Origin of the sequence: Pseudomonas sp. PAGU 2196, from assembly GCF_022179005.1 — a bacterium.
GTDB lineage: Bacteria > Pseudomonadota > Gammaproteobacteria > Pseudomonadales > Pseudomonadaceae > Aquipseudomonas > Aquipseudomonas kermanshahensis.
In genome coordinates this window covers 57,672-172,274 of sequence record NZ_BNTL01000007.1, presented here as the reverse complement: position 1 = coordinate 172,274, position 114,603 = coordinate 57,672, and the positions used below count along the sequence as shown (strand labels likewise).

The 114,603-nt window shown below is 62.2% G+C and carries 98 protein-coding genes and 1 pseudogene (1 of these 99 cut by a window edge); 44 read left to right on the top strand and 55 right to left on the bottom strand.

Features of this window, described 5'->3' with window-relative positions:
* The 3 genes in view from cobN to MFF34_RS07435 are tightly spaced (at most 53 nt apart) and all read left to right on the top strand, a layout consistent with a single transcriptional unit that may run on beyond the window.
* A protein-coding gene (gene cobN / locus MFF34_RS07445) for a cobaltochelatase subunit CobN (RefSeq protein WP_238211900.1) crosses the window boundary here: on the top strand, positions 1-3,036 show its 3' portion. The gene continues 726 nt to the left of window position 1, outside the view; 3,036 of the gene's 3,762 nt are visible here — the last part of the coding sequence; the start codon falls outside the window, past its left edge; its stop codon occupies positions 3,034-3,036.
* A 1-nt stretch (position 3,037) separates the two neighbouring features.
* Positions 3,038-4,048 carry an ATP-binding protein gene (locus MFF34_RS07440; RefSeq protein WP_238211898.1) on the top strand — a complete coding sequence of 337 codons (1,011 nt, stop codon included), beginning with the start codon at positions 3,038-3,040 and terminating at the stop codon, positions 4,046-4,048.
* 53 nt (positions 4,049-4,101) lie between these two features.
* Entirely contained in the window at positions 4,102-4,716 is a 615-nt protein-coding gene (locus MFF34_RS07435) for a VWA domain-containing protein (RefSeq protein WP_238211896.1), read from the top strand.
* Positions 4,717-4,845: 129 nt separating this feature from the next.
* Here the strand turns inward: MFF34_RS07435 and MFF34_RS07430 are convergent, their stop codons facing one another.
* Positions 4,846-5,112: a hypothetical protein gene (locus MFF34_RS07430; RefSeq protein ID WP_013972506.1), complete on the bottom strand. Its 267-nt coding sequence runs from the start codon at positions 5,110-5,112 to the stop codon at positions 4,846-4,848.
* Positions 5,113-5,454: 342 nt separating this feature from the next.
* Between MFF34_RS07430 and MFF34_RS07425 the strand changes: the two genes are divergently transcribed.
* A complete protein-coding gene (locus MFF34_RS07425) occupies positions 5,455-6,777 on the top strand; it encodes a sigma-54 dependent transcriptional regulator (protein ID WP_027594830.1) in 1,323 nt (440 codons plus the stop codon).
* Positions 6,778-6,892: 115 nt separating this feature from the next.
* Here the strand turns inward: MFF34_RS07425 and MFF34_RS07420 are convergent, their stop codons facing one another.
* From MFF34_RS07420 to MFF34_RS07405, 4 genes are all read right to left on the bottom strand, one after another.
* Entirely contained in the window at positions 6,893-8,893 is a 2,001-nt protein-coding gene (locus tag MFF34_RS07420) for a U32 family peptidase (protein WP_027594831.1), read from the bottom strand.
* A gap of 137 nt (positions 8,894-9,030) precedes the next feature.
* Positions 9,031-9,411, bottom strand: a complete 381-nt coding sequence (locus tag MFF34_RS07415; RefSeq protein WP_099429500.1) for a RidA family protein — start codon at positions 9,409-9,411, stop codon at positions 9,031-9,033.
* A gap of 143 nt (positions 9,412-9,554) precedes the next feature.
* A complete protein-coding gene (locus MFF34_RS07410; RefSeq protein ID WP_027594833.1) occupies positions 9,555-10,799 on the bottom strand; it encodes a saccharopine dehydrogenase family protein in 1,245 nt (414 codons plus the stop codon).
* Between the two features lie 31 nt (positions 10,800-10,830).
* Positions 10,831-11,928 (bottom strand): carboxynorspermidine decarboxylase, encoded by a 1,098-nt coding sequence (locus tag MFF34_RS07405; RefSeq protein WP_027594834.1) that lies wholly within the window; start codon positions 11,926-11,928, stop codon positions 10,831-10,833.
* Between the two features lie 201 nt (positions 11,929-12,129).
* Between MFF34_RS07405 and MFF34_RS07400 the strand changes: the two genes are divergently transcribed.
* Entirely contained in the window at positions 12,130-12,588 is a 459-nt protein-coding gene (locus MFF34_RS07400; protein ID WP_099429499.1) for a metallophosphoesterase family protein, read from the top strand.
* Positions 12,589-12,683: 95 nt separating this feature from the next.
* On the opposite strand, the gene MFF34_RS07395 is transcribed toward MFF34_RS07400, so the two are convergent.
* The 4 genes from MFF34_RS07395 to yghU form a co-directional block, all read right to left on the bottom strand.
* Positions 12,684-13,601, bottom strand: coding sequence for a pyridoxal-phosphate dependent enzyme (locus MFF34_RS07395; RefSeq protein WP_238211894.1), 918 nt, complete (start codon positions 13,599-13,601; stop codon positions 12,684-12,686).
* A gap of 15 nt (positions 13,602-13,616) precedes the next feature.
* Complete coding sequence (locus MFF34_RS07390; protein ID WP_238211893.1) at positions 13,617-14,309, bottom strand: transcriptional regulator; 693 nt, start codon at positions 14,307-14,309, stop codon at positions 13,617-13,619.
* Positions 14,310-14,382: 73 nt separating this feature from the next.
* Complete coding sequence (locus tag MFF34_RS07385; protein ID WP_238211891.1) at positions 14,383-16,089, bottom strand: amidase; 1,707 nt, start codon at positions 16,087-16,089, stop codon at positions 14,383-14,385.
* A 137-nt stretch (positions 16,090-16,226) separates the two neighbouring features.
* Positions 16,227-17,066, bottom strand: coding sequence for a glutathione-dependent disulfide-bond oxidoreductase (gene yghU / locus MFF34_RS07380; protein ID WP_238211889.1), 840 nt, complete (start codon positions 17,064-17,066; stop codon positions 16,227-16,229).
* 197 nt (positions 17,067-17,263) lie between these two features.
* Here yghU and MFF34_RS07375 point away from each other — a divergent pair, with 197 nt between their 5' ends.
* Positions 17,264-18,310, top strand: coding sequence for a dienelactone hydrolase (locus MFF34_RS07375; protein ID WP_238211887.1), 1,047 nt, complete (start codon positions 17,264-17,266; stop codon positions 18,308-18,310).
* Here MFF34_RS07375 and MFF34_RS07370 read toward each other — a convergent pair.
* The 5 genes and pseudogenes from MFF34_RS07370 to MFF34_RS07355 all read right to left on the bottom strand — a co-directional run bounded on the left by MFF34_RS07370 (position 18,272) and on the right by MFF34_RS07355 (position 22,904).
* Positions 18,272-19,465, bottom strand: coding sequence for an MFS transporter (locus MFF34_RS07370; protein WP_238211885.1), 1,194 nt, complete (start codon positions 19,463-19,465; stop codon positions 18,272-18,274). The genes MFF34_RS07375 and MFF34_RS07370 overlap by 39 nt on opposite strands.
* Before the next feature lie 150 nt (positions 19,466-19,615).
* A complete protein-coding gene (locus MFF34_RS07365) occupies positions 19,616-21,202 on the bottom strand; it encodes an ABC-F family ATPase (RefSeq protein ID WP_027594842.1) in 1,587 nt (528 codons plus the stop codon).
* A 32-nt stretch (positions 21,203-21,234) separates the two neighbouring features.
* A pseudogene (locus tag MFF34_RS28155) lies at positions 21,235-21,599 on the bottom strand (integrase).
* A gap of 107 nt (positions 21,600-21,706) precedes the next feature.
* Positions 21,707-21,961, bottom strand: a complete 255-nt coding sequence (locus MFF34_RS07360; protein WP_027594844.1) for a hypothetical protein — start codon at positions 21,959-21,961, stop codon at positions 21,707-21,709.
* A gap of 151 nt (positions 21,962-22,112) precedes the next feature.
* A complete protein-coding gene (locus MFF34_RS07355; RefSeq protein ID WP_238211882.1) occupies positions 22,113-22,904 on the bottom strand; it encodes a hypothetical protein in 792 nt (263 codons plus the stop codon).
* 196 nt (positions 22,905-23,100) lie between these two features.
* Here MFF34_RS07355 and MFF34_RS07350 point away from each other — a divergent pair, with 196 nt between their 5' ends.
* Positions 23,101-23,400 (top strand): hypothetical protein, encoded by a 300-nt coding sequence (locus MFF34_RS07350; protein ID WP_027594846.1) that lies wholly within the window; start codon positions 23,101-23,103, stop codon positions 23,398-23,400.
* A 34-nt stretch (positions 23,401-23,434) separates the two neighbouring features.
* On the opposite strand, the gene MFF34_RS07345 is transcribed toward MFF34_RS07350, so the two are convergent.
* The 3 genes from MFF34_RS07345 to MFF34_RS07335 form a co-directional block, all read right to left on the bottom strand.
* Entirely contained in the window at positions 23,435-23,644 is a 210-nt protein-coding gene (locus tag MFF34_RS07345) for a hypothetical protein (RefSeq protein WP_027594847.1), read from the bottom strand.
* 50 nt (positions 23,645-23,694) lie between these two features.
* Positions 23,695-24,156, bottom strand: a complete 462-nt coding sequence (locus MFF34_RS07340) for a GNAT family N-acetyltransferase (protein ID WP_238211879.1) — start codon at positions 24,154-24,156, stop codon at positions 23,695-23,697.
* 78 nt (positions 24,157-24,234) lie between these two features.
* A complete protein-coding gene (locus tag MFF34_RS07335) occupies positions 24,235-24,456 on the bottom strand; it encodes a hypothetical protein (protein ID WP_085273402.1) in 222 nt (73 codons plus the stop codon).
* Positions 24,457-24,645: 189 nt separating this feature from the next.
* On the opposite strand from MFF34_RS07335, the gene MFF34_RS07330 reads away from it, so the two are divergent.
* A complete protein-coding gene (locus tag MFF34_RS07330) occupies positions 24,646-25,005 on the top strand; it encodes a hypothetical protein (protein WP_238211877.1) in 360 nt (119 codons plus the stop codon).
* A 197-nt stretch (positions 25,006-25,202) separates the two neighbouring features.
* Here the strand turns inward: MFF34_RS07330 and MFF34_RS07325 are convergent, their stop codons facing one another.
* Positions 25,203-25,409 (bottom strand): hypothetical protein, encoded by a 207-nt coding sequence (locus MFF34_RS07325; RefSeq protein WP_027594850.1) that lies wholly within the window; start codon positions 25,407-25,409, stop codon positions 25,203-25,205.
* Positions 25,410-25,762: 353 nt separating this feature from the next.
* On the opposite strand from MFF34_RS07325, the gene MFF34_RS07320 reads away from it, so the two are divergent.
* Both MFF34_RS07320 and MFF34_RS07315 read left to right on the top strand, forming a co-directional pair.
* Positions 25,763-26,563, top strand: coding sequence for a lipopolysaccharide biosynthesis protein (locus MFF34_RS07320; RefSeq protein WP_238211875.1), 801 nt, complete (start codon positions 25,763-25,765; stop codon positions 26,561-26,563).
* A gap of 75 nt (positions 26,564-26,638) precedes the next feature.
* Positions 26,639-27,139, top strand: coding sequence for a methylated-DNA--[protein]-cysteine S-methyltransferase (locus MFF34_RS07315; protein ID WP_238211872.1), 501 nt, complete (start codon positions 26,639-26,641; stop codon positions 27,137-27,139).
* Between the two features lie 11 nt (positions 27,140-27,150).
* On the opposite strand, the gene MFF34_RS07310 is transcribed toward MFF34_RS07315, so the two are convergent.
* The 3 genes from MFF34_RS07310 to MFF34_RS07300 form a co-directional block, all read right to left on the bottom strand.
* On the bottom strand, positions 27,151-27,393 hold the full coding sequence (locus MFF34_RS07310) for a hypothetical protein (protein WP_238211869.1): 243 nt from the start codon (positions 27,391-27,393) through the stop codon (positions 27,151-27,153).
* Positions 27,390-28,133: a carbon-nitrogen hydrolase family protein gene (locus tag MFF34_RS07305; RefSeq protein ID WP_238211867.1), complete on the bottom strand. Its 744-nt coding sequence runs from the start codon at positions 28,131-28,133 to the stop codon at positions 27,390-27,392. The genes MFF34_RS07310 and MFF34_RS07305 overlap by 4 nt, the downstream gene beginning before the upstream one ends.
* Before the next feature lie 76 nt (positions 28,134-28,209).
* Positions 28,210-28,725, bottom strand: a complete 516-nt coding sequence (locus MFF34_RS07300; protein WP_238211865.1) for a DUF3016 domain-containing protein — start codon at positions 28,723-28,725, stop codon at positions 28,210-28,212.
* 75 nt (positions 28,726-28,800) lie between these two features.
* On the opposite strand from MFF34_RS07300, the gene MFF34_RS07295 reads away from it, so the two are divergent.
* Positions 28,801-29,526, top strand: a complete 726-nt coding sequence (locus tag MFF34_RS07295; protein WP_238211863.1) for a metallophosphoesterase — start codon at positions 28,801-28,803, stop codon at positions 29,524-29,526.
* On the opposite strand, the gene MFF34_RS07290 is transcribed toward MFF34_RS07295, so the two are convergent.
* Entirely contained in the window at positions 29,474-30,088 is a 615-nt protein-coding gene (locus tag MFF34_RS07290) for a LysE family translocator (RefSeq protein WP_238211861.1), read from the bottom strand. The two genes, MFF34_RS07295 and MFF34_RS07290, sit on opposite strands and share 53 nt — an antisense overlap.
* An 80-nt stretch (positions 30,089-30,168) precedes the next feature.
* A complete protein-coding gene (locus tag MFF34_RS07285) occupies positions 30,169-30,978 on the bottom strand; it encodes an AraC family transcriptional regulator (protein ID WP_238211858.1) in 810 nt (269 codons plus the stop codon).
* 131 nt (positions 30,979-31,109) lie between these two features.
* Here MFF34_RS07285 and MFF34_RS07280 point away from each other — a divergent pair, with 131 nt between their 5' ends.
* Positions 31,110-31,733: a LysE family translocator gene (locus MFF34_RS07280; RefSeq protein ID WP_027594859.1), complete on the top strand. Its 624-nt coding sequence runs from the start codon at positions 31,110-31,112 to the stop codon at positions 31,731-31,733.
* Here the strand turns inward: MFF34_RS07280 and MFF34_RS07275 are convergent.
* The 13 genes from MFF34_RS07275 to MFF34_RS07215 form a co-directional block, all read right to left on the bottom strand.
* Entirely contained in the window at positions 31,730-34,063 is a 2,334-nt protein-coding gene (locus tag MFF34_RS07275) for an autotransporter outer membrane beta-barrel domain-containing protein (protein WP_238211850.1), read from the bottom strand. The two genes, MFF34_RS07280 and MFF34_RS07275, sit on opposite strands and share 4 nt — an antisense overlap.
* A gap of 146 nt (positions 34,064-34,209) precedes the next feature.
* A complete protein-coding gene (locus tag MFF34_RS07270; protein ID WP_009686637.1) occupies positions 34,210-34,485 on the bottom strand; it encodes a peptidylprolyl isomerase in 276 nt (91 codons plus the stop codon).
* A 36-nt stretch (positions 34,486-34,521) separates the two neighbouring features.
* Positions 34,522-36,480 carry an acetoacetate--CoA ligase gene (locus MFF34_RS07265; protein ID WP_238211848.1) on the bottom strand — a complete coding sequence of 653 codons (1,959 nt, stop codon included), beginning with the start codon at positions 36,478-36,480 and terminating at the stop codon, positions 34,522-34,524.
* 146 nt (positions 36,481-36,626) lie between these two features.
* Positions 36,627-37,106 carry a serine protease inhibitor ecotin gene (gene eco / locus MFF34_RS07260; RefSeq protein ID WP_238211839.1) on the bottom strand — a complete coding sequence of 160 codons (480 nt, stop codon included), beginning with the start codon at positions 37,104-37,106 and terminating at the stop codon, positions 36,627-36,629.
* A 57-nt stretch (positions 37,107-37,163) separates the two neighbouring features.
* Positions 37,164-37,934 carry a 3-hydroxybutyrate dehydrogenase gene (gene hbdH, locus MFF34_RS07255; protein WP_238211822.1) on the bottom strand — a complete coding sequence of 257 codons (771 nt, stop codon included), beginning with the start codon at positions 37,932-37,934 and terminating at the stop codon, positions 37,164-37,166.
* Positions 37,935-38,073: 139 nt separating this feature from the next.
* Positions 38,074-39,090: an ABC transporter permease gene (locus MFF34_RS07250; RefSeq protein ID WP_238211819.1), complete on the bottom strand. Its 1,017-nt coding sequence runs from the start codon at positions 39,088-39,090 to the stop codon at positions 38,074-38,076.
* Positions 39,090-40,148: a microcin C ABC transporter permease YejB gene (locus MFF34_RS07245; RefSeq protein ID WP_027594865.1), complete on the bottom strand. Its 1,059-nt coding sequence runs from the start codon at positions 40,146-40,148 to the stop codon at positions 39,090-39,092. The genes MFF34_RS07250 and MFF34_RS07245 overlap by 1 nt, the downstream gene beginning before the upstream one ends.
* The gene (locus MFF34_RS07240; RefSeq protein WP_238211915.1) at positions 40,145-41,980 is read right to left on the bottom strand and encodes an extracellular solute-binding protein; all 1,836 of its coding nucleotides are present in this window, start codon (positions 41,978-41,980) and stop codon (positions 40,145-40,147) included. The genes MFF34_RS07245 and MFF34_RS07240 overlap by 4 nt, the downstream gene beginning before the upstream one ends.
* A 127-nt stretch (positions 41,981-42,107) precedes the next feature.
* Complete coding sequence (locus tag MFF34_RS07235; protein WP_027594867.1) at positions 42,108-42,389, bottom strand: peptidylprolyl isomerase; 282 nt, start codon at positions 42,387-42,389, stop codon at positions 42,108-42,110.
* Positions 42,390-42,468: 79 nt separating this feature from the next.
* Positions 42,469-43,530, bottom strand: coding sequence for a 3-deoxy-7-phosphoheptulonate synthase (locus MFF34_RS07230; protein ID WP_238211816.1), 1,062 nt, complete (start codon positions 43,528-43,530; stop codon positions 42,469-42,471).
* Positions 43,531-44,094: 564 nt separating this feature from the next.
* Complete coding sequence (locus MFF34_RS07225; protein ID WP_027594869.1) at positions 44,095-44,646, bottom strand: YbhB/YbcL family Raf kinase inhibitor-like protein; 552 nt, start codon at positions 44,644-44,646, stop codon at positions 44,095-44,097.
* 48 nt (positions 44,647-44,694) lie between these two features.
* Positions 44,695-45,000, bottom strand: a complete 306-nt coding sequence (locus tag MFF34_RS07220) for a hypothetical protein (RefSeq protein ID WP_238211814.1) — start codon at positions 44,998-45,000, stop codon at positions 44,695-44,697.
* Between the two features lie 116 nt (positions 45,001-45,116).
* Positions 45,117-46,412, bottom strand: a complete 1,296-nt coding sequence (locus MFF34_RS07215; protein WP_027596740.1) for an MFS transporter — start codon at positions 46,410-46,412, stop codon at positions 45,117-45,119.
* A 754-nt stretch (positions 46,413-47,166) separates the two neighbouring features.
* On the opposite strand from MFF34_RS07215, the gene fdnG reads away from it, so the two are divergent.
* Genes fdnG through MFF34_RS07190 form a run of 5 tightly spaced genes read left to right on the top strand, consistent with a single transcriptional unit; the run spans position 47,167 to position 53,578 of the window.
* Positions 47,167-50,217 (top strand): formate dehydrogenase-N subunit alpha, encoded by a 3,051-nt coding sequence (fdnG, locus tag MFF34_RS07210; RefSeq protein WP_238211805.1) that lies wholly within the window; start codon positions 47,167-47,169, stop codon positions 50,215-50,217.
* A gap of 13 nt (positions 50,218-50,230) precedes the next feature.
* The gene (gene fdxH, locus MFF34_RS07205; protein ID WP_238211803.1) at positions 50,231-51,115 is read left to right on the top strand and encodes a formate dehydrogenase subunit beta; all 885 of its coding nucleotides are present in this window, start codon (positions 50,231-50,233) and stop codon (positions 51,113-51,115) included.
* Positions 51,112-51,747: a formate dehydrogenase subunit gamma gene (locus tag MFF34_RS07200; RefSeq protein ID WP_238211801.1), complete on the top strand. Its 636-nt coding sequence runs from the start codon at positions 51,112-51,114 to the stop codon at positions 51,745-51,747. Before fdxH ends, MFF34_RS07200 begins: the two co-directional genes overlap by 4 nt.
* Entirely contained in the window at positions 51,744-52,646 is a 903-nt protein-coding gene (fdhE, locus tag MFF34_RS07195) for a formate dehydrogenase accessory protein FdhE (RefSeq protein ID WP_238211799.1), read from the top strand. Before MFF34_RS07200 ends, fdhE begins: the two co-directional genes overlap by 4 nt.
* A gap of 56 nt (positions 52,647-52,702) precedes the next feature.
* The gene (locus MFF34_RS07190) at positions 52,703-53,578 is read left to right on the top strand and encodes an AEC family transporter (RefSeq protein ID WP_238211788.1); all 876 of its coding nucleotides are present in this window, start codon (positions 52,703-52,705) and stop codon (positions 53,576-53,578) included.
* Positions 53,579-53,707: 129 nt separating this feature from the next.
* Here the strand turns inward: MFF34_RS07190 and MFF34_RS07185 are convergent, their stop codons facing one another.
* From MFF34_RS07185 to MFF34_RS07165, 5 genes are all read right to left on the bottom strand, one after another.
* Complete coding sequence (locus MFF34_RS07185) at positions 53,708-54,841, bottom strand: HlyD family secretion protein (RefSeq protein WP_238211778.1); 1,134 nt, start codon at positions 54,839-54,841, stop codon at positions 53,708-53,710.
* On the bottom strand, positions 54,841-56,487 hold the full coding sequence (locus tag MFF34_RS07180; RefSeq protein ID WP_099429464.1) for an MFS transporter: 1,647 nt from the start codon (positions 56,485-56,487) through the stop codon (positions 54,841-54,843). Before MFF34_RS07180 ends, MFF34_RS07185 begins: the two co-directional genes overlap by 1 nt.
* Positions 56,488-56,555: 68 nt before the next feature.
* Complete coding sequence (mobA, locus tag MFF34_RS07175) at positions 56,556-57,131, bottom strand: molybdenum cofactor guanylyltransferase MobA (protein ID WP_238211776.1); 576 nt, start codon at positions 57,129-57,131, stop codon at positions 56,556-56,558.
* A 61-nt stretch (positions 57,132-57,192) separates the two neighbouring features.
* Complete coding sequence (locus MFF34_RS07170) at positions 57,193-60,321, bottom strand: efflux RND transporter permease subunit (RefSeq protein ID WP_238211774.1); 3,129 nt, start codon at positions 60,319-60,321, stop codon at positions 57,193-57,195.
* An 11-nt stretch (positions 60,322-60,332) separates the two neighbouring features.
* Positions 60,333-61,520: an efflux RND transporter periplasmic adaptor subunit gene (locus tag MFF34_RS07165; protein WP_099429461.1), complete on the bottom strand. Its 1,188-nt coding sequence runs from the start codon at positions 61,518-61,520 to the stop codon at positions 60,333-60,335.
* Between the two features lie 157 nt (positions 61,521-61,677).
* Between MFF34_RS07165 and MFF34_RS07160 the strand changes: the two genes are divergently transcribed.
* Together MFF34_RS07160 and MFF34_RS07155 are read left to right on the top strand one after the other, a co-directional pair.
* Entirely contained in the window at positions 61,678-62,379 is a 702-nt protein-coding gene (locus MFF34_RS07160; protein WP_027596751.1) for a response regulator transcription factor, read from the top strand.
* 6 nt (positions 62,380-62,385) lie between these two features.
* Positions 62,386-63,687 (top strand): ATP-binding protein, encoded by a 1,302-nt coding sequence (locus MFF34_RS07155; RefSeq protein ID WP_238211772.1) that lies wholly within the window; start codon positions 62,386-62,388, stop codon positions 63,685-63,687.
* Positions 63,688-63,783: 96 nt separating this feature from the next.
* Here MFF34_RS07155 and MFF34_RS07150 read toward each other — a convergent pair whose 3' ends face one another.
* Positions 63,784-64,878, bottom strand: coding sequence for a GGDEF domain-containing protein (locus MFF34_RS07150; RefSeq protein WP_238211770.1), 1,095 nt, complete (start codon positions 64,876-64,878; stop codon positions 63,784-63,786).
* Between the two features lie 228 nt (positions 64,879-65,106).
* Here MFF34_RS07150 and MFF34_RS07145 point away from each other — a divergent pair, with 228 nt between their 5' ends.
* On the top strand, positions 65,107-65,538 hold the full coding sequence (locus MFF34_RS07145; protein ID WP_027596753.1) for a PACE efflux transporter: 432 nt from the start codon (positions 65,107-65,109) through the stop codon (positions 65,536-65,538).
* Between the two features lie 181 nt (positions 65,539-65,719).
* Positions 65,720-67,282: a threonine ammonia-lyase, biosynthetic gene (ilvA, locus tag MFF34_RS07140; protein ID WP_238211768.1), complete on the top strand. Its 1,563-nt coding sequence runs from the start codon at positions 65,720-65,722 to the stop codon at positions 67,280-67,282.
* A gap of 121 nt (positions 67,283-67,403) precedes the next feature.
* Here ilvA and MFF34_RS07135 read toward each other — a convergent pair whose 3' ends face one another.
* Positions 67,404-68,585, bottom strand: coding sequence for a hypothetical protein (locus tag MFF34_RS07135; protein ID WP_238211759.1), 1,182 nt, complete (start codon positions 68,583-68,585; stop codon positions 67,404-67,406).
* Positions 68,586-68,883: 298 nt separating this feature from the next.
* On the opposite strand from MFF34_RS07135, the gene MFF34_RS28235 reads away from it, so the two are divergent.
* Positions 68,884-69,546 (top strand): RHS repeat-associated core domain-containing protein, encoded by a 663-nt coding sequence (locus MFF34_RS28235; RefSeq protein WP_374707384.1) that lies wholly within the window; start codon positions 68,884-68,886, stop codon positions 69,544-69,546.
* A 156-nt stretch (positions 69,547-69,702) separates the two neighbouring features.
* Here the strand turns inward: MFF34_RS28235 and MFF34_RS07125 are convergent, their stop codons facing one another.
* The gene (locus MFF34_RS07125) at positions 69,703-70,170 is read right to left on the bottom strand and encodes a VOC family protein (RefSeq protein WP_099429457.1); all 468 of its coding nucleotides are present in this window, start codon (positions 70,168-70,170) and stop codon (positions 69,703-69,705) included.
* A gap of 109 nt (positions 70,171-70,279) precedes the next feature.
* Complete coding sequence (locus MFF34_RS07120) at positions 70,280-71,899, bottom strand: NADP-dependent glyceraldehyde-3-phosphate dehydrogenase (protein ID WP_027596757.1); 1,620 nt, start codon at positions 71,897-71,899, stop codon at positions 70,280-70,282.
* Positions 71,900-72,049: 150 nt separating this feature from the next.
* Here MFF34_RS07120 and MFF34_RS07115 point away from each other — a divergent pair, with 150 nt between their 5' ends.
* Positions 72,050-73,528 (top strand): bifunctional diguanylate cyclase/phosphodiesterase, encoded by a 1,479-nt coding sequence (locus MFF34_RS07115; protein ID WP_238211757.1) that lies wholly within the window; start codon positions 72,050-72,052, stop codon positions 73,526-73,528.
* Between the two features lie 20 nt (positions 73,529-73,548).
* On the opposite strand, the gene MFF34_RS07110 is transcribed toward MFF34_RS07115, so the two are convergent.
* Positions 73,549-77,376, bottom strand: coding sequence for a dermonecrotic toxin domain-containing protein (locus tag MFF34_RS07110; RefSeq protein ID WP_238211756.1), 3,828 nt, complete (start codon positions 77,374-77,376; stop codon positions 73,549-73,551).
* Positions 77,377-77,708: 332 nt separating this feature from the next.
* On the opposite strand from MFF34_RS07110, the gene MFF34_RS07105 reads away from it, so the two are divergent.
* From MFF34_RS07105 to MFF34_RS07075, 7 genes are all read left to right on the top strand, one after another.
* Positions 77,709-78,863: a GNAT family N-acetyltransferase gene (locus MFF34_RS07105; protein ID WP_238211754.1), complete on the top strand. Its 1,155-nt coding sequence runs from the start codon at positions 77,709-77,711 to the stop codon at positions 78,861-78,863.
* A gap of 43 nt (positions 78,864-78,906) precedes the next feature.
* On the top strand, positions 78,907-80,025 hold the full coding sequence (locus tag MFF34_RS07100; protein ID WP_238211752.1) for a glycosyltransferase 61 family protein: 1,119 nt from the start codon (positions 78,907-78,909) through the stop codon (positions 80,023-80,025).
* 409 nt (positions 80,026-80,434) lie between these two features.
* On the top strand, positions 80,435-80,611 hold the full coding sequence (gene eppA, locus MFF34_RS07095) for an EPS-associated small membrane protein EppA (protein ID WP_077068395.1): 177 nt from the start codon (positions 80,435-80,437) through the stop codon (positions 80,609-80,611).
* 347 nt (positions 80,612-80,958) lie between these two features.
* A complete protein-coding gene (locus MFF34_RS07090; protein WP_238211750.1) occupies positions 80,959-81,516 on the top strand; it encodes a polysaccharide biosynthesis/export family protein in 558 nt (185 codons plus the stop codon).
* Between the two features lie 23 nt (positions 81,517-81,539).
* On the top strand, positions 81,540-82,655 hold the full coding sequence (locus MFF34_RS07085; RefSeq protein ID WP_238211748.1) for a hypothetical protein: 1,116 nt from the start codon (positions 81,540-81,542) through the stop codon (positions 82,653-82,655).
* Between the two features lie 20 nt (positions 82,656-82,675).
* Positions 82,676-84,235 carry a Wzz/FepE/Etk N-terminal domain-containing protein gene (locus tag MFF34_RS07080; RefSeq protein WP_085273382.1) on the top strand — a complete coding sequence of 520 codons (1,560 nt, stop codon included), beginning with the start codon at positions 82,676-82,678 and terminating at the stop codon, positions 84,233-84,235.
* An 11-nt stretch (positions 84,236-84,246) separates the two neighbouring features.
* The gene (locus MFF34_RS07075; protein ID WP_027596764.1) at positions 84,247-85,053 is read left to right on the top strand and encodes a CpsD/CapB family tyrosine-protein kinase; all 807 of its coding nucleotides are present in this window, start codon (positions 84,247-84,249) and stop codon (positions 85,051-85,053) included.
* Positions 85,054-85,185: 132 nt separating this feature from the next.
* Here the strand turns inward: MFF34_RS07075 and galE are convergent, their stop codons facing one another.
* The 3 genes from galE to MFF34_RS07060 all read right to left on the bottom strand — a co-directional run bounded on the left by galE (position 85,186) and on the right by MFF34_RS07060 (position 90,395).
* The gene (galE, locus tag MFF34_RS07070) at positions 85,186-86,154 is read right to left on the bottom strand and encodes a UDP-glucose 4-epimerase GalE (RefSeq protein WP_238211746.1); all 969 of its coding nucleotides are present in this window, start codon (positions 86,152-86,154) and stop codon (positions 85,186-85,188) included.
* A 108-nt stretch (positions 86,155-86,262) separates the two neighbouring features.
* Positions 86,263-88,863 (bottom strand): cellulase family glycosylhydrolase, encoded by a 2,601-nt coding sequence (locus tag MFF34_RS07065; RefSeq protein WP_238211737.1) that lies wholly within the window; start codon positions 88,861-88,863, stop codon positions 86,263-86,265.
* A 5-nt stretch (positions 88,864-88,868) separates the two neighbouring features.
* Positions 88,869-90,395, bottom strand: a complete 1,527-nt coding sequence (locus MFF34_RS07060; protein ID WP_238211735.1) for an O-antigen ligase — start codon at positions 90,393-90,395, stop codon at positions 88,869-88,871.
* A 94-nt stretch (positions 90,396-90,489) separates the two neighbouring features.
* Between MFF34_RS07060 and MFF34_RS07055 the strand changes: the two genes are divergently transcribed.
* The 11 genes from MFF34_RS07055 to MFF34_RS07005 all read left to right on the top strand — a co-directional run bounded on the left by MFF34_RS07055 (position 90,490) and on the right by MFF34_RS07005 (position 102,639).
* On the top strand, positions 90,490-91,866 hold the full coding sequence (locus MFF34_RS07055; RefSeq protein WP_238211729.1) for an oligosaccharide flippase family protein: 1,377 nt from the start codon (positions 90,490-90,492) through the stop codon (positions 91,864-91,866).
* Positions 91,867-92,141: 275 nt separating this feature from the next.
* On the top strand, positions 92,142-93,608 hold the full coding sequence (locus MFF34_RS07050; protein WP_238211727.1) for an FAD-dependent oxidoreductase: 1,467 nt from the start codon (positions 92,142-92,144) through the stop codon (positions 93,606-93,608).
* Between the two features lie 106 nt (positions 93,609-93,714).
* Positions 93,715-94,332 carry a DapH/DapD/GlmU-related protein gene (locus MFF34_RS07045; RefSeq protein WP_238211725.1) on the top strand — a complete coding sequence of 206 codons (618 nt, stop codon included), beginning with the start codon at positions 93,715-93,717 and terminating at the stop codon, positions 94,330-94,332.
* Positions 94,325-95,281, top strand: coding sequence for a glycosyltransferase family 2 protein (locus MFF34_RS07040; RefSeq protein WP_238211723.1), 957 nt, complete (start codon positions 94,325-94,327; stop codon positions 95,279-95,281). Before MFF34_RS07045 ends, MFF34_RS07040 begins: the two co-directional genes overlap by 8 nt.
* Positions 95,282-95,289: 8 nt before the next feature.
* Positions 95,290-95,820 carry a serine O-acetyltransferase gene (locus MFF34_RS07035; protein ID WP_238211721.1) on the top strand — a complete coding sequence of 177 codons (531 nt, stop codon included), beginning with the start codon at positions 95,290-95,292 and terminating at the stop codon, positions 95,818-95,820.
* A 5-nt stretch (positions 95,821-95,825) separates the two neighbouring features.
* A complete protein-coding gene (locus MFF34_RS07030; protein ID WP_085273373.1) occupies positions 95,826-96,803 on the top strand; it encodes a glycosyltransferase family 2 protein in 978 nt (325 codons plus the stop codon).
* Positions 96,804-96,810: 7 nt separating this feature from the next.
* The gene (locus tag MFF34_RS07025; RefSeq protein ID WP_085273372.1) at positions 96,811-97,812 is read left to right on the top strand and encodes a VirK/YbjX family protein; all 1,002 of its coding nucleotides are present in this window, start codon (positions 96,811-96,813) and stop codon (positions 97,810-97,812) included.
* A 49-nt stretch (positions 97,813-97,861) separates the two neighbouring features.
* Positions 97,862-99,064, top strand: a complete 1,203-nt coding sequence (locus tag MFF34_RS07020; RefSeq protein ID WP_238211719.1) for a glycosyltransferase family 4 protein — start codon at positions 97,862-97,864, stop codon at positions 99,062-99,064.
* Positions 99,061-100,248, top strand: coding sequence for a glycosyltransferase family 2 protein (locus MFF34_RS07015; RefSeq protein ID WP_238211717.1), 1,188 nt, complete (start codon positions 99,061-99,063; stop codon positions 100,246-100,248). The genes MFF34_RS07020 and MFF34_RS07015 overlap by 4 nt, the downstream gene beginning before the upstream one ends.
* The gene (locus MFF34_RS07010) at positions 100,248-101,012 is read left to right on the top strand and encodes a WecB/TagA/CpsF family glycosyltransferase (RefSeq protein WP_238211715.1); all 765 of its coding nucleotides are present in this window, start codon (positions 100,248-100,250) and stop codon (positions 101,010-101,012) included. Before MFF34_RS07015 ends, MFF34_RS07010 begins: the two co-directional genes overlap by 1 nt.
* Before the next feature lie 211 nt (positions 101,013-101,223).
* A complete protein-coding gene (locus MFF34_RS07005; RefSeq protein ID WP_238211713.1) occupies positions 101,224-102,639 on the top strand; it encodes an undecaprenyl-phosphate glucose phosphotransferase in 1,416 nt (471 codons plus the stop codon).
* A 32-nt stretch (positions 102,640-102,671) separates the two neighbouring features.
* Here the strand turns inward: MFF34_RS07005 and MFF34_RS07000 are convergent, their stop codons facing one another.
* Positions 102,672-103,607: a LysR substrate-binding domain-containing protein gene (locus MFF34_RS07000; RefSeq protein WP_238211711.1), complete on the bottom strand. Its 936-nt coding sequence runs from the start codon at positions 103,605-103,607 to the stop codon at positions 102,672-102,674.
* Positions 103,608-103,753: 146 nt separating this feature from the next.
* Here MFF34_RS07000 and MFF34_RS06995 point away from each other — a divergent pair, with 146 nt between their 5' ends.
* Entirely contained in the window at positions 103,754-105,130 is a 1,377-nt protein-coding gene (locus tag MFF34_RS06995) for an L-serine ammonia-lyase (RefSeq protein WP_238211702.1), read from the top strand.
* A gap of 174 nt (positions 105,131-105,304) precedes the next feature.
* Here MFF34_RS06995 and MFF34_RS06990 read toward each other — a convergent pair whose 3' ends face one another.
* From MFF34_RS06990 to MFF34_RS06975, 4 genes are all read right to left on the bottom strand, one after another.
* Entirely contained in the window at positions 105,305-105,973 is a 669-nt protein-coding gene (locus tag MFF34_RS06990; RefSeq protein WP_238211699.1) for a DUF3313 domain-containing protein, read from the bottom strand.
* Positions 105,974-106,170: 197 nt separating this feature from the next.
* Positions 106,171-107,466 (bottom strand): FAD-binding oxidoreductase, encoded by a 1,296-nt coding sequence (locus tag MFF34_RS06985; RefSeq protein ID WP_238211697.1) that lies wholly within the window; start codon positions 107,464-107,466, stop codon positions 106,171-106,173.
* A 14-nt stretch (positions 107,467-107,480) separates the two neighbouring features.
* Positions 107,481-108,569: a polyamine ABC transporter substrate-binding protein gene (locus MFF34_RS06980; RefSeq protein ID WP_238211687.1), complete on the bottom strand. Its 1,089-nt coding sequence runs from the start codon at positions 108,567-108,569 to the stop codon at positions 107,481-107,483.
* A 129-nt stretch (positions 108,570-108,698) separates the two neighbouring features.
* Positions 108,699-110,057, bottom strand: coding sequence for a glutamine synthetase family protein (locus tag MFF34_RS06975; protein ID WP_027596784.1), 1,359 nt, complete (start codon positions 110,055-110,057; stop codon positions 108,699-108,701).
* A gap of 152 nt (positions 110,058-110,209) precedes the next feature.
* Between MFF34_RS06975 and MFF34_RS06970 the strand changes: the two genes are divergently transcribed.
* Complete coding sequence (locus tag MFF34_RS06970) at positions 110,210-111,109, top strand: helix-turn-helix domain-containing protein (RefSeq protein WP_027596785.1); 900 nt, start codon at positions 110,210-110,212, stop codon at positions 111,107-111,109.
* A gap of 81 nt (positions 111,110-111,190) precedes the next feature.
* A complete protein-coding gene (locus MFF34_RS06965; protein WP_238211685.1) occupies positions 111,191-113,104 on the top strand; it encodes an AAA family ATPase in 1,914 nt (637 codons plus the stop codon).
* Between the two features lie 36 nt (positions 113,105-113,140).
* Here the strand turns inward: MFF34_RS06965 and MFF34_RS06960 are convergent, their stop codons facing one another.
* Positions 113,141-114,526, bottom strand: coding sequence for an aldehyde dehydrogenase family protein (locus MFF34_RS06960; RefSeq protein WP_027596787.1), 1,386 nt, complete (start codon positions 114,524-114,526; stop codon positions 113,141-113,143).
* Positions 114,527-114,603: the final 77 nt, after the last annotated feature.

Here is a 114,603-nt window from a genome sequence, read left to right as displayed (position 1 = left end):
GAAAGCGCCTGCTTCGAACAGGTTGAAGCTTGGCTGGACGAAGTCGGCGCCGAGGTCTTGATCAACACCACGGGGTTTGCCTTGTCCAGCCCCGAACGCCCCAACCTGCGCCCGTTCCGCCGCGACATCCCGGTGTTGCAGGCCATTTGCGCGCAGGACAACCAACCCGCATGGGAAGCCAGCGAGCAGGGCCTGGGCGCGCGTGACCTGGCCATGCATATCGTTTTGCCGGAGCTGGACGGGCGGATCATCACCCGCCCGGTCAGTTTCAAGGACATGGCCTGGCGCAGTGAGCGCAGCCAGTCCGACGTAGTTTGTTACCGCGCCCACCCCGAGCGCATGGATTTTGTCGCCGAGCTCGCTCGGCGCTGGGTAGAGCTGGCCCGGTTAGCCAATGGCCAGAAGCGCGTAGCGCTGGTGCTGGCCAACTACCCGACCCGTGACGGCCGGATCGGCAACGGGGTAGGGCTGGATACGCCGGCAGCGGCCTTGAATATCCTCAAGGCACTGCAGGCCGAAGGGTATCCGTTGGCGGGCCTGCCAGGCACTGGCACGCAGTTGATCCAGCAGTTGCTGGGCGGCGTGACCAATGACCTCGATCACCTGGACCAACGCCCGTGCGCGCAGAGCCTGAGCCTGGATGACTACCAGGCTGCGTTTTCCCGCCTGCCTGAAGCCAACCGCCAGGCAGTGCTAGAGCGTTGGGGGCCGCCGGAGCAAGACCCGATGTACCGCAGTGGCCGCTTGATGGTTGCGGGCTTGCGCTATGGCCTGACCTTCGTCGGCATCCAGCCGGCGCGGGGCTATCAGGTCGATCAAAGCGCGGTGTATCACGACCCTGACCTGGTGCCGCCACACGCGCACCTGGCGTTTCACTTCTGGCTGCGCCATGCCTTTGCCGCCGACGCGGTAATCCACGTCGGCAAGCACGGCAACCTGGAGTGGCTGCCTGGCAAGGGGGTAGGGTTGTCTGCGCAATGCTGGCCAGACGCGCTGCTGGGCCCGCTGCCGAACATCTACCCGTTCATCGTCAACGACCCAGGTGAAGGCGCCCAGGCCAAGCGCCGAACCCAGGCGGTGATCATCGACCACCTGATGCCGCCGCTGACCCGCGCCGAAACCTATGGCCCGCTGCGTCACCTGGAACAACTGGCGGACGAATTCTACGAGGCGCAGCTGCTCGACCCGCGGCGTGCCCGCGAGCTGCAACGCGACATTCTTGAGCTGGTCAAGGCCAACCACATCGACCGGGAGCTGCAACTGGAAGGGCAGCTGGACGATGCCGCTGTGTGGCTGCCGCGTCTGGACACCTACCTGTGTGACCTCAAGGAATCGCAGATTCGCGATGGCTTGCACGTGTTTGGCCAGTCGCCCGAGGGCCGGCTGCGTTTGGACACCCTGTTGGCCTTGCTGCGTGTGGAGCGCGGTGACGGCCGGGGAGGCAATGCCAGCCTGTTGCGAGCACTGGCCAAGGCGCTGGTACCGGGCTTCGACCCGCTCGATTGCGACCTTGGGCAGCCGTGGCAGGGGCTGCAGCCTTGGCCTTTGCAGGCGATCAGCGAAGCGCCATGGCGCACCTGTGGCGATACCCGCGAGCGCCTAGAGCTGCTGGCCTTGCAGGTGATAGAGCAGGCGCTTGGCGGCACGCTGGTACTGCCGGCCCTGAGCGAATGGCAACTGGTACGTGATGTGGTGCAGGCATTGTGTGACGCGGTGGCGCCGAGCCTGGATGCTTGTGGTGCGGCTGAGATCAACGGCCTGCTGGCGGCCCTGGCCGGCCGTTTCGTGCCGGCCGGCCCGAGTGGCGCGCCAAGCCGCGGTCGCCTGGATGTACTGCCGACCGGGCGCAACTTCTATACCGTGGATGTACGCAACCTGCCTACCACCACGGCCTGGCGCCTGGGTTTTGCCTCGGCGAGCCTGATTCTCGAGCGCCATTTGCAGGACCACGGCGACCACCTGCGCCAGTTGGGCCTGTCGGTATGGGGCACCGCGACCATGCGCACCGGCGGCGACGATATCGCCCAGGCCATGGCCCTGATGGGGGTACGCCCGGTGTGGGCCACCGGTAGCCAGCGGGTCGACGATTTCGAAATCCTGCCGCTGAGCCTGCTCGACCGCCCGCGGGTGGACGTGACCTTGCGGGTGTCGGGGTTCTTCCGCGACGCGTTCGGCAACTTGATCCGCCTGTTCGATGCTGCAGTTCAGGCGGTGGCGGCGCTGGATGAGCCTGATGACCTCAACCCGCTGGCAGCGCGCGTGCGCAGCGAGCGTGAGGCTCTGCAGGCGCAGGGCGTGGAAGCCGAGCAAGCGGCGCGCCAGGCGGGCTGGCGGGTATTCGGGGCCAAGCCCGGTGCCTACGGTGCCGGTGTGCAGAATGCGATCGATGGCCGCTTGTGGCACAGCCGTGACGACTTGGCTGAGGTCTACCTCAACCATGGCGGCTACGCCTATGGCGGCAGTGATGAAGGCACCCCGGCCCGTGAGCAGTTCGCCCGCCGCCTGGGGCAGGTCCAGGCGGTCCTGCAGAACCAGGATAACCACGAGCATGACCTGCTCGATTCCAACGACTACTACCAGTTCCAGGGTGGCATGCTGGCCGCCTCGGAAACCTTGTCTGGCGCGTCGGTGGCCAGCTACCACGGCGACCACAGCCAGGTCGATCGGCCGCGCATCCGCACCCTCAAGGAGGAGCTGAACCGGGTCATTCGTGCCCGTGCGCTCAACCCCAAGTGGATCGACGGGGTAAAGCGCCATGGCTACAAGGGTGCCTTCGAGATGGCGGCAACGGTCGACAACCTGTTCGCCTTCGATGCCACCACGCACCTGATCGACGACCATCATTATCAGTCGCTGGCCGATGCCTACGTGCTCGACCCAGCGACCCGCGATTTCATGCGCGAGCACAACCCCGAGGCGCTGCGCGACCTCACCGAACGCCTGCTGGAGGCCCAGCAACGCGGCCTGTGGGAGGCGCCCGGCGATTACCGCGAAGCCCTTGAGGCGCAACTGCTCGACGGCGAGGAACAGGCTTGAAATGAGTGAACCCGTACAATTTCCGCTGGCCGCCGTGGTCGGTGCCGACGCGCTGAAACTGGCCCTGTGCCTGACCGCCATCGACCCGAAGATCGGTGGCGTGCTGATTGAAGGCCCGCGCGGCATGGCCAAGAGTACCTTGGCCCGTGGCCTCGCCGACCTGCTCGGCGAGGGGCCGTTCGTCACGCTGCCGTTGGGCGCCAGTGAAGAGCGCCTGGTCGGCACCCTCGACCTGGACGCTGCGTTGGGGCAGGGCAAGGCCCAGTTTTCACCCGGTGTGCTGGCCCAGGCCGATGGCGGCGTGCTGTACGTGGACGAGGTCAACCTGTTGCCCGATACCCTCGTCGACCTGTTGCTCGACGTGGCCGCCAGCGGCACCAACCGCATCGAACGTGATGGCATCTCGCACCGGCACAGCGCGCGTTTTGTGCTGATTGGCACCATGAACCCGGAAGAGGGCGAGTTGCGACCGCAACTGCTTGACCGTTTTGGCTTGAATGTGGCCCTCGAAGGCTTGCCGGAGCCCCAGGCGCGCCAGCAGATCATCCGCCGCCGCCTGGCGTTCGACAGCGACCCCCAGGCCTTCTGCGCGCAATGGGCAACTGCCCAGGCGCAACTGCGCGAGCGCTGTCAGCAGGCGCGCCACGACCTCGCCCAGATTGCCCTGGACGACCAGGCCCTGGCCTGGATCACCCAGCGCTGCTACGCCGCCGGGGTCGATGGCCTGCGGGCGGACCTGGTCTGGCTGCGCGCAGCACGCGCGCACTGTGCCTGGCGCGGCGGCGAGGCCATTGATGAAGCCGATGTCGAGGCGGTGGCCGAGTTCGCTTTGCGCCATCGTCGCCGTGTAACGCCCCAGCAGCAGCCGCCTTCGACACCGCCTGAGACGGGCCAGCAGAGCGCAAGCAGCCAGGGCGGCCAAGGCGGGCAGGGTGACTGGGGCGCGCTGCCACCACAGCCAGTGACCAGTGGTGCGCGCCGTGAGGTGCCGAACTGGGCAAAAAAGCCCTGAGCATCCGCCAGCGAAAAGCCCAAGGGACGGATGCCAGGCCACGTGCAGGGCAGTTGAAAGGTGCCAGCCGTGGCCGTGTACACAGCACCACTTCGGGCCGAGTAGCCTGGCTGCCGACTTTGCTCAAGGGGCGGCCACAGCTGCGTGAAGACCTCTGCTGGCAGCAACGCAAGGCTCAGCCTGGCGAACTGTGGCTGGTGATCGTCGACGCCTCGGCCTCAACCCGCCGCCACCAGGCGCTGGCGCAGACCAAAGGTTTGCTGGCGGCGTTGTTCGACCAGGCATACCGTCAGCGGGCGCGGTTGGCCCTGCTGACAGCGAGCGGGCAGACGCCGCAGTGGCAGCGACACGGCCTGAAGGCCTCGGCGGCCTTGCAGCCCTGGTTGCAAGCACTGGGAGCAGGGGGCGGTACACCGTTGATCGCTGCGTTGGAGCAAGCGCGGCAGTGGCTGCAGGCTCGGCAGCAGGCCCACCCTCATGAAGCTGTGCGCTGCCTGGTATTTACCGACGGTCGGCTGCAGCACTCGGATAACGTGCAACCGATGGGCTGTGCCACGCTACTGGTCGACATGGAGCTGGCGCCCGTTCGTCTGGGCCGTGCGCAACAATTGGCTGCGCAACTGCAGGCCGATTATCAGCACCTGGAACACTTCAAGGTCGTGGATTGAATAACAGTGCGGCGTGATACTGCGACACAATGTCGCAATAAGGTGTCGCAATAAGAAAAGTTGCAGCGGCAGCAACTGGGAAGTTGCACAAGTGCGTGGCAGGGCACGCACTTGGAGGGGCAATCGCAATTACTTCGGCATCGACCACGGTTGCAGGTCATAACCTTTTTCACACAGCTCGGCGCGCACTTCCTCGATCAGGCTGGCCCATTGCGCAGGGTCGGAATAAATGCGCGAGGACACTTGTTTGCTGCCGATGCGGGTGCTGGTCCGGTCGATCACTGCGAGGCTCAATTCGCCAGTACCATTGGGCGCATCCCAGGCTACGCACTGGAAAGGTTCGAAGGCGTGGTCGGCAATCAGCAGTGCTTCGTTGACACGGAGCGGGGCATTCATGGTTCGGTCTCTCTATGGTCCCAAACATCGAAGTGAAGTCCGCGTTGCTTTAAATTCGCCTCAATCATCGCGATATGCAGCGCGGGGTTATGTGTACTGATGCTCGTTGTCCGGGGGCAAGTCACACATTGGGTGTAAAAATTTGTTTCAGGGTTGAATCCGTTCTTGCCTGCGCCGCCATGGGATGTCGATAAAGTGCGAAAATTCCCGTCAGGGTTTGTAAAAAAATGATTCGGCAGACAGACGGTACTGGGCACCGTCAAGTTCGTTGCTACTGTTAATTGGGCGCCACAACTTGCTGTTTTACTTCACAAAACCAAACTCTGGCGCCAAGGAACGGTCATGCAGCAACCCGCTTCCCAACGCCGTTTGCTCATCGTCGACCCCTGCGACGACTGCCACCGTTTATTGCCAGGCCTGCGCAGTGCCGGCTGGGATGTGGACAGTTGTATGCTCGGCGCTGCCCTGGACCACGCCTGCGATGTTGGCCTGCTGCGGCTGCAGGCATCGCACCTGCGCCATCCCGACGCGGTCAAGGACATGATAAAGCGCAGCAATACCGAGTGGATCGCCGTGCTCAGCGCCGAGCAATTGCGCATGCAGAACGTCGGTGATTTCGTCTGCGAGTGGTTTTTTGACTTCCATACCTTGCCGTTCGACGTTTCCCGCGTTCAGGTTACCCTCGGGCGTGCCTTCGGCATGGCGCGGCTACGTGGCAAGGGTGCGGTCCGTGTGGACGACTCGGTTCACGAGTTGCTGGGTGAGAGCCGGCCGATCCGCGAGTTGCGCAAGCTGTTGGGGAAACTGGCGCCCACCGAGTCGCCGGTTTTGATCCGTGGCGAGAGTGGCACAGGCAAGGAGCTGGTGGCGCGCACCCTGCATCGGCAGTCGCAGCGGCACGATCAGCCGTTCATCGCGATTAACTGCGGGGCGATACCCGAGCACCTGATTCAGTCCGAGCTGTTTGGGCACGAGAAGGGTGCCTTTACCGGTGCACATCAGCGCAAGGCCGGGCGAATAGAGGCGGCGCATGGCGGTACCTTGTTCCTGGACGAGGTGGGTGACTTGCCGTTGGAACTGCAAGCCAACCTGCTGCGCTTTCTGCAGGAAAAACACATTGAACGGGTCGGTGGCAGCCAGCCTATCCCCGTGGATGTGCGAGTGTTGGCGGCCACCCACGTGGACCTTGAAAAAGCCATCGAACAGGGCCGCTTTCGCGAGGACCTGTATTACCGGCTGAATGTGTTGCAGGTGGTGACGGCGCCACTGCGAGACAGGCATGGTGACCTGTCGATGCTGGCCAGCCATTTTGCCCATTTCTACAGCCTGGAGACCGGGCGCAGGCCGCGCTCGTTCAGTGATCATGCGTTGGCGGCCATGGGCCGGCATGACTGGCCGGGCAATGTGCGTGAGCTCGCCAACCGAGTGCGGCGCGGGCTGGTGTTGGCAGAAGGGCGGCAGATAGAAGCGCAGGACCTGGGCTTGCAGATCGAGCAAGAACAGCAGCCGCTGGGTACGCTGGAGGAGTACAAGCACCGGGCAGAGCGCCAGGCTTTGTGTGATGTGCTTAACCGGCACAGCGACAACTTGAGCATCGCTGCGAAAGTACTCGGGATCTCGCGGCCGACATTCTATCGGCTGCTGCACAAGCACCAGATTCGTTGACGCCTGCCTGTGTAGGAGCAGCCTTGTGCTGCGAAGAGGCCGGTGGCAGCACTTAAGATCTCGGATGCTGCCGCCGGCTTCTTCGCAGCACAAGGCTGCTCCTACAAGGGGGCGATCAATGCGGCGCGCGTGGGATGGTCTTGAGCAGGTCTTCCGGGCTGATATGGCCGACTACTTGGGCCACCGCGCTGCCGGGGGTCGGCAGGTCGATGATGTGGCTTTTCATCTTGCCGACCACATGCATTTCACACGGTTTGCAGTCGAATTTCAGGGTCAACACTTCGTCGCCCTGAATCAGCTGCATCGGCGCCACCTTGGTGCGCACGCCGGTCACGCCCTTGGCCTGCTTGGGGCACAGGTTGAACGAGAAGCGCAGACAGTGCTTGGTGATCATCACCGGCACTTCGCCGTGCTCTTCATGGGCCTCGTAGGCCGCGTCGATCAGCTGCACGCCGTGACGGTGGTAGAAATCGCGCGCCTTCTGGTTGTAAACGTTGGCCAGGAACGACAGGTGCGACTCCGGGTACACCGGAGGCGGCGTGGTTTCAGCTTTACGGCCGCCGCGTGGATGCGCTTTGACCCGAGCAGCGGTCAGCGCCTCGATGGCTTCACGGCGCAGGGCCTTGAGCTGCGAGTTAGGGATGAAATACGCCTGCGGGGCATCCAGTTCGATGGCATTGGCGTGGTACTGGGTAGTACCCAGTTGGCCCAACAGGTCGTGCAGTTGGTCCAGCGCTTGTTGCGGCTTGTTGGCCGCGCCGAACGGGCCGTCCAGGGCCACTTGCACGCTGACGCCTTCCTCGCTGCTGACGGTGAGCATCAGCCGCTGCTCGCGCAGCACCGCGTGCCATTCCACACCCACTCGGCGTTCGGCCGACGTGCGCTGCAAGGCCTGTTGCCAGTTGTGGTCGAGGTTGCGTGACAGCGGGTGATTTGGCCGCAGTTTGTACAGGCCGTCAGGCATTTCGTTGGGTTCGACGCGGTAGCGATAACGCTTCTGGCCGTCTTCCTCGAACTCGCCACGGGGTTCGGCAATGTTGGCGCGGAACCCCACCACCTCGCGCTTGACCAGCACGTTCAGGCCGTCGCCGTTGGTCAGCGGCACGTCAGTGGTGACCAGCATGTCGCGTTTGTTGACCTTTTCCACTACGCCCACCGGCAAGCCGGTGAACGTTGGCGAGTCGAACGCGCCGATGTCGATCTTGCGGTCGCTGACGAAGTAGTCGGTGCTGCCGCGGTGGAAGGTCTTGTCCGGGTCGGGGACGAAGAAGTGCTCGGTGCGGCCACTTGACGCGCGGGCCAGGTCCGGGCGGTCCTCGAGGATGGCGTCGAGCTCTTTGCGGTAGTGGGCAGTGATGTTCTTCACATAGCCCATGTCCTTGTAGCGGCCCTCGATCTTGAACGAGCGCACGCCAGCGTCGACCAGGTCGCGCAGGTTGGCGGTCTGGTTGTTGTCCTTCATCGACAACAGGTGCTTCTCGAAGGCCACCACGCGGCCCTGGTCATCCTTCAGGGTGTAGGGCAGGCGGCAGGCTTGCGAGCAGTCGCCACGGTTGGCGCTGCGCCCGGTCTGGGCGTGGGAGATGTTGCACTGGCCGGAGAAGGCCACGCACAGCGCACCGTGGATGAAGAACTCGATGGCGGCGTCGGTTTCGGCAGCAATGGCGCGGATCTGCTGCAGGTTCAGCTCACGGGCCAGTACCAGCTGCGAGAAGCCCGCCTGATCGAGGAACTTGGCGCGCTCCAGGGTACGGATGTCGGTCTGGGTGCTGGCGTGCAGCTCGATCGGTGGGATGTCCAGTTCCATCACCCCCAGGTCCTGCACGATCAAGGCGTCGACGCCCGCGTCGTAGAGCTGATGGATCAGCTTGCGCGCCGGCTCCAGCTCGTTGTCGTGGAGGATGGTGTTGATGGTGGTGAATACGCGTGCATGGTAGCGACGGGCGAACTCGACCAGTTCGGCGATTTCGCTGACTTCGTTGCAGGCGTTATGGCGCGCGCCGAAGCTCGGGCCGCCGATATAGATGGCATCAGCGCCGTGCAGGATCGCTTCGCGAGCGATGGCCACGTCACGGGCAGGGCTGAGCAGTTCCAGGTGATTCTTTGGAAGGGACATGTCGTTATAGTTTCGGGCGGTCACGGTTTAGGCGGGCATTGTAGCGGTGAAACGGGCTGGTGGCATCCCTACGCTGCCCAGAGGCGGTGCGACCTGGAGTAGGAGCGGCAAGGCCGCTCCAGTGATCGAGCGGGGAATCAGCGTTTGGCAGCCATCGCGGTGACTTCCACGCGCATGCCTTCGACCGCCAGCGAGGCCACGCCAACGGCGGCGCGCACGGGCCATGGCTTGCTGAAGAAGCGCTGGTACACCTCGTTGAACGCTGCACGTTCAGCCATGTCGGTGAGGTAGATGGTCAGGTGCAGCACGCGGTCCATGCCGCTGCCGGCTTTTTCCAGGGCTACTTTCAGCGCCTGCAGGGTGCATTCGCTCTGCGCAACGATGTCGCCCAGCTCGAGGCTGCCATCGGCGCGGGTGGGGATCTGGGTGGAGACCAGCACACCGTTGTATTCGGCGACGTCGGACGAAATGGAATCGGCGTCCGGATCGGGGGTGTAGATGATGTCTGTGTTTGCCATGGGCGCGTTTGCCTTGCTACGGAAGGAAAGCGGCAAGCGTACGCGAGCAGGCGGCAGGGGTCGAGTCGTTAGGGCGCTGTCGCAGTTACCACTGGCACATCCCAAAAAACAGGGCGCCTGATAGGCGCCCTGTTTTGTGTTGCTTAGGCTTCAGCGTCCCAAGGACGATCGCCTTTCTCATCTTTGACGCGGGTCGGCAGGCCCATCACGTCCAGCGCCTTGAGGAACGGCTCGGCTGGCAGTTCTTCGACGTTGACCATGCGCTTGGCATCCCACTCGCCACGGGCGACCAGCAGGGCGGCAGCCACTGGCGGTACACCGGCGGTGTAGGAAATACCTTGGCTGTCAGTCTCGGCGAAGGCTTCTTCGTGATCCGCCACGTTGTAGATGAACACTTCGCGCGGCTGGCCATCCTTGGTGCCCTTGACCAGGTCACCGATGCAGGTCTTGCCGGTGTAGCCCGGGGCCAGGGAGGCTGGGTCTGGCAGCACGGCCTTGACCACTTTCAACGGCACCACTTCCAGGCCTTCGGCGGTCTTGACCGGTTGCTCGGAGAGCAGGCCGAGGTTTTTCAGCACGGTGAACACATTGATGTAGTGCTCGCCGAAGCTCATCCAGAAGCGCACGTTCGGCACGTTGAGGTTCTTCGAAATCGAGTGAACTTCATCGTGGCCGGTCAGGTACAGGTTTTGCGAACCTACTACGGGCAGGTCGTCGGTACGCTTGACCTCGAACATGGTGTTGCTGGTCCACTGGCTGTTCTGCCAGCTCCATACTTGCCCGGTGAACTCGCGGAAGTTGATTTCCGGGTCGAAGTTGGTGGCGAAGTACTTGCCATGCGAACCGGCATTGACGTCGAGGATGTCGATCGAATCAATGCTGTCGAAGTATTGCTGCTGCGCAAGTTTTGCGTAGCTGTTCACCACACCCGGGTCGAAACCGACGCCGAGAATGGCGGTAATGTTCTTTTCTTGGCACTCTTCGAGGTGTTTCCACTCGTAGTTGCCGTACCAGGGCGGCGTCTCGCAGATTTTGCCCGGTTCTTCGTGAATCGCGGTGTCCAGGTAGGCGACACCGGTATCGATGCAGGCACGCAGCACCGACATGTTGAGGAAGGCAGAGCCCACGTTGATCACGATCTGCGATTCGGTCTCGCGGATCAGTGCTTTGGTCGCCTCGACATCGAGGGCGTTGAGCGAGAAGGCCTGGATGTCGGCGGGTACCTTCAGGCTACCCTTGGCCTTGACGCTGTCGATGATGGCCTGGCATTTGGAGATGTTCCGCGACGCAATGGCAATACGACCGAGTTCGTCGTTATGCTGCGCGCACTTGTGGGCCACCACCTTGGCGACACCTCCTGCACCAATGATAAGAACGTTCTTCTTCAATTTATCCCTTGCTCCTTACTGAAAGCCGGTCTTACGACAGGCTGGAAACGTAGTCTTCGAAACCGAACTCGCGCACCACCTCGACACTGCCGTCGAGCTGCTTGACCACGATGGATGGCATTTTCAGACCGTTGAACCAGTTTTTCTTGACCATGGTGTAGCCGGCCGTGTCGATGAACGACAGGCGGTCGCCAATGGCCAACGGACGATCGAATTGGTACTCGCCGAAGATGTCACCGGCCAGGCACGATTTGCCGCAGACCATGTAGGTGTGCTCGCCATCGTTGGGGGCCATCTTGGCGTTGAGGCGGTAGATCAGCAGGTCGAGCAGGTGTGCTTCGATCGAGCTGTCGACCACGGCCAGGTGCTTGCCGTTGTACAGGGTGTCGAGCACGGTCACTTCCAGCGAGGCGCTGTTGGTGATGGCGGCTTCGCCCGGCTCCAGGTACACCTGCACGCCGTAGGTTTCCGAGAAGGCTTTAAGGCGCGCGCAAAACGCATCGACTGCATAGTCTTCACCGGTGAAGTGGATGCCACCACCGAGGCTGACCCACTCGACCTTGTGCAGCAGGTGGCCGAAGCGCTCTTCGATGTGCGTGAGCATCTTGTCGAACAGGCTGAAGTCACCGTTCTCACAGTTGTTGTGGAACATGAAGCCGGAGATCTGTTCGATGACCTTCTCGATCTTCTCCGGGTCCCACTCACCGAGGCGGCTGAACGGGCGTGCCGGGTCGGCGAGCAGGTAGTCGGAGCTGCTGACTTGCGGGTTGACGCGCAGGCCGCGAACCTTGCCTTCGGACTGTTCGGCGAAGCGTTGCAGCTGGCCGATCGAGTTGAAGATGATCTTGTCGCAGTTCTCGAGCATTTCCTCGACTTCGTCATCGGCCCAGGCAACGCTGTAGGCGTGGGTTTCGCCTGCGAATTTCTGGCGGCCGAGCTTGAGCTCGAACAGCGACGAAGAGGTGGTGCCGTCCATGTATTGCTGCATCAGGTCGAACACCGACCAGGTCGCGAAACATTTGAGGGCGAGCAGCGCTTTGGCACCGGACTTCTCGCGCACATACGCGATCTTCTCCATGTTGCCCAGCAGCTTGGTTTTATCGATGAGGTAGTACGGCGTCTTGATCATTTAAAGGCCCCCGGCAAGGCCGGCCAAAAAAAGGACACGCATTGTGCCTTCACTCGCTACAGATCGAAAGGGCGAGATGCGCTTTTCGTCAGGCTCGCTGGAATTTTCCCAGGTGCTTGAGGCTCATTAGAACAGGCCTGTGTGACTATCCTGATCTCACGGGCGTTTTTCTCGCCACCCCATTGGACCAGGAACGCAGGCATGAAAATTGGCGTGATCGCCGACACCCACGGTTTATTGCGCCCAGAGGCGGTGGATGCGCTGGTCGGTTGTGCGCTGATCGTGCATGCCGGCGATATCGGCAAACCGGACGTGCTGGAGGTGCTGGAGGCCCTGGCGCCGGTGCGGGTAGTGCGCGGCAACAATGACCTGAAATGGCCTTGGGCGGCGGACTTGCCCGATCAACTGCGCTTCGACATGGGGGGCTGGCAGGCACTCCTGGTGCATGACATCGCCGATGTGCCGGCCAAGCTCGATGAGGCTGTGCGGGTGGTGATCACCGGGCATTCGCACAAGCCGCTGATCGACTGGCGGAACGGGCTGCTGTACCTGAATCCCGGAAGCGCCGGGCCGCGACGGTTCAAATTGCCCGTGACGGTGGCGGTGATTGAAATAGAGGGAGAAGCGTTAGTCGCCAACATTATTCCCTTGCTCGATTAACTGCCCCGGCCCCTTCGCGGGCAAGCCCGCTCCTACAGGTCAAAGTTATTCCTGTGGGAGCGGGCTTGCCCGCGAAAGGGCCGGAACAGGCAACCTCAATCGACCTGCTTCAACCAATCCTGAATCTGCGCCAGTGTCGCCGTGGCACCTCCGCAAACCACTATCAGCACATTGTTGTACTCGGCCAATTTCTCGGCTTCGTAAGCTACTGCCAATGCAGCCCCACACGCGGGCTCCACCAATACCCGATGATCGAGCAAGAAGCGCTCGCAGGCTTCCAGCGCGGCACGGTCGCTGACCAGATGGTTGTGCAGCGGATGGTTACGCGCGCATTCCAATGCCTGATCAGCAACGCGCTTCGCACCCAGGGAGGTGGCCACCGAGGCGAGCCGCTCAAGTTCAACCGGGTGGCCTGCTTGCACCGCTGCGTGCAGTGAGGCGGCACCGGTGGTTTCCACCGCCAGCACGGGTACATCATCCCAGCCATTGCGTTTCAGCCCTTCGACTACGCCACTGAGCAATCCGCCTCCGCCGACCGACAGCACCACCGCATCAGGTTTAAGCCCGGTGGCGGCAACTTCGTCGATCAGGCTGGCATGTCCGGCCCACAGCAGTGGGTCGTCGAAGGGGTGAATGAACGCATCGCCGCTGCCGAGCAGGGTCTGGGCCAGCTCGTTGGCCTCCTGCCAGGAGCTGCCATGCACCAACACCTTGGCGCCTTCAAGGCGCAGCAGTTGCTTGGCGCGCTCGGTGGTAGTCTCGGGTACCACCACCGTTACCGGTACCCCGAGTTTGCGGCCGGCATACGCCACCGCCAGCCCGGCGTTACCCCCGGACGACGACACAAAATGGCGCGCGCCCCTGGCATGGTGGACTTCGCAGGCATGGCCCACGCCACGCAGCTTGAACGAGCCACAAGGCTGCACAGCCTCGAGCTTGAGCCAGACGGTACAGCCTGACGCCAGCGAAAGCGGGCGGGATTCGATCAGCGGCGTCTGTATATGCAAAGTCATCGTTAGCTCCAAGCGTCAGTCTTCACGGGCCGCTGCCGGCTGTTCGCCACGCAACTGCTCCAGGTAGTTGTAAACGGTGTAGCGGGTCACCCCAAGGGCGCTGGCAGCCTTTTCCACGCCGCCCTTGACGATGAACAAGCCGCGCTCCTGCATGACCCGCACTGCGTCGACCTTGGCCTGCTTGGTCATCCGGCCTTGGCCGCTGCGTTGCAGCGCGCCCTGGATGATTTCGCTCATCAACAGCGCCATGTCGGCGGGTTCGCTGACCGCTGGCGAGTCGCTCAGGGGCTGCAACTGCTGCAGAAAATTCATCGCAGCGTCCAGCCCCGTAACGTCGATATTGATGCACAGGCTGGCGAACGGGTGGCCGGTGCTGTCGCGGAAAATAGCCGTGGCGCTGCGCAGGGTGCGGCCCTTGAGCGTGGTCGGGTAATCCGGCAAGACCACAGGCGCACAGCCGCGCTGTTCCACGGTGGCCCGCATCAAGGCCTTGAAGCCTAGGTCCTGTTCGGGCGCGGCGAGGATTGGGCTGCCGACGACACGGCCGGAGAGGTGGCCGTTGACGATCGCCACCACGGAGTGTTCCGGGTGGTCAAGGTCGTGCAGGAGGATTTCCATGTTGCGCGCGGCAACGCTGCCCAAAGCCTGGATAGCGGCCTTGAGAACGGTGAGGGTGAGCTGACGTTCTTCAGGGGGAGAGAGCGGCATGAATGCATCGCCAAATTCAACGGTTTGTGCATTTTTACACAATACGTTGAAAATGGCGATGTGCCGGGCGAGTTTACTTGCCCAGTGCTGGCGTACGCGGTGGAATCATGCGGCGCGAGCCAGTGGCCTCGAAGGCCGATGCGAAGCTCAACAGGTGGTTATCGGTATAGGCCCGGCCGGCGAAGGTCAGCCCCACCGGCATGCCGATGTCAGCCATTACACCCATGGGCACGGTGACGGTCGGTACGCCCAAGTGGCGGATCGCAAGGTTGCCGTTGGCCACCCAAATGCCGTTGCTCCAAGCAATGTCGGCCGAAGCCGGGTTGACGTCAGCATCCGCTGGCCCTACATCGGCCACGGTCGGGAACAGCACCGCGTCCAGGCCCAGGGTGTCCATCCAGTCTTCCAGGTCCAGCTTGCGGGTTTTCTCCAGGCCGCGCAGCCCGTCGGGCAGCGTTTCGATCTGGTCCCAGGTCTTCAGGCCGCGTTTGGCCATGTTGACGTATTCGTCCATGCCTGCGGCCAGGTCGTCCTCACGGTTGGGCAGGGTGCCGGGGTCGTGCGGGAAGATCTTCGGCCCATCGACATCGGCCAGGCGGTTGAGCTTGGGGTCGTCGTTGGCCCGCAGGAAGTCGTCAAAGGCCCAGCCCGACAGCTCCCACAGTTCGTCATGGAGGAATGCCTTGCTGACGATGCCGCGGTTGTACACGGTCGGGGCGCCAGGGCGGTCGCCTTCGCAGTTGGAGACCAGCGGGAAGTCCACTTCGAGCACTTCGGCACCTGCAGCTTCCAACGCCTGGCGCGCTTGTTGCCACAGGTCGATGACGCTGTCGCGGGTGTTGATGCGCTGGCCGGTTGGGCCACCGATACCCGGTTTCTCGGAGGTGCCAGCTTCTGGGTCGGCATTGATGTACATGCGCGGCACGCCAAAGCGTTTGCCCTTGAGCGCGCTGGCATCCACAGCCAGGTCCAGGTACGACGCTGGGCGCACCGAAGAGGCGGCCGGGATAGTTACCCACGGCTGCAAGCGCCACAGGTCACCGCGTGTGTCGGCGTCGTCGGCAACCACCACGTCGAGGATTTCCAGCAGGTCGGCCATGGTGCGGGCATAAGGCACCACCACGTCCATGGTCGGGGTCAGCGGCCAGTTGCCACGCACCGAGATCACCCCACGCGAAGGGGTGTAGGCGCACAGGCCGTTGTTCGATGCAGGGCCACGGCCACTGGACCAGGTTTCCTCGGCCAGGCCAAAGGCACTGAAGCTGGCGGCCGTCGCGGTGCCTGCACCGTTCGACGAGCCAGAGGCGAAGGGCGCAGTCAGGTAGGCGGCGTTGTACGGGCTTTCGGCACGGCCATAGACGCCCCGCTGCATGCCACCGTTGGCCATGGGCGGCATGTTGGTCTTGCCCAGGCACACGGCACCGGCGGCGCGTAGGCGCTCGATGGTGAAGGCGTCGCGCTGGGCGACCAGGTCTTTGAAGGCCGGGCTGCCAGAAGCCGCAGTCAGGCCCTTGACCAGGTAGCTGTCCTTGGCTGTGTAGGGGATGCCGTCCAGCGGGCTCAGGGGCTGGCCCTTGGCGCGGCGGGCGTCGGAAGCTTCAGCTTCCTTCAGTGCGTCTGGGTTGCGTACCACCACGGCGTTCAGTGCGGTAGCGGTGTCGGCGCCATCGTAGGCGTCGATGCGCGCCTGGTAGGCCTTGACCAGCTCGACCGCCGTCGTGCGGCCCGACTCGAGTGCGTCGCGCAGCTCGGCAATGGAAACCTCGGTTACCTCGATCATGCGTTCACCAAAAAGTTTTGCAGGTGGGGGCTAGTGCGAGGAGTGTACAAGAAGGCATTGCCGGACGCAGGTTTGCGCAGGGGCAAATGGTTTTATGCAGGCGAGCATTGTCGGGGCCGCGAGGCGGCCCCGAACGGTCAATCCAGGTCGGTCGCCGAGTGCCGTTCTGGTACTTGGCTGGCTTCATCGCCCCAGGTGCAATTGACCCGTGACCCACGTTGCACGGCGGGCCGCTGGGCGATCTCTTCGGCCCAACGCTGCACGTGGGTATATTCGTGCACCGCCAGAAACGTTGCTGCGCCATAAAGATTGCCGCGCACCAGCTCGCCATACCAAGGCCACACGGCGATATCGGCGATGCTGTATTCATCGCCGCCCAAATAACGGCTTTCGGCCAGGCGGCGGTCGAGCACATCCAGTTGGCGCTTGGCTTCCATGGTGAAGCGGTTGATGGCGTATTCGAACTTTTCCGGGGCGTACACGTAGAAGTGGCCAAAGCCGCCGCCCAGGTAAGGCGCCGCGCCCATCTGCCAGAATAGCCAGTTCAGGCTTTCGGTACGTGCAGCGGCAGACGTGGGCAATAGCGCACCGAACTTTTCTGCCAGGTACAACAGGATCGAGCCCGACTCGAATACCCGTACCGGTGGCTCGACACTGCGGTCGAGCAGGGCAGGGATCTTCGAGTTGGGGTTCACCTGCACGAAGCCGCTGGAAAACTGGTCACCCTCGCCGATGCGGATCAACCAGGCGTCGTATTCAGCGCCGCTGTGGCCCAGGGCGAGCAGCTCTTCAAGGGCTATATTCACCTTCACGCCATTGGGCGTGGCCAGCGAATACAACTGCAAGGGGTGCTTGCCCACTGGCAGCGCCTTGTCATGGGTCGGGCCGGCTACCGGGCGGTTGATGCTGGCGAACTGGCCACCGGAGGCTGCGTCATTGCGCCAGACCTTGGGTGGGGCGTAAGGGTGCTTGCTCATGCAGGGTGCTCCTTCAAGGTCGCGAAAGGGTCAGGTAAAGCGGTTGACCTGCATCTATGCCATGGGTTCTCGGAAAAGCGCAATTGCATTGGGCGCGGTCGTTTCGTGCATGCAGGGTTTCATCCAGTTTTCATCTGCCCTTGGCGTCGGCGGCTCTATGCTGGCGCTATCTCTGACCCTGCACGGAACGGCTGGCGATGAACATCCCTCGCAGCGTGTTGGCGCTGGTCCTGCTCGGCGGCCTGTTGTCGCACGCCCACGCCGCGCCTTGGGTCGCCGGTCTGCACCACATGACCCTGGCCGACCCTGTCGATGATCGCCCGATGCAAGCGCTGGCGTTTTACCCGGCGACGGGTGTGCCCCATAACATGCGCATCGACGGCTACCCGCTCGACGTCGCCGAAGAGGCGCCGGTGGCCCTGGGGCAGTTCCCTTTGCTGGTGCTCTCCCACGGCAATACCGGCAGCCCGCTGGCCTTGCATTACCTGGCTACTGCGCTGGCACGGCAGGGTTTTGTGGTCGTGGCGGTGGTGCACCCGGGGGACAACGCCCGCGATCACAGTCGCCTGGGTACCTTGAGCAACCTGTATGGCCGGCCGCTGCAAGTCAGCGCCGCGATCACGGCTGCCCGTGACGACGCGCTGCTTGGGCCCTACCTGAATGATGGCAAGGTAGGTGTCATTGGCTATTCGGCCGGGGGCGAAACGGCGCTGATCGTCTCGGGTGCGCAACCCGACCTGGACCGCCTGCGCCAGTACTGCCTCGAGCGCCCCAGCGATGGCGACGCCTGCAAGACCCATGGCGTGCTGATTGCCGACCGCAGCGAGCTGGCACCGAAGGCCGATTCACGGGTGGGCGCGGCGATGTTGATGGCGCCGCTGAGCCTGCTGTTTGGCCGCCATGCGCTGGCCAGTGTGCACATCCCGGTGCTGATCTACAGCGGCGACAGCGACCAACTGGTAGCCGTGGACCGCAATGCCGAAGCGTTGGCGCGCAAACTGCCCGTCACGCCGGATTACCGTCCGCTGGCCGGCGCAGGGCATTTCGTGTTCATGGCGCGCTGCGACGAAGAACAACACGCCCGCATGCCGGCGCTGTGCAAGGATGCCGAAGGCGTTGACCGCCGCCATATTCATCACTCGTTGCAACGCGACACCGCAGCGTTCTTCAGCCAGGCCCTCAGCGCACCGCTGCCGGATGAGCGCTCAGCTGCGTCGGCTGCGCCGCGCCAGAAGCAGCGTTAAGCCAACGCCTGCCAAGGCGAGCAGGGCGGCAACGCAGAAGATAGAGGCATAGCCCAGGTGCACTGCCACCGCGCCCATCACTGGGCCGGCGATGGCCAAGGCCATGTCGAAAAACACTGCGTAAGCCCCCAACCCAGCGCCGCGGCTGCTGCTAGGCACCTGCTTGATGGCCTCTACACCCAGTGCCGGGTACACCAGCGACAAGCCGAACCCCGTGAGCCCGGCACCTGCCAACGCCCAAGGCGGCGAGGGTGCCAGCCACAGCAGCCCCAGGCCTATCACCTCGGTGGCCATGCACACCACTGCCACGTTGTAGCCGCCAAACCGGTTGACCGCATTGACGAACAACAGTCGCGAAATGATAAAGCACACGCCGAAGGCGCTCAGGCACCAGGCTGCACCAGCCCAGCCACGTTCCAGGTAATAGAGGGTGACGAACGTGGTCAGCGTGCCATAGCCGATCGACGCCAGTGTCAGCCCCAGGCCACAGGGCGCAACGCGGCCGAAGGCAGACCAGAAGGGCAGCCGTTCGCCCCGTACCACCACCACGTCCGGGCGTTTGCGCAGCACCAGCATGGCCAGCAGCGCCAGCACCAGCAAGGTTGGCCCCAGCACGCTGAAGTCCAGGCCATCCACCGCCAGCACGCCGACCGGTGCACCAATGGCGATGGCGCCGTAAGACGCGATACCGTTCCACGAGATCACCCGGGCGGTGTGCTCCGGCCCAACCTGGCTGATGCCCCAGCTCAAGGTGGCCACGCCGATCAGCCCTTGGGCGATGCCCAGCAGCAGGCGCCCGCCCAGCAATAGCGCCAGGCTCAGTAACGGCACGCTCAGGGTCCAGGCCGACAACAGCGTCAGCACCCCGCAACTGGCAATGCCGAGCAAGCCGAAACGAATCGCTTGCTTGCCGCCCAGCGTGTCCGCCACCCGCCCGGCAAAGGGGCGGCTCAGCAGGGTGGCCAGGTATTGCAGGCCAATCGTTATCCCGGCGACAACCGCACCGAAGCCCAACTGGTCATGCACATAGCTGGGCAACACCGCAATCGGCAGGCCGATGCAGAGGAAGGCAATGAACGTGTAGAAGACGATCGACAGGATCTGCAGGGTGATGTTGGAGGTATTGCTGGCGGGGGCGTGCTGTTGCGCGGTCATGGGCTCTTTCGCGGGCGGGCGGTTGGGCGTTGTTTCATCATGGCCATTGCGCGAAGGAAATGAAAGCAGGCTAACGAATTATTCCGGGTGAATTACCAATCCATGGGATCCGCCTGGTCAACTCAACGCGACCAGGCGGAGCGCACTACATCAGACTACGACGCCCTGGCTACGCAGGTAGTCGTCATAGGTGCCGCTGAAGTCCACGACACCGTCCGGCGACAGCTCAATGATGCGGGTGGCCAGCGAGGACACGAACTCGCGGTCATGGCTGACGAACAGCAGCGTGCCTGGGTAGTTTTCCAGCGCCAGGTTCAGTGCTTCGATCGATTCCATGTCCAGGTGGTTGGTCGGTTCGTCCATCACCAGCACGTTCGGTTTTTGCAGGATCAGCTTGCCGAACAGCATGCGGCCTTGCTCACCACCGGAAATCACCTTCACCGACTTGAGGATCTCGTCGTTGGAGAACAGCATGCGCCCGAGGGTGCCGCGAATCACCTGCTCACCGGAGGTCCACTGGCCCATCCAGTCGAACAGGCTCAGGTCGTCCTCGAAGTCGTGGGCGTGGTCCTGGGCGTAGTAGCCCACTTCCGCGCTGTCGGTCCACTTCACCGAGCCCGCATCTGGCGTCATTTCGCCAACCAGGGTGCGCAGCAGGGTGGTCTTGCCGATACCGTTGGGGCCGATGATCGCAACACGCTCGCCGGCTTCGACGGTGATGTCGAAGTTCTTGAACAGAACCTTGTCGTCGAAGGCCTTGGCCATTTTCTCGACCACGACGGCCTGACGGTGCAGCTTCTTGGTCTGCTCGAAGCGGATGAACGGGCTGACCCGGCTCGAGGGCTTGACCTCGGCCAGCTGGATCTTGTCGATCTGCTTGGCGCGCGAGGTGGCCTGCTTGGCCTTGGAGGCGTTGGCCGAGAAGCGGCTGACGAAGGTCTGTAGCTCGGCGATCTGGGCTTTCTTCTTGGCGTTGTCCGACAGCAACTGCTCGCGCGACTGGGTCGCGGCGGTCATGTACTCGTCGTAGTTGCCTGGGAACAGGCGCAGCTCACCGTAGTCCAGGTCGGCCATGTGAGTGCAGACGCTGTTGAGGAAGTGCCGGTCGTGGGAAATGATGATCATGGTGCTGTTGCGCGCCGTGAGGATCGTTTCCAGCCAGCGGATGGTGTTGATGTCCAGGTGGTTGGTCGGTTCGTCGAGCAGCAGCACGTCCGGGTCCGAGAACAACGCCTGGGCAAGCAGCACACGCAGCTTCCAGCCCGGCGCCACTTCGCTCATCGGGCCGAAGTGCTGGTCCAGCGGAATACCCAGGCCCAGCAGCAGTTCACCGGCGCGCGATTCGGCGGTGTAACCGTCCATCTCGGCGAATTCGGTTTCCAGCTCGGCGACGGCCATGCCGTCTTCCTCGGTCATTTCTGGCAGCGAGTAGATACGATCGCGCTCGGCTTTGACCTTCCACAGCTGGCCGTGGCCCATGATCACCGTATCGATCACGGTGAATTCCTCGTAGGCGAACTGATCCTGGCGCAGCTTGCCGAGGCGGGTGTTCGGCTCGAGCATGACCTGGCCACCGGACGGCTCAAGGTCGCCGCCGAGGATCTTCATGAAGGTCGACTTACCGCAACCGTTGGCGCCGATGAGGCCGTAGCGGTTGCCGTTGTTGAATTTGACGGAAACGTTTTCAAACAGCGGCTTGGAGCCGAACTGCATGGTGATGTTGGCGGTAGAAATCAAGTGCTTGTCCTGCGGGGGTTCCAGAGGTGTATTTAGGCCCTCGTGTCAGTTTTGGGCCAATTTTGGGCCAATTCGACGCGGGGCGGCAGCTTCTCCAGCTCCCTCCAGTCCGAGGAGGAGCTGATCCATTTCGCGTAGGTAGAGAGCAACATCTCAACGCTATGGCCGAGCTGATTCGCGATGAACGCAGGGTTCATCCCAGGCATCAGGCACAGGGTTGCGTAGGTGTGGCGGGTGTCGTACTGACGGCGATCACGGAAGTCCAGCGCTTGAGCGCTGATTTGAATGGGGGGATTGTAACACTTGCATCGCAGCTCCACAGCCCACCTTTGCTTGGTTGGACCACGAAGGGCCTCGGGCGGGCGATATCACCAAAGGACCGTGTGCGTTGTGCAATGCCTCTTGACGCACGCCGCAGCACAGCTTCACCTCTAGGGTAAGTGGAACGTGCGTTGCCCTTAGTGCCCGAGGTGAAGCTGTTTGTACCGGATCATAAAAGCGGGCTTACCCTCGGATCACCTTAAGGCGCGCCCGCCCAGCGTCCGTGATGGCGTTTTCGCCTTCATCGCTGATGCGGTAGCGACCGGACACTGACTGTGTAATGGTGAACCTCACCAGTCCGCTCTTGGACAAAGCCTCACCCACTTCAAAGCTCATTGCACGCTCTAGGTCGAAGATTTTTGTTTCTCCGATTTTATAGCGGGCAAACGCAATCAGCGCCGAATCTATCGCCGCTTGGTCTATCACCTCAACTCGCATTTGACCTCCTGGTCTGAATCGCCCAGGTCCGTGGGCTTGCGGTTAACGGACCTGGAACTTCGTAGAATGCGCAACGCTACTACGGAGCCGGGCGTGTTAGTTACTGGCTTTGCGTCCATGCTGGATGGGTGGCCAGGCATGATCGTTAGTTTTAGTCTGCGTGCGGCGCTGCGGTGTCCGTTAACGACATCTCTTTTGGAAATATGTTGATAAACGCACTAATAGCAGTCTTGTCGTCATCATCGATATTGATCTTCGGTGTTTGCGACGATCGACTGATGTCCGTTGCAAAATTAGCGGCCCTCAGCGCACGTTCGATTTGCTGGCTTCCCGGGCTGTCATACAGCACTGCCTGAACGCCTGTGGCCTCTTTGGTGAGCATCAACTGCTTTATTTGTACCCGCACGCCCGCTTTGGTCAGGGCAACGGCGATCTGCTTGGAGAACGCCAACGCTTCGTCGTCGTTTCTGACGATATTGAGCAGTACGGTTGGGGCTACTTTGTCTTTGGCGAGCGCTGTCGCCAATGCCTGGAACGCGGCCTGTGCCTGCGCTGTCAGCTTTCTGGGCCGCAGGCGATGCTCTATGGCCTGGCGCTCTTTTTTCGCGGCGTCCAGTTGTGCCGTCAACGCCGCATTCTGTTGTAGGAGTTCTTCGATTTTCAACTGCGACTGGGCGGCGGACTGGTTGGCTGTGGCGATCTGTTGGCTGGCCTCGGCCATGGACCTGTCTGACTCGCTGCTTTGCACCTCGGACGTCAGGTGCGCCAGGATGACCGCGCAGGCCGAGACTAAGGCGGCAATGATGGCGGTTGTTGTAGCAATGCTGTGAATAAGGCTGGCGTTATCTGCTGAAATTTCTGGCATTAGCGTGCTCTTGAAATTTAGTTTCCATGATTTTGCGTTTTTGATTTCGCGGCAGATTGCCATAAATTCACCGTGCAAGCGACCTCTGGCGTCGACTGTCGGTGCTTGATTTGGCAAGACGTGATGGCCTGCGTGAGCAAACGAATAACGCTTTGTTTACAGGTGATTGCCAGTTGTCCGATTCAGCTCACATTTCGACTGAGTACAGTTGCGCGCCGTTTGCCTTTGGCTATGGTGGCTTTAGGTATACAACTAAAGTCGTAGGAGGGGCGACATGCGGATTCGCGGCGACGTTTTCTGGGGCTGGGCTGACCCAACGCTTCACCATCGGACTCACGACGAAACGTTAAGTGACGGCAGCTACATCGATGTCCAGGTGCGACTGTCGCGAACAGGCAATACGCAGATGTTCATCGGGGTTTATGCCCCAAGTGGCATGGCCATTCATGAAGAAGCATTCGATTCGCGTCCAGGCGAATCGATGACCCGTGCCTTGGCGTGGGGCGTGGGCAGGGCGCGGCGGATAGCAAGCGATGCTATTCCCGTGACCGAACAGTTCGCCTGCGCTAAGTAGCGAGCTCTGAAGGTTGCCGTGGGTTGGGCGTGGCTCAGGTCTCATCCTTGATCTTTGCTGCGACAGACCTCAACTCACTGGCAACCCCATCGATGGACTTGATATGAGCGCGTACATCGATCTCGCTGTCTGAGGTCGCCCGCGCTTCCATGAACTTGGCGTGCCCGGTCATGGCTTTGCTGAGTTCGTTCAGGTGGTCGGCGGTTTTGACGAGATCGGCTTTGATGGTATGAAGCGGTTCCATGAGCGTGAGTGCGTTCCTTGAAGTGTGCGTCTACAACCCTGTCCGACTGTTCAGCGAAGCGTGCGTGACATCAGCCACTGCAGGTTGCCCCACGCCTCGAACTGCTCAATCACCGTCCAGCCACGCTTGGCATAGTAAGCTTGTTTATCATGGGTGTGCAGGTACAAGGTTTCGAGGCCGGCAGTGCGCGCATGGGCACATAGGCGCTCAATCAGGTCCTCGGCGATACCGGCTCCTCTGGCTGTCGGGTCAACGAACACGCAAGCAAGCCAAGGGCCGAGGTCCGGACGGGAAGGCAGGTCTTGAGCTGCTAGAGCGGCACCGCCCAGCAACTGCCCTTGCTCCAGGGCAATCAGGCATTGCCAGTCACCATTGCCCTGGCCTTCTGCGAACTCATGCTGCCATCGCGAAAGGTCGATGCCGTCGAACTCATACGTGAATTGCTGATGAATCCACTGAGCGAAGGCGTTGCAGTGGTTCATGTGGTTCGCGAGCCAATCAAACTGAGGCATGGGCATCCTGCACGGTAGTACCTGTTCAGCGCATCATGACACAACCAGCAAGTGGACACGCAAGTGAAGCTTTTCATGCTAAGGCTGGTCAGTGTCCGACTTGCCGCCTTCGTTACTTTGCACCTGCAAGACTGAGCCTTTATCGTCCGTTGCCAACAAGGCACTTTGTGCATTGTCAGTGTGCAGTTCTGCATGCGCGATGTTTGCTACACCCCGAAAGATACCGCGGCTTTCTTCACCTGTTTTCACTGTGCTCAGGTTATCACTCTGGTAGAAAAAAAGCGTGCGAGTGGGTGGCATGTGGAGCGCTCCTTGTGGTGCTTCAAGATAGTGTGTAACCGCACGGCCACTCTCTACCCGCTTCACGGCTTTGGCTACTAGCAGAATTAACAGGTGCCTGCTTTAGTGAAGCTTCAATAGAATGTTCACTCATAAGCAAAATGCACCACGACCTTGGTTTATTGGAACCAAGTTGCAACGCTGGGTAGAATGCCCCGTATCCCTAATGGTCAATTGCAAATGCCTACTTTTCGTATCTTTATTTGCACCTTGTTGACTGCCAGCCTTGCCGGTTGCGCAACACCGGGTAACCCCACAGCCAGTAAGCTGACTTCCAAAACCCCTGCACAATATGCCGCCTGTGTAATGCCCAAGTGGCAAGCACTGGCGCCCCTCGCCAACCAGAAGTCGATCGCCCACGGCTATCGATTGACCGCGCCAAGCGCAGTGGCCTCCGACGATGTTCTCGAGGTGGTTGAGTCGCGCGACGGCAGCCGCGCCACGTTCTACAAAGGCAGCTTCCTTTCGGGCGACAAACTGCGCCTGGCTGCAAGAGAGTGCTTGGAGTGAGCTCAGTAACCTGAGCCGCCCATACCGCCCATGTTGGTAGCTGGCTTGCGAGTCAGTTAAACGTCATCGGCAGTGAATGGGGCCGCGCAGCGGCCCCCTTGGCCGTAACTGACTGGCATTAATCGGGGCAGGGTCATGAGGTGAGGCCGCAAGTACTGCACACGTCATTTGAGCGCACCCGCTTCGGCGACTTCCCCTCAGCGTGCTTCGAGTTTTGTGTTCATCCGCTGGCATTGCACTTCTGCATCGGTCCTGTTTGGGTAACTGGGCTTGAGCCGCTCCTTCGCCAGGTTGTCGTAAATGTCGAACCCCCCGCATACGGTGGCTGCGTAGTACCGGCTACCGACGCGGAAAGACTCCTTTTCGATGGGTACCGCCGGAACGATAACGAATCTTGGTTGCATGTTTCGTGCCTCCCCAGGCAGAGACCTAAGTATTAGTCGGGCAGTTGGTAACCATCAAGCAGGCTCATGGGCAAGCGACGAATAGCCCGGTGCGTGACACCGTTTCCAGCACGCCCGTTCGTCGGTGAAATGGGGGCAATGCGCCTGCCAGACCTGCAGACGGGTGAACAACGACCGGGAGTACGGGTCTGTAGAAACACCGCGCTTGTGTGGAGAAGGGCGCTGTCATTACTTCCACTTTTGGACAGATTTAGACCCAGCAGTCGCTTTGTGTAAGGTTTTTGTAAAAGCGTCCGTTGTGCATACAAGGACCGGTATCGTGTTTTGTACTGTCCAGTCCAAAGTAGCAAACGATGAACACACTTCCGTCGCAGCCCAGTGCTGAACGCGGGGCGTTCTCCAGTTTCGAGGCGTGTCGCAATACCCAGCAAGGCCCCGTGGTGATTCTGGCGTCGGGTGCCTCAGCCAGGCATTTCCCTCTGGCTGATTTTGCCCACCTGCCCATCATCGCCATGAACGGTTCAGTCGCCATGACAGCAGAGCATGGCGTGAAACCGTTTTTCTACGTGTGCACCGACAAGAGCTTCGGCCTGCAGCAACCTGATCTGTTTGCCACCGCCCTGCGTGACAGCCAACGGCTTGCGCTGTGGCCAGAGCAATTCGAGGGTGCCGACATCCCAGCTGCCAGCGAATGCTATGCCTTGCACAAGGCGCACACACCCGGCCTTCTCGACGGTGTGCGCGGGCACGGTGACAGTTGCGTCTGCAGCCGCGCACTGTGGAGCAAACGGGCACGGTCGATCGCCTTCAGCAAAGACTTGTCGCAGGGTTTTTTCGATGCCCGCACAGTCGCCTACGTGGCGCTGCAACTGGCTTATCACCTGGGGTTCGAAGAGGTGTTGCTGGTGGGGGTCGACCTTGACCAGACGGTGGGGCGCTTCTACGAGACCGAAGAAGGGCAACATTCACCGTGCGGCCTGGACCAGCATTGGGACAGCCGCATCCTGCCGTCACTGACATTGATGGCGCGGCAAGTGGTCAATGAGCATTTTCACGTCTACAACCTGTCGGCGGCGTCGCGCATCCCGGCCGAACTGATCCCCAAGGTCAACCTGTCAGAAGCCAGGCGGATTGCCGGCTACGGGATTGGTTGAGCAAGAAAGCGGGTGCGTGTGGCCTTGCGCCTGCGTAGAGTGCGCTGACCATCTCGCACCCTGCAGGAGCCCCCAATGTCCAGCGCCTTCACCTTCATGCAATCCCCCGTTGGCACGCTGACGCTGGTCGCCCGCGGCGAACGGCTGGCAGCCGTGCTCTGGGAAGAGGAGCGGGAAAACCGCGTGCGGCTCGGTGAGCTCCACCGAGATGACCGGTGCTCGGTCCTGCTGGACACCGCCCGCCAGCTGGGCGAGTACTTTGCCGGCACGCGGCGACGCTTCGACCTGGCGTTGGATTTTGCCGGTACGCCGTTTCAGCGTGAGGTGTGGACTGCATTGCTGACCATTCCTTTCGGTGAAACCCGCAGTTACGGCGACATTGCCCGGCAGATCGGCAACCCTAGCGCGGTCCGAGCGGTAGGCGCGGCCAATGGCCGTAACCCGATCTCCATCATTGCGCCGTGCCACCGGGTAATTGGTGCTTCAGGCAACCTCACCGGCTTTGCCGGAGGGCTTCAGGCGAAGCAATACCTGCTGGCGCTGGAAGGCAGAGAAAGCCTGGCATTGGCGCTCTGAGTCAGGCAAGCCTAAAAGATCCAGCTGGCGACCAGGCAAGCCACCAGCGCCAGCGCTGATCCGGCCATCAAGGTGTACTGCCGGTGGGCCCGCCGTGCATGGGGCCGGACCTCTCGCAAATATTCGCCAGGGGTGGGCGCACCCGGTCGATGGCGCAGGCCTTCGGCGATTTCGGCCAATTGCCCCTGGATCAACAGCCCGACCAGGTAATGCGTGGATGCGTAGCTCGCCAGCGTCAACAACAGATACTTCACGCAGTCAGCACCCTCAGTGGCACAGCGGTCGCGCTGGAGCGGGTGGTATCCAGCAGAATCAGCCCTTCGCAGGTGTCATCCAGGCTGGCCAGCAGCTGACCCTGGCTATCCCAGGCCGCAGACCCACCTGCGCCGATGAACGTATCGGCAGGCCCCACGCAGTTGGCCAGCAAGACAGTAAGGCCCAGGGTGCGGGCGACCTTCGGGTAGTGTTGGTAACCCTCATCAATGCCCTTGGGCGTTTTCGCCACACTGGCCAGGTACACCTGCGCACCCTGTGCCCGCGCCTCTGCAGCATGTTCGATGAACATCGACTCGTAGCAGATGGCTGGCGCTACCCGGTGTTTGGCCACCTCGAGTACCAACGGTTGATCGCCTGCGGCGAAGTAGGGCAGTTCATCGCCGTGCAGGCGCCTTTTGGCATACGCCTGGCGGGGCATGCCTGGGCTCAGGATCGGCATGCCGATGAGAATCCCGTCAGGCGTTGGTAAGGGCAGGCCCACAGCGACTGTGAGTGCATGCTGGTCGCACAGCGCCTGAAGTGGCTCCAGACATGGGGAGGATAGAGGCAGGGCGAGCTGGCGGGCCAAGGTCGGCTCATAGCCGGTCAGTGACAGTTCAGGAAACACCACCAGCTCAGCACCCAGCGCCGCAGCCTGCTCGATGCAATCCAGGTGACGCGCAAGGTTGCCCTGAATATCGCCTTTGAGCGACGCCAGTTGCACGGCGCAGATCTTCATCAACAGCTCCTTCCCTGGTACGAGTCAAGGACCGAGCATACGCCTGGCCGCAACACCTGTACCAGTGAAGGGATTTTCAGGAAGCCGAGTGCGGTGCGAAGCGCTGGCGGAACCAGTCGTTCAGCATGGCCTTTTCGGCATACAGGCGGTCGCTGCTGCTGGTCACCCGCCCCGGGCGGCTGAGGTACATCTTGTCGCTGACCCGTTCCTGCGCTTGCTGGGCAGGTTTGCCGGGCTGGCTGAGGGTGTAGCTGAGGTCGATGGTCGGCCAGGTGATTTCGCGCATGAAGCGCACATCGTAGGCATTGCTGTGCCAAGGCTCGAAGCGCCCGGCCAGGTCGATGTCACGGATGTCGATAACCAGCTGCTGGTCTGCTTGCAAGTAACGCTGGCCGAGCTTGTGCAGGTACTCGGTCAGGGCCTTCATGACATAGGCATCGGCACCCCGTTCGTAGCCGGCACTGTCGAGGCTGGCATCGCGAAATTTTTCGGGATGGTCGAATCGCACCTCGACCTGCGCAGCCGGAGCACCTTGTGCCATGCTGTTCAATGACAGCGCCACGAGCACGGCACACACGAGGGCGGTACGCATGATGCACCTCCAAGGTGAAAGACGTGTCCTTCTATTCTACGCCTGCCATGACAGCACCCGCAGAGGAAGTTTGTAATGAGTCGGTTTCGGCGGGTAGCCGCCAACCCCCTGGGGCGAGACCTGGCGGTGGGTGATATCCACGGGCACTTCGGGCGCCTTGTTCGGTGCCTGCAAGCGGTTGGGTTCAACCCCGCAGTGGACCGCCTGTTCAGCGTCGGTGACCTGGTCGACCGCGGTCCGCTCAGCCACGCGGCACTGGCATGGCTGGACTTGCCCTGGTTTCATGCCGTGCAGGGGAACCATGAGGCGCTGGCGGTTAGCTACCTGCGCGGTGGCCGGTTCGACCTGGAGATGTACTACGCCGCCGGTGGTGGCTGGTTTCTTGAGCTGCCCAAGGCCGAGCAGCGGCGCTTTGTCGAACGCTTCGAGCAATTGCCGATCGGTATGGAAGTTGAAAGTGCAGCGGGCCTGATCGGCCTGTTGCATGCCGACAGCCCCTTCGCCGATTGGCCCGTGTTACGCAGCTGGCTGGAACTGGATGACGACCCCGAGGTACGCGAAGTCTGCCAATGGTCGCGGCGCCGGCTGAAGGAGGGCGACACCCGGCCTGTGCACGGCATCCGTGCCTTGTTGGTCGGGCATACACCCGTGTTGCAGGTCAAACAGCTGGGCAATGTCTGGCACCTGGACACCGGCGGCTGGGCCAGCGGCCATTTCAGCCTGCTCGACCTAGCCACTCTTGAGCTGGTCAGCCCCGCGCAAGGTGAACAAGCAACGCCCCGGCCAACACCATCAGCATGACCCCCGAAGCCCGCTCCAGCCAGGGCAAGGCGCGGGCGAAGCGCTGCAACACGCGCTGGTTGCCGATGGCCACGGCGACCAGCAGGTCCCAGAGCAGCACGATGCAGAACATCCAGCCCGCATACGCCACCTTCCAGCCGACACTGCTGCTGGCGACCATGCTGGCGAGGCTGGCGTAGAACAGCGCGTTCTTGGGGTTGAGAATGCCCGACAAAAAGCCCATCGCCAGGCTGCGCCACCCACCTGGTACAGCGCCATTGCCGGCCACTGCGGCCAGGTTGGAATGACCGGCGTAGCGCAAGAATTGTGTGCCGATGTACAAGAGATAGGCCGCACCGGCCAGCTGCAAAGCAATGAACAACGTGCTGCCTTCACGCAAAATCGACAGGCCAGTAAAGGCCATGGCGATGAAGGCGCCATTGGCCAACGCGATACCCAGGCACGCGCCGCTGGCGGTGCGCCAACCGCCACTGATGGAGGTGCGGGCAACCAGGAAAAAGTCCGGGCCGGGTGACAGCAGGGCTAGGAAGTGGGCGAGGGCGACGATCAGGAACTGCTCCATGGGCAGGACGACTCCGGCAGGGGAAAACCGCAGTCTGGCGTCGAGCCTGGAGCCCGTATTGAAGATTATTGCGCGGGGCCTCAATGGCCTCGGTATTGCCCAGGCGTTACGCCCACGTGCGCCTTGAACACTCGCTGAAAGTGGCTTTGGTCGGCAAACCCAAGCTGATAGGCGACCTCTGCCAGCGCCAGGCCCTGGTTCAACAGAAGCCGACCGCGATTGACCCTGGCGTTGAGCAGGTAGGCATGGGGCGTCAGGCCGGTCGCTGCGCGAAACGCCCGGATCAGTTGATAACGCCCCAATCCCGCTTCCTGGGCCAGCAACGTCAGGCTCAGTTGCGCAGGGTCCTCAGCCTCGATCCGTTCGACCAGGCCACTGAGCAGGGAGGCGCCCAGCGCCGGTGCCGCCTCCAGCGTCGGGTGCGCGCAGAAGTCCTGGTCCCCCATGAAGGCAATCAGCGCCGCCTCTTTCTCGCCGTTGCTCGCACCGGAGAACAGCAAGGCATTCAGCGCGCAGAACTGGCCGTACAAGGCGGGCACATGGCTGATACGTGCTGGCTCACCCGCCTGCGCACCGCGCAGCCCAGATTCCAGGCGCAGTTGCGACAGCCAGTCGGCATCCACGTGCAGCATCTGGTAGCTCCAGGCCTGGCCAGGCGCCGGATTGCACGCATGCACACGCTTTGCCGGGACCATCACCAAGGTGCCGGGTGTCAGGCGTTGCTGGCCACCGCTTGCGCCGGTAAACAGGCTGAAGCCGGCATCCACTGCGCCCATGGAAAAGGTCGGATGGCTATGCGCCTTGTAGCAGGCGCGGCTATGGCAGGCGCGGCGGCTTTCGACGAAGGGCAGGGCAGTATCGCGCCAGACGCGGGCTTGTGAGCGGGGCATGAAAAGGGTCCTCGACAGGAGCAAAAGCTTACCAGTAGCAGGGGACCCGTACAGTTTTTTTGGCTGGCTGTAACTTGACCCTGTGCGCGTCTGCGGTCGAAATAAGCGCTTGATGTCAGAGGACAATAAAAATGGATCTTGCCAGTTTGCTGCTGTTCATCCCCGCGTGCTTCGCCCTCAACATGGCGCCCGGGCCCAACAACCTGCTGTCGTTGCACAATGCCAGCCGCTACGGCCTGCGCACGGCCTGCGTGGCCGGTGGCGGGCGCATTGTCGCTTTCAGCGGCATGATTGCGCTGGCGGCCATGGGCCTGGCGGTGGTGCTGCATACCAGTGAATACCTGTTCCTCGCCATCAAGGTTATTGGTGCCGCCTACCTGTTCTACATTGCCTGGCAGTTGTGGCGGGCCCCTGTTGGTGAAGCCGTGGTGGCGGGCGATCACCCACGCGGCACCTGGCGCCTGGCGCGGCAAGAGTTCTGGGTGGCGGCGGGCAACCCGAAGGCGATCCTGATCTTCACGGCCTTCCTGCCCCAATTTGTCTCGGTCGGCGGTGCCACCCCGGTCAGTGAGCAGTTCCTGTGGCTGGGCGTGCTGTTCCTGCTGCTGGAGTGGGCCGCCATCGCCATCTATGCGGGCCTTGGCGCCTATATGCAGCGCTGGTTCAGCCAACCTGGGCCGCGTCGGATGTTCAACCGGGTCAGCGCCTCCTTGCTGGGCTGCGCTGGCCTCGGTCTGCTGGCAGCGCGCCGCTAGAACTGCCAGCGCACACCCAGGTTCACGCCGCTGGCTTCCTGCTGGCGGCTGTCCAGGTTGGCGCTGTACTGCACGCCGCCGTGCAGGCTAAGCGCTTCACTCACTTGCGCGACCACACCGCTTTCAAGTTGCACTGAGGTGTAGCGGTAGTCAGTCTTTATCGTGTCGAGTTCATCGAACGTCAGCGTGTCGCGGCCACCGTCGCCGTGCCACAGGTTGACCTGCGCATAGGGTTGCAGCAGGCGTCCACGGGTGCCCGTGAAGGTGCCTTCAAGGCGCGCACCCAAGCGCGCGGTCAGTTCAACCTGGGCGTCATGGCTGACGCGCGAGGCGCTGTCTCGGGCGGTGTCCAGCGAGACCTTCTGGGCGATCAACTGGGCTTGTGGCTCCACGGCCCAGCGTTGCGACAGTGCGATGGGGTAGCCGGACTCCAGTGACGCTGTCCAGGCATGGCCATTGATGTTCAGCTTGTCACCACGGTGCGAGCGCGCCCGGCCATCCAGGTCGGTGTACTGCAGTACGGCATCGAGGTACCCGCGCTGCGGCCCGACCAGTGTCCAGTAAGCGCCGACGCTGTCGCCATCGAGCTTCAGGTCACCGACGCTGCGGTCTTGTACGGCCAGGGCAAACCCTTTGACGTCGGCGTCCAGGCGACTGTGGCTGACATACACGCCGACCTGTTGGCGATAGCCGCTGTCATTGACCTTGGCATACATGTCCTGGCCGACCTTGAAGCCATACAGGTCACCGTCCAGGCTGGGGCTGACCGTGCCTGTCCATTGCTGGCGCAGCGTGCCGCCGTAGGCCTGGCCCCAACTGGCGGGGAGCCCGCCTTGGCCGGCCAACAACTGCTGGTCGCCCTGGCGCTGGTGAAAGGTACCCAACGCTTGGCGGGCGATGATTGCGGCGCCTCTGGGGGCTGCGGCGTACACCGGGACTTCGGGGCGGTACAGCGCCAAGGGCTTGCCCTGCACGGGCGCAGGCAGTTCAGCTTGCCCAGGCGCCGCCGCAACCACAGGCGGGGTCGCAGCCGGTTCGATTACGGGTGGCTCGCCGGGTTGCGGTGCCGGCGACGGAGCAGGTGGGGCTACCACGTTCGAGCGCAGGTACCAGCTGTTTTCGCTGCCGGCCGTCACGCCACCCTTGAACAAGCGATAGTCGTAGGCACCGACCGAAAGCGTCTGGGTCTGGACGAAAGCGTCGTTCCTGCTGGTCGCGCCGTCGCGGGCTTCGACCACTTGGATACCGTTCTGTGAGGTCAGCGCGCCTGCGCCACCCAGGTTATTGACCAGCAGGCCAGTGCGGCCAGCGATATCCCCGCGGCTGACTACCAGGCGGTCGGAGGCCGCGCCATCCCCGGCCAGCACGCTGTTCACGCGCAGGGTGCCGTTGTTGCCGGTGTAATCGCCATGAATGCTCAGGCGCCCCTGGGCATCGTTGCCCCGCGACAGGTCTATCGTGCCGGCGTTTTCGACCGACACCTTGTTGCCGTTCTGGATACTCACGATGCTGCCTTGGCGTGCGGTCAGTGCGCTGCTCGCATCGATTGTGAAGCTGCCTGTACGCGTGGCGGGGAGCGTGTCGGTGCCTAGGTCGCCCAAGGTGAGGGTGTCGTCGAGGGTGAATCGGCTGGCGTTGGTCAACGCCACGGATTCCCAGTTGGTGTACAACGCCCCGCGCGTCACCTGGCTGCGGTTGAACACCAGGGTGTCATTGCCAGCGCCGCCGTCGATGCTGATGTCCAAGGCCTTGGCATCGATGCTGTCGATTGTCGTGGAGTCATCGCCAACACCCATATCGACCCGGCCACCGATGCTGCCGCCGGACCACGTGAAGGTGTCGTTGCCGGCACTGGCGAGCACATTCCCCTTGAGCGAACCACCACTGATGGTAATGCGGTCCTGGCCGCCACTGGTGCTGATATTGCCGCCAATCGAGCCCCCGCGCAGCAGGATCGTGTCGTTGCCAAAGCCGCTCACCAGGTTGCCGTCAATCTTGGTTGCAACGGCGGTGTCCTGGGACATTTCGAAGTAGTTGTCAGCGAGCTTCAAGTCGACTCGGCCTATCTGACCGCCCGAAAAGATTGCATGATCGCCATCCTCGAACGCACCGATAATGCGCCCGCCCGACATTGTGAAATTATCGAACCCTTGGCCCTGATTCAGCGACTGGACCGTGCCCCCGCTCATGGTGAAGGTATCGACCTGTTGGGTTTGCGAAATCGCCCCCAGGCTGTCGCCCGGCATGACGGTCAGTGAATCAGGGTAGCCAAGCGTCGGCAGTACGAGCAGTGGCAACGCGGCAGGGGCAAGCAGGCGGTGATAACGCATCGGCAGGTCTCCGGGGCCTCAGAGGGGGACCACTACCTGACGCGGCGCTTAGGCGCACCACCTCGGTCCTGCCTGAGTTGTAGGGAAAGGCCTGACGTTGAACAACTGGCAATAATGCTAGGTGGCCTGTTGCCACCCTGACGCTGTCAGTCGCGGTAGAAGGTTTGCACCAGGTGGTAGCCGAACTTGCTCTTGATCGGCCCATGCACCACGCGCAGCGGCTTTTTGAAGATGACCTGGTCGATGGCGCCGACCATCTGTCCGGGCCTCACCTCACCCAGATCACCGCCGCGCTTGCCCGACGGGCAGGTGGAAAACTTCTTCGCCAGCACGTCGAAGGCCTCGCCATTGGCGATGCGCTGCTTGAGCTTTTCGGCTTCGTCAGCGGTCTTGACCAGGATGTGGCGGGCTTGAGCTTTCATGGGACACCTGTGCTTCGGGGTAAAAAAAGGGCGCCATTATGCCTCATTGTGCAGCGCGTTGTGGTCGCGAAACTGCTCCAGCGCCTCCGGGTTGGCCAGGGCGTCGGTGTTTTTCACCGGCAGGCCATGGACCACATCACGTACCGCCAGCTCCACCAGCTTGCCGCTGATGGTGCGCGGTATGTCGTTGACCTGGGCAATCACCGCAGGCACATGGCGCGGCGTGGTGTATTGGCGTATCACCTGGCGAATGCGTTGCCGCAAGGCGTCATCCAGCTGCAGGTCGTCGCGCAGGCGCACGAACAGCACCACCCGCACATCGCCTTGCCAGTGCTGGCCGATGGCGACGCTTTCCAGCACCTCTTCGACCTTCTCCACCTGGCGGTAGATCTCTGCCGTGCCAATGCGCACCCCGCCAGGGTTGAGCACGGCATCGGAGCGGCCGTGGATGATCAGGCCACCGCTGGCGCGCTGCTCGGCATAGTCGCCCTGGGCCCAGACCCCCGGGAACTGGCTGAAGTAGGCCGCGTGGTAGCGGCTGCCATCGGGGTCGTGCCAAAAGCCCAGCGGCATGGACGGAAACGGCTGCAGGCACACCAGTTCACCTTTTTCGTCATACACACTCTGGCGTTGCGCGTTCCAGACCTCCACCGCCATGCCCAGCCCCTTGCACTGGATTTCGCCGCGATGCACCGGCAGCGTCGGGTTGCCCAGCACGAAGCAGGCAACGATGTCGGTGCCACCGGACATGGAGGCCAGGCACACATCGGCCTTGATCTTGCGGTAAACGTAATCGTAACTGTGCGGCGACAGTGGCGAGCCGGTCGACAGCAGCAGGCGCAAGCTGGTCAGGCGGTGCGTGGCGGCAGGCTCAAGGCCTTCCTGTTCGAGTGCAGCCAAGTACTTGGCGCTGGTGCCGAAGGCATGGATGCCCTCGGCATCGATCAAGTCCAGCAGCCGCGCTGGCCCGGGGTGGAAGGGCGAGCCGTCATACAGCACCAGTGTGGCACCTACAGCCAGGCCGCTGGCCAGCCAGTTCCACATCATCCAGCCGCAGGTGGTGTAGTAGAACAGCACATCATCGGCCTTGAGGTCATTGTGCAGGCCGTGTTCCTTGAGGTGCTGCAGCAGCACGCCACCGGCGCGGTGGACGATGCACTTGGGTACGCCGGTGGTGCCGCTGGAGTAGAGGATGCACAGCGGATGATCGAACGGCAGCGGGGTGAATCGAGGCATGCCTCCGGGCTGGAAAAAGCCCTCCCACAGGTCGACCCGGGACGCGTGGAATTCGTCGGCGCGGGTCCCGTTGCGGGTATGGGGTACCACGATCAGTTGCTCAAGGCCTGGTAATTGGGCGCAGACCTGGTTGACCTTGTCGACTTGATCGATGACCTTACCGGCATAGTGGTAACCGGCGCAGACGATCAGCAATTTGGGGCTGATCTGGCCGAATCGGTCGATGATGCCGTGCACGCCGAACTCGGGTGAAGCGCTGGACCAGATTGCGCCGAGGCTGGTGCAGGCCAGCATGGCTACCAGGGTTTCCCAGGTGTTGGGCATGATGGCAGCGATGCGGTCGCCCGGTTTCACACCGCAGGCCTCGAACGCCCGTTGCAGCCCCGCGACCTCGGCGGCCAACTGCGCATGGCTCAACACTCGGCGCTGGCCGTCTTCGCGTACGGCGATCAATGCCGGGCGGTCGTCGCGCCGGCGCAGCAGGTGTTCGGCGTAGTTCAGGGTGGCGCCGCTGAACCACTGGGCATCGTGCATTTGCGGGCCTTCGCGCAGCACGTGGCTCGGTGGTTGGTGCCAGTTAACGTGAAAGTACTCGGCAAGGCTCTGCCAGAACGCTGAGCGCTGCTCGATGCTCCAGCGGTGCAGTGCCTGGTAGTCGTTTAATTCGAGGTTGTAGCGCAGGTTGACCCAGCGGCGAAACGCAACCATCCGGCTGGCCTCGATCTGCGCTGTGGAGGGGCTCCAGAGTACGTCGTTCATGGCGAACCTCCAGTTGTTGCGGGAGGGGAGGTAGGAGCAGCCTTGCGCTGCGAAGAGGCCAGTGAGAACACAGTAAATCTTCGCTGCTATTACTGGCCTCTTCGCAGCGCAAGGCTGCTCCTACCTGTCAGCGTGATGCGAGCTTCTTATTCCACTTTAGCCTTCTGCACGTCTTGCGAAGCCGACCACACGCGGTAGCGCACTTCGACGTCCTTGGGCACATACACCACCACTGGCAACTTGCTGTTGTAGCGCAGCATGAAGCCTTCGCCGACCACCGGGACGAACGCTTCGGTCTTCTTGCCATCCGGGCAGGCCATCAGGGTGCTCGCAGGGCCGCCGACCTTGTCCAGGCGGTAGTAGCTGTAGCCCCAGCCTTCGAGTGTGCGTTCTTCGAGGCTGCCTGCCAGGCGTTGGCGGTTGCAGTCGACCTTCAGCGTCTTGCCCGCGAGAATTTCCAGTTTATAGGCCGACTCGTCAGCCTGGGCCGGCAGGTGGATGACCTGGCGGGTGAAGCCTTTTTCCGCCTCAGGATAGGGCGCGACGTCCTTCAAGCTGGCAGCCATCGCCGGGGCGGCGGCTGCCAGGGTCAAGGTCAGGATCGCGGACAGTGGGAGTGGGCGCATGTAGGCCTCCTTGCAGTTGAAAAGGGTGCAAGACCATTGCCAGGTCGTGGCCGGCCCTCACTGGGCCAGCCAGCCACCGTCGACATTCCAGGCGGCACCACGGACCTGGCTTGCGGCCTCGCTGCACAGAAATAGTACCAGCTCGCCCAGGTGCTCGGGGGTGACGAAGGCCAACGAAGGCTGCTTCTCGGCCAACAGGTCGTGTTGTGCCTGCTGCGGGTCTACACCCTTGGCGGCGCGGTCGTCGATCTGCTTTTGCACCAGTGGGGTCAGCACCCAGCCCGGGCAGATGGCGTTGCACGTGACATTGCTGGCGGCCGTTTCCAGGCCCACGACCTTGGTCAGGCCCACCACGCCATGCTTGGCCGCCACGTAGGCGGCCTTGCCGGTCGAACCGACCAGCCCGTGCACCGAAGCGATGTTGATGATCCGCCCCCAGTTGCGTGCGCGCATGCCGGGCAGGGCCAGGCGGCTGCCATGGAACACCGCCGACAGGTTGAGGGCGATGATCTTGTCCCAGCTCTCCACGGGAAATTGTTCGACCGGCGCCACGTGCTGGATACCGGCGTTGTTGACCAGAATGTCGACACCGCCGAATTCATGCTCGGCCACAGCGAACAGGGCCTCTATTTGTGCTGCATCCGACAGGTCGGCGGGGTGGTGGATAGCCTTCACTCCGTGGCTGGTAATGCTGGCGATGGCCGGCGCCGGGTCGCCAAAACCGTTGAGCAGGATGTTGGCCCCGGCACGGGCCAGCACCTGGGCGATGCCAAGGCCGATACCGCTGGTGGAACCGGTGACGAGTGCAGTCTTGCCTTTGAGGGTCATGCGAATGCTCCCAGTGCAGGTTGTGGGTCTTTTTGTGGAGCAGCCTTGTGCTGCGAAGAGGCCGGTGAAAGCAGCTAAGATTTATAGGGTTTTCACTGGCCTCTTCGCAGCGCAAGGCTGCTCCGACAGGGGTCGTGCATTAACCACGTGGATCGAACGCTTCGCGCAGCGCATCGCCGATGAACACCAGCAGCGACAGAATCACCGCTAACGCGAAAAACGCAGTAAAGCCAAGCCAGGGCGCTTCCAGGTGCTGTTTGCCCTGGGTCACCAGTTCGCCCAGCGAGGCGCTGCCGGCCGGCATGCCGAAGCCCAGGAAGTCCAGCGCAGTCAGGGTGGTAATGGCCCCGGTCAACATGAACGGCACATAGGTCAGCGTGGCGTTCATGGCATTGGGCAGAATGTGCCGCAACATCACCTGGCTGTCTGGCAGGCCCAGCGCCCGCGCGGCTTTGACGTATTCCAGGTTGCGCCCGCGCAAGAACTCGGCGCGCACCACATCGACCAGGGCCAGCCACGAAAACAGCGCCATGATCCCCAGCAGCCACCAGAAATCAGGCTCGACGAAGCCGCTGAGGATGATCAACAGGTACAGTACCGGCAACCCCGACCAGACCTCGAGCAAGCGCTGCCCCAGCAGGTCGACCCAGCCGCCGTGGTAGCCCTGCAAAGCCCCGGCCGTCACGCCGATCAGCACGCTGACCACGGTCAGGGCAAAGGCGAACAGCAGCGACACCCGGGTGCCGTACAGCACCCGGGCCAGCACATCGCGCCCCTGGTCGTCGGTGCCCAGCCAATTGCTGGTACTGGGTGGGCTGGGGGTGGGCACTTGCAGGTCATAGTTAGGGGTGTCGGCACTGAAGGGGATGGGGGCGAACAGCATCCAGCCGCCCTGGGCCTCGATCAACTGGCGCACGTAGGCACTGCGGTAATCTGGCTGGAACGGCAATTGGCCGCCGAACTGCTGTTCGGTGTAACGCTTGAGCGCCGGGGTGTACAGCTCGCCCTTGTAACCCAGCAGCAAGGGTTTGTCGTTGGCCACCAGCTCTGCGCCCAGGCTCAGCAGCAATAGCGCTGCGAACAGCCACAGCGATACCCAGCCGAGGCGGTTGCGGCGAAAGCGTTGCAGGCGGCGGCGCGACACGGGCGAGAGCATCAGTTGGCCCTCGTGTCGAAGTCGATGCGCGGGTCGAGCAGGGTGTAGCACACATCGCCGATCAGACGGATCAACAAACCCGCCAGGGTAAAGATGAACAGCGTGCCGAAGACCACCGGGTAGTCCCGCGACACGGCGGCTTCGTAACTCATCCGGCCAAGGCCATCGAGGGAGAAGATCACTTCGATGAGCAGCGAGCCTGCAAAAAACACCGTGATCAGTGCCTGGGGCAGCCCGGCCACCACCAGCAGCATGGCATTGCGCAACACGTGGCCGTACAGCACGCGCCGCTCGCTCAGCCCCTTGGCCCGGGCGGTGACCACGTACTGGCGGGAGATCTCGTCAAGGAATGCATTCTTGGTCAGCAGGGTCAGGGTGGCGAAGCCGCCGATCACCAGTGCGCCGACCGGCAGCACCAGGTGCCAGAAATAGTCGGCGACCTTGCCCAGCAGGCTGAGCTGGTCGAAGTTTTCCGACACCAGGCCGCGCACCGGGAACCAGTTCAGCGACGTGCCGCCGGCGAACAGCACGATCAGCAACAGGGCGAACAGGAACGAGGGCAGGGCGTAGCCGATCACGATCAGTGCGCTGCTCCAGGCATCGAAGCGGCTGCCATGGCGCACCGCCTTGCGGATGCCCAAGGGGATAGAAACCAGATAAGTGATGAGCGTGGCCCAGAAGCCGAGCGACAAGGTGACCGGCAGCTTGTCGAGGATCAGGTCGGTGACCTTGGCCCCACGAAAGAAGCTCTGGCCGAAGTCGAGGCGGGCGTACTGGCTCAGCATCAGCCAGAGGCGCTCGGGGGCTGATTTATCGAAACCGTACTGGTGTTTGATCGCCTCGATCAGCTTGGGGTCCAGGCCGCGGGTGGCCCGTGACTCGCCATGCGCCACCTCGGCCCGGGCGCCTGGTGCGCCGCCGCCGATACCCTGCAGCCGCGCCACCGCTTGCTCCACCGGGCCACCAGGCGCCGCCTGGACGATCGCGAAATTGACCAGCAGGATCGCCAGCAGCGTGGGGATGATGAGCAACAGGCGCCGCAGAATATAGGCCGTCATGGTGAGGCCTTCAGGCGTTCGGCCATCTGCGCGTTGGTCAGCGGGGTAGGGCTGACTTCCCACCAGGTGTCGAGGCCTTCGTCATAGGTGGCCTGAACCTTGGGCAAGCCAAAGCGGTTCCACCAGGCCGTGGAGCTGCCGGGCGGGTAGTAATTGGGGATCCAGTAGTAGTTCCACTGCAGCACGCGGTCCAGGGCATGGGCATGGCGCAGCATGTCGGCTTGCGTGCTGGCGCGTACCAGGCCGTCGATCAGGCTGTCCACTGCAGGGTCCTGGAGCACCATCAGGTTGTTCGAGCCGGGGTCGTGGGCCGCTGCCGAGCCAAAGTAGTTGTACAGCTCCGCCCCCGGCGACAGCGTGACCGGGTAGCCGGTCACGATCATGTCGTAGTCACGCGCCATCAGGCGGTTGACGTATTGGGCCGAGTCGACATTGCGGATGTTCAGGGTGACGCCGATCTGCGCCAGGTTGCGCTTCCATGGCAGCAGCAGGCGTTCCAGGCCGGCCTGGCCGTTGAGGAAGGTGAATTCCAGTGGCTCGCCCTGGGCATTCACCAGGCGGTCACCCTCGGGGTGCCAGCCGGCTTGCTGCAACAAGGCTAACGCTTGCAGCTGTTGCGTGCGGATGATGCCCGTGCCATCGGTGACAGGGGCTGTGAACACGCGGTCGAAGACCTCATCCGGCACCTTGCCGCGCAACGGCTCCAGCAGTTCGAGTTCGCTGGCGTCCGGCAATGCGCGGGCGGCCAGTGGGGTGTTGGAAAACACGCTCTGCTGGCGGATGTAGAGGTTGCGCATCATCTGCCGGTTGCTCCACTCGTAGTCCCAGAGCATGCCCAGCGCCTGGCGCACGCGGCGGTCGCGAAACGGCGGCTTGTCCAGGTTGAACACATAACCTTGAGCAACCTGCGGTTTGGCCGGGCCCAGGTGCGCGCGCTGCAGGCGGCCGTCGTCCAGCTGCGCGCCGTTGTAACCGAGGGTGTAGGCCGTGGCGGAAAACTCGCGGTTGTAATCGTAGCCACCCCCTTTTAGCACCTGCCGCGCCACTTCGGTGTCGCCGAAGTATTCGATGCGCAGCGTGTCGAAATTGTAGCGGCCACGGCTGACAGGGAGGTCTTTGGCCCACCAGGTTGGGTCACGTTCAAAGCTGATGCTGCGGCCATTGTCGATCTGGCCGATGCGGTACGGGCCGCTGCCGACCGGTTTGTCGAAGCCGGCGCCGTTGGCGAAATCGCGTTGTTGCCAGTCATGCTCGGGCAGCACCGGCAGGCTGGCCAAGTCCAAGGGCAGGGTGCGGCCATGGGGTTGCCTGAAGTCGAAGCGCACGCGATGCGGGCCTTCGACGGTTACCCCAGCGACCTCGGCGAACTGGGTGCGGTATTTGAGGCTGCCTTTGCTCATCAGCAGCTCGAAGGTAAAGCGCACGTCTTCGGCGCGCACCGGCTTGCCGTCGGCGAAGGTGGCGCGAGGGTCGATTTCGAAGCGCAGCCAGGCATCGTCCGGGCCACGTTCCATGCGCCGGGCAATCAGGCCGTAGACGGTGTAGGGTTCATCGAATGAGCGCACGGCCAATGGCGCGTACAGCCAACCATCGACTTCGTTGACGCCGATGCCTTTGTCGATGTACGGCAGAATATGGTCGAACTGGCCAATCTCCATGGCCGAGCGGCGCAATATGCCGCCCTTGGGGGCGTTGGGGTTGGTGTAGTCGAAATGGTGGAAGCTTTGGTTGTAGCGGGGGGCTTCGCCGTAGACAGTCAACGCATGGGTGGGTGCTGCGTGGGTGTTGGCGGAAAAGCACAGAAACAGAACCAGCCAGCCCAGGCGAAACAAGCCCTTGTAGGAGCAGCCTTGTGCTGCGAAGGCGTCAGCACGGTCAACGAAATTGCCCGGCCGGGCCACTTCACAGCGCAAGGCTGTTCCTACAGAGGCTGAGTCGTTCCAGAGGAACAACCTGGTATCAGTCCTGACGGCTGGTCACTTCCAGCAGGTGATAACCGAACTGGGTCTTCACTGGGCCCTGGACAACGTTCAGCGGCGCGCTGAAGACCACGGTATCGAACTCACGCACCATCTGGCCCGGGCCGAACGAGCCCAGGTCGCCGCCTTGGCGGCTGGATGGGCAGGTGGAATTGGCCTTGGCGACTTCGGCGAAATCGGCACCAGCTTCGATCTGGGCTTTCAGTTCGTTGCATTTGTCTTCGCTGCTGACCAGGATGTGGCGGGCGGTGGCACGTGCCATGGGTACTGCTCCTTAGGGTAAAAACGCAAGCCTAGCGCACTTGTTCGGGAAATGTCTCGCAAGGCTTGCTAGCGGCTTCCTACAGTTTTTGTGCCGCCTCGCGCAACAGGGTTTCTGTTGACGCCCAACCCAGGCAGCCATCGGTGATCGACACGCCGTACTTCAGTGCGCCTTTGCCTAGGGACTGGCAGCCATCGAACAGGTGCCCTTCGATCATCACGCCGACAATCGAACGGTCACCGGCCACGCGCTGTGCCAGCACGTCCTCGAATACCGCGGGCTGCTGCGCTGGGTCCTTGCCGCTGTTGGCATGGCTGCAATCGACCATGATCCGCGCCTGCAACCCCACCTGGGCCAACCCCAGGCGGGCCTGGGCGATGCTCGTGGCATCGTAGTTCGGGCCCTTATGGCCGCCGCGCAACACCAGGTGGGTGTCGGGGTTGCCCAGGGTCTCGATGATGGCCGGGTAGCCCTGCGCATCCATGCCGAAATGGCGGTGCGGGTGCGCGGCGCTGCGCATGGCGTCGCAGGCGATGCCAATACCGCCGTCGGTGCCATTCTTGAAGCCCACAGGCAGTTCCAGGCCGCTGACCATTTCACGGTGCACCTGCGACTCGGTGGTGCGTGCGCCGATGGCGGCCCAGCCTAGCAGGTCGTCGAAGTAGCCCGCGGCCATCGGCTGCAGCAGCTCGGTCGCAATGGGCAGGCCGCGCTCGATCATGCTCAGCATCAGGCCGCGCGACAGTGCGATACCGGCGTGCATGTCATCGCTGCCATCGAGGTGCGGGTCGTAGGCCAGGCCTTTCCAGCCCACCGTGGTGCGGGGTTTTTCGACGTAGGCGCGCATCACCAGCAGCAGCTTGTCATCCACTTCGCGGCTCAGCGCGGCCAGGCGGTCGGCGTATTCCAGGGCCGAGCGAGGGTCGTGAATCGAGCAGGGGCCTACCACTACCAACAGGCGTTCGTCGCGGCCTTCGAGAATGGCGCGGATGGCCTGGCGGTGGGCATGGACTTGCTGGGTGAGCTCAGCGGACAGCGGCATTTGCTGCTTGAGCAGGTGGGGGCTGGGCAGGCGCTGGCTGACGGTAGTATTGGCAGCTTGCGGTTGGTTCAGGGGCAGGGCGAGGTTCGAGGCTTGCATGGCGTTTTTCCCTGGGCGGACGGCGGGTTCTGGCCCGCGTCGTCGGCCCTATCGAGGTGTTCGACAAATCGTTGTAGGTGTATTGGCTGCAGCGTTGCCACCCTTGAAGGACCGAACGGAGGCGGCAGGCTGGCCCGAACGGGATTGGCTAAATCGCCAGGCATAGGTGTTTGCGCAGTAATAAGTGGCGTAGTTCATGAATCTGTCCTCAAGGTAAATCGGTAATGTTCAAAGGCCTGAAAAGCAAAACCCCCGGTCGGGGAGCCGACCGGGGGTTTGAGTATTCTCATGTTCGGCGGCCCCTCGAAAGTGGGCGCCGTGTGGGTATCAGCGGCGCCTAGTGGCTAAACCAATACCCAAAATAAAAGCTGGCAGGGGCCTTGCGACCGGCAACGGCCAGCACAGGGCGCAGGGTGCGACCGGTGTGGTTGGCGTGATTGCAGGTGCGTTTCGGCATGTTGCTCTCCAGTGAATGAGCCCGAGCTTACTTCAGATCAGGCGCGGCGTTCAATGGGTAAATGCTATGACGTTGGTCATTGCCGGTAATGGGAGGCAATGACTCATTCAATGGCCGTAGCGCCCCACCAGGGTTTGCGCGCCCAGGGCATGGTCTTGCAGCAACTGCAGTAGCCCGTTGCGGTCCAGGTCTGCTGGCAGGATGCCGGGTTCGAGGTCGGTTGCAATCAACGTCAGCGCGTAGTGGTGCGGGTTGTCCCCGGCGGGCGGGCAGGGGCCTCGGTAGCTGGCGGTACCGCGGGAGTTGCGCCCCACCGTCACGGCAGGGCTGGTCAGCCCGGCCACGCCTTCTTTCAAACCATCCAGGCCCGGGTCGATGTTATAGGCGACCCAGTGCACCACCCCCAGGCCTTTGCCGCCATCGGGGTCGAACATCACCAGTGCCAGCGAGCGCGTACCGGCGGGCAGGTTGTCCCAGCTCAGTTGCGGGGTGCGTTCTTCACCTGCGCCGCAGGCCGGGTCTGGCCCGACCTGTTGCAGGGCGATCACGCCACCGTCGGTGAAGGAGGAAGAACTGATCGACAGTGCGCCAGAGCCCGGCCCGGCGGCCAGTACGCTGAAAGGCAGCAGGGCAGCGAGCAGCCAGGGTTTGGCGTTCATGGCAACTCCTTGGCAGGGCGATGGAGCGCAGTGTAGTCCAGCCGAGCCTCAACGGCTGTCCTGGTCCTCAGCGGTACCGCCATCGTAGCCGGCACCGGAGCCGGTGGCTTCGCCGGTGCTGTTGGAGCCGCCACTGGCGCCGTCAGCGGCATCGGTGCCGGTGTTGCTGCTGTCGTTGTCCTGGCCGCTGCCGGGGCTGTTGACGCTGCTTCCGTCACCTGCGGTCTTGCCGCCAGACTGGTCGGTTTGTGGGCGGCTGTCGGTATTGGTAGGTTCGGTGGCAGCGAAGCTGGTGACGGTGATGGCGCCCAGGGCCAAGGCCAGGCACAGCGAAAGGGGGCGAATGCTGATCATGATGAATCTCCCGTGCGGATGATCTGTCATTCGTTTGGCTGGAGCAGGGCGGCGCGGTGCCCTCTGGGCGACGGGTGGTCACCTAGGGGCAAGGAGCACGCGTTTTCTGTGTGGAGTTATCGGGTTTCGGCTTGCGCTGCCCCTGTCCCTTGCACCGGCTCCAGCGGCGGATGCTCCTGCGCGGCATGCATCAGGTCTTCAGTCACTCGCAACTCGGCACCGGTGGGCGAGAAGGTGGTGGACGCCGCGAACGGGGCCGGGTGCTCGGCTGCCGGGCGCTTGCCTCGGCGCCACAGGAAGAAGCTGACCATGGCCAGGTTGACCACTGCAAAGGCCCAGAACAGCCCGGCCTCGCCAAACGACGTCATCATCGGCGAAATCGCCAGCGGCGCCAGTGCCGAACCCAGCGAGTTGATCAGCAGCAAGCCCTGGATCATCGGCACCAGCGCGTCGGACGGTGCACGGTCGGCAGCGTGGCTGACCGCTACCGGGTACAGGGCGAACACGCCGCCACCCAGCAGGAACAGCATTGCGGGCAGCAATGACGATTCAGACGGCAAGAACACCGTAATCAACGACAGCACCACGCACAGGCCGGCCAGGGCAATCAGTACATCCTGGCGGTCCTTGCGGTCGGACCAGCGCCCAACCGGGTACTGCAGCAGCATGGCACCCAGGATCACCCAGGCCATCATGCTGCCGACTTCGCCCACGTCCAGGCCAATACGTTGCAGGTACAGCGGCAGCAGCGCATAAATGCCGGCAATCGCCACCCCTGAACCGAAGCAGCCGACCAAACCCGACGGCGCGACCCCCAACAGTTGGCGGGGCTTCAGCGGTTCGACCTGGTCCAGCAGCGGCGACACCCGCGGCAGGATAACGATCGGCAGCACCGACAGCGCCGCCAGCATGCCCGCGAGCATGAACGGCGCGGTGTCGCCCAGGCGGGTAATTTCGCCAAGGCCTGCCTGGGCAATAACGCCGGCGCCGTAGAAGGCAATCATGTACAGCGCCAGCAGGCGGCCACGGATTTTCGCGTCGCCGGCCAGCAGCAACCAGCTCTCGATCACGAGGAACACGCCCACCGCAGCCCAGCCGTTGATCAGGCGCAGGATCGACCACCACGTGGTGTCGTAGAACAGCCCTTGCAGCAGGATGGTCGCGGCGATCAGCGAAGCGAAGCTGGTGTAGGCGCGGATATGGCCGATGCGCAGGATCAGCCGGTCATTGAAGATCGCGCCAAGGGTCAAGCCAATGAAGTAACTGGACGACACGATACCGATGGTGGTGGCTGATTCACCGGCCGCGCCCAGGCGCAGGGTGGTCAGGGAAGACATGAAACCGTTGCCCAGGGCAATGATGAACAGCCCGAGCAGGGGCGCCAGCGCCATGGCCAGCAAACGCGGAGACATACGTACCTCAAGTTGGATGAGCGGAATGAGCGCCTCTTCGGACGCGCACGCCAGCTGGGCCCGAAAGGGGGCCAGGAGGCTGCACGGATGTGCCTGGGCTGGATGCGACCTGGGCAAGACTCAACCGCTGGGCCGTAAGGGAGCTGGGCCGGGCGGGGTCGGTTGAGCCTATTTCACATGGGCGGTCATGTGTTCAGGCGCGGACTCTGTCATTGCTGCCGGTTGCCACCGTTCAAGGCGACGGGCGAAAAGGAACCGCGATTCTACGTGCTTGCAACCTTTTGCCCAAGGGGCATTGGCCTGCGACGAGACGCCGCAGGGCGTCGCGACGTACAGGCTTAATTAGCCCGCTTAATAATAATTTGTATAGAAAAATAACTTTAGTCGTATTGATTCATTGTTTTGGCGGCTGGCAGTGAGTATTTGTTGATCTGGATCAATACAGGTATGTAATTAATTACCGTATCAGCCTGTTGATCGACAGAACTTATCAAGCAATCAAGCCGCTCAATTGGTCCCTGCGGCATCCTGCCACTACAATGGCGGGCGCGGCCCGCAAGGGGCGCCTCGATAAACGTGTGATGCCGCGGTCCATTTAGTAGTTGCAAAGAAGTTGCATTTTAATAGCGCGCTGTAGATTTCTATTGCCCCTGACTTGTGCCCGTCACCGAATTAGAACGACCAGCCGATAACACCCGTTGATAAGTAACGCCTGTGTGCCCGGTATTTAACCGGGCCGAGATGAGGAGATCCCATGGCACTTGGCAGACGACAATTTTTCAAACTGTGCACGGCCGGTGCGGCGGCAGCGACCACGGTGTCGCTGGGCTTTGCCCCGGCAGTGGCCAATGCCAGCCAGTCACGCCAATACAAGCTGTTGCGCGCCAAAGAGACCCGCAACAACTGCACCTACTGCTCGGTAGGCTGCGGCATCCTCATGTACAGCCTGGGTGACGGCGCGAAAAACGCCAAGGCACGCATCTTCCACATCGAAGGCGACCCGGACCACCCGGTCAGCCGAGGTTCGCTGTGCCCGAAAGGGGCAGGGCTGGTGGACTACATCCACAGCGAACAGCGCCTGCTGTACCCGGAGTACCGCGCGCCAGGCTCGGACACGTGGCAGCGGATTACCTGGGACCATGCCATCGAGCGCATCGCCCGCTTGATGAAGGCTGACCGCGATGCCAACTTCATCGAGAAAAACGCCAAGGGCGTTACCGTCAACCGTTGGCTGTCCACCGGCATGCTGTGTTCTTCGGCGGCCAGCAGCGAAACCGGCTCGCTCGACCAGCGCTTTACCCGCGCCCTGGGCATCCTCGGCACCGACAGCCAGGCGCGGGTCTGCCACGCCCCGACCGTGTCGGCGCTGGCGCCCACCTTTGGCCGTGGCGCCATGACCAACAACTGGGTGGACATCAAGAATGCCAACGTCGTACTGATCATGGGCGGCAACCCCGCCGAGGCGCACCCTGTGGGCTTCAAATGGGTGATCGAGGCGAAGATCCGCAACGGTGCTAAGGTGATCGTCGTCGACCCGCGCTTCAACCGCAGCGCTGCAGTAGCCGACCTGTATTCGCCCATTCGCGCAGGCTCCGACATCACCTTCCTGATGGGGGTGGTCAACTACCTGATCAGCCATGACCGTATCCAGCACGAGTACGTGCGCGCCTACACCAATGCCAGCCTGATCGTGCGCAGCGACTACAGTTTCGACGACGGCCTGTTCAGCGGCTACGACGCCAACACCCGGCGCTACGATCGCAGCTCGTGGGCCTATGAACTCGACGAGCAGGGCTTTGCCAAACGTGACGTAACGCTCAGCCACCCGCGCTGCGTGTACAACCTGCTCAAGCAGCATGTGAGCCGCTACACGCCGGAGCGGGTCAGCGAGCTGTGCGGTACGCCAACGGACGACTTCCTGCAGATTTGCGAGATCCTTGCCAGTACCAGCGCACCGGACAAGACCGCCACCTTCCTCTATGCCCTGGGCTGGACCCACCACACCACGGGCGCCCAGATGATCCGCGGCTCGGGCATGATCCAACTGCTGCTGGGCAATATCGGCATGGCCGGTGGCGGCGTCAACGCCCTGCGCGGGCACTCCAACATCCAGGGCTACACCGACCTGGGGCTGCTGTCGCAACGCCTGCCGGGTTACATGAACCTGCCGTCCGACAACCAGACCACGGTCGAGACCTACCTGAAAGAAACCACGCCCAGCGCCCAGCTGCCCGGGCAGGTCAACTACTACCAGCACACGCCCAAATTTTTCATCAGCCTGATGAAGAGCCTGTGGGGCGACAAGGCCACCCCTGAGAACAACTGGGGCTTCGACTGGTTGCCCAAGTGGGACGACAGCTACGACGTACTCAACTATTCCAACCGCATGTATGAAGGCAAGGTCAACGGCTACATTGCCCAGGGCTTCAACCCGATCGCGGCCTTCCCGGACAAGAACAAGGCCGCCGAGGCCTTGGCCAAGCTCAAGTTCCTGGTGATCATCGACCCGCTAGCGACCGAGACGTCGAGCTTCTGGCAGAACCACGGAGAGTCCAACGACGTCGACCCCGCGGCGATCCAGACCGAGGTCTTCCGCCTGCCTTCCAGCTGCTTTGCCGAGGAAAACGGCTCGATCGTCAACTCCAGCCGTTGGCTGCAATGGCACTGGGCCGGGGCGGCCCCGCCTGGTGAGGCCTGGCACGATGGCAAGATCCTCGGCCACCTGTTCATGAAGCTGCGCGAGCTGTACCGCGACGAGGGCGGCGTATGCCCCGAGCCTGTGTTGAACATGGCCTGGGACTACAAGAACCCCTACGATCCAGAGCCCGAAGAGGTCGCCAAAGAGTCCAACGGCTACGCCCTGGCGGACCTGCATGATGACAAGGGCAACCTGGTGCTGCGCAAAGGCCAGTTGCTGGACAACTTCGCCCAATTGCGCGATGACGGCAGCACCGCGTGCTTCAACTGGGTGTTCGCCGGCTCCTGGACCGAGGCCGGCAACCAGATGGCCCGCCGCGACAACGCTGACAGCGGCCTGGGCTGCACCCCAGGTTGGGCGTGGGCCTGGCCGCAGAATCGGCGCATTCTTTACAACCGTGCCTCGGCCGATCCGCAGGGCAATGCCTGGGACTCCAAGCGCCAGATCATTGCCTGGGATGGCAGCCGCTGGAGCGGCAGCGATGTCCCGGACTATCCGGTAACCGCCGCGCCAGGCAGCAACGTCAACCCGTTCATCATGCTGCCCGAAGGCGTAGGTCGGTTGTTCTCGGTTGGCGCCATGAACGATGGGCCGTTCCCTGAGCATTACGAACCGATCGAAAGCCCGCTGGCGTCCAACCCGCTGCACCCCAATGTCAGCAAGAGCCCGACCGCACGCCTGTACGAAAGCGACCGTGCGCGGATGGGCAGCCGTGAGGAGTTCCCTTACGTGGCCACCACCTACTCGATCACCGAGTTGTTCCGCCACTGGACCAAGCATTCGCGGCTCAACGCGATCATCCAGCCCGAGCAGTTCATCGAGATCGGCGAAGTGTTGGCCAAGGAAAAAGGCATCGTCCAGGGCGACCTGGTGCGGGTCAGCACCAAGCGCGGCTACATCAAGGCCAAGGCGGTAGTGACCAAGCGGGTCCAGCGGCTAGAGGTCGCCGGCCAGATGGTCGACACCATCGGCATCCCGTGCCACTGGGGCTTCGAAGGTGCCACCCGCAAAGGCTTCCTGGCCAACACGCTGACCCCGGGGGTGGGTGATTCCAACACCAACACCCCGGAATACAAGGCGTTCCTGGTGAACGTGGAAAAGGCCTGACGGAGCGACGCACATGTCCCTGCAATCCCAAGACATCATTCGCCGTTCGGCGACCAACGCCTTCACCCCCGCGCCGCGTGCCCGCGATCACCAGGCCGAGGTGGCCAAGCTGATCGACGTCAGCATCTGCATCGGCTGCAAGGCCTGCCAAGTGGCCTGCAGCGAATGGAACGACCTGCGTGACGAGGTAGGCCACAACGTCGGCGTGTACGACAACCCGGCCGACCTCACGCCAGACACCTGGACGCTGATGCGGTTTGACGAGCACCAGGACGAAAGCGGCAAGCTGGAGTGGCTGATCCGCAAGGATGGCTGCATGCATTGCGCCGACCCGGGCTGCCTCAAGGCGTGCCCGCAACCAGGGGCGATCATCCAGTACGCCAACGGTATCGTCGATTTCCAGTCCGAGCATTGCATCGGCTGCGGCTACTGCGTGGCCGGTTGCCCGTTCGATGTACCGCGCATCAGCAAGAAGGACAACAAGGCTTACAAGTGCACGTTGTGCGTTGATCGGGTCAGCGTCGGCCAGGAACCGGCCTGCGTGAAAACCTGCCCGACCGGCGCGATCAATTTCGGCAGCAAGGCTGACATGCTGGTGCAGGCCGAAGAACGCGTGAGTGAACTGCAAGGCCGCGGCTTCGCCGGTGCCGGCATTTACGACCCGCAGGCCGTCGGTGGCACCCATGTGTTCTACGTGCTGCAACACGCCGACAAGCCGCAGCTGTACCACAAGCTCAACCCAGACCCGCGCATCAGCAGTGCGATCGAGGGCTGGAAAGGCTGGCTCAAACCGGTGGCCGCCGCGGCATTCTTCGCCACCCTGGCGGGCACGGTGTTCCACTACATCGGCGTTGGCCCCAACGAAGTCGAGGAAGACGACAAGGAGACCCTGGTATGAACAAGGACCGATTGATTCTGCGCACGCGCTTCATCGACCGGGCCAGCCACTGGTTCATGGTCATCTGCTTCTTCCTGGTGGCGATGTCGGGGCTGTCGTGGTTTTTCCCGTCGTTGAACTGGCTGAATGGCGTGTTTGGCACACCGCAGCTGGCGCGCATCCTTCACCCGTTTTTCGGGGTGGTGGTGTTCGTGGTGCTGATGTTCCTGTTCGTGCGCTTCGTCAGGTACAACCTGCCCGAGCGTGAAGACGGCATCTGGTTTCGCAACGTCAAGCGCGTGTTGGCAGGCGACCACAGCCAGCCGCTGCGCATCGGCAAATACAACGCCGGCCAGAAGGTCCTGTTCTGGGGGATCATGGGCCTGATCACCTTACTGATGCTCAGTGGCGTGATCATCTGGCGGCCGTGGTTTGCCGACTACTTCAGCATCCCGCTGATTCGGATTGCCTTGTTTACCCACGCACTGGCAGGCATCTCGCTGATCCTGCTGATCATTGGCCATGCGTACCTGGCGTTCTGGGTGAAAGGTTCGATTCGCGGGATGATCACCGGCTATGTCTCACGCAGTTGGGCCAAGTCGCACCACGATCGCTGGTATCAGCAGATCAACAGCAAGAGCGAGAAGAAATGAGCAGCATCAAACTGACGGCGGTCGAGCAGCCCACCGGGGGCGTGGGCACCATCAGCGCCTTGTTGCTGCCGCAACTGGATCAGCACTTCGCCAAGCGCGCGGCGCGTTTGCGTCACTTGGCACAGGGGCATGAGCACGCCGACTATCTGGAGTTCGCCGCCACCATCGCGCTGGCCCAGCAGCGTTTGCTCGATCATTTTCCCGTGCCGGCCAACGTGCTTGAGGCTCTGACTGAGCGGCTGGGCGCTGAGGCGCCATTATCGACGCAGTTGCACTCAGGTTACTGGCAGCAAATGCTCGAGCATCTGCTCGAGGACCTGCGCACTGAAGCCAGCGACCCGGTATGCGCGGCCCTGGACAGGCTCGCCGCGCTGAGCGCCGATCAGCGCGAAGCCTGCGCCCAAGACTTGCTGCAGGGCCAATATGGCAAGGTGAACAGCGGCGAGGCGGTGTTTTTGTGGGCCGCCCTGGGGCTGCACTTCGTGCAACTGGCTGCGGCCTTGCCGGCGCATGCGCATGCGGCAGTGGGCGAGCATCGCCAGTTCTGCCCAGTGTGCGCCAGCGCGCCGGTGGCCAGCGTCATCCTCACTGGCAAGCGTGCTGGGCTGCGCTATCTGCATTGCGGGTTGTGCGAGAGTCGCTGGCACATGGTGCGGGTCAAGTGCAGCAACTGCGAGCACACCGGTAAGCTGGACTATTGGTCGCTGGAGCGTCAGGACAGTGCGGTCAAGGCGGAAAGCTGCGGTGACTGCGAAAGCTACCTGAAGGCTTTTTATTACGAGCACGACCCGGCACTGGAGCCTGTCGCCGATGACTTGGCCTCCTTGCAGCTGGATGCCGAGCTTGAAGGGCAAGGCTTTGCCCGTAGCAGTATCAACCCATTTATGTTTCCGGGTTGAAGCAGCGTAGGACTGCGGCATACTGACGCCTTTCGCACACCAGGAAGGTAAGGCTCATGCTGGCATCGTTGTTCGCCGTTCTGGCACCTGTGTTCATCGTTGCCGGCATTGGTTTTGCCTGGGCCCGCAAAGGCTTGGACTACCCCACTGAGTTCATCGCCAGGCTGGTGATGACGGTCGGCACACCGTCGCTGGTGCTGTCGACCTTGAGCCGCACGGAACTGGACCCAACGGCATTCACCAGCATGGCGCTGGCCTGCCTGTTGTGCACGTTGGGCATGGCCCTGGCAGGCCTGCTGGTCAGCCGTGCCTCGGGGCAACACTGGCGTGTGCTACTGCCAGCGTTCATGTTCCCCAACACCGGCAACATGGGCCTGCCGATCAGCCTGTATGCCTTCGGCGAGCACGGCCTGGCCCTGGCGGTGGCGTTTTTCCTGACCCTGTCGATCGTGCAGTTCACGGTCGGCATGGCCATCTCCGGCACGGCAGCTTCGCTCAAGGCGCTGGTCCGCAACCCCATTGTGATCAGCCTGGCGGGCGCGATGCCGATCATCTTTCTGGATTTCGAATTGCCGCGTTGGTTGGCCAACACGGTGAACCTGCTCGGTGGTATGACCATCCCGCTGATGCTACTGACCCTGGGCGTTTCGCTGGCCAGCATTCGCCTGCACCATGTGGGCAGCGGCATGCTGCTGGGTGGTTTGCGTATCGGTCTGGGCGCGGCGGTGGGGTGGGCGGTTGGAATGGCCTTGGGCATGGATACCCTGGAGCGCGCGGTATTGATGGTGCAATCGGCGATGCCGGTGGCGGTGTTCAATTACCTCATGGCCGTGCGCGCCAACCGCTCGCCGGAGCAGGTGGCGAACCTGGTGATGTGTTCAACGGTGCTGTCATTCGCCTGGTTGCCGATTGTGCTGGCGGGGTGGATGTAGCGTGCTGCCTTGTCATACGCGCTTTGTGTAGGAGCAGCCTTGCGCTGCGAAGAGGCCAGTAAAAGTAGCGAAGATCTACTGTGTTTTCACCGGCCTCTTCGCAGCACAAGGCTGCTCCTACACCGTGATCTACTGCGCATCCCGGGTGTCGATGCTGACCACCACCGACATCCCTGGCCGCAACCGCTTCGCCTCTGGCTGGTCGGCATCCACGGTGATGCGCACCGGTATACGCTGGGCAATCTTGACGAAGTTGCCGGTGGCGTTGTCGGCCTGCAGCAGGGCGAATTCGGAGCCGGTGGCCGGCGAAATCTGCTGCACATGGCCGTACAGCTTCTGGTGGTTCAGCGCATCCACGGTGAAACTCACCGGCTGGCCGATGCGCACCGCGGCCATCTGGGTTTCCTTCATGTTGGCGATCACCCACAGGGTATCAGGCACCAGCGCCATCAGTTGCGCACCGGAATTCACGTAGGCCCCCAGGCGCGTGCCGATCTGCCCCAGCTGGCCATCGCGCGGGGCGGTGACGCGGGTGTTGTCGAGGTCGATACGGGCGAGCTCGACGGCGGCCTTGGCATTTTCCACCGAGGCCTGCAACGCGGCCCGGTTGACCACCTCGGTTTCCCGGTCCTGCCGGGCGATTTCCAGGGCAGCCTTTGCCTGGGCCAGGCTGGCGACAGCAGCCGCCTGGCTGGCACGGGCCAGGTCGAGCTCGCGGCGCGACACCGAACCGTCGCTGACCAGCGCCTGGTTACGGCTGAGGTCGGCCTTGGCCTTGGCCGCCTGGGCCGTTGCATCGCCGATGGCCGCCTGGCGCTGGGCAATGGTGGCTTCGGCGCTGTTGCGTTGCTGCAGGTTATTGGCCAGTGCCGCCTGCTGCTGTTGCAACTGGGCGATGGCCTGGGCCAGGCGTTGCTTATAGATGCGGTCGTCCAGTTGCACCAGCAGGTCGCCTGCCTTGACGAACTGGAAGTCATGCACCGGCACATCGACGATATAGCCACTCAGTTGCGGGCCGATGATCGTCACCTGGCCGCGCACCAGTGCGTTTTCGGTGCTCTCGATGGCGCTGCCGAACGGCGGCAGGCGCCAGGCGTAGAGCACCAGCAGGATGCCGGCCAGGGCCACACAGGCAAAACTGATCGACGACAGGATGCGCATCCGACGCGAGCGTACCGGGCTGGTCGGTTCACTGGGGGGCGGCGTGCCCTCTGGGGTTTCAGCAAGGGCAGTGGTGGTGGTCGTGCGGGTTTCGTCGGTCATCAGGTAGGCGCGCCGCGGCTAGAGTCAGGGGAGGTGGCCTTGCGGGCCGTGTACCAGAGCCAGGTGCTGCGGATGCAGATCCAGATCATGGTCAAGATAGCGATGCTGCCGATCAGCATGAACACATCGTTGTAGGCCATCACGTTGGCCTCGCGGGTGGCCGCACTGGCCAGCACGCGCATGCCGGCCTCGCTGCGCAGCGCGGGGTCGGCAAGCAGGCCGGCATAGCCGCCACCGCCGCTTTGCACCCGGGCGTTGACCAGGGGTTCGAGGTAGCTGAGGCGGTCCATCAGGTGGCTGGAGTGGAATTTCTCGCGCCAGGTCTGGAAGGTGCCGAGCAGCGCCGCGCCAATCAGGCCGCCGAGGTTGTTGCAGATGCCGAACAGCACCGAAAAGCTCACCAGGTTGCGCGGGTTGGCGCGCACATGGCTGATGCCCAGGGCCATCGACGGGCCCAGGAAGAACGTGCTGCCGAAGGCCAGCAGGAACTGGCTCAGGTACATCTGCGCCGGGCGGGTGAGGTTGCTTGAGCTGCTGTCCATGAACGCCCCGGTGGCCATCGCCAGCAGCGACACCAGCAACGGGATCACCAGGTGCTTGGGGTCGATGGTCAGGGCGCTGGTCGCCAGGCCCGCCACCGCACCCAACAACATGATCGCGTACAGCGTGCGCATCTGCTCGCTGCCCATGTTCAACACTTGCAGAAAACCGACCGCGCCGGTGGACTGCTCCGAGGTGACCATGCGAATCAGAATCACGCACAGGGCCAGGCGGATGATCGTGCCGCTGCCCAGCCAGCGGGTCATCAGCAGCGGGTTCTGGCGATTGTGCTCGATGGCCAGCCCACTGAATATCAAGCCAATCGACGCGGCCAGTGCCACACCGATCCAGGGTGTGTCCAGCCACCAGTCAATGCGCCCCAGCGACAGCGCGGCGCAGAGCAGGGCAGTGCCGCTGGCCATCAGGGTGAAGGTGAGAAAATCCAGCGGCTCGAAGGTCTTGAAGCGGTCGCCCGGTGGCAACTTGAGCATCAGCACGCAGCCCAGTGCGGCCAACGCCAAGCCGAGTTCGAACAGGTATAGCCCGCGCCATTCAGCGATCTGCAGCAAGTCTTCAGAGAACAGCCGCGCCAGCGGCAAGGCCAATTGCGAGGCGCCCAGGCCCAGCACCATGGCCTTGAGCCGCCACTGCGCGGGGAACGCCTGGATCATGTAGTACAGGCCCAGCGAACTCAGCGCGGCGCCAACCATGCCATGGGCGGCGCGCACGGCAATTGCCGAGTTGAGGTCATTGACGAACAGGTGGCCAAAGGTGACCAGCGCATAAAGCACCAGGAACACTTCGGTGAAGGCACGCAGGCCGAACTGCTGGCGAAACTTGACCAGCAGCAGGTTGATGGACACGTTGGTCATCACATAGGCGGCCGGCAGCCAGGCCATTTCGGCGGTGGTGGCCCCCAGCGCACCCTGCAGGAACACCAGGTTGGCTGTTACCAGCGCGTTGCCCAACCCACCGGTGATCGCCACCAACAGGCCCACCAGGCCAAAGGCCAGGCGTTTGGCGGGCGAGTGCAAGGGCGTGGACGGCGATCCGGGCAGGCTGGGTTTTTCGTGGGGGAGCCACTGGCGGGGGGCATATTTGTCCATGGGCAGACTTTACGTGAGGGGCTGGGGCATTAACACCTTCTGGGCTCAAGTTTGCCGCGCGGCGTGCGTCAGTTTTGCAGTGTTTCCGGGCTATTGAAGTTGCTCAAACGGGGATCATCCTCGGCACACGCCAGCGCTTGCACAGCCCCTTTCAGCAGGGCCTTCTGCAAACTTCGCTCATTGGCCGCCCACGCCTGCTCCAGCACCGGCAGCACCTTGCGCGGCAGCACACTGAACATCGGCTGCCAGTAGCCTGCCTGGCGCACCATCGCCGCACTGTCGCCGGCCACCGCCAGCCGCAGCAGGTCTTCGATCAAGGGCTGGTCGATCAGCGGTGCATCGCAGGCCAGTACCACCACCCATGCGTGCCGCGCCGCCGCCAGGCCTGCGATCACCCCGGCCAACGGCCCAGGGAAATCGGGGGCTGCATCGCCCACCAACTGGTCAGCATAGGCTCGATAGGCGTCCTGGTTGCGGTTGCAGGAAATGATCAGGTCATCGCTCAGCGGGCGTACCACGCGTTGCACATGCGCCACCAGTGGCTCGCCTTGCCAGGCCAGTAACCCCTTGTCGCGGCCGCCCATGCGTTGGCCGCGGCCACCGGCGAGGATGAGAATGGAGCAGGGGGGCAGGGCAGCAGGCATGAAAAAGGGTTCCGGGCAGTCAATGCCAGGAACCCTCCCATGTCATGCGGTGCTTGTCCAGTCAGCGTGCGTCAAGCGCTGGGGCCGCCTCGGCTTTAGCGCCGCGACCGCGCCCGGCCAGGCGCATCACCACGACGAAGAACACCGGCACGAACACCACCGCCAGGGTGGCGCTGAGCATGCCGCCGATCACACCCGTGCCAATCGCCTGCTGGCTGGCCGAGCTGGCGCCGGTGGCGATGGCCAGGGGCACCACGCCGAGGATGAACGCCAGCGAGGTCATCACAATCGGCCGCAGACGCAGGCGTGCGGCCTGTACTGCGGCATCGACGGCGTCGACACCCTGGTCCACCAAGCTCTTGGCGAACTCGATGATGAGGATCGCGTTCTTGGCCGACAGGCCGATCAGGGTGATCAGGCCGACCTTGAAGAACACGTCATTGGGCATGCCCCGCAGGGTGACTGCCAGCACCGCACCGAGTACCCCGAGCGGCACCACCAGCAGTACGGCAGTGGGGATCGACCAGCTCTCGTACAACGCAGCCAGGCACAGGAACACCACCAGCAGCGACAGCGCCATCAGGATCGGCGCCTGGCTGCCGGACAGCCGCTCCTGCAGCGACAGGCCGGTCCATTCCAGGCCTGCGCCGGCCGGCAGCTGCGCGACCAGGCGCTCGACTTCGGCCATGGCTTCACCCGAGCTGTAGCCCGCCGCCGGTTCACCGGAAATCGACACCGCCGGGTAACCGTTGTAGCGGGTCAGCTGCACCGGGCCGCTGACCCACTTCGCCTGGACGAAGGCCGCCAGCGGCACCATCTTGCCGCTGCTGTTGCGCACATGGATTTTCAGCAGGTCTTCGACCTGGCTACGCTGGTCGCCTTCGGCCTGCACCACCACCCGTTGCATACGGCCTTGGTTGGGGAAGTCGTTGACGTAGCTGGAGCCGACGGCGGTATCCAGCACTGCGCCGATGTCGGCGAACGACACCCCCAGGGCATTGGCCTGGCGACGGTCGATTTCCAGTTGCACCTGCGGGCTTTCGGCCAGCGATGCTTCGCGCACGTTGGTCAGCACTTTGCTCTTGCCAGCACCTGCCAGCAGCGCATCGCGGGCGGCCATCAGCGCGGTGTGTCCCATGCCGCCACGGTCCTGCAGGCGGAACTCAAAACCGGTCGACTCGCCCAGGCCATCGATGGGCGGTGGCAGCACGGCGTAGGCCACGGCATCCTTGAGCTGAGTGAAGGCCATAGTGGCGCGGTCGGCGATCGATTGGGCGCTGTCATCGGCACCGCGCTCGGACCAATCCTTGAGCGTGGTGAACGCCAGTGCCGCGTTCTGCCCACTACCAGAGAAGCTGAAGCCGAGGATCAGCGTGGTGTTGCCGACACCGGGTTCCTCCGCGTTGTGCGCTTCGATCTGCGCCGCTACTTGCTCGGTACGCATGCGGCTGGCGCCTGGCGGCAGTTGGATGTCGGTGATGGTGTAGCCCTGGTCTTCGGTGGGCAAGAACGCCGTGGGCAGTTGGCTGAAGCCATAGCCCAGCACGGCCAGCAGCACGCCGTACACCAGCAGGTAGCGACCGCTGCGCTTGAGCGCTTGCACCACCCAGCGCTGATAGCCGTTGCTCATGCTGTCGAAGCGTCGGTTGAACCAGCCGAAGAAGCCCTTGCGCTCGTGGTGCTCGCCTTTGCCCAACGGTTTGAGCAAGGTCGCGCACAGCGCTGGGGTCAGGCTGAGGGCGAGAAACGCCGAGAACAGGATCGACACCGCCATCGACACCGAGAACTGCTGGTAGATCACGCCCACCGACCCTTTCATGAAGGCCATCGGCAGGAACACGGCCACCAGCACCAGGGTAATGCCGACAATCGCCCCGCTGATCTGGCCCATGGCCTTGCGCGTGGCTTCCTTGGGCGGCAGGCCTTCTTCGGCCATGATCCGCTCGACGTTTTCCACCACCACGATGGCGTCGTCGACCAGAATGCCGATGGCCAGGACCATACCGAACAGGGTCAGCACGTTGACCGAGAAGCCCATGGCCAGCATCACGGCGAAGGTGCCCATCAGCGCCACCGGCACTACCAGGGTCGGGATCAGCGTGTAGCGCAGGTTCTGCAGGAACAGGAACATCACCGCGAACACCAGCAGCATGGCTTCGAACAGCGTGTTGATCACCTGTTGGATCGACACTTTGACGAAAGGCGAGGTGTCATACGGGATGTCGTATTTGACGCCTTCCGGGAAGTAGCGCGACAACTCCTGCATCTTGGCCCGCACCAGGTCGGCGGTTTCCATGGCGTTGGCGCCGGGGGCCAGCTGTACGCTGAATGCGGTTGCGGGTTTGCCGTTAAGGCGCGTGCCGTACTGGTACTCCTGGGCGCCGATCTCAACCCGGGCGACATCGCCGACGGTCACCGTGGACCCGTCCGCGTTGGCGCGCAGGACAATGGCCGCGAACTCCTCTGGCGTGCTCAGCTGGCCCTTGACCAGCACGTTGGCGGTGATTTCCTGGGTGCCGCGGGCGGGCAGGTCACCAATACTGCCTGGGGCGACCTGGGCGTTTTGCGCGGCGATGGCATCAGCCACATCGTTAGGCGTGAGGTTGAAACCGATCAGCTTGCTCGGGTCGATCCAGATCCGCATGGCACGCTCAGAACCATACAGCTGAGCCTTGCCGACGCCCTTCAGGCGGCGGATCTCGTTCATCACGTTGCGCGCAAGAATGTCCGACAGGGCGGTTTCGTCGAGCTTGCCGTCCTCCGAAGTCAGGGTGGCCAGCAGCAGGAAGCCGGTGGACACCTTCTCCACCTGCAGGCCCTGCTGGGTCACGGGGCGAGGCAGGCGCGACTCGACCACCTTGAGGCGGTTCTGCACATCGACCTGGGCCAGGTCCGGGTGCGTGCCAGGTTCGAAGGTGGCGGTGATGGTGGCGCTGCCCAGGCTGCTTTGCGACTCGAAGTACAGCAGGTTGTCGGCGCCGTTGAGTTCCTGCTCGATCAGGCTGACCACGCTCTCGTCCATGGTCGCCGCCGAGGCGCCTGGGTACACGGCGTAGATTTCCACTTGCGGCGGGGCCACGTTGGGGTACTGGGCCACCGGCAGTTGCGGGATGGCCAAGGCGCCGGCAAGCAGGATGAACAACGCGACTACCCAGGCGAACACTGGGCGGTCAATGAAGAAGTGCGGCATCAATCAGCCCCTCACTGGCGGTTGTGCTGTGCGATCGGCGGCGCGCCGGGCGCTGTGCCCTGGCTCGCTTCGACCTGCACCTGGTCGCCGGCCTTGACGTGTTGCAGGCCTTCGATAACCACTTGTTCACCGGGCGCCAGGCCTTCGCTGACCACCCAGCGGTCGCCCTGGGCGCTGCCCAGCACGACCTGGCGGTCGCTGACGCGGGCCTGCGGGTCGACCACCAGTACTTTCGGCACACCGGCGCTGTCGCGCAGGATGGCGCGCTGCGGCACGCTGAGGCCCTTGGGCTGTACCGCTTGTTCCAGGCGCACGCGCACGTAGCTGCCCGGCAGCAGGTCGAGGTCCGGGTTGGGGAACTCGCTGCGCAGGGTGATCTGGTTGGTGCTCGGGTCGACGCTGATGTCAGAGAACAGCAGCTTGCCGGGCAGCGGGTAGGCGCTGCCGTCGTCCTGAATCAGCGTGGCGCGGGCCTGGCCGTCGCCGACCTGTTGCAGCTCGCCGGCACGCAGGGCACGGCGCAGGGCGTTGAGCTCGCGGGTCGACTGGGTGACGTCGGCATGGATTGGGTCCAGTTGCTGGATGGTGGCCAGGGGCGTGGTCTCGTTCTGCCCGACCAGTGCACCTTCGGTCACCAGCGCGCGGCCAATGCGCCCGGAAATGGGCGCGGTCACCGTGGCATAACCCAGGTTCAGGCGGGCCCGCTCCAGGGCAGCCTTGGCCTCGGCGACCTCGGCATCAGCCTGCAGGAAGCTGGCCCGGGCATTGTCGTATTCCTGGCGGCTCACGGCCTTGTCGTCGACCAGCTCGCGGTAGCGTTGCTCTTGCAGGCGCGCTTGATACAGGTTGGCCTGGGCCTTGGCCAGGGTGGCGCGGGCGCTGTCGTGGTCGGCCTTGAACGGCGCCGGGTCGATGAGGAACAGCACGTCGCCTTGCTTGACGTCACTGCCCTCGCGGTAGACCCGCTTGAGCACCACGCCAGCTACACGTGCGCGCACTTCCGCAGTCCGCGGTGCCAGGATACGGCCGCTGAGTTCGCTGCTGATGGCCAGCGGCTGAAGTTGCAGGGTTTCGACGCGCACCTGCGGGGTGGGCTCTTTTTCGTCCTGCTCGGCGCTGTCGCCACAGCCGGCCAGGGATATGCTCAGAAACGCCAGAAGCGCCACGGGGCGCAGGCGAGGGGGGAGGCTAGTAGGCATACGGATCTTCCGATGATGACGCGGCGTATGCTACGGCAGGCGTTCCCTTGGTGGCTGTTAATACCTGTAGGGCGAGTGTGAAAAAGTGTGAAGAAGCGTCCTGCCTGGGCGTAGGATTCTATATCCTGCCTGGACTTCCTCTTGTGTCAAAGCGCTTATGCCAAACCTTTTATTGGTCGAAGACGACAGTGCCTTGTCCGAACTGATCGCCAGCTACCTGCAACGCAATGATTTCCATGTCCAGGTGATCGCCCGCGGCGACCACGTGCTGGACGCGTTTCGCCGGCAAAAGCCCGACCTGGTGATCCTCGACCTGATGCTGCCCGGCATCGATGGCCTGCAACTGTGCCGCTTGCTGCGGCAGGAATCGCAGAGCTTGCCGATCCTTATGCTGACCGCCCGTGACGACAGCCACGATCAAGTGCTGGGCCTGGAAATGGGCGCGGACGATTACGTGACCAAGCCCTGTGAGCCCCGTGTGCTGCTGGCCCGTGTGCGCACGTTGTTGCGCCGCAGCAGCGTCAATGAGCCGCGCCTGGACAGTGATTTGATCCAGATCGGCGGCCTGCGCATCGACCTGGCCGAGCGCACCGTCAGCTGGCGCGGCGAAGAGGTGGAACTGTCCAGCGGCGAGTACAACTTGCTGGTGGTGCTGGCGCGCAACGCGGGCGAAGTGCTGAACCGCGACCGCATTCTGCAGCAACTGCGCGGTATCGAGTTCAACGGCACCGACCGTTCGGTGGACGTCGCTATCTCCAAGCTGCGCCGCAAGTTCGACGACAGTGCTGGTGAGGCGCGCAAGATCAAGACCGTGTGGGGCAAAGGCTACCTGTTCAGCCGTGTCGAGTGGGAGTGCTGACCGAGCATGCTGAAGATCCTGGTGCGCCTGTACCTGTTGATCATCGTCGCCTATGCCGGTGCGCTGCTGTTCATCCCTGACTCCATCGTCGGCCTGTTCCATGAACGCTTCATGGCGTACAACCTGGACCAGACCAAAGGCGTGCAGTCGCTGATCGTCCGCCAGTTCCACCAGGCCCCGCAAGAGCAGTGGCCAGCCGTGGAGCGAGACCTGGCCAATGCCTTCGCACCGCTTGAGGTCAAGCTGCTGCGCATGGACCAGGCCGACCTCAGCGCGGATGAACAGGCCCGGCTGGAACATGGCTTGTACGCCGTGCGCATCGCAGACTGGGGTTATTACGAGACGGTGCTGGCACCGCTCGACAAGGACTGGCTGGTGCGCCTGCATGCGCCGCCTGATCCACTGGACATCAACGTGCTGTCCTGGGGCGTGACGGTGTTGATCGGTGCAGCCATGCTCGGCTGCCTGCTGCTGTGGGTGTGGCCGCACTGGCGTGACCTGGAGCGGCTCAAGGAAACCGCTCGACGCCTGGGTCAGGGGCAGATGGCAGAACGTACGCACATCTCGCCGCATTCCAACATCGGTGAACTGGCCGGTGTGTTCGACACCATGGCCAGCGACCTGGAGCGCCATGTCAACCAGCAGCGCGAGCTGCTCAATGCCGTGTCCCACGAGCTGCGCACCCCGCTGACCCGCCTGGACTTCGGCCTGGTGCTGCTGTTCGACGAAGTGCCGGCTGCCAGCCGCAAGCGGCTGTTGGAGCTGGTCGGCCATGTGCGTGAACTGGATGAGCTGGTGCTGGAGCTGTTGTCCTACAGCCGTTTGTACAACGCCGACCAGGCGCGCGAGCGGGTCGAGGTATCGCTGCTGGAGCTGGTAGACAGCGTGCTGGGCAGTTTTGCCGAAGAGCTCGACAGCCGTGGCATCCAATGGGAAGTGCGGGCCGAGCGTGAACTGCCACGCTTTGTGCTCGACCCCCGTTTGACCGCGCGGGCCGTGCAGAACCTAGTGCGCAACGCCATGCGTTATTGCGACGAAAGCCTGCTGCTGAGGTTGCGGCTCGAGGATGACGGTGCCTGCCTGCTGACAGTCGAGGATGACGGGATTGGTATTCCGGTCGAAGAGCGCGAGCGGATTTTCCAGCCGTTCTACCGGTTGGACCGTAGCCGTGATCGCAATACCGGCGGGTTTGGCTTGGGGTTGGCAATCAGTCGACGGGCCATCGAAGGGCAGGGGGGCACGCTGACGGTGGCGCAATCGGCGCTGGGCGGGGCGCAGTTCAGGATTCGTTTGCCGGCGGGTGGGTAGGCTGGCTGTGCCGCCCCGTTCCCACAGGAACGCACACTTTTGAAGTGATGCGGCGAGCCTGTGGGAACGGGCTTGCCCGCGAAAGGGCCTAGCCTGCTAGCTGCTGCTTTCGGCCAAACGACTCGTCCACAGCACAAACCGATCCTTGCCGCTGTACTTGGCCTCATACAGCGCCTGGTCGGCCTTGACCAGCGCCATGGTCAGGGTATCTGCGCTGTCCACCCGGGCCAGCCCGATGCTGATCGTCACCGGATGCGCACCCAGGTCTTCCCGCACACGCCTGCACAATGCCGCTACCTGATGTTCGGCAGCCACCTGTTCCAGCCCTTGGAAGAAGACCGCAAATTCTTCGCCGCCGAGCCGGGCAAATTCATAGCCTGCCATCGACGCCTTGATGTGCACCGCCACACGCTTGAGCACCTCATCGCCAATGTCGTGCCCAAAACGGTCGTTGACCTTCTTGAAGTTGTCGATGTCGATCATTGCCAGGTACTGGCCAGGCGTTTTCTGCTGCAACTGGCGCTCAGCCTTGGCCATGAACGAGCGGCGGTTGGGAATTTCGGTCAGGACGTCGACATAGGCCTGCTCAAGCAACAGCTTGGACAGGTAGAAGTTGTGCAGCTTGGCCTGGCGGATACGCAGGTAGCTGTAGATCACCAGGCCACTCAGGAACACCGCGTAACTGATCAACAGGGTCGCTTCCAGGTCGTCCAGGTCAATGTTGGTGCCGTAGAACGGATTGAGCATGGCCCAAGTGATGGCCATGGCACAGAAGAACGACCAGCGCCGCACCGGTAGCACCGAGACACTGTAGAGCACCGTGGACGTGCCAAGTACCAGCCAGACCGGGCGCAGGCTGATCGGGATGCCGTCGATAACCAGGCGCATGCCCAGGGTGATGACGCTGATGAACAACAGGTTGAGCACGTCGAAATGGTGGCTTTTACGGGTGAAGCCGAGCACCACGGTGAGGCTGCACATCAGCCCGATGAACAGCCCGGAGAGCCAGGTGAAGCCTTGGCCACCGAGGTAGCTGACGATGACATCGAACACCAGCCATACGGCGATGCTGACGCAGAAGATCAGTTGGCAGAAGCGGCGTGAAACGTCGAATTCGTGTTGGCGGAACTCAGCGCGCAGGGCAGCCGGTGCGACCTGTTGGCGGACATGTTCCTTTAGGGTTTTAAGCATCAGGGCCTGGCTCCGGCGTGTAGGGCGTGTGCCCACCCAGCAGGGTAGGGCGTTTCATGGCCTTGACGTAAGCGCGCTGTCCCGGCACCGCACAGTCAAGCCCAAGCCAGGCGGTTGAGCCAGCCTCACGCCCATGCGCCGCAGTGCCGGTTTGCCCGCGCGCATCGCACTGGTACTCTTGCGGGCCAAATCGTGTCGTTTGGCAGATCGTATTTCAGGGAGTTGAACATGCAAGGCAAGGCCCGCAAGATCGTCCAGGCCATTCTTTACGAAGCCATCGCCGTTGCCTGCGTGGCACCCGCGCTGGAACTGGCGTTTGGCGCCGGGATGGCTCAGTCGGCGGTGTTGTCCGTCCTGATGTCGGGGATCGCCATGAGCTGGAACATGGCATTCAACTGGGGCTTCGAGCGTTGGGAGGCGCGTCAGCCGCAACGTGAACGCACCTTCATGCGCCGGGTCTTGCATGCCTTGGGCTTTGAAGGCGGGCTGGTAGTGATTTTGTTGCCGCTGGTGGCGTGGTGGCTCGATGTCAGCCTGTGGGCGGCCTTCTTGACCAACCTGGCGCTGTTCGTGTTCTTCTTCGTGTATGCGTTCGTTTTCCAGTGGGGGTTCGACAAGGTGTTCGATGTGCCGCTTTCGGCGCAGCAGGCAAAGTGTTGACTTGCTGCCCTGCGGCGGGATAAGTTCCTACCCCATGAACACCTTCCCGCATGTGAACGCCATTATTATTACCGCCATTATCAGTTTGGCGGGCTAGCGCGTACGTGCACCTAACCCGCCCTGGAGGCGGGTTTTTACTCTCTGACTCCTGGGCAACGTGAAAATAGCCAAGGAGTCATCGATGACCAGCTTCAGCGCCAACCTGCGTACCCCTGTCACGCCACAGCAACTGCTGTCGGAACAGGTACGGCGTATTCTCGCCGCACCGGTGTACGACCTGGCCATCGAAACGCCGCTGCAGGCAGCGCCAGCACTGTCCGCCAGCCTGGGGAACCAGGTGTTGCTCAAGCGTGAAGACCTGCAACCCACCTTCTCATTCAAGATCCGCGGTGCCTACACCCGCCTGTCACGGCTGACGCCCGCCCAGCGCGAACGCGGGGTGATCACCGCGTCGGCCGGCAACCATGCCCAAGGCGTGGCGCTGGCGGCTTCGCACCTGGGGCTGAAAGCCACCATCGTCATGCCAACCAACACGCCCTCGTTGAAAGTGGAGGGCGTGCGCTCGCGTGGTGGCCATGTGGTGCTGCACGGTGAGAGCTTCCCCCATGCACTGGCCCACGCCCTGCAATTGGCCGACAGCGAAGGCGCCACCTTCGTACCGCCGTTCGATGACCCAGACGTGATCGCCGGTCAAGGCACCGTGGCCATGGAGATCCTGCGCCAGCGCCCAGGTGCACTGGATGCGATCTTCGTCCCAGTGGGCGGTGGTGGGTTGGTGGCGGGCATTGCGGCCTACGTGAAATACCTGCGGCCCGAGGTCAAGGTGATCGGCGTCGAGCCAGAAGACTCCAACTGCCTGCAGGCGGCCTTGGCCGCGGGCGATCGGGTGATCCTGCCGCAAGTGGGTACCTTTGCCGATGGCGTGGCGGTGGCGCAGGTGGGGGCGCACTGCTTCGAGCTGTGCCGGCACTTCGTCGATGAGGTGATCACCGTCAACAGCGACGAACTGTGCGCAGCAATCAAGGACATCTACGACGACACCCGCTCGATCACTGAACCTTCCGGTGCCCTGGCCGTGGCCGGCATCAAGAAATACGTGGCCCGCGAAGGCGTGCAGGGCCAAACCTTGGTGGCGATCGACTCGGGTGCCAACGTCAATTTCGACCGCCTGCGCCATGTGGCGGAGCGGGCCGAGCTGGGTGAACAGCGTGAGGCGATCATCGCCGTGACCATCCCTGAGCAGCCAGGCAGTTTCCGCGCATTTTGCCAGGCACTGGGCAAACGCCAGATCACCGAGTTCAACTACCGCTATTACCCGGGCAAGGAAGCGCGTTTGTTTGTCGGGGTGCAGACGCACCCGCTGCACGACCCTCGGGAAAACCTGCTGACCAACCTCGCCGAGCAGGGTTACAGCGTACTCGACCTGACCGACAACGAACTGGCCAAGCTGCATGTGCGCCACACTGTGGGTGGGCATGCGGCGCCGGGGGCGGATGAGCGTGTACTGCGCTTCGAGTTCCCGGAGCGGCCAGGGGCACTGCTGGGCTTTCTGGAGCGGTTGGGCAAACGCTGGAACATCAGCCTGTTCCATTACCGTAACCATGGTGCAGCGGAGGCGCGCGTATTTGCTGCGCTGGAAGTGCCAGGGGATGAGCTGGCGACGTTGCCGCAGACGCTGGATGAGATGGGCTACCGTTATTGGGATGAGACCGAAAACCCAGCGTACAAGCTATTTCTGGGTTGATCTGTAGGAGCAGCCTTGTGCTGCGAAGAGGCCGGCGACAGCACCCTTGATCTTGGTTATGTTCACTGGCCTCTTCGCAGCGCAAGGCTGCTCCTACAGGTTGCGCGTAGCGCTGGGGTGCTTAGCGCTCACGCATAAAGAAGCCTGCCACATACTTGCGGAAGGTTTCCAGGCTCTTGAAGTCGGCATAGCGCTTGAAGTTCTCGGCATCCGGCTCCGGGCCAATTGGCTGCTCCAGCAGCGACACCGAAAGCACCCGGTCCTGATCCGAGGTCAGCACCAGCTCATCCATCACCTGGCCGCCAATCACCGGTCGACGCATCTGAACCTTCACGCCCTTGCTGGCCATCCAGTCGATCAGCGACACCAACGCCTTGAGTGGCTCACGCTCTTCATCGCGGTACACCGGGAACAGGTGGGCGCGTGACAGCACGGGCACGCTGGCGACATGGATCAGTTCGTAAAAGTGGCTGCCAGCACTAGCAGGCGAATACAGCGCCAACGCCAAGAGCGGCCCGGCTGCACGGCTGCCTCCCCAATACAGGTGGTGGCCCTGGAAGTCGAACCCGTCCTCGCTGCGGCTATTGAACAGCTTGCGCCCTTTGATCTGGTCGACGCAGTCCAGCATCAGGCCATGCCGACGATGATTGCCGAACACCGTGGCTTCGCGCAGGCGGGCCTTGAGCATCATCATGTGCTTCATGTCCAGCCGGGTTTCCAGGTAGTTGCTGGCCGGTACCCGCTCCAGCAGCGGGTAGCGGCTGGCGACGCTGCGCAGCTCGGCAAACTGCCCGGTGAGGTCTTTTTTCAGGTGGGTGGCGTAGAGGTTCAAGCCGCTGATCTCGATCCAGGTCAGCAGCAGCGACAACAGCCGTTGTTGCTCGCGCCGGTCAGTGCCCTCACTGCCACTGGTGTCTCGGGCCGGGCGAAAGTCACCGATAAGTCGTAATGGCATATCAGGTGGCAGCCAGGCCGCAGGTGGGGCGGGGTCGTCTTCGCGTTCTGCGGCTTCACGCTCGTCCTTGGTGAACGGGCAGCCAGGCGCATGCTCGGCAGTGCCTGGGTTGTTTTTCAGGAACAGCGTGCCGGTGTTGCCGTTGAGGGTCACGTTCAGCACCGGCAGCGCGTCCTTGCGGCAGTCGCAGGCCAGCCATTGGTTGGCGTTACGCACCTTCATCAGCAACTGGTTGGCCTGCAGCAGGCGAGGGCCAGCGAGCGTGCCTGTGTTGAAGCCGACCAGCAGCTCTTCTTCAGCGGGGGTCAGGCTGCGGACCTGCGCGGCGGTCTTATCGATGATTCGCATTAAGGGGCAGCTCCAAGCTACGAGCCTCAAGCTTCAAGCAAAGTAGAGCCGCTTTCAACCCGTTAAGTCATGTTTGCTAGCCAGGCTGGCGTCGCGGTGGACGTTCCTTTGGCCGGCGCTCCTCGCAATAGCAGTCCAGTGTCGCTTGGCTAAAGTCAGAATTGGGTACTGTCAATTCTGCCAGTTGAAGATGAGCAGGTGCTGCTCCAGCATACAGCCTAAGCAAACGAACTAATCAGAGACGTTTGCGATGCTCCGATTGGACGATAAACGAACGTTATGATAGGCGCATGGCCAAATGAAAAGAACAGCAATGTTTGCATTAGATCAGCACTTATCCATCCTCATGACCCGCGGTATCCAGTCAGATGGCCCATTTTGCTACACACTTTATGGAGGGCTTTGGCCATCTATAGATCTTTTACTGGCTTACAACGGTGAACGCTTGGACCCCGTGACGGAAAGTTATCCCCTGGGAAACGGCTACCGAAACTACAGCCCTCGGATCATGCGGTTTACAAGCCCCGACGGGCTCAGCCCTTTTGGCAAAGGGGGGAGAAACGCCTATGCATACTGCGAGGCAGACCCAATGAACAACGTTGATCCGTCGGGACACTCCATCGTGGGAATACTGATGCAATTTCACCGCTTTACAGCCTGGGTAGCTGGAGCTTTAGGTTATAGGGCTATTACTAGTGGTATCAACCCCTCCGCTGTGAGCTACGGTGCTCTATCTATTGCGGCTACAGCGGCGGCGGAAATAGCAGATGTCAATCCTCTGACGCAAACTACCTTGCGAGCTGTAGCAGTCGTTAGCGGTGCTTTAGCTAAATATAATGAGAACGTCGTACCAACGATAAGGGAGGACTTCGGTCGCATACGCGACACTATGGCTGCTGCAGCGCCTGTTGCAGAACAGCTTGGGCAATCGATGAGGGCTGTCCGTGATGTAATGGGTTAACGATGTGGTTGGCCGATCAGAAGGGGTACTGAAAGTAAAAGTGTTTAGCTGTTCGCCTGTATCCGGTGAGGGCAAAAGGCCCTCCGCCGGATGTTTCCCGCAGGCGCATCACAAGACAGAGGCGCGCCCAATTAGAGCGGGTACAAAACGCGCCGCTCAGTTACCACTGAACATCTGCGCGGCGCGGGCGCGAATCTCGTCAGGGCTGAGGTCCTCCTTGTGGGTCGAGACGAACCAGATGTTGCCGAACGGGTCCTTGAGGGTGCCGCTGCGGTCGCCATAGAACTGGTCCGTCACTTCGCGCAGCTGGGTGGCGCCGCAGGCCAGGGCCTGGGCATAGACCTTGTCGCAGTCTTCGACATACAGGTGCAGGCCTACAGCCGCGCCCGCGAGTTTCTGGCTGGCGGTCAGGCCACCTTCCATGTCGCAGGGGTCGCCGAGCATCAGCGACGAATCGCCGATTTTCAATTCAGCATGCCCCACGCGCCCGCCCGGGGCGTCGAGGCGGAACATTTCGACCGCGCCAAAGGCTTTCTTGTAGAACTCGATGGCCTTGGCGGCGTCGTTGATGCCCAAGTAGGGGGTGATGCTGTGCTGGCCTTCGGGGATGGGTTTGGCTGCCATGTTCGCTCTCCTTTGAAACGGGCGCCGGTTGGCGCCCTTTTGCTTAGAGTCGTTTGCACGGATGGAAAATCGACAGTGACGCTAGACCGATTTTCTATAACGGCGGCCGTCAGAAGATGTAATCGGTGGTCAGGAAGCTCGATTGGCGATTACGGATGATCTCGCTGATCAGCGTCTTGTTGGCCTCCTGGAACTTGGTCGCCACCAACGTACGGATCGAGAACACGCGCAGGGCGTCATGCACCGACAAGGTACCTTCGGCACTGTTCTTGCGGCCGTTGAACGGGTAGGTATCTGGCCCGCGCTGGCACTGCGCGTTGATATTGATGCGGCCGACCTGGTTGGCAAATGTGTCCACCAGGCTGCCGATGGTCGCCGGGTCGTTGCCGAACAGGCTCAGTTGCTGGCCGTAGTCGGAGTCGAGCACGTAATCGATGACGGTTTCCAGGTCGCGATAGGGCACTACCGGGACCACTGGGCCGAACTGCTCCTCGTGGTACACGCGCATGTCATGGCTCACCGGGTAGAGCAGGGCTGGGTAGAAGAACGAACCGCGGCTTTGCCCACCGCCCTCGTTGATCACCCGTGCCCCCTTGGCTGTGGCATCGGCCACCAGGCCATCGAGGTAGTCGACCTTGCCTGGTTCCGGCAATGGCGTTAGCGCCACACCGGGTTCCCATGGCATGCCAGGTTTCAGTGCGGCGAGTTTGCGCTGGAACTTTTCCAGGAAGGCGTCGACCACGTCTTCGTGGACGAACAGTACCTTCAGCGCCGTGCAGCGCTGGCCGTTGAATGACAGAGCGCCCGTGACGGCCTCTTCGACCGCATTGTCCAGGTCGACTTGGGGCAACACGATGCCGGGGTTCTTGGCGTCCAGGCCCAGGGCCGCGCGCAGGCGGTGTGGGCGCGGGTGCAGTTTTTTCAGGTCGCTGGCGGCCTTGTGGGTGCCGATGAAGGCGAACACATCGACCAGGCCGCTGGCCATCAGCGCGCTGACGGTTTCGCGGCCGCGGCCATAAATGACGTTGATCACCCCCGGTGGGAAGCTGTCGCGGAAGGCTTCGAGCAAAGGGCGGATCAGCAATACGCCAAACTTGGCCGGCTTGAACACCACGGTGTTGCCCATGATCAGCGCCGGGATCAACGTAGTGAACGTTTCGTTCAGGGGGTAGTTGTAGGGCCCCATGCACAATGCCACGCCCAGTGGCGCACGGCGGATCTGGCCGAGGGTGCCCTGTTCGAGCTCGAAGCGGCTGGAGCGGCGGTCGAGGTCCTTGAGCGCATTGATGGTGTCGACGATGTAGTCGCAGGTGCGGTCGAACTCTTTTTCCGAGTCCTTGAGGTTCTTGCCGATCTCCCACATCAGCAACTTGACCACGGCCTGGCGCTGCTCGCGCATGCGCGCCAGGAAGCGTTCGACGTGCTGTATGCGTTCGGCAACGCGCATCGTCGGCCAGGCGCCACGGCCCTTGTCGTAGGCCTGCACGGCAGCGTCGAGCGCGGTGAGGGCGGTGTCGGCGTCAAGCAGCGGGGCACTGCCGAGAATGACCTGGCGCTCGCCGTCGGCTTCCTTCAGCCAGACCGGGCTGCGCACCGTGGCCAGAGGGCCGTCCCAGCGCCTGAGCTGGCCGTTCACCAAATAGTCGCGTTGTTCCAGGGGAGCTTCCAGGCGCCAGGTGTCGGGGATGTTCTCGGCGGTCGGGAAAAGTGAATCGAGCAGACGGTCCATGGGTACTGCACCTCACATATCTGAGCGGAGTTCGTGTCAGGTGAAACGCTTCAGCTTCGAGCATGCACCGGTCACAGGAAAAACACCAGTCTGGCTCAACATTGCCTGCACTGCGCCGATACAGAGCTAACCCGGTGCGTCAGCAGGCCTATGATCACTTCCATTTCCCCCAGCGACGATACACAGACGGCCGCACTGCTGGCTTCGCCCTTGTTCTGGTTGGCGTTGGCCGCCATCGGCCTGCTCGGCCTCTGTGTCGTGCGGCTCAACGGCAAGCAGCGCCAGCTGCAGCAGCATAACCACGAACTGCGCCGGTCACAGGCACAGTTCGAACGCCTGGCGCACTACGACACCATTACCGGGTTGCCCAACCGGGTGCTGTTCCAGCGGCAACTGGCCGAGGCCATCGACAAGGGGCATGGCCTGGCCGTGCTGATGCTCGACATCGACGGGTTCAAACAGGTCAACGACAGCCTTGGCCACGCGATGGGCGACTTGCTGCTGCAACAAGCCACCGCGCGCTTCCTGCAGGAGCTGGACCTGCACGACCGCGTCTGCCGCCTGGGCGGTGACGAGTTCGTGTTCATGCTCCAGGGCACACAGGGCCAGGTAACCCACCAGTTGCGCCATGTGCTGCGGTGCCTGCAGCGGCCGTTCGACCTCAAAGGTAACGCTGCATTGGTTACCGGCAGCATTGGCCTGGCCTGGTGCCCGCAGCATGGCGAGGATGTCGACAACCTGCTGCGCCACGCCGATACCGCCATGTACGCCGCCAAGGAAAGCGGGCGCAATACCTGGCGGGTGTATCACCCGGATATGACTGCGCGCTTGCAGCAACGCCTGGAATTGGAGCGCAACCTGCGGCGTGCGCTCAACAATGATGAATTCGAACTTTGGTACCAGCCCAAGGTGGACCTGTTCAGCGGCAAGCTGGAAGGTGTCGAGGCGCTGCTGCGCTGGCGCGACCCGCAAGCAGGCCTGGTGTCACCGGCCGAGTTCATCCCCTTGGCAGAGCGTACCGGGTTGATCATCCCCTTGGGCGAGCGCGTGCTGGAGCTGGCCTGTGCGCAGCTGGCTACCTGGCGTCGGGATGACTGCCTGCCCGGGCCGTTGGCGATCAATGTCGCGGCGTTGCAGATCGAGCGCAGCGACTATGTGTCGAGCCTGGCGATGGCGCTGGAGCGTCATGGCCTGGCCGCCAATCTGTTGGAGGTGGAGATTACTGAAAGCCTGTTGATGGAAAGCCAGCAGCAGGCCTGCGCGGTACTTGCGCAACTGCAGGCCATGGGCGTGGCCACTGCGGTGGATGACTTCGGTACCGGTTATTCGTCGCTGGCCTACCTGCGGGCGCTGCCTATCGATCACCTGAAGATCGACCGCGCGTTCATCAAGGACCTGCCCGCAGACGATGATGCAGTGGCCATTGCCCGTGCCATTATCGACCTGGGCCACGCCTTGGGTTATCGCATTACCGCCGAAGGCATTGAAACTCAGGAACAGTACGATTTTCTGCGCAATGCTGGGTGCGATCAGGGGCAGGGCTACCTGATGGGGCGGCCGATGCCGGCCGCCGAGTTGCAAGGCTGGATAGCCCGTAACCCGCGCAGGCAGCGCCTGTCACCTGGGTAACAGGCGCTTTTCGCCGCTCGCTACATGGGCAGGCGGAACAGGTTGTAGGGCGGGTGCGTCAACCACTCCTGGCCTAGCACCGGGTCAGCATCGATGGCGGCCAGACGCCGCCAGAACTCCGCGCGGGCTTGTTGCGGGCGAGCTATGAAGAAATCGTTTTCAAGCAACGGCCTGAGGTCGCGGCGGTACTGAAGTGGCAAGCGTTGCCACAGCGCAGCCTGCTCCGGGCCCGTCCCCTCGAAGAATTCTGCATAGTCCCCCTCACACACCAGCAAATCGACTTCATGGGCGACATTGTAAGCATCGACCTGGGCCAGCATGCCTTCGCTCAGCCACTCACTTTCCAGGCACAGGGCTTCGGCGGACGGGCCGGGGATATTGAAACCTACCGGCAGCCGCTGGAACTGGTTGCCAGACAGGTCCAGGACGAGCGGTTCGGTAACGACGTCCAAGCCAAGGGGCAGCTCGGTCAGCCCACACTCGGACAGGAACAGGGTTTTCAGGTGGTCAAGCCCGTGCAGGTCTGGCGCCTCCAGCAGCGGGTTGCCCGATAGGTCCAGCACGATAAGCCCGGCGCACTGGTTCAGGGCTACTTGGTTGCGGTTGTCCCAGGTGATGCGGTTGTTATCCAGGTCAAGCCAGGTCAGCCTGTTGGGCCTGGCCACACGGGGCAGGGCATCGAAACGGCAATTGGACAGCAATAAGCGTTTCAATTTGGGAAAGCGCTCCAGGAATTCTGCAGGGAGCTGGCTGAGTGCAGGGTTGCTGTGCAGCGATACGTGCTCCACATGGGTGAAGTCGTCCGGCAGAGCCAGGCTGGCCAGGTCCTGGTTTTCCAGTTCGAGGCCGGAGAGGTCGAGGCTGGCAATCCGGCCCCCGCCTGCGAGTGGCACGCTCGACAGACGCCGCCAGGCGTTGATGATAGGGCGGATCGCCCGCTGGCGTTGGTGCGGGCGTTGAGGGTCGGGGCGGGCCCATTCCTGCAGGTTGCGGCGCAGCGTATCCAGGCGTTGTTGCAGGTCGCGCAGCCTTTGTGTCGGTGAGCGAAGGTCATTGTCTTCAGGGTCGCTTCCGAGTACATCCTCGATCTCCGAATCAGTGGCATCGGGGTACAGGCGGCGATAGGCGCCGGCCAGTGAACTTGTGTGGCGCGGGTGCGGAGCTTGCGGGTCGAGTGGGCGACCTGCACGCAGTTGAACTGAGCGGGCGCGACGCCTGGCGCGAGGCCCCCACAGCCGTTGTGCAAGGTCATCTCGGTTGTCGTTGACCCAAGCCAGGACGCGCTGGCGTAACGTACGCCCATCGGCCTGAACGATCGCCAGCGCGTCGCGTTGGCTGTGCGGCAGTGCCTGCTCCACAGCGCGGCACAGGTCCAGGTCCCGCGTGGCGGGGGCAGGGCGCGGCCCCAGGTCAGCCTCATAGCCTTCTGCGCTTTTGATCACCCGGCAGACACGGCCTGCCGAGCTGCTGCCGATATGTTCAAGCAGAGGACCCTCGGGGCTACCCGCACGCAGCTCGAGGCGCACATCGCGCGGCCAGACGGGCAAGCCATCGAGGGCACTGAACAGCAGGCGTTCGCTATCGGCATCGGCCCGAGCGGGAACGAGCACGCCTTCCACGGCACGTACCAGAGGCAGTTCGCTGTGGGTGTGTTCAACCTGCTGACGCAGCCAGGCCGGTAACACCGCGTCGTTTTCCCAGGCGAGGGATTGCGCGGCGCTCAGGGGTGCCAGCAGACGCCTGGCGAGGACGGCCGACAGGCGAGGGTAGGCTTCCAGCAATGTGCGTGTTGCCGGTTCGATGGGCGCATCGCCGTTATACAACCGTTCGAACAGGTTGCCCGGCGCGTCGCTGCCCAGCGCAATCACCTTCGCTTGTGCGGCCATACGTTGCAGGGTGTCGAGCAGCAAAACCGGTGGCGGCTGCCCTTCGAGGTGCACGCGGCGCAGGTACGCGGCATCGGTCCCACACATGCGGCCAGCCAGCTCAAGTTGTTCGGGTGTGAACGCTGCGTAGTTTTCCCCCAAGCGGCGAGCCAGTATTGCGAAGGACCACTGTGATGGCTGTTCATGGCTTGCGCGCCAGGCACCCTGTTCGTTGTGCTCCAGAGGCGGCTGCCAAGCGTCCTGCGCGTGTGGGTGCACAAGCCGCCACTGCTGTGTCTGCGTGTCCAGGCGCTGTTCGTAGAGGTGGCCATCCATGCGAATGAAATACCGGCCATCGTGCAGGTACTGGCCTTGAGCATTGGCGTGCACGCTCTGCGGCAAGTCCAGGGGGCTGCGATAGGGTGTGAGGTCTGCCTGCCAGAGCCGGTAGCGGCCATCGGGCTTGCGAACTTCCTGCAGGCTCTCCAGCAGCGGGCTTTTGAACAACTTCGGCACCACGTGTCCAGCGACCACCAGCCCGCCGATCAGGGCCAGGTTCAGGCCGACCGCCTCCAGGTGACGCAATGCCAGGTGGCGGTCACCCTGATGCCAGGCCTCATAGCCTTCGTACACTTCGCCAAGCAGTTGGCACGCCGTCACCGCCAGCATCAGCGTGCCCACGGCGGGGATGAAGAAGCCGGCCAGGTTGAGCGCGTCCATGCCGAGGTCTTCCCACGCTTGCAGGCGGTTTGCCCGCGCCGTGGCGTCGGCTTCGGCGGTTGGCACTGCCAGCTGGCGAGCTTCGCGCTTGAGGCGGTCAAGGTGCAGCGCCTGATAAAAAGCAAAAGGTTCCTCGGTGATTGCCAGCCGTGTGGGGCGCAAATCCGCCTCAGGGGCCCGCTGCCATGCCTTGTCGTTGGCAGAAGCGCCTGAGGCGTCAAGGTTTTGGTGCAGAAAGTCAAGAAAGTGTTGCTGCTGACCCTGCTCCACGTACGCCATGAACGCCTGCCGGTCGGTGGGTTCCAGCAGCAGGGCCGCCAGTGCCTCGTGTACAGCCTCAAGGTCGGCGCATTGACGCAGGGCCTGGTCGTGGCCTGGCAAATAGAGCAGCAGCCCGGTGATGCCGGTGTCGATCAGCATCACCTCATGCAAGGTGATACCGAACAGCGCCAGTTGCCAGCAAGGCATCTCGTTGCCCTGCAGCAACAGGTCGACTTGGTCGCGCGCGGTGCCGGTGAGCACATGCCGTAGGTAAGCCAGGTCGGCCGCCAGGCGCAGCCTGTCCTTGTACACGGCCATGGCCTGCTCGCGTACAGGGGGCTTGGCGAAATGCTGCTCCAGATGGTCTTGATACTGCTGCCCCAAGTCTAGCGAACGGCACAGCGTGGCAAAGGCAGCGGGTGTCAGCGGCAGCCGCTCCACTTCGTACCGTTCCGAAACCAGAGGAAAATGCGCCAGAGATGTTTGCGGGCCCAGTACCGCAGTGCCTTGTACCTGGACGGTTGTGACTTGGATGTTGGGGCTCAGGGCAATGGCGCTCTGGGCGCTGAAGCGTTCGTCATCGGCGAAGTTCTGCAGCGCGGCCTGCAACAGCGTGTCACGACGATGACTGTTCAGGTAACGCATGCCTGCCCAATGCCAGGTGCTTTCTACCCGAAGCAGTTCGGTGCCACGAAGCGGGGCGCTGCACCCGTGTTCGGCAAGGCGTGCCGTCAGCCGGGGCTCAGCGAACGCAGTGATTTGCTCAAGCCCCTCAAGGGCCCGCGCCAAGGTGCTTTGCGAGCGCAACAGGCGCGACTGGCTACGGTGCACGGCCTGGCGAAGATCAGGCGCGGCGTTGGCAAACCAGGCCTGCGTGTAATAGGCCGGTAGTTGGCTTTGCCTCAAACTGTGCCATTGAGACGGGGCTATTGAGTGTGCCCAGGTGGGCAATTGTGTTTCCAGTAGCGTTTGATGCGGTTCGAGCGTTGAAAGGGTTGGCATGTCGATGCTCCTTTATGAGGAGAGAGCATCAAACGGTATTGGTTAATAACCAGGTGGTAACCCGGTATTGCGTGCAACGCAACAGGCGTCATGTGTTAGCGTCACACGATCATCAAAATAAAAAGCGTTTTTTGACGTCATAAAATAGATTGGCATGCTGTCAAAGTGCCGCTTGCCAAACCGTTGCCTGGCATCTTAAATTGTTACTGAATGTGAGAGTGAAGTTTCGATAGTAATCTTTTGTATATCAGTGCGTTGGGTGTGTTTATTACAGCTAATTATGATCTTGTTCTGATCTGCCCATAGACAACATCAAAGGACGTCGAAGAAGAATGAAACAGCACTTGGCAGCGGTGGCACGAAAACTCATCTCTCCTTCGACGCGCTACGAGATAAGGCTGCTTGCCAGCCAAGTCCGCGAAGTGCTTGGCCGAGCCTGTGTCTGGCGGTGGGAGGTCACCAGGTTCAGGCTGCAGCAGGAAAGCCCCTACGAAATCCTCTACATCGGGCGCAAGCAGCAGCGCGAGATGGCAAAGCTGCTGATTGGTGGCAAGGCTCCGGGCAACGCTCCGGTTGCCGGCAGCAGTGTAGAGCCAGACGCGTCGAACCATGTGGTGGTGGTGAGTGAAATGCCCACCACAGGGGCGTTGTCCGTGCCGCACTACCTGAGTGCCGTGGTACCACTGGGGCGAACGCTGGATGACATTACCGCCCGCTACGACAGCGAGTTGCGCCGTAGCATTCGCAAGAACCGGCCGCTTTATCAGATGAGGCAGACGCTGTCGGATGAAGAAATCGCAATGGCCGACAGCCAGTTGCTGCGCCCCTATGCCACGGCCAGGCAGGGTATTCATGCTGCGCAGTTTCCCACGGACGATGTGTTCCGCATTGCCAAGAGCGTCGGGCGCCTGGACCTCATCACCTTGGGCGATGAAGTGATCGGTTGCCACCTGGGTTGTGAAGTCACACGCGGAGGCAAGCGCTACTGGAGCACCCTGCGTTTTGGTTATAGCGAAGCGGTGTTTTCAGATGCGAAAAAACTGCGTGAGGTGAACTCCATCACCACCTTCATGGCGCTGGAGTGGGCGTTGCAACATGGCTTCGATTATTACGACATTGGCCTGTGCCTGGCGCGGCCGGATGACGGTTTGCTGAAGTGGAAAAGACGGCGCGGTGGCGACATTGACTCGCTGGGTAACCACGCCTACCTGTTCGTGCGGCTACCCAAGACCGGGACGGCGAAATTTCTTTGGGAAACGCCAATGTTCGCGGTTGAAGGCGACAAATTGACACTGCACCTGGGCTTGCCGGACGGGCCGAGCGATGAAGAGGTCGCCAGCCGGTATCACGAGATGGTCTTTGGCGGCCTGCACAAAATTTACCTCTATGGTGACCAACGTTCGGGCGAGTCGTTTATCGAGACCTTGCGCACGCGTTACGCCAATTTACAGTCGCCGCCGACGATGGAAAGGATCACATCCAACTGAGTCGTTCAAAGGCTTGTGACCACGCCACCCCAGGGAGCACTTCATGGGCAGCGATATCTCCAAATTCAGCGCACCGTCTGCCGGTAAACGGCATAAGTGGACCCTTGCCGCGTACAAATACATGGCGCGCAAGCGGCTCGCACGTAATTCTGCCATCGACCTGAAAAGCATCGCGTCAAAAAGCTGGGATATCGCGCCTGGTGAAACAACGGTTTCCCCGCCCGCCTTCTATTTGCCCAATCAGCTGGAGCGGGTGACGGGGTGGGAGGCAAAGCGCTTCTACCCCTACGTGCATCCTGCCCGCACGATGGAGGGTGGGCTCAGCGTGGCGCAGGGCCCTACACGTGGGTACTTGATCAAGGACGTGTGGTTGGTCGATGGCGCGCTCTACAAAGGCAAGGCCAGCCACTGGTTATCCTTGAAACCGAGCACCTTCCCGCGGGTTGTGGTGGAGCACGAGATCGAGCGCGCGGCCATCTACTGCACGCAAAATGGTAACTCCTGGTTTGGCACCTGGTTGATGGAAGACTGCGTCACCTATGCCCTGGCCTGCAACGAGGGCGTACCGGTGACTACTGCGCCCTCTGCGCGCTACCCACTGTTTACTCAGGCGCCGGCTTATGAAGACTGGCTGGGCATGAAGCCCCTTCGTTTGCGCAGTGCGTTTTTCCGCGAACTGGTGCTGTTCGACGACCAGAGCAACAACCAAAGCCGCCACTTGCGCTACCGAGCCATGGGCGAAAAGCTGCTGTCGCATGTGCCCCACGAACCACACCCCGGTGTGTTCATATTGCGTGGTGGCGACGGCGACCTGCGCTTCCTGCGCAATGAAATGGCCGTAGCAGAGCACTTGCGCACGCACAGGGGCTTTCGCATTGTCGACCCGCTGAAAACCGACGTGCCGAGCATTATCGCGGCGTGCGCCGGTGCCAGGGTGGTGGCCGGGGTCGAAGGTAGCCAGCTGGTTCATGGCGTGAACGTGCTGCAGGCCGGTGGCTCATTATTGACGTTGCAGCCACCGAACCGTTTTGTCAGCTACTACAAATACCTGACAGACCGCGACCAGCAGCACTTTGGCTTTGTGGTGGGCATGCCGGAAGGCGATGGGTTCAGGATCGACATCGATGAGGTGGAGCGCACCCTGGATTTGATGCCGGTGTAGCAACCTGTTAAGTTTCAGCTATAAGCGCCAGATTTCGTTCGTAAGGCCAACCATTAGCATTTGGTTTCTCAGCGATGAAACGCAAGGGCTTGCCTCCTTCACGTCTTCGATTGATCAGCAATCACGATATCGCCAGCCGCCGGGGTCTCCTGTGCGGCTTCTATCGTAGAAAAGTTCGCTATATCAGCGCCTTACACTTAATTGACCATTACCTGACATTACCGAGAAACGCCTGCAGTTTATGCGTGACGGCATTTTGACGAAGCCACCCCTTGCTCATTGAATTTTATTATGGTGTCGGATCATTGACGTAGTGTCATTGTGCCCATAAGCTCAAATCAACAGCGAGGAAGTCTCCTGCTAAACCCACCAATAAATATTTTTATTATCCTCTTTATAGGAGGGGGTTATGCGCTCGACACTGTTCATTAAATCAATCTTCTTGTTGGTGCTTTTAAGTGGCGCTGCCCGCGCTGCTGATTCGTATGTCAATCAAAACAGTGTCATTCCTGTCGCAACGGCAGGGTGGTTCTTCGCGTTTGCAGTGATCGGTTTTGTAGCCGTTGCCAATAGAAGAAAGATTTAAACGTTCTCGCGTGGCAAGTGTAATAGGGGGCTTTAACAGTTGATCAATTACGGGGCTTTTTTGAGCTGTCGGTAAATTGACGTCTGAGGTTTGTTGTGGATGGCTTCGCAGCCGCTGACAGCTTGTCAATTTTCCAACTGTTGCTATATTCCAGTGGCGACTCATCGCCATTAGCCGTAGGGTGTCGCAGCGGGCGGGTCAGGCAGGGTGTCGAGGTGTCAAGGTACAGGGCCTCCAGGAAGGTTGAGGCCATCGCAGCAGGCAGTGCGGTTGCGAAGTGGAGCGAGAGTTGGTGTGCCGTTCTCATTCAGTGCTCTTTGTCAGGCCAGTAGGCCGGAGGGACCCTCATGGTACGTTCATTGTGTTCCGCTTTTTGCGTGCTGATGCTGTGGTCTGGTACCGGCAACGCGGTCGAAAGTAACGCAGCTTATCGGCTCAGCCCTGGCGATGTGGTGATGGTGTCCGTCTGGCAAGAGGAAAGCCTGCGTCAAGAAGCCACCGTGCTACCCGATGGCAGTATCACCTTCCCCTTGGCAGGGCGGATCGATGTCGCCGGCCTTGATGTCACGGCCGTTGAAAAACAGGTCGCTGCCAAACTCGAAAAATTCCTCCCCGACCCGAACGTCAGCGTTGTCGTCAAAAGCATCGCCGGCAACCTTGTGTACGTGCAGGGCAAGGTGATCAAGCCTGGGCCCGTACAAATGGCGGGGCCTACGGCCGTATTGCAGGCCTTGAGCATGTCGGGTGGTTTGGACAAATTCGCTGACGAAAGCGACATCAAGGTGGTCCGCGGCCAGGGGGCTTCCCAACGGATTCTGCCCGTGAGATATAAGGACCTGGTTTCCGGGCGTGACATGTCCACCAACATTCAACTTCAGGCTGGCGATACGCTGGTCGTTCCTTGATCTTGCCTTAATAAGAACACTTAATGCCTCTTCTTAGAACAACTAGCATTGCAACGGCAATCATGGTCTTGCCGTTTACGGACGCGGTCCAGGCAGCAAATTGGCAGTCATCGGTGGTGGTACCGACCTCGGTCGAATACGACAGCAACCCGTTGTTGCTGTCGTCTGAAGAAAAGGGTGTGACGCGCACCATCATTGCGCCCGACTACACCCTTGTCGGTACCTTCGACCGCGACGAATTACGGTTGGGTCTTGGCATGCATGTGTTGCGTTCTTCAGACACGGACATCGTCGACGACCGCGAAGACCCCAATGTAAGCCTGGGCTGGCAACGCGACACCGAGAAAGGGCGTTTTGGCCTGGTGGCTCAGTACAACGAAAGCTCTACGTTGTCCGGCATTGTCCAGGACACCGGTGTGGTAACCACCGACGGCACGCAGAAGCTGTATACGCTGGCAGGCAATTGGAGCAGCGCCATCACCGCGCGCAGCACGTTGTCCAACGAAACCAAGTACAGCCGAGCGCGATACGACATCAACACGCTGACCGGCTACAACGAGCTGGGCAACGTGACAACCTGGACCTACGCCTGGAACGAGCGGGCCGATGTGTATACCCGGTTTGGGGTGAGGCGCTATGAGCCCGAACAGGACCTTACTGCGACCGCCTCTAACAGCTACACCCCTGCAGTTGGGGTGAAGTATCAGTTCTCCGAGCGCCTGAGTGCCGATGCGCACGTTGGCGTCAACCAGGTGTCCGGCTCTGAAGGCGGTCGGCGCGGGGAGGGCGGGGCCTCGCTGCTGTATACCGGGGTGCGTTCCGACCTCAGCTTGAGTGCCGAACGCAGCACGGTCGCCAGCGCGGAGGGTGGTTTTGCCGAGCTCGACATGGTGCGCGGTATCTACAGTTACGCGGTCAACGAGCTGACCCGCGTCGGCGCCGATGCCACCTGGCAAGACAGCAAAGGGCAAACCCCCAACACACTGCAAATGTACAGTGTCTGGGCAAGCCGGGAATTTACGCCTTTTTGGGATCTGCGCCTATCGTTGATGTACAAGGAGCGGCGGCAGGACGATGCACCCACTGCGGACGCAACAATTGTTGGTTTGACGTTGACGTATAGGTACCCCGACCTCTGAACTTCAGCCTGGTGGCCTTTATGAAGTCTGACTACGAGCTTTCCCTTAAAGATTACATCGCCATCATCAAGGATAGGGCCCTGTTATTAGGGATCAGTATCGTAGTCATTCTTGCCGCGACCGTGGTGGTCGCGGTCAGCGTGCCACCGATCTATCAGTCCACCGGGACCATTCTGGTGGAGTCGCAACAGATCTCCCCCGAGCTGGTATCGGCGAACAACAACAGCTTTGCCGATGAGCGCATCGAGGTCATTCGCCAGCGCGTCATGACCCGCGAGAACCTGCTGCGGATCATCGACAAGTACAGCCTGTTCGCTGACAAGCGGCTCAGCGAAAGTGACAAGATCGACCAGATGCGCAATGCCATCGTGGTCGCCACCCTCAGCACGTTCGTCAGAGGGCGGGGTGAGGCCACGGTCGCATTCAATGTGTCCTTCGAGCACAAGCAAGCGCAGGTGGCCAAGGATGTCGCCAACGAACTGGTGACGCTGTTCCTCAACGAAAACCTCAAGCAGCGCACCGAGCGCGCCAACGAAACCACCGAATTCCTGACCCAGGAAGCCAACAAGCTGGGTGCCGAGCTTGCCAGCCTGGAAAACCAGCTGGCGGACTTCAAGCAAGCCCACGCCAATGCCTTGCCTGAGCACCAGTCGCTGCGCATGAGCATGCTGTCGCGTTCGGAGCTGGAGTTCAGGGAGGTCGACCGCGATTACAAGACCGCGCAAGAGGAACTGCGTTACCTGGAGCTTGAATTGTCGGCGGCCAATGCCGGCTTGACCACCAAGGCTGACGGTACCCGGCCGTCCAGTGTCGACCAGCCACAAGACCTGCCCAGCCTCAAGGCCGAGTACGCCCGGCTGCTGACCAAATACAAGGACGCGCACCCGGACGTAGTGGCGGTCAAGCGCAAGATCGATGCCCTGCAGGCCAGCGGCGGCGGCAGCAAGGCTGCGTCGTCGGTCAGCCTGGATGTGGCGCGGGTGCGTGCGCGGATTGGCGCGGCCCAGGAGCGCATCACCTCACTGGCGGAGCAAAAGCGTGAGCTGGTGAAGAAAATGGAAGGCTACGAGGCGGAGATTCTTGAAGCCCCGCAAGTGGAGCGTGGCCTGGTCACCTTGATGCGCGACCACGACAACGCGCGCAAGAAGTACGAAGAAATCCGTGCCAAGGAAATGGGCGCGAAAATTACCGAAAGCTTGGAACAGGAAAACAAGGCAGAGCGTTTTGTGCTGCTGGAGCCACCGCTGCTGCCCGAGAAGCCGATCAAACCCAACCGCAAGAAGATCGCCGCGCTGGGCCTGGTGTTGGCACCGGCAGGCGGTGGCGCGTTGGTGATGCTGCTGGAAATGCTCAATCAGCGTGTACGGGGGGTAGGGGCGTTGGAGAGCGTGTTGGGCAAGCGTGTGCTGGTGACGGTGCCCTTCATCACCACCCAGGCGGAACTGGCAAAGCGTAAACGCTGGCGCAACCTGCTGATCCTGGCGGTGCTTGTGCTGATTGCTATGATGGTAGTGCTGGTGCACGTGTTCTACATGCCGTTGGATGTGTTGCTGTTCAAGGCTATGGCGCGGTTTGAATAGGGAAAGCAGTGATGGACAGGATCAAGCCGGTAGTTGGCAATGGTATTCATCAAGTTTCTCCAGGTGCTGCCCAGGCACCGCAAACCGCCCACGGGGCGGAGCCTCCAGAAGTGCCAGGGCAATTCGATTACGTGAAGACCAAGGTGGTGCCGTTGCGTGCGGAGCACCTTGAGCGCAATCGGATTGTCGCGTTCAACAAGAACTCGAACATGAGTGGGCCGATCGACCTGTTGCGCACGCAGGTGCTGCAGGCGATGGAGGAAAACGGCTGGCGTACCTTGGCCATCACCTCGCCAACGCCCGAGGCGGGCAAGACGGTGCTGGCGATCAACCTGGCCATGAGCATTGCGCACCACACGACCAAGACGGCGCTGTTGGTGGACTTCGACCTGCGTCGCCCCAAGGTCGGCAGCAGCCTGGGCTTGCCGATGGAAAAGGCCCTCAACGAGTTGCTGTCTGACCAGGCCGGGCTGGAAGAGGTGCTGGTCAACCCGACGTTGCCGCGTTTTGTCGTGCTGCCGACGCGGGTGCCTATTCCGATGTCTACCGAAATGCTGTCCTCCCCCCGGGTGAACAACCTGATCAGCGACTTGCGCAGCCGCTATGAGTCGCGCATCTGCATTTTCGATTTGCCGCCATTGTTGAGCTCAGACGATGCAATCACCGTGATGCCCAAGTTCGACTGTGTGTTATTGGTCGTGGGCAACGGCATGAACAGCAAGCAAGAGATCGAGGAATGCCTGCACCACCTGGCGACGGTCAACCTGATTGGTACGGTGTTGAACAAGGCGGATGAAAAACCGCGCACCTATTACTGACTATTCACTATCGAGTGTGAGCAGCCTTGTGCTGCGAAGAGGCCGGTGACAGCAGCGAAGATTCGCTGTGTTTTCACCGGCCTCTTCGCAGCACAAGGCTGCTCCTACACCCGATAGTGAATAGCTGAATGATTAAATCCGATGCCACGGGTACTGCAACTCCCACCCCCAGGCATGCGCCACGATCTGCTCCAGCGATGCATACGCTGGCCGCCAGCCCAACACACTCATCGCTTTGCCTGCATCCGCCACCAACCTGGGCGGGTCACCCGCGCGGCGGGGGGCATCGAGTGTGAGTATCTGCCGGCCCGTCACTGTGCGGGCGGTATCGATCACTTGCTGCACTGAAAAGCCCAGGCCATTGCCCAGGTTGAACGCCGTGCTGGGGCCGCCAGCGACTAGGTAGTCGACCGCCAACGCATGTGCCGAAGCCAGGTCGGCGACATGCACATAATCACGAATACAGGTGCCATCGGCGGTGTCGTAATCCCGGCCAAACACTGTGACCGCCTCACGCCTGCCAGCGGCCGCCTGGAGGATCAACGGTATCAGGTGGGTTTCCGGCTCATGGCGCTCGCCCAGCTCCCCGTCAGGGTCAGCGCCTGCGGCGTTGAAGTAGCGCAGGCACACCGACTTCAGCCCGTAAGCACGGTCGAAGTCCTCGAGAATTTGCTCGACCATCCACTTGCTGAGCCCATAGGGGTTGATCGGTGCCTTGCCATGCGCCTCGTCGATGGGCACATACAGCGGGTTGCCGTAAACGGCTGCGCTGGAGGAAAACACCAGCCGCTTGATGCCCGCATTCACCATCGCCTGCAGCAATGTCAGGGTGGCCGCTACGTTGTTCTGGTAGTACTTGCCAGGGGCGCAAACCGACTCGCCCACCTGAATGAACGATGCGAAGTGAAAAACCGCATCGAAGCGGCACTCGGCGAACAGCACATCCAGCGCCGGCTCGTCGGCAATGTCGAGCTTGGCCCATTGCACCCCAGGCCCTGGCGACACAAGGTCCGCCACCACCACATCATGGCCCGCGGCCAGCAAGTGCTTGACCATGTGCGAGCCGATATAACCTGCGCCACCGACAACCAGAAACTTCATCCGTGCCTCCTGGACTCTGCTGTTGTACAGACGCCGCGGGTCGTCCCTGAATCGAACAGGTGGGAGAATCAGCTACAGGTCTCTTGAGACTGTAGATGGCCAAATGCCCTATTTCAAGAACAGCCAGTTGGACATGTACTGGCCATCGAAGGTGATGACATAGCGCCCGTTCTGGTACGCCACCGGCAATTCCTTGAGCTGCGCCTGTGCATCGCGCGCGAACAGTTTCAGGCCGGCCGCTGCCTTGATGGCCAGCGTGCCTTCGAAGGGCTCGACATTGAACGGTGTCTTGTCGTCGGCCTTGGGCACGGCCCGGGTGCCCAGTGAGATCAGCAGGCTGCGAGCCTGGCCCAGCGGTTTGGCATCCAGGCTCTGCACGACGACACTGGCATAAGGCGTCTTTGCCTGTACCTCGACCTGCCCAAGGTTGAGGGTTCGACCGCCCAGCCAGCCGGTCGCCGCCTGGGTGAGGGGGGTATCGATGGTGTAGAGGCCTTGTTGCCAGTTGCGCTTGAGCTCCCCGGTATCGGTCACCGACTCGGTGGCGTCAGGGGCCAGCAACGATTGGGCAGGGTCACGCAGCACCTGGGCATCGGCCGGGATGACGCTGGGTTTCAGCCAGGGCAACTCCGGCGACTGCGGCATGGCGATCTGCAGCCTGCCTTTTTCCATGGCGGTGCGCAGCAGCAGCGAGTTGCGCGGGGTGATGTCCTGGTTGAACAACGTGGCGGGTGTTGGCGCGAAGACGTAACGGGTGTTGGCTTGCTGCACGTCCGCACGGCGGTAGAGCAGGGCAGCCGCGGGGAGCGTGGCCAGCATGGCCGGGTCGTTGTACGCGTGCCAGTTGTCTGCCGTGCGCCAACCGCTGTTGAAGGCCTGCTGGCTATAGGCATATTGCATCATGGCGTCCCAGCCTTGGTGGCTGGCCGTGCCCGCCACATACAGGGGCAGCGAGTGGCGGTCGGGCAGGGGGAAGGGTTCGGCGTTCCATTCGGTGACCGTCAGGGGCAGGCCGACGACCTGGGCCGCGGCAATCCAGTTGATCATCCCGTCGCTGGTCAGCGGGTTCTTCTCGAGCTGGCCGATGGCGCCGTAGCTGTGCGCATCGATCACATCGCCCGAGGTCAGCGCGGGCAGCGCGCTCAGGCCATTGCCGCCCCAGGTGCTGGTGGTGGCAATGGGTACCCTGATGCCTAGCTTGCGCAGGTGCGCGATCATGTCGACATCGAATTGTCGCTCCAGATCATTCAGGAACAGCTTCGACGGGCCATGCTCCCAGGCGCGCCAGGTGCGGTCTTCAGACAGGTTATTGCGCTGGGCGAAGGCATCTGCCTGCTCCCGGTACCGCTTGGTGTGTGCGGGGACTTTTTTGTCCGGCATCAGGGCGTTGCCGTAGTGCTGGGTGATGTCGTTCTCGTTGGTGATCAAAACCGCAGCAATGGCCGGGTCGTCTTTGTAGGCTAGGCCGGTGTAGGGGTTCACATGGGTCATGTACTGCTCAATAAAGCGTTTCATGGCCTGTTGAATGCTCTGGTTCACATAGGCGTAGCCTTTAAGGTCGACCCTGGGCTCGCCCTTGGCCAGCTCATCGAAATCTTCGATGTTGTCATTGGCGGTAAGGGCGCGCTGTACGTGCATGTCGAGCCAGACGTAGATGCCCTCGTCCTTGAGGCTTTTGACCCACAGGTCGATCTTGCGCAGCGACTCGGCATTGAGCTGCTGGGTATCGCGAATCAAGGTGCCGTCGCCAAACACGTTCGGGCTGACCCACGGGGAGTCGTGGTGGTGCAGCCGGACGAGGTTGAAACCCAGTGCCGACAGGCGTTTGGCCTGTTTGATGATTTCCTCGTCTGGCGTCTTGAACAGCGAGTATGCAGACAGGTTGGTGCCCCAGAAACGCACGGGGGTGTTGTCCTCGAACGCCAGTTGCTCGCCGGAGGCCTTTACAAAGCCGCGCTTGCCTGCTGGTTTCTCGGGTGCGTTGAGAAAAGACAGGTCGACCGGCGAGGTTTGCCAGTCAAGCTGGTCGTCGGGCCACTGCGCGGGGTCTTGCAGGCCAAAGCGCTCGGTGGGGGTTGGGCCCAGCTCGATATCGCCCGTCACGTTCAACGTCGCCTTGATCTGCTGCTGGCCGGCGCTGATGGGGTCTTTGTAGAAGAACGCGCGAATCTCGGCATTGCTGCCGGGCTCGAAGTACACCTTCGCCAGTGCGGGTTCGAAGCGCATCTCGATGCGCCTGCCTTGCGCATCCTTGCCCCAGGACCAGCCACGGTTGTCGGGCAACAGCACGGGCGCGCCCATCTCCCCATTGAACAGGGCCGGGTCGAACTGGAAAACGATGCCGCCGCCCATCACGTTGGACTGCCTGCTGTGTGCGGTCAGGTCGAACGCCCAGGTCAAGGTTTGTGTTTGCGGCTTGCGGATATCCGCCGTCAGGTCGAAGTCCAGCTGCTTGTTTTTGCCCTGCAGGGTGTAGCTGTAGGGCGCGTCGACCTTCATGGCGGTGTAGAAGCCAGTCCAGCTCCAGTTAGCCGCCCAGAAGTCGAACTTGGCTTTCATCACCTGCCCGCCACCGCGTGTCACGCTGGGCAGGCCGTTTTGTTCTTCGACGCTGACGACCCAGCCGGAGGCCCAGCCAGCCTGGGACATCACGGCCAGGCCAACGAACAGGGATGCCCGCATAAAGGGGCGCAAAGGCAAAAGGCTCATGGGCATCACCTGGTTTGAAGGCCGGCAGCGGGAAGGTCGCTGGCCTGGCTGGAACGGAGCCTGCGCACCCGCTGTATGTAGGCCACCCCAAGCCCTGCGACCGACCAGTACACGGTGGGGATGATAGTGATGCTGCTGACGGTGAAGATGATCACCAGGATCCCCACCAGCGTCGCCAACAGTGCCCGGCCCAGTTGCCGTTGCTCGTCATCCTTGTCGGGGAACGCGCGCATGGCCTTGCGGATGCCCAGCAACACGGTGACGAAAAACGCCACGAACAGCGCGAGCCCGACCAACCCGACCCGCAGGGCCAAGCTGACGTAGGTGTTGACGATGTCGATAATGCCTTCCCCCTGAATCATCGACTGCATTTCAGGGGTGTTACGGAAGTCGAACGAACCGAACAAGGGGTTACGTTGGATCACGATCCAGGAGTTGTCGATCAAGCGTTCCCGGTAGGTGATGTTCTCTTTTTCGATATTGCCGATGAAAGGCAACAGGTCCAGCACCTTGTCGCCCCCAGGCAGCACAGTCAGCAGCGGCAGTGCCAATACGCCGGCAAGGGCAAGCACAGTCAGGCGCTTGATGGCGCCTTTGCCCATGGCAATGAACACCACGACGATGACCACGGCGCCAATCCAGGGGCCGCGGGACAACGGCGCGAAAAGCCCGGCAGCCAGCAGCAGGGCGCCGAGCACCCGCTGCAGCTGGCTGCGCACATAGCCCTGGACGAACAGGTACAGGCCGATGGCCACACTCATCACGTAGCCCAGTGCAATCGCCTGCCCGGTGGTGGCGCTGGCGCGCAATGAGCCGCCACGGCTCAGGTAGCCGGACATGCTCCACTGCACGCCCATGGCATCGATCAGGGCGTTGTACAGCAGCCAGTGGCGGACGAACTCGGCAACGCCGATCAGTGCCAGGACGAAGGATGCCAGCACGAATGCCAGCATGGCGTCCTTGAAATCACTGATCTCCTTGAGCCCTCGGCTGGCGACGTAGTAGGGCAAGAACACATCGACATACAGGTAGAGCGCCTGGCGCAAGGTGTCGGTCAGGGTGGTTTCACGCAGGTACAGCACACTCATCAGCACCAGGCTGGCCGCCAGCAGCTTGTCAGGCCAGGTGCGGCCGAAGCGCAGAGTATCGCTTTGCCTGCTCAGGGCCAGCGCTGCCGGCAGCAGCACGCACAGCGTCAGCAGGCGAACATGGTTGAGGTCGACCAGGTAGTTGACCACGCCAAACCCGGGTATTTGCACCGAGGCCGGCGGAATCAGGAACAGCAACATGAAAAACAGCGCCATGGCATTGCGTTCGCGCCGCCCGGCGATGTACATGATCAGCCCGGCAGCGGCCACGTACACCCAGAAGCTGTGGGAGGCGAAGGCCACCAGCGTCAGGACGAACCACAGGTTACGCCGGCGCTTGAAGTCGCTATAGGGGATGAGGTCTGTCGCCGGGCGGCGCGTCATGACAAAAACGACGCCTGCCAGAAACAGAATGACGATCAACGCACGAAAATGTTCAGGCATTGGCTAAGGACACCTTTCCCTTGGTGGGCACGGCTAGCATCATGGCTAATTGAAACTATAGTGACTTTTAGCCAATCAGTCAGAGATTGAAGTCATGCCGTCGATTGATGTGTCAGCCTCCGCGAGCCTGCGCAAGCGCGCACTGAAGGCCGGGTCATGGAACCTGGTGTCGCTGGTGGCGTCACAGGTCATGCGCCTGGGCGGCAACCTGATCATGGCCCGTTTGCTGCTGCCGGAAATGTTCGGTGTGATGGTGATCGCCACCACGGTTTCGGTACTTCTGCACTTGCTGTCCGATGTTGGCCTGCGCCAGAACATCATCCAGAGCCACCGGGGCGACGACCCCGAGTTTCTCAATACCGCCTGGACCGTCCAGATCATCCGCGGCTTCGTGCTGTTTGCCCTGACCTTGCTGCTGGCCGCCGCCTCCTGGTTCGCGCAGCTGGCCAACCTGTGGCCGGCGGACTCCACTTACGCCGCGCCCGAGCTGCCGATGGTACTGGCGGCGACCGGCCTTTCGGCCATCATCTGGGGATTCCAATCCACCAAGATAGATGTCGCCGTACGAACTTTCCAACAGAAGCGCGTGGTATTGGTGGACCTGGCCTCGCAAGTGGTCGGTTTGATCGCGATGCTGGTGATCGGTTATTTCACCCGGTCGATCTGGTCGCTGGTGATCGCCGGCCTGGTCAGCGCCCTGGCGGGTACCTTGCTGGGGCACCTGGCGCTGGAAGGGCCGAACAACCGCCTGCAGTGGGACCGAAGCGCGCTGAACGAGCTGATTGTGTTTGGCCGCTGGATACTGCTGTCGTCGATGGTCGGCGTACTGGCCATGTACGGTGACCGGATCTGGTTTGGTGCGAGCATGACAGCGGGGCAGTTGGGGGTGTACTCGATTGCCGTGCTGATCCTCGGGTCCGTGCAGACCGGGTTGCTGAAACTGGTGGGCTCGGTGGCGCTGCCCGCGTTCAGCGAAGCCGCTCGGGAAGGTGACAAGGCACGCCTGAAGGCGCTGTACTACCGTTTCAGGTTGCTGGTCGACCTTGTGATGCTGTTCGCCTGCGGGGTGTTCCTGACCGCCAGCCCGTTGTTGATCGGCTGGATGTACGACGCGCGCTACACCGAGGCGGGGACGATTCTTGCGATTCTTTCGCTGTCGTTCTTCACGCTGCGCTATACCTTGGCACACCAGATATGGATTGCCCTGGGCCTGACGAAATACCAGGCCATGGACAACATCATCCGGCTAGTCTCGTTATGGGGGTTGTTGCCACTGCTGCTGGCCATTGGCGGTGTCGACTACGCAATCTGGGGGGTGGCCCTGCATACCTTCCCGACGCTGCTGTTGATCGTCTACGTTAACTGCAAGCTGGATATCTTCAGTGTCAAACGCGAGTTGGTGGTACTGCCGATGGTGGCCGTGGGGGCACTCTGTGGGCTGTTGGCGACCCGTTTCTTCGAGTGGCTGTGATGAGGCCAGAGGCGGGCGATGGTGCAATGTGGGGGCGGTCGAGTGACTGATTGTTAACACTTCATCGAGATAGGTCTGGGGATCATGGGGAAGCTTACGTTGTGTACTCCGCAGTTGGGTCGTAGGGGTTTTCTCCAGAGCTGTGTCCTGCTAGGTGTTGGCGGCGCGGTGTTTGGGGTGGCCGCAGACGTTGCACGCAAACCCGTCGAAAAAACCGGGTTCGTGGTGATCAACGGCTGGGTGTTGCCTTCTCAGTACTTCCGGAACGAGCCAGCATGATCAAGGACTTTCAGCAGCAGAAAACGCTGCGTGATGACTATGATTTTTGCATCATCGGGGCCGGCCCCGCTGGCATTACCCTGGGCCTGCGGCTGGCAGCTGCGGGTTGGAACGTGCTGTTGGCCGAGGGCGGTGGGCGTGAGTATTCGCCGCACTCGCAAGGGCTGTACACGTGCGCCTCGACGGGGCTCGAACTGTACGCCGCGGAAACACGCCTGCGTTACCTGGGCGGCACGTCCAACCACTGGGCAGGGCGCTGCCGGCCGTTCACCCCCTCAGACTTCGCCATGGCGCCGCCCGGCGACTTGCCCGGTTGGCCGATCCCCTACTCGGAGATAGAGGGCTACCTGGCTGCGGCCATGGACATCGTCGATTTGCCGCCAGGCTCGGAGTTTCACGCGATGAACACCGGGCTTGCGGGTGATGACTTCGAGCCCGACCGCTTCCTGCTGAGCCCCCCAACGCGCTTTGCGCAGAAGTACGCGACTGCACTGAACGAAACCCACGGGCTGGATGTGTTCATCAATTGCAACTGCGTCGACCTGGAATTCGACAAAGCGTCGGGCCATGTGGTGGCTGCGGTGGTATCCGATTACGAACGTCATCGTCAGCGCGTGGTGGCCAGAAACTTCATCCTGGCGACGGGCGCCATCGAGAATGCTCGGCAGTTATTGAACAGTGAATCCCTGCTGGCCGCGGGTATCGTCAACAAGGAAGGGCTGACCGGGTGTTGTTTCATGGAGCACCTGAACATCGACATGGGCACGTTCATCCTGAAGTCGGACCAGGACACCCAGATGCGTCAGTACTACACCACCGACGCCTTTGTTGAGGAGTACCAGGCCGGTAAAGGCAATATCACCGCTGCACTGCTCTCGGACGTGCAGACGTATGGCCGCACGGCCGAGGTCAAACACTTTCTGGAAAACCTTGCCTGTGACATGGGCGTTGCCGACAAGATCGCCTTGGTCGCCAAGTTCAGCTGCCCGGGCGACGGTGTGATCGGCACCATGATCGAGCAGTTTCCCAACCGGCAAAGCCGCATCTCATTGCTGAATGAGAAAGACGAGCTGGGGGTGGCCAAGGTCAACGTGCATTGGGCACTGAGCGAAAGTGATAGGCATACCATCAAGTGCATCGGCACCGAACTGGCCAAGCAATTTGCCGACATGGACTTGGGCTTCGTCAAGCTCAACGACTTCGTCTACGACACATCGGTGCCGTTGAAGATGGCGCCACATGCCCATCACATGGGCACCACGCGCATGGCTGCGTCACCTGAGTTCGGTGTGGTCGACGCCAATTGCAAAGTGTTCGGGACCCAGAATCTCTATGTGGCGGGAAGTAGTATCTTTGCCAAGGGCGGCGCGTCCAACCCGACCATGCCGTTGTTGCAGTTTGCCGTCAGGTTGGCGGACCACCTCAATGAAAAGTTGAAATCGGCTACGGGTGCCGCGGTGTAACGCACGTTGTAAACGGGTTGAGTGCGAGGCGGTCAGCACCAAGAAGAATGAGACCGAAGTCGCCTCAGGGACAGTTCAGAATCGCTTTGATTGCGAGGCTCGCAGAATGAATGGATGGATACGGAGTGCACTGACGCGTTATGTCAACTCAACCGGGCGGGGAAGCTCGACGTACAAAAAGTTGTGTAATCCAACGGGGCGAGAGTGGGGGAGCTATTTAACCCGTTGGGGTAAGTTTCATTCGGTAGGGGCCAACTTTCATATGAACCCAGGGTGCAACGTGACCGACCCTGCGCTGGTGCGCATCGGTAACAACGTCGGCCTGTCGGATTGCACACTGATCGGGCACGACGGCGTGGTGGCATTGATCGAGCTCTGCTACGGGAAGCACCTCGATTCGGTCGGCTATATCGACATCAAGGACAACTGCTTCATCGGCCATGGCGCGATTGTGATGCCCCGCGTGACCATCGGGCCCGATGCGATCGTCGCTGCCGGTGCGGTCGTCACCAAGGACGTGCTGCCGGGCACTGTGGTGGGTGGCAACCCGGCCAAATTCATCTGCACCACCGAAGCCCTGATCAAGAGGGTGGAGGAGCGCTGCGAAAGCTACCCGTGGATAGAACTGGTCAAACAGCGCAAAGGTGCCTTTGACCCGACCGTGGAGCCTGCCCTTGCCGCGCAACGACGGCAGTACTTCTTCGGGGACAGTAGCAATGGATAGAAAACCCGTCGATGTGATGGTGGTCAATTTCAATACTGCGTCCTTGCTGCAGCCCATGTTCGATGCGCTGCGCCAGGCCGACAGCGAAAAGCTTGCCAGTTACCTGGTCGTCGACAATGCCTCGGTCGATGATTCTGTGGAACGCATGGCCAAGGTGTGCCCCGAGGCGCTGTTGCTGAGCAACAAGAAAAACGTCGGTTTCGGGCGCGCCAACAACCAACTGCTGGCGCACTTGAAGGGCAAGTACGCACTGCTGCTGAACACCGATGCCTTCGTGGCGGCCGATTCACTGGCCAAGACCATCGAGTACATGGACAACCACCCCGAGTGCGGCGTGCTGGGCGTGCGCCTGGAGGGACGCGATGGCGACCTGCAACCCAGCTGCCGCTACTTCCCGACACCCCTGAACGTGTTTGTCGGCCGTACCGGGCTTGGCCGTTTCTTCCCAGGCTTGAAAATGGTCGATGAGATGACCTGGGACCATGGCTCGGTACGTGAATGCGATTGGCTACCCGGTTGTTTCTACCTGGTGCGTCGCGAAGTGCTGGACCAGGTAGGCCTGTTCGATCCGCGCTACTTCCTCTATTACGAGGAGGTTGACCATTGCAAGCGGGTCAAGGAAGCGGGCTGGAAGGTCGTCTTCTATCCCCATACCACGGTGGTGCATATCGGCGGCGAAAGCTCCAAGTCGGTCAGCGAACTGGAAGCGGCCAGCCGGCAGATTTCCAGCTACCAGATCGAAAGCGAACTGCTGTACTTCCGCAAGCACCACGGCGTTGCCGGGCTGGCGCTGCACATGCTGCTGGTGTGTGTGGGTGACCTGGTACTGGCACTCAAGGCACTGTTGAAGGGGCGAGGTCGCGCGGCGATCCGGGCGTGCTGGCGGCACTGCCAGACTACCTGGTCGCTGTTGTTCAAGACACGGTTCGCAAGCCAACCCACACGGTAGGTGACGTCATGTTCGAGAATATACGCGCCGACTTGCGTGCACACGGTGGTGATTGGGGCGCCCAGGGGTTTTGGGTATTGCTGGTGTATCGCTTCGGGCGCTGGCGCTATAGCGTGCGCCCGGCACTGCTGCGCAAACTGTTCTCCATCCTCTACAAGATCCTGTTCAAGTTCGTGCAGATCATCACGGGTGTTGAATTGCCCTGCGAGGTCGTGATTGGCCGCAACTTCGTCATCGACCATTTCGGCGGCATCGTAATCAGCGGTTATGCCCGCTTTGGCGATGACTGCCGGATTCGCAACGGCGTGGTGGTGGGGCTGAAGAATGTCAGCGAGCCGATTGCGCCGGTGTTCGGCGACAACGTCGATATTGGCACAGGGGCCAAGGTGCTGGGCAACATCCGCATTGGCAACAACGTGGTCATCGGCGCCAACGCCGTGGTGCTGGTGGACGTGCCAGACAACGCGTTGGCGGTCGGCGTGCCTGCGACCATCAAGCTGCGCAACCCCACCGAGGCGGCGCAGTGCACGGTCGAGTGAGGCCCATGGACACAGGTATCGGCGTTGTAGTGATTGGACGCAACGAGGGCCTGCGCCTGGAGCGCTGCCTGCGCTCGTTGGCGCACGGTGCGGACCGGGTGGTGTACGTGGACTCAGGCTCCACCGACGGTTCCGTGCAGATGGCACAGGCCCAAGGGGTCGAAGTGCTGGCGCTAGACATGAGCCGGCCATTTACCGCAGCTCGGGCCCGCAACGAGGGCTTCACCCGCCTGCAACGCCTGTTGCCGTCGATGCGCTACGTGCAGTTTGTCGACGGCGATTGCGAGGTGGATGCGGCCTGGCTGGGCAATGCCCAGGCCTTTCTTGACGCACGCCCAGACGTAGCGGTGGTGTGCGGGCGGCGCCGTGAGCGGTTCCCGCAACGCTCGGTATACAACCTACTGTGTGACCTGGAATGGGACACGCCCATCGGTGAGGCCAAGGCCTGTGGGGGGGATGCGTTGATGCGCGTCGATGCCTTCACGCAAGTGAGCGGCTTTCGTCCGGACCTGATCGCCGGCGAAGAGCCGGAGCTGTGCGTCCGCTTGCGCGCGAAGGGGTGGAAAATCTGGCGCCTGGCCGCTGAGATGACCTTGCACGACGCTGCCATGACGCGTTTCAGCCAGTGGTGGCGGCGCAGCTTGCGCGCCGGCCATGCCTATGCCGAGGGTGCCTTTTTGCATGGGCGAGCGCCAGAGCGCCATTGGTTGCGAGAGTCCCGCCGCGCTTGGCTGTGGGGCTTGGGCATCCCCCTGGCGATCGTGTTTGCCAGTGGCCTGCTGGGTGTGTGGGCGCTGCTGTTGTTGCTGATCTACCCGCTGCAAGCGGTGCGCCTGGCGCGTCGCGCTGGCAAGCCGACACGCGAGCGCTGGCTGCAGGCGGTGTTTTTGGTGCTCGGCAAATTCCCTGAAATGCTTGGGCAGGTAAAGTTCCTGATGAACAGGTTCTCTGCCGGCAAAGCCGTGCTGATCGAGTACAAATGAGATTCCTATGATTGCCAGATCGATAGTGAAAAGTGTGCTCACCCTGCAGCCCGGCTACTCGCTGCGGGCCTTGAACAACAAGGTCAAGCTGACGCGGCAGATCACCCGCGAGTGGCCCGCGCTGAAGGCCTTCATGCAGCGCATGTCGACAGCGCTGGGTGATGACCGATTTGCAAGGCTTGGGGTCGATTGCATCGGCGTCGTGCAGTGGCCCTACATCAGCAAGGGCTGGGAGGCGCAGGAGCGGCTCGGTGTGGTGGCGTCGCATTTTGAGGTGGTTGCCCGGCAGTTTCCCACGTTGCTGCTGCTCGGTCGCGACGAGCGCCTGACCCTGTGCGACCTGTCAGCCTATTCGAAGGGCTGCGCCCTGGTGCTGGACCGGCCGATCTGGTTCAAGCGCGAAGGGGAGCTGGTGCTAAACCTGTTCCAAGGGGATTTGCGCGTTGCATCGCTGGCGTTCAGCCTGTGCCGCCAGCACGGTGAGCTGTGCGTGTTCATCGGCGCCGTGCAGGGCATTCACAAAGGCATCGACAGCGAAACTTCGCTGAACATCTACCGTGACCTGACCAAGGACTTCGAGGGCCTGCGCCCGCGCAGCTTCCTGCTGGAGGCCTTCAAGTGCATCGCCAGAACGCTGGGGGTGGTGCGCATCTACGCAGTTGGCGATGCGCACCGGCATCATCGCCATCCTTACTTTGGCGCTGACAAGGCGCACGATCTGGCCGCCCATTACGATGCCATCTGGCTGGAAAACGGCGCAACGCCTTCGGAGCGCGACGACTTCTTCAGCCTGCCGCTGGCCGCTGCCAAACGCGCCGCAGACGACATCGCGCCCAAGAAACGTGCGATGTACCGCCGGCGTCATGCCTTGCTGGATGAGGTATTCGCGCGCGTTGAAGCGGCTTTATCAGGCAGCGAGCCCGTCCATGGGCTACAAGGGATGAAGGGGGATGTGCTTGAACGTGCATCGGCAGGGAGCCCGCCGCCGGCGATCGACAGCCTGAAGTAACGGGTTGCAGTTGGTAAGGCTCATTACGCAGGCATTGATCTGGATTCCTATGCGCATTGCTTACTTCATCAATCAGTACCCGAAAGTCAGCCATAGCTTCATTCGACGCGAAATTCTGGCGTTGGAGCGCCAGGGCATGGAGATCCAGCGCATTGCCTTGCGGGGTTGGGATGCCGAACTGCAGGATGACGAGGATATCGCCGAGCGGGGCAAGACCCGCTACGTGTTGCAGCACGGCCTGAAGGGGTTGTTGGCGCCCACGCTGCAGGTGCTGCGTGCCGAACCACGACGCTTTTTCGCCACCCTGTGGTTGGCCCTGCGCCTGGGCCAGCGGGCGGACCGCGCCTGGCCCTATCACCTGGTGTACCTGGCCGAGGCCTGTCAGGTACTGCTCTGGTTGCAGGCCTTTGGCGCGAAGCATGTTCATGCACATTTTGGCACCAACTCCACCGAGGTGGTGATGCTGGCCCATGTCCTCGGCGGGCCTGCCTACAGCTTTACCGTGCACGGGCCGGAAGAATTCGACAAACCACAGTTTCTGCACGTGGGCGAAAAAGTCCGGCGCGCCGCGTTTGTGGCGGCGGTCAGCTCGTATGGGCGCAGCCAGTTGTTCCGTTGGGTGGCGCACGAACACTGGGAGAAGGTGAAGGTCGTGCATTGCGGTCTGGAGCGCGACTTCCACGCGGTTGCTGCCGTTGCCGCACCCTTGGCGCCACGCCTGGTGTGCGTCGGGCGCCTGTGCGAGCAGAAGGGCCAACTGTTGCTGATCGAGGCGGCCCACCTGCTGGCCACCCAAGCCATTGCATTCGAGCTGGTGTTGGCGGGTGATGGCGAAATGCGCGAGCAGATCGAGGCCTTGGTCACTCGGTATGGTCTGCAGGCGCAGGTACGCATCACCGGCTGGATCAGCAGCGCCCAGGTGCGGGAGGAAATCCTCGCTGCCCGTGCGTTGGTGCTGCCGAGTTTCGCCGAAGGCCTGCCGGTGGTGATCATGGAGGCCATGGCATTGCGCCGGCCGGTGCTGACCACCTACGTGGCAGGCATCCCGGAGTTGGTGCGCCAGGGTGAAAACGGCTGGTTGTTCCCCGCCGGCACGGTAGAAGAGCTGGCTGCGGCAATGGCCGACTGCCTGTCGCAACCGGCCGAGGTGTTGCAGCGCATGGGTGAAGCCGCTTACCGGCGGGTGCTGCAGCGCCACGATATCGACACCGAGGCCGCCAAACTGGCCTGCTACTTCAAGGCATCCGCATGATCAGCATCGTGACGTGGTTATTAAGCCTGGTGGCGTTTTGCATCTTCGTGCCCGCGCTGGTGCTGTTTGCGCAGGTACTGCTGGCGTGCCTGCCGGTGCGATCACGACCTGGGGCGGATGGCAGGCGCCCGCGCGTGGCGGTGCTGGTGCCCGCGCACAACGAGGCCTTGATCATTCGGTCGACCCTGGCCAGTGTCGGCCCGCAATTGCTGGCGCATGACCGCTTGCTGGTGGTGGCGGACAACTGCACCGACGACACCGCGCAGTTGGCACGCAGCGCGGGCGCTGAGGTGGTGGAGCGCGACAACGACCTATTGCGCGGCAAGGGGTATGCGCTGGACTTCGGTGTACGGCATCTGGCGCAGCGTCCACCCGAGGTGGTCATTATCGTTGACGCCGATTGCCAGGTGGGCGAGGGCGCCATTGACCTGCTGGCACGCCGTTGCCTCGAAACTTCACGGCCGGTGCAGGCCCTGTACCTGATGCGCGCGCCCGTCGGCGCGGGCCTGAAGGTGCAGATCGCGGAATTTGCCTGGCGGGTCAAAAACCTCGTTCGCCCGCGTGGTTGGGCACGCCTGGGCTTGCCCTGCCAGCTGATGGGCGCGGGTATGGCCTTCAGTTGGCGCGACCTGGCTGCGGTCGACTTGGCCAATGGGCACCTCGTCGAAGACTTGAAGCTTGGCCTGGACTTTTGCCGAATCGGCAAACCGCCGCTGTTTTGCCCGGACGCGCAGGTCACCAGCCAGTTTCCGCTCAGCCAGGAAGGCTTGAGCAGCCAGCGCACCCGCTGGGAGCATGGCCATCTCGGGGTGATCCTGGCCGAGGTACCCAAGCTGCTGGTGAGCGCGGTCACTCGGCGTAACGCGCCCTTGCTGGCCATCACCCTGGACCTGCTGGTGCCGCCTTTGGCGTTGCTGGTCATGGCACTGGTAGGGGTTGCAAGTGTTGCCTGGCTGGCCGCGCTGCTGTTCGGTATCACTGCACCTGCATGGGTTGCGACGGGTGCCCTGGTCATGCTGGGCGTTGCAGTTCTGCTGGCGTGGGGCCGGTTTTCTCGTGAACTGATCCCCTTTTCGGTCTTGCTTTACGCCCCGTTCTACGCCGCGAGGAAGATACCCCTGTACCTGGGGTTCTTGATCAAGCGACAGGTGGAGTGGGTGCGCTCGAAACGGGATGACAGCTAATGGGCGAATGGCAAAGCAGCTGGAAAGCGATTATCGGCAAACTTCAGACCGTGAGTGACCCTGCACACGAGCAGCGCTTGCTCGAGGCCCTGTGCCAACCTGAGGCGCCCACGGTGCTGGGTTTCGTCAACGCCCACGCCATGAACCTGGTCGCGGGCAATGCCAATTACTGCCAATCGCTGGCCTCGGCCGATGTGCTGCTGCGCGATGGTGCCGGCATGGCAATTCTGTATCGCCGCCTGGGGCTGGCTCCTGGGCTGAACATGAATGGCACGGATTTCATCCCCAAGCTGCTGGCGGCCTTCAAGGGGCGGCGGGTGGCATTCTGGGGCACTCAGGAGCCGTTCTTGAGCCGGGCCGTAGCGTGCAGTGAGGCGCGGTTTGGCGTGTTGCCAGTGTCGGTTCACGACGGGTTTGCTGAAATGGCCACCTACCTGGAGCTTGCGCGGGCAACGCAGCCAGAGCTGATCGTGCTGGGCATGGGGATGCCCAAGCAAGAAGCCGTTGCCGCTCGCCTGGCTGCCAGTGGGGGACCGTGCCTGATCGTGTGTGGCGGGGCGATTCTGGATTTTCTCGGCGGCAAGGTCAGCCGGGCACCGCAATGGCTACGGCGATTGGGCGGGGAGTGGGTCTACCGTTTGCTGAGAGAGCCCAGGCGCTTGTTCATGCGTTACGTGGTGGGCAATCCGCTGTTCCTGTTACGCACCCTGTTGTGCACCAAGGCGATGTCGCTCGAGGCCCGAAACACCCCAAGGCGCATCTGATGATTCTGCCACCTGAATCGTCTGAAACGGCCAAAAGCCAGGGCGGGGGTGATTCTGCCCGCTGCGTGGGCGGGCGACTGCTACAGTAATAGCAAGCGCCCAGGGGGGCGGCGAAGACCATTCAGTGTACAGGATCATATTTTAAAGGCTGGTATTGATTGACTGAATAAGCTGCCGGGCATTTGCTACGCGCTAATTAATGAGGTCTGAAATGGTTCTCGAACCCAGAAGCAGTCGTTCCTTACTTCAACGAAGAAGCAGCGTAAGTAACGCCATTCAGGCCGGCCTTGATGGGATTGCAGTCACCGGCGTCGCCTGGTACTTGATCTACGATCAGTTTGGTCACATTACTTCGGATTATGTGATCATGCTGCTCTTGTTGATTGGGGCGCTGGCTGTTATTTATGATCATTATGCGATCTATCGGACCAACGTTGGCTTGTCCATCAAGGCGTTCAGGTTATTCAAGGCCTGGTCAGCAACGTTTTGTTTTTTGGTGGTCATGGCGTTTTTGACCAAACAGAGCGAAACGTATTCGCGGTTGTTGGTGGTGCAGTTGTTTGTCATTGGTTATGTCGTGCAGTTGTTCTTGCATTTCGCAGTGCGTGAACTGCAAAAACGGTTTACCGCTCACGCTCGGCTGGACAACGCACTGATTATTGGCGCCGGCGACCTGGCCAACTTCCTGCACCAGAAAATCAGCAACAACCCGTGGTTCGGTGAGCGTGTGCTGGGGTGTGTGCTGATAGACGATCTGGCTGAACAGGGCGCGCCTGATGCAAAGCAACGCCTGCCTGTGCTGGGTCACGTCGCTGACCTTGACGAGATCGTTGCCAAACATGCCATTCGCACGGTGTACTTGGTGACGCCATTAGGCGGCTCGGCGGTCATTAACGAAGTGTATTTGAAGTTGCTCGACAAGTGCATTGCAGTGAACTGGGTGCCGGATATCTTCTCGCTGCGTTTGATCAACCACAGCGTCCGCGAAATTGCCGGTATCCCGGTATTGACGTTGTCAGAAACGCCGTTGACCGGCATGAGCCTGTTCCTTAAAAACCTCGAAGATCGAGTGCTCGCCGCACTGATATTGTTGTGTGCATCGCCGGTGCTGTTGGCAGTGGCCATTGCGATCAAGCTAGACAGTCGCGGCCCGGTATTCTTCAGGCAAGAACGCATGGGCTGGACCGGTGAATCGTTCCGCATCTGGAAGTTCCGCAGCATGCATGTTCATCAACCGGAAAACGGTGTGGTCAAACAGGCCCAGAAGAACGACCCGCGGCTGACCCGCGTTGGGGCTTTTATTCGCAAGACCAGCCTGGATGAACTGCCGCAGTTATTCAATGTGTTGACCGGCGAAATGTCGTTAGTGGGGCCGCGCCCGCATGCGCTTCAGCACGACACGCTGTATTCGCAGGATATTGTCGACTACTTCGCGCGACACAACATCAAGCCTGGCATGACAGGCCTGGCACAGGTCAGGGGCTTCCGGGGTGAAACCAAGGACATCGAGCAGATGATCCAACGGGTCGACTCGGACATCGAGTACATCAACAACTGGTCCTTGTGGCTCGATTTCGTCATTTTGGTACGCACGCTGAATGCTTTTACCGGCAAGCAGGCCTATTAGCCGGGGCCGACGAGCGGCCCCGTGGCAGGCACTCAACCCAACGGGTGCAATTCCCTGAATCCACGAGCCTCTTCCACCAGCCAGTCATGCACCGCGCGGGCACCCGGCTGGGTCAGCCCGCCCGGCGGGTAATGCACCACATAGCGCTTGTGGTTGGCGATCGCCACGCCGAACGGCACGATCAGCGCCCCCCGTTCCAGTTCATCGTTGAGCAAGGTTCGCCGCGCGATTGCCACGCCAACCCCGGCAATCGCCGCCTCGATGGTCAAGTGGTTGCGGTTGAAGGTGTGGCCCCTGCGCACGTCCAGGCCGCCTGCGCCGATGCCATCCAGGTAGAACTCCCATTCAGCGTATTCCGAGGCCCCCCGCCAGGCGGTGATATCGTGCAGCAGCGGGTAATGCGCCAGGTCAGCCGGCCCGTGCAGCGGCGGGCGACCGCGCAGCAGGGTGGGGGAACAGACGGGAAAGATCTGCTCGTCCAGCAATGGCGTCGACAGCATGCCAGGGTAACTGCCGTCGTTCAGGTCGATGGCCAGGTCGAAGTCGCCCGGGTGCAAGGCTTGCGCACTGTCTTCGGCCACCAGCCGCAACTCGATGTCCGGATACCGCTGTTGAAAGCGCGGCAGGCGCGGCGTCAACCATTTGGCCAGGAAGGAGGGGATCGAGCGCAGGCGCAGGGTGCCGCGGATCTCGCCAGCGTCCAGGCGCAGCAGCTCGGCCTCGATGCTGCCATAGGCCTCTGAAACCGTTTGCGCCAGGCGTTGGCCTTCAGCGCTCAGCTCAACCCCACGGGCGCGGCGCAGGAACACGCGATAGCCCAGCCGTTCTTCCAGCTGGCGCATTTGCTGGCTGACGGCGCCAGGGGTGATGTGCAGTTCTTCGGCGCAGCGGGTAAATGACAAATGCCGGGCCGCACAGGAGAACACATGCAACCAGACGAACATTTGGCCATTGAGTTGTCGTCGCATCGTTTAGTACCACTAAAGGCTTGCTTAGGAAGTTTCGTTGGTCATCCACGCGGGAGCAGGTCAGTATCGCTCAAGTTCGCAGTAGTGTTCAATTTCCCCAGAGAACCGCGCATTGGCGATTCTGCCCAACGCGGTCAGGCATTAGTATGGCTATCAGTGTTTTCGACCTCTTCAAAATCGGCATCGGCCCTTCCAGCTCTCACACCGTAGGCCCGATGCGTGCAGCGGCAACCTTTGCCCAAGCCCTGCGTGAGCGTGGCTTGCTGGCCCAGGTCAGCCGCGTCGAAGTGCGTCTGTATGGCTCGCTCTCGGCCACGGGAGTTGGCCACGCCACCGACCGTGCCTGCCTGCTTGGCCTGATGGGGCAGTGGCCCGACCGGATCGACCCGGCCACGATTGAGCCACGCATCGGCCAGGTGATGCAGGAGCAATGCTTGATGCTCGATGGCAGTCATCCCCTGGCGTTCAACTACACCCGCGACATGCTGCTGCTTGAGCAAAGCCTGCCGTACCACCCGAACGCCATGAGTCTGGAAGCACTGGACGGGCAGGGCAGCCTGTTTAGCCAAACGTACTATTCGGTGGGCGGTGGTTTCATCGTCGAGCAGCAAGAAATCGATGCCCCCCAAGGCGAGGCGAATGCGGTCGAACAGCCGTATCCGTTTGCCAGTGCGGCTGAGCTGTTGGCGCTGTGCAAGGCGCACGGAATGGGCGTGGCGCAGCTGATGATGGCCAACGAATGCGTCTGGCGCCCGGAAACCGAGGTACGCGAAGGCTTGATGCGCATCTGGGCGGCGATGCTTGAATGCGTCGACAATGGCCTGCGCAATGAGGGCATCCTGCCGGGCGGGCTCAAGGTCAAGCGCCGGGCTGCGCGTTTGCACCGTAGCCTGCAGGAGTTGGGCAAACCGAACGTGATCGGCTCGACCCTGAGCGCCATGGAATGGGTCAACCTGTTTGCCCTGGCGGTCAACGAAGAAAACGCCGCCGGCGGGCGCATGGTGACAGCGCCCACCAACGGTGCGGCGGGGATCATCCCGGCCGTGCTGCACTACTACATGAAGTTCAACCCGGATGCCTGCGACGACGATGTGGTGAGGTTCCTGCTGGCGGCGGCCGCAGTCGGCATCCTGTGCAAGACCAACGCGTCGATCTCCGGTGCCGAAGTGGGTTGCCAGGGTGAAGTGGGCTCGGCGTGCTCAATGGCAGCCGCTGGCCTGGCCGAAGTGCTCGGTGCTACGCCGCCGCAACTGGAAAATGCCGCGGAAATCGCCCTGGAGCACAACCTGGGGCTGACCTGCGACCCGGTGGGTGGCCTGGTGCAGGTGCCGTGCATCGAGCGTAATGCGATTGCCGCGGTCAAGGCGATCAACGCGGTGCAAATGGCCCTGCGCGGTGATGGCGAGCACTTCATCTCGCTGGATCAGGTTATCCGCACCCTGCGCGACACCGGTGCGGACATGCATTCCAACTACAAAGAAACCTCGCGTGGCGGCCTGGCCGTCGCCTTTGTCGAGTGCTGATTCGCAGCCCGAGGTTTATTCAGGGGGCCGTTGCCTTACCCGATCAAGGGCATTGACACGCTACCCGGTAGGAGCAGCCTTGTGCTGCGAAGAGGCCAGTGAACACATCATCAATTTTCGCTGCTGTCACTGGCCTCTTCGCAGCACAAGGCTGCTCCTACACGGTCAACGGCTCTACTGTTTCAGTGTCAGGAAGCTCGCGCGCATGTCTTTGGCCCAGCCGTCGAGCACCGGTTTGACGTTATTGAGGGTGAGTTTCTGGGTGTCGTTCTCCAGCTCCTTACCCGCGCCCTTGCGCACCACCTGAGCGAGCACTTTCTGACTGGCACCGTCCAAGAAAGCCGCCTCTACGCCAACATCTACTTCCTGGTCACGGCCGCCCATGGCGGTATTGACGCCCGCCGAGATCAGCGCAATCGGGATTACCTCATAAGGCTTTAGGCCTTCGTTGCTGGTAGACACCGCGGTGATCGCGGGGCGTACCACGATGGTGCCTGGGCCGGGGGCTTTGGCCAGGGTCAGCACGCTGCCCAATTCACGTCGCATGGCTTCGTTGAAGTAACGGGTAATCTCCTGCAGCGTCTGCGCCGAAATGACCGCTGTCGGTTGCGGTTTGGGGTAGAACTGGCTGGGCTCGATGAACACCTGGGTGTATTGATTGACGTTGACCTTGGGGGCGACCCAGCGCATCACCGGCGCGCCGGATGGGCTTTCAGCGGGCTGCAAGCGGCTGTAGTCCTTCAGGAAATAGGAGTAGTCACTGGGGTCCACGCGGTTGCTGGAGCAGGCGGATACGGCAAGCAAGGATGCGCACAACAAGGTGATGCGGGGCAATAATTTCATGATCGTGATACATCCATGAGAGGTCGGCCAGAACAATGCAAGCAGGTGCAGGGCAGTTGGCCAGTGGGCAGTGTATTTCTTGGCGGTGTAGGCGGTAGGCTGCGATGGGTACGGCGGTGGATTTTTAGCGCTTTTGAGATCGAGCGCCGCCCGCGCGGCGCTCGATCTCAAAGGCGCAACAACCCTCAAGTCGAGCGCTACCCCAGCACCTCGCGCAACCGGTACCACAACATCCCCAACGCCAGCAGCGGTGAGCGCAATGCCTTGCCGCCCGGGAAGGTCAGGTGCGGCACCGCACTGAACACGTCCAGCCCTTGGCTGTGGCCCACGGCAATACCCTCGGCCAGCAGCTTGGCTGTCCAGTGGGTTACGTTCAGCCCGTGCCCTGAATAGCCTTGGGCGTAGTAAACGTTAGGGTGCTGGCGCAGCCGCCCGACCTGCGGGAAGCGGTTGGCCGTGATGCCGATCATGCCGCCCCATTGGTAGTCGATGCGTACCTCGGCCAACTGCGGGAACACCTTGAGCACTTTCGGCCGCATGTACGCGGCGATGTCCTTGGGGTCGCGCCCGGAATAGTGGCAGGCACCGCCGAACAGCAAACGACGGTCGGCAGTGAGGCGGTAGTAGTCCAGGCCGACCTTCTGGTCGCAAAGCGCCATGTTCTGGGGGATCAGGCTATTGGCGAGCGCCTCGGGCAGTGGCTGGGTGGCCACCACGTAACTGCCGGCCGGCAGCACCTTGCCGCTCAGGCGCGGCTCCAGTTCATCGAGGTGCGCGTTGCAGCCAAGCACCAGGCTCTGTGCCCTGACCTTGCCGCGGGCGGTATGCAGGGTCACGGTCGGGCCGTGCTCGATGCGCAGCACCGGGCTCTGCTCGAAAATGCGCACGCCAAGGGCCGCGGCCGCACGTGCTTCGCCCTGTACCAGGTCCAGTGGGTGCAGATGGCCCGAGCCCATGTCGACCAGGCCGCCGGCGTACTGGTCGCTGGCGACGATCTGGTGCATGTGCTCGGGGCTGACCAGGCGGGTTTCGTGGCGATAACCCAGCGCGGCCAGGTCCTCCTGTTCCGCCTTGAAGGCGGCAAACTGCGCAGGTGTATTGGCCAGTTCGCAGAAGCCCCACCGCAGGTCGCAGGCAATGCCGTATTGCTCGACGCGCCTGGCCACCAACGCCACCGAATCGATACCGGCCTGTTGCAGGTAGCGCACGCCGTCCTGGCCGACATAGCGGGCAAAACCACTGACGTCATGGCCGATACCGCGGATCAGCTGGCCGCCATTGCGCCCACTGGCACCCCAGCCGATGCGCCTGGCTTCCAGCACGATCACCGAAAGGCCGCGCTCGGCAAGCTCCAGTGCGGTATTGACCCCAGTCAGGCCACCGCCGACCACGCACACATCGGCGCTCAGTTCGCTGTCCAGGCTGGGGTAGGGTGCCGCGTCGCGTGCCGTGGCGGCGTAGTACGAAGCGGTGTGCAGGGTATCGAAAGGCATGGTGCGTTCTCGGCTCAACGGTTGGACTTGATCTTGCTCCAGGAGCGGGTCATCACGCGCATGATCTTGGGGCTTGGCGTGCTGGAGATGTACAGCTTGTCCAGCACTTGCTGGGGTGGATAGACCTCGGGGTTGTTCACCAGGGACGCATCCATGTAGGCCTGGGCGTCGGGGTTGGCGTTGGCATAGCCGACCGTGGCACTGACGTTGGCGATTACTTGCGGTTCGAGCAGGTAGTTGATGAACGCCAGTGCCTGGTCCGGGTTGCTGGCGTCCTTGGGGATGGCCAGCAGGTCGAACCACAGGTTGCTGCCTTCCTTGGGAATGCTGTAGGCAACCTTGACGCCGTTCTTGGCTTCCACTGCGCGGTTGGCGGCCTGGAACACGTCGCCGGAGTAGCCGAAGGCCACGCAGACATCGCCGTTGGCCAGGTCCGAGACATATTTTGAAGAATGGAAGTAGGTGATGTAGGGCCGCAGTTCGAGCAGGCGGGCTTCAGCCTTGGCGTAGTCCTCGGGCTTTTCGCTACGTGGATCCATGCCCAGGTAGTTGAGAATGGCCGGGAACAGCTCGTCGGGCGAATCCATGAAGGCCACGCCACACTGCTTGAGTTTTTTCAGGTTCTCGGGCTCGAACAGCACCGCCCAGGAGTCGATGTGGTCCACGCCTAGCGCGGCCTTGACCTTGTCGACGTTGTAGCCGATGCCATTGGTACCCCACAGGTAGGGCACCGCGTACTGGTTGCCGGGGTCGTTCTGCTCAAGCTGTTTGAGCAGTTTAGGGTCCAGGTGCTTCCAGTTGGGTAGCTTGCTGCGGTCCAGCGGCAAAAACGCACCGGCCTGGGCCTGGCGGGCGAGGAAGTGGTTCGAGGGCACCACCACATCGTAGCCAGTGCGGCCGGCCAGCAGCTTGCCCTCCAGGGTTTCGTTGGAATCGAACACGTCATAGACCACCTTGATCCCACTGCTGGCCTGGAAGTCGGCCAGTGTCGTGTCACCGATGTAGTCGGTCCAGTTGTACACGCTGACGGTCGGAGCGGCCTGGGCAGCTGCGCCGAACAGTAAGGTGAATGCAGCGGGAACCAGGGATTGCAGATGACGCATGTCGACACCTCGTTGGTCTTGTTCTTGGGTTCGGTGTAGCTGGGGCTGGGTTGCAGCCTTTTCGCGACGCAAGGTCGCCTCCACAGGAAAGCGCGGCCTCGCGTCATCGCACGGGCAGTGCCCTTGGGTTTAAACGCTGAGCATCAGGAATTCACGTTCCCAGGAACTGATCACCCGTTTGTAGTTCTCGTGCTCGGCACGCTTGACCGCTACATAGCCCTGGACGAACTGCTTGCCCAGGTACTGCTGCACGGTTTCGCAGTCTTCCATGTGCTGCAGGGCATCCTCGATGGTGATGGGCAGGCGCAGGTTGCGTCGCTCATAAGCCCGGCCCTGCACCGGCGCACTCGGGTTGATCTTCTCGACCATGCCCAGGTAGCCACACAGCAGGCTGGCAGCAATGGCCAGGTAAGGGTTGGCATCGGCGCCCGGCAGGCGGTTTTCCACGCGCATTGCGTCGGGGCTGGAGGTCGGCACACGCAGGCCGGCGGTGCGGTTTTCTTCACCCCACTCGACGTTGACCGGTGCCGACGTGTCCGGCAAGAAGCGGCGGAACGAGTTGACGTTAGGTGCGAACATCGGCAGCAGCTTGGGGATGTACTTCTGCAGCCCGCCGATGTGGTGCAGGAACAGCTCGCTCATGCTGCCGTCTTCATTGGCGAACACCGGCTTGCCGGTTGCGATGTCGACCACGCTCTGGTGCAGGTGCATGGCACTGCCGGGTTCGTCAGTGATCGGCTTGGCCATGAAAGTAGCGGCCACGTTGTGCTTGAGCGCGGCTTCACGCATGGTGCGCTTGAACACGGTGATCTGGTCGGCCAGGTCCAGGGCGTCACCGTGGCGGAAATTGATCTCCATTTGCGCCGGGCCGTCTTCATGGATCAGGGTGTCCAGGTCAAGGCCCTGCAGTTCGCACCAGTCATAGACGTCTTCGAACAGCGGGTCGAATTCGTTGGCGGCATCGATCGAGAACGACTGGCGACCGCTTTCTGCGCGGCCCGAGCGCCCCAGGGGTACCTGCAGCGGCAGGTCTGGGTCTTCGCAACGCTTGGTCAGGTAGAACTCCATCTCCGGTGCGACAATCGGCTGCCAGCCTTTGTCGGCGTACAGCTTCAGCACCTTCTTCAACACGTTGCGCGGCGACAGCTCGATCGGGTTGCCTTGCTTGTCGAAGGTGTCGTGAATCACGATCGCGGTCGGCTCGATTGCCCAGGGGATCTGGTACACCGCAGTCGGGTCAGGGCGGCAGACCATGTCGATGTCGGCGGCATCGAGCAGGCTGTAGTAGATGTCGTCGTCAACGTAGTCGCCGGTGACCGTCTGCAGCAGCACGCTCTCGGGCAGACGCATGCCACGTTCGTGCAGGAATTTGGCGGTCGGTGCGATCTTGCCGCGGGCGATGCCGGTCAGGTCGCTGATCACGCATTCGACTTCGGTGATCCGGTGTTCTTTCAGCCACGTGGACAGCTGATCGAAGGGGGCGTTCATACAGACCTCTTGGTTGGGTTTTTGTGTGCGCGGCGGGAGCGGGTGGCTTCCCAGGTGACGCGCTGGAGACTATCTTGGTCGCAGCCCCCTGGGGCGATCTATCCACTTTCTCCGATAATCAATGCACCAAAAGAGTGCATACAGGACAATGCGTGACAACGCTCAACGCCTTGCAGGTTCAGGCTTTCCACACCACCGACGTCACCGAGCAGGTGCGTGCCACCCCTGGCTGGCAACAGCAATACCGGCAAATGTCGCCCGGGCATTTCAGCGGCGAACTGCGTTGCCTGGGGCTCGATGGCGTGGAGGTTTATGAAGAGCGGCTCAATACCCGTGTCGAGCAGTTCTTTCGCCCCCCCAGTGGATCGCTGGCGTTCTGTTTCGACCGCAGCGAAAACAGCCTGTACCTGCTCAACGAGCAGAGCCGCAATATCTGGATCACCCCGGAGAACTACGAAGAAGTGGCCGTGGTGTTCGACCAGGCGTTTCTGGCCCGTCATGGCCTGGATACGCAGCGCCTGGAAGGCTTGTTCATGGTGCCATTGGGCAGCGGCCAGAACGCCTTGTTCGGCAGTTGGCTGAGCGCCACCCTGACCCGTTTGGGCAACGCCGATTGCCCGCTGCAGGGGCAGGCGCTGGCGGAGCAGTTGCTGGAAGACTGCCTGTTCATCCTCGACAGTGCCTGCCAGCGGCTGGACAGCGGTGCGCTGGGCAGGCGCAGTGAAGAGCGCTCGATCATGCGCCGGGTCAGTGAATGGGCGGCGGATTGCCCCGAAGAAACCCTCAACCTGGTGGCACTGGCTGACGTGGCCGGAGTTTCGCTGCGCCAGTTGCAGCAGGCGTTCAAGGCCTTTACCGGTATGCCGCCGGGGACCTGGCTGCGGTTACGCCGGCTAAACGGTGCGCGACGGGACTTGTTGCGCGGTGGCGAGGTAACGGTAGCGGAAGTCGCCATGCGCTGGTCGTTCTGGCACCTGGGGCGGTTTTCCGAGAGTTACCGGCAGCTGTTCAAGGAGTTGCCGAGCGAGACCCTGAAGCGGGGCAGGGGCTGAGGGCCGGCAGCCGGCACATTGAACCCAGCACCCCCCACGGAAAGTTGCTATCGTGCCGACCTGTTTTCACCCGAGGTCCCGATGTTCTACCTGCCATTGCCCAGCGACCAAGCCGACCGCCTTGCCAGCGAACCCACCGCCAGCGACTTTTTCCCGACTGCCAGTTTGCTGGAGGCCGCGGCGGTGCTGTTTGTGCAAAATCTGCCACGCCAGCCAGCCACTGCAACGGCTGACGCTCAGGAGCGGCGCTTTGCCGAGATCGTGCGCATCGCCAACGAGGTCGAAACGGCCGCGCCGGGGCGCTTTAAAGGGCAGGTTGCGCAGCACTTCGACCGCGAGGCATTCGCCATGGGCCTTGGCATGCTGGGTGAGAATGGCATCGGTTTGCTGTCCGCCGAGGTCAATTACGACGTCGAGGACCTGCACGATGACCAAGGCCAGTGGAGTTTCCAATTTGCCGATACCTACCGCCAACAGGTCACGCCGCTGCACCCGGTTTATTTGCCATCGCTGGCCAGCGACCTGCTGTTGAGCGATCAACAAAACCGCTTGCTGCGCGAGTTTCTGTCAGGTGTTGACGAGTCGGTGGCGGTGCAAGGCTTTGCCGGCACCGGCAAGACGTTCCTGATCCACCAGTTCGCCCGTTTGCTCGACCCCCAGCGCACGCTGCTGCTGGCCTTGACCGAGGGCCAGCTGCGCGCGTTGCAGGCACGCGTCAAGGACGCCCAAGCCTACACCGCACTGACCTTCGGCCAACTGGCAGACGAGCTTCTCAACCGAGACCTCACCAGCAACGGTTGGCGCTTGCGTGACCCGTACCGCACCAAATTGTCCTGGCGCCCGCAGGAGGCGCAGGTGGTGAAGTGGCTGAATATCCCCGATATCGGCCCGCTCGCGGCCCGCGACGTGGTTGCCTTGTGCGTCAAGGCCGTGCGCAGTTTCTGCCGCAGCGGCGATGCAGAGGTCCAGCTGCACCATTTGCCCTGGGCCGGGCCGGGCACCTCGCCGCTGGACCAGGACGTGCTGCTGGAAAAGGCCCGGCTGTACTGGCACGAGCTGATTCGCCCCTCAGCGCGGGAGATTCAACTGCCGGTGCGTGATTACCACCGGGTCAAACTGCTGTCGCTGACCACTGACATGATCGACAGTCGGTACACCCACGTCATCGTCGACGAGGCCCACGAGCTGTCGGCACCGATGCTCGCCGTGCTGGACCGCAGCCCGCAGTCGATCATCACCCTGGGCGACGAGCTGCAGAACCTCAATGGCCTGAGCCCGCACCACGGTGGCTTCATCCGCCAGCGTTACATCGACCATTCGCTGCGCGCCGGGCCCGCCATGGATAACGTCCTCAACCCGCTGATCCAGGCGCACCCGGCCAAGATCCAGGCGGCATTCAGCGGCAGTGCCGAGCACTACACCCGGGTCAGTTTCTTCGACACGGTCACGGTCCCAGAGCAGCCCACGGCACTGATTGTCGATGACGAGTGGGGCCTGTTTGGCTGGTTCCAGCGCCTTACGCACCAAGGGGTGCCGTTCGTGTTGTTGAAGAGTGCGCGCAAGGATTTCGAGCTGTTCGTCGAAGATTGCATCGAGCTGTACCGCTACGGCACCCGGCCGCGTCACCCCATGCTGTTCCGCTACGCTAGCTGGCAGGCGTTGGAGCAGGACAAGGGCGACGACAAAGCCTTCGTGGCGGTCGCCAACATGCTGCGCAAGGGCTATACGCCAGAGCATTTCGCCAAGGCCAAGAGCCGTTATCGCTGGGACAAGGCGCCCAAGCTGTTCCTGGGGCGGGTGCGGGACGTGAAGAACATGGAATTCGCCCGGGTGATGGTGTCACCGGAGCTGATGGTCGCGCCCGTGGCGGCGGGCAATCGCAACGAACGGGCGCGGATGCTGGCGGGCCTGTATACCGCCTGTTCGCGGGCACGGCATGAACTGATCGTACCGGGGGGGATGCTGGACTGGGTGAAGGACCAGGTCAGGGACTGAGGAAATCGGGGCCGCCAGGCGGCCCCGATTCCCCCGTCAATTACGGTCCAGCCACACCGTTTGCGCGTTAGTGAATTCCCGCACACCAAAGTGCGACAATTCGCGGCCAAAACCACTCTTCTTCACGCCGCCAAAGGCGACGCGGGGGTCGGATGCGCAGTAGCCGTTGATGAATACGCCACCGGTATCCAGTGCTGCGGTCATGCGTTCAGCCAGCGCATAGTCGGCGGTGTAAATGGTCGACGCCAGGCCGAATTCGCTGTCGTTGGCCAATGCCACGGCATGGTCGGCATCCCGCGCAGTGATGATCGCCGCCACTGGCCCGAACAGTTCCTGCTTGAACGCGGTCATTTCCGGGGTGACGTTGGCAAACACGGTCGGTGCGTAGAAGTTGCCCACGCCTTCGATCTTGTTGCCGCCCAGCAGCAAAGTAGCGCCTTCGGCGAGTGTCGCCTGAACCTGCCCATCGAGTTCATCGCGCAGGTCGTAGCGGGCCATCGGGCCGATGTAGGTGTCGTCTTCCAGCGGGTTGCCAACCTTCAGCTGGCGCGTTGCTTCGACAAACTTTTGAGTGAACGCTTCAACGATGCTTTCTTCGATGATCAGGCGTTTGGCCGCCGCGCAAACCTGGCCGGTGTTCTGGTAGCGACCGATGACGGCCGCCTTGACTGCGGCATCCAGGTCGGCATCAGCCAGTACGATGAACGGGTCCGAGCCGCCCAGCTCCAGCACGCACTTCTTCAGCGCGGCGCCGGCTTGCGCACCGATCGCCATGCCAGCGCGCACGCTGCCGGTCAGGGTCACGGCGGCAATGCGAGGGTCGTTGATGGCGCGGGTGACACCGTCCGGCGTGACGTTCAGTACTTCAAAGACGCCTTCCGGCAGGCCGGCATCCTTGAACAGTTCGCCCAGCAAGTAGGCGCTGCCCATGACGTTCGGGGCGTGCTTGAGCACGTAGGTATTACCCGCCAGAATCGCCGGCACAGCACCGCGCAGCACTTGCCAGATCGGGAAGTTCCACGGCATCACGGCCAGGATCGGGCCCAGCGGGCGGTACTCGATGCGCGCTTTCTCGACCTGGGTTGGTTCCGCTGCCAGCATGGCAGGGCCGTGCTCGGCGTACCAACGGCACAACCCGACACACTTGCTCACTTCGCCACGGGCCTGGGTGATTGGCTTGCCGATTTCACGGCTGATCATTTGCGCGAACGCTTCGGCCTTGGTTTCCAGCGTGTTGGCCAGGGCGAGCAACCACTCACTGCGCTGACCCAGCGACACCTGGCGCCATTGGCCATAGCCCACCTTGGCGCGTTGCAGCGCCGCTTCCAGTGCGGCGTCGGTATCGAACGGGTAGGCGCCAATCTGCTCGCCGCTGTGCGGGTCGAGGGAGATGGCGTGGGTCAGGCTGCTGATCGCGCTCATGGTGGAAACTCTCGCTGTTGTTGATCCGTGACGCCAGACTAGTGGTGTAGGGATTTAATGAAAACTGAATAATAATG

Bases quoted from the DNA above. Each gene is read 5' to 3' on its own strand.
- MFF34_RS06995 (WP_238211702.1), top strand. From the start codon at position 103,754: ATGGCTATCAGTGTTTTCGACCTCTTCAAAATCGGCATCGGCCCTTCC.
- MFF34_RS07275 (WP_238211850.1), bottom strand. From the start codon at position 34,063: ATGCGTTATCACCGCCTGCTTGCCCCTGCCGCGTTGCCACTGCTCGTA.
- MFF34_RS07075 (WP_027596764.1), top strand. From the start codon at position 84,247: ATGGACAGGATCAAGCCGGTAGTTGGCAATGGTATTCATCAAGTTTCT.
- MFF34_RS07125 (WP_099429457.1), bottom strand. From the start codon at position 70,170: ATGGCAGCCAAACCCATCCCCGAAGGCCAGCACAGCATCACCCCCTAC.
- MFF34_RS07165 (WP_099429461.1), bottom strand. From the start codon at position 61,520: ATGCCTACTAGCCTCCCCCCTCGCCTGCGCCCCGTGGCGCTTCTGGCG.
- MFF34_RS07400 (WP_099429499.1), top strand. From the start codon at position 12,130: ATGAAAATTGGCGTGATCGCCGACACCCACGGTTTATTGCGCCCAGAG.
- eppA (WP_077068395.1), top strand. From the start codon at position 80,435: ATGCGCTCGACACTGTTCATTAAATCAATCTTCTTGTTGGTGCTTTTA.
- MFF34_RS07170 (WP_238211774.1), bottom strand. From the start codon at position 60,321: ATGCCGCACTTCTTCATTGACCGCCCAGTGTTCGCCTGGGTAGTCGCG.
- MFF34_RS07250 (WP_238211819.1), bottom strand. From the start codon at position 39,090: ATGCTCTCGCCCGTGTCGCGCCGCCGCCTGCAACGCTTTCGCCGCAAC.
- MFF34_RS07090 (WP_238211750.1), top strand. From the start codon at position 80,959: ATGGTACGTTCATTGTGTTCCGCTTTTTGCGTGCTGATGCTGTGGTCT.
- MFF34_RS07440 (WP_238211898.1), top strand. From the start codon at position 3,038: ATGAGTGAACCCGTACAATTTCCGCTGGCCGCCGTGGTCGGTGCCGAC.
- MFF34_RS07395 (WP_238211894.1), bottom strand. From the start codon at position 13,601: ATGACTTTGCATATACAGACGCCGCTGATCGAATCCCGCCCGCTTTCG.
- MFF34_RS07150 (WP_238211770.1), bottom strand. From the start codon at position 64,878: ATGCTTAAAACCCTAAAGGAACATGTCCGCCAACAGGTCGCACCGGCT.
- MFF34_RS07300 (WP_238211865.1), bottom strand. From the start codon at position 28,725: ATGCGTACCGCCCTCGTGTGTGCCGTGCTCGTGGCGCTGTCATTGAAC.
- fdxH (WP_238211803.1), top strand. From the start codon at position 50,231: ATGTCCCTGCAATCCCAAGACATCATTCGCCGTTCGGCGACCAACGCC.
- MFF34_RS07115 (WP_238211757.1), top strand. From the start codon at position 72,050: ATGATCACTTCCATTTCCCCCAGCGACGATACACAGACGGCCGCACTG.
- MFF34_RS07145 (WP_027596753.1), top strand. From the start codon at position 65,107: ATGCAAGGCAAGGCCCGCAAGATCGTCCAGGCCATTCTTTACGAAGCC.
- MFF34_RS06980 (WP_238211687.1), bottom strand. From the start codon at position 108,569: ATGCGTCATCTGCAATCCCTGGTTCCCGCTGCATTCACCTTACTGTTC.
- MFF34_RS07360 (WP_027594844.1), bottom strand. From the start codon at position 21,961: ATGCGAGTTGAGGTGATAGACCAAGCGGCGATAGATTCGGCGCTGATT.
- MFF34_RS07110 (WP_238211756.1), bottom strand. From the start codon at position 77,376: ATGCCAACCCTTTCAACGCTCGAACCGCATCAAACGCTACTGGAAACA.
- MFF34_RS06990 (WP_238211699.1), bottom strand. From the start codon at position 105,973: ATGAAATTATTGCCCCGCATCACCTTGTTGTGCGCATCCTTGCTTGCC.
- MFF34_RS07285 (WP_238211858.1), bottom strand. From the start codon at position 30,978: ATGCCCCGCTCACAAGCCCGCGTCTGGCGCGATACTGCCCTGCCCTTC.
- MFF34_RS07225 (WP_027594869.1), bottom strand. From the start codon at position 44,646: ATGAACGCCAAACCCTGGCTGCTCGCTGCCCTGCTGCCTTTCAGCGTA.
- MFF34_RS07305 (WP_238211867.1), bottom strand. From the start codon at position 28,133: ATGAAGATCTGCGCCGTGCAACTGGCGTCGCTCAAAGGCGATATTCAG.
- MFF34_RS07135 (WP_238211759.1), bottom strand. From the start codon at position 68,585: ATGCGAATCATCGATAAGACCGCCGCGCAGGTCCGCAGCCTGACCCCC.
- MFF34_RS07405 (WP_027594834.1), bottom strand. From the start codon at position 11,928: ATGATCAAGACGCCGTACTACCTCATCGATAAAACCAAGCTGCTGGGC.
- MFF34_RS07430 (WP_013972506.1), bottom strand. From the start codon at position 5,112: ATGAATGCCCCGCTCCGTGTCAACGAAGCACTGCTGATTGCCGACCAC.
- MFF34_RS06960 (WP_027596787.1), bottom strand. From the start codon at position 114,526: ATGAGCGCGATCAGCAGCCTGACCCACGCCATCTCCCTCGACCCGCAC.
- MFF34_RS07265 (WP_238211848.1), bottom strand. From the start codon at position 36,480: ATGAACGACGTACTCTGGAGCCCCTCCACAGCGCAGATCGAGGCCAGC.
- MFF34_RS07080 (WP_085273382.1), top strand. From the start codon at position 82,676: ATGAAGTCTGACTACGAGCTTTCCCTTAAAGATTACATCGCCATCATC.
- MFF34_RS07030 (WP_085273373.1), top strand. From the start codon at position 95,826: ATGGACACAGGTATCGGCGTTGTAGTGATTGGACGCAACGAGGGCCTG.
- fdhE (WP_238211799.1), top strand. From the start codon at position 51,744: ATGAGCAGCATCAAACTGACGGCGGTCGAGCAGCCCACCGGGGGCGTG.
- MFF34_RS07220 (WP_238211814.1), bottom strand. From the start codon at position 45,000: ATGATCAGCATTCGCCCCCTTTCGCTGTGCCTGGCCTTGGCCCTGGGC.
- MFF34_RS07325 (WP_027594850.1), bottom strand. From the start codon at position 25,409: ATGCAACCAAGATTCGTTATCGTTCCGGCGGTACCCATCGAAAAGGAG.
- MFF34_RS07050 (WP_238211727.1), top strand. From the start codon at position 92,142: ATGATCAAGGACTTTCAGCAGCAGAAAACGCTGCGTGATGACTATGAT.
- MFF34_RS07390 (WP_238211893.1), bottom strand. From the start codon at position 14,309: ATGCCGCTCTCTCCCCCTGAAGAACGTCAGCTCACCCTCACCGTTCTC.
- MFF34_RS07425 (WP_027594830.1), top strand. From the start codon at position 5,455: ATGCAGCAACCCGCTTCCCAACGCCGTTTGCTCATCGTCGACCCCTGC.
- MFF34_RS07055 (WP_238211729.1), top strand. From the start codon at position 90,490: ATGCCGTCGATTGATGTGTCAGCCTCCGCGAGCCTGCGCAAGCGCGCA.
- MFF34_RS07340 (WP_238211879.1), bottom strand. From the start codon at position 24,156: ATGCCTCAGTTTGATTGGCTCGCGAACCACATGAACCACTGCAACGCC.
- MFF34_RS07245 (WP_027594865.1), bottom strand. From the start codon at position 40,148: ATGACGGCCTATATTCTGCGGCGCCTGTTGCTCATCATCCCCACGCTG.
- MFF34_RS07290 (WP_238211861.1), bottom strand. From the start codon at position 30,088: ATGGAGCAGTTCCTGATCGTCGCCCTCGCCCACTTCCTAGCCCTGCTG.
- MFF34_RS07370 (WP_238211885.1), bottom strand. From the start codon at position 19,465: ATGACCGCGCAACAGCACGCCCCCGCCAGCAATACCTCCAACATCACC.
- eco (WP_238211839.1), bottom strand. From the start codon at position 37,106: ATGCGCCCACTCCCACTGTCCGCGATCCTGACCTTGACCCTGGCAGCC.
- MFF34_RS07100 (WP_238211752.1), top strand. From the start codon at position 78,907: ATGGGCAGCGATATCTCCAAATTCAGCGCACCGTCTGCCGGTAAACGG.
- MFF34_RS07005 (WP_238211713.1), top strand. From the start codon at position 101,224: ATGGTTCTCGAACCCAGAAGCAGTCGTTCCTTACTTCAACGAAGAAGC.
- MFF34_RS07020 (WP_238211719.1), top strand. From the start codon at position 97,862: ATGCGCATTGCTTACTTCATCAATCAGTACCCGAAAGTCAGCCATAGC.
- MFF34_RS07420 (WP_027594831.1), bottom strand. From the start codon at position 8,893: ATGTCCCTTCCAAAGAATCACCTGGAACTGCTCAGCCCTGCCCGTGAC.
- MFF34_RS07235 (WP_027594867.1), bottom strand. From the start codon at position 42,389: ATGGCACGTGCCACCGCCCGCCACATCCTGGTCAGCAGCGAAGACAAA.
- MFF34_RS07190 (WP_238211788.1), top strand. From the start codon at position 52,703: ATGCTGGCATCGTTGTTCGCCGTTCTGGCACCTGTGTTCATCGTTGCC.
- MFF34_RS07180 (WP_099429464.1), bottom strand. From the start codon at position 56,487: ATGGACAAATATGCCCCCCGCCAGTGGCTCCCCCACGAAAAACCCAGC.
- MFF34_RS07415 (WP_099429500.1), bottom strand. From the start codon at position 9,411: ATGGCAAACACAGACATCATCTACACCCCCGATCCGGACGCCGATTCC.
- MFF34_RS07060 (WP_238211735.1), bottom strand. From the start codon at position 90,395: ATGCCTGAACATTTTCGTGCGTTGATCGTCATTCTGTTTCTGGCAGGC.
- MFF34_RS07375 (WP_238211887.1), top strand. From the start codon at position 17,264: ATGAACATCCCTCGCAGCGTGTTGGCGCTGGTCCTGCTCGGCGGCCTG.
- MFF34_RS07035 (WP_238211721.1), top strand. From the start codon at position 95,290: ATGTTCGAGAATATACGCGCCGACTTGCGTGCACACGGTGGTGATTGG.
- MFF34_RS07015 (WP_238211717.1), top strand. From the start codon at position 99,061: ATGATCAGCATCGTGACGTGGTTATTAAGCCTGGTGGCGTTTTGCATC.
- MFF34_RS07315 (WP_238211872.1), top strand. From the start codon at position 26,639: ATGTCCAGCGCCTTCACCTTCATGCAATCCCCCGTTGGCACGCTGACG.
- MFF34_RS06985 (WP_238211697.1), bottom strand. From the start codon at position 107,466: ATGCCTTTCGATACCCTGCACACCGCTTCGTACTACGCCGCCACGGCA.
- MFF34_RS07000 (WP_238211711.1), bottom strand. From the start codon at position 103,607: ATGCGACGACAACTCAATGGCCAAATGTTCGTCTGGTTGCATGTGTTC.
- MFF34_RS07200 (WP_238211801.1), top strand. From the start codon at position 51,112: ATGAACAAGGACCGATTGATTCTGCGCACGCGCTTCATCGACCGGGCC.
- MFF34_RS06965 (WP_238211685.1), top strand. From the start codon at position 111,191: ATGTTCTACCTGCCATTGCCCAGCGACCAAGCCGACCGCCTTGCCAGC.
- fdnG (WP_238211805.1), top strand. From the start codon at position 47,167: ATGGCACTTGGCAGACGACAATTTTTCAAACTGTGCACGGCCGGTGCG.
- MFF34_RS07330 (WP_238211877.1), top strand. From the start codon at position 24,646: ATGCCCCGTATCCCTAATGGTCAATTGCAAATGCCTACTTTTCGTATC.
- MFF34_RS07230 (WP_238211816.1), bottom strand. From the start codon at position 43,530: ATGCAAGCCTCGAACCTCGCCCTGCCCCTGAACCAACCGCAAGCTGCC.
- MFF34_RS07385 (WP_238211891.1), bottom strand. From the start codon at position 16,089: ATGATCGAGGTAACCGAGGTTTCCATTGCCGAGCTGCGCGACGCACTC.
- MFF34_RS07155 (WP_238211772.1), top strand. From the start codon at position 62,386: ATGCTGAAGATCCTGGTGCGCCTGTACCTGTTGATCATCGTCGCCTAT.
- MFF34_RS07085 (WP_238211748.1), top strand. From the start codon at position 81,540: ATGCCTCTTCTTAGAACAACTAGCATTGCAACGGCAATCATGGTCTTG.
- MFF34_RS07215 (WP_027596740.1), bottom strand. From the start codon at position 46,412: ATGTCTCCGCGTTTGCTGGCCATGGCGCTGGCGCCCCTGCTCGGGCTG.
- MFF34_RS07280 (WP_027594859.1), top strand. From the start codon at position 31,110: ATGGATCTTGCCAGTTTGCTGCTGTTCATCCCCGCGTGCTTCGCCCTC.
- yghU (WP_238211889.1), bottom strand. From the start codon at position 17,066: ATGAGCAAGCACCCTTACGCCCCACCCAAGGTCTGGCGCAATGACGCA.
- MFF34_RS07185 (WP_238211778.1), bottom strand. From the start codon at position 54,841: ATGACCGACGAAACCCGCACGACCACCACCACTGCCCTTGCTGAAACC.
- MFF34_RS07010 (WP_238211715.1), top strand. From the start codon at position 100,248: ATGGGCGAATGGCAAAGCAGCTGGAAAGCGATTATCGGCAAACTTCAG.
- MFF34_RS07040 (WP_238211723.1), top strand. From the start codon at position 94,325: ATGGATAGAAAACCCGTCGATGTGATGGTGGTCAATTTCAATACTGCG.
- MFF34_RS07345 (WP_027594847.1), bottom strand. From the start codon at position 23,644: ATGGAACCGCTTCATACCATCAAAGCCGATCTCGTCAAAACCGCCGAC.
- MFF34_RS06975 (WP_027596784.1), bottom strand. From the start codon at position 110,057: ATGAACGCCCCCTTCGATCAGCTGTCCACGTGGCTGAAAGAACACCGG.
- MFF34_RS07025 (WP_085273372.1), top strand. From the start codon at position 96,811: ATGATTGCCAGATCGATAGTGAAAAGTGTGCTCACCCTGCAGCCCGGC.
- MFF34_RS07065 (WP_238211737.1), bottom strand. From the start codon at position 88,863: ATGAGCCTTTTGCCTTTGCGCCCCTTTATGCGGGCATCCCTGTTCGTT.
- MFF34_RS07045 (WP_238211725.1), top strand. From the start codon at position 93,715: ATGAATGGATGGATACGGAGTGCACTGACGCGTTATGTCAACTCAACC.
- ilvA (WP_238211768.1), top strand. From the start codon at position 65,720: ATGACCAGCTTCAGCGCCAACCTGCGTACCCCTGTCACGCCACAGCAA.
- MFF34_RS07295 (WP_238211863.1), top strand. From the start codon at position 28,801: ATGAGTCGGTTTCGGCGGGTAGCCGCCAACCCCCTGGGGCGAGACCTG.
- MFF34_RS07105 (WP_238211754.1), top strand. From the start codon at position 77,709: ATGAAACAGCACTTGGCAGCGGTGGCACGAAAACTCATCTCTCCTTCG.
- MFF34_RS28235 (WP_374707384.1), top strand. From the start codon at position 68,884: ATGAAAAGAACAGCAATGTTTGCATTAGATCAGCACTTATCCATCCTC.
- MFF34_RS07120 (WP_027596757.1), bottom strand. From the start codon at position 71,899: ATGGACCGTCTGCTCGATTCACTTTTCCCGACCGCCGAGAACATCCCC.
- mobA (WP_238211776.1), bottom strand. From the start codon at position 57,131: ATGCCTGCTGCCCTGCCCCCCTGCTCCATTCTCATCCTCGCCGGTGGC.
- MFF34_RS07320 (WP_238211875.1), top strand. From the start codon at position 25,763: ATGAACACACTTCCGTCGCAGCCCAGTGCTGAACGCGGGGCGTTCTCC.
- galE (WP_238211746.1), bottom strand. From the start codon at position 86,154: ATGAAGTTTCTGGTTGTCGGTGGCGCAGGTTATATCGGCTCGCACATG.
- MFF34_RS07270 (WP_009686637.1), bottom strand. From the start codon at position 34,485: ATGAAAGCTCAAGCCCGCCACATCCTGGTCAAGACCGCTGACGAAGCC.
- MFF34_RS07350 (WP_027594846.1), top strand. From the start codon at position 23,101: ATGCGGATTCGCGGCGACGTTTTCTGGGGCTGGGCTGACCCAACGCTT.
- MFF34_RS07160 (WP_027596751.1), top strand. From the start codon at position 61,678: ATGCCAAACCTTTTATTGGTCGAAGACGACAGTGCCTTGTCCGAACTG.
- hbdH (WP_238211822.1), bottom strand. From the start codon at position 37,934: ATGACCCTCAAAGGCAAGACTGCACTCGTCACCGGTTCCACCAGCGGT.
- MFF34_RS07335 (WP_085273402.1), bottom strand. From the start codon at position 24,456: ATGCCACCCACTCGCACGCTTTTTTTCTACCAGAGTGATAACCTGAGC.